Below are 111,609 nucleotides of genomic sequence, written 5' to 3'. Positions count from 1 at the left end.
GACGACCGCCGTCGCGGCGGCGCGCCCGCCGAGCCGGGCCGCGGCCGGCATTCCGGTCATCCGGAGCATGGCCAGGTGGCCGGGCGAGTCGGTCGCGGTCTGGCGCAGCGCGACCAGCACGCCGAAGAGCAGCACCACGACCCAGTACATGCCCGTGCCCAGCTGGCTGAGCAGCGGGCGGTCCGCACCGACCGCCATCGGCGTCAGCAGCAGCGCGACGGCGCCGAACGGCGTGATGATCCAGAGCGCTTCGCCCGCGCGCGCCTCGATCCGCAACTCGGCGCCGGCGATGGTCCGTGCCTGGCGGAGCGGAGCGGGGGACAGGACGGTCATCGCCACTCGCTTTCCGGGGCGGGTTCGCGGTGCAGCGCGACGAGACCGCCGTCGAGGAGTTCCCCGACCCGGTCGGCCAGCGCCCAGACCCGCGGCGCGTCGTGCGCGACCACGACCGCGGCCCCGCCGCGCGCCCGGACCCGCTGGACGACCAGGTCGACCAGTCCGAACGACGACCGGTCGAGCCCGGCGTGCGGTTCGTCGAGCAACAGCAGCGCCGGTTCGGTCAGCACCACCCTGGCGAGATCGGCACGGCGGAGCATGCCCTGCGAGCAGTGCTCGGCGCGCCGTCCGGCAGCCCGGCGCAGCCCGACGACGTCGAGCGCGTCCGGCACCGCAGCGGCGTCCCGCCCGGTCAGCGCGGCCACATGGCGGAGATTCTCCTCGAGCGTCAGCCGGGGATGCAACGAGGAATCGTGTCCTGCCAAGGCGATCGACGGCCGTGCAGCACGGACTTCGTCGGTGCCGAGCCGGGCGCCGAGCACTTTTCCGGTGCCGGCCGTGGGACGCAGCAGGGTGGCCAGCACGCGCAGGAGAGTGCTTTTCCCCGCGCCGTTCGGGCCGAGCACGCCGTAGACCTCACCCGCACCGACCGCGAGGTCGAGCGCGCGCAGCACCGGCGTGCGGCCCAACCGCACACCGAGCCCGGTCACCGCGATCACTGGCTCGCCCTGCTCTACTATCATCGATCGTAGAGTACAAGCCCTGGCCTGAGACCAGGTCCCGGCCCCCGACGGCAGGTTTTTCGCTCGTGGATCTGTATGCCTCGCTGTCCCTGGCGATCGCCGCCGGGGTCATTTCGTTCACTTCGCCGTGCGCGCTGCCGCTGCTGCCGGGCTACGTGTCCTACGTCTCCGGGCTCGGCCGCGCCCCGGAGGGGAACCCGACGGCGATGCGCGCCAAGCCGCGGGTGGGCCTGGCGTCCGCGTTGTTCATCGCAGGGTTCACGATCGTGTTCGTCGCGCTCGGCGTCACGGCGTCGGCGTTCGGGCTGCTTTTGGCGCAGCATCGGCAAATTCTGACGATTGCGGGCGGTGTGCTCGTCATCGGCATGGGGCTGGCGTCGCTCGGAGTCGTCCGGATTCCGTTGCTGCAGCGGGAAGCCCGGTTCGACCTGCACCGCGTGCGCAGCGGCCCCGCGGGCGCGGTGGTGCTCGGCGCGGCGTTCGGGCTCGGCTGGACGCCGTGTGTCGGGCCGGTGCTGGCCTCGATCCTCGCGACCGCCGCCAGCAGTGCCACCCTGGGCACCGGCGCGCTGCTGCTGGCGGCCTACTCGCTCGGGCTGGGCGTGCCGTTCGTGTTGGTCGCGATCGGCGTCGCGCGGGGGCAGCGCAGCCTGGCGTGGCTGCGCGCGCACACGCGGAAAGTCGAGATCGCCGGCGGGGTCCTGCTGATCGCGATGGGCGTCGTGATGCTCACCGGAGGCTGGACGCAGCTGATGGGCCGGATGCTGGCGGCGTTCGCCCGGCTGGGCTGGCCTCCGTTGTGATCTCCGGCGGGCACGTATCCGCGGTGCACGCCCGTCGCCGCCACCGCAGCACGACCGCGGCGGCCAATGCGGCCAGCGAGAACGCCGCGAGCAGGGGCTGAACGGGCGCCCAGATGCCGAGCGCGCCGGAGATGCCGAGCAATCCGACCACGATCTTGTTGCACACGGGGCAGCCGACGGCGAACACCGCCGCGGTGACCGAACCGGCCACGCCGGCGCGTCCGCGCGCATCCGCGCTGGGCCGGGGAATCGCGACCCACAATCCGGTGAGGACCGCGGTCAGGACGAGCACCGGGTACTCCCACCACCGCACCGGCGTCATCCGGGTGAACAGCGGGGTGTCGATCACGTCGGTCGGCACCCCGACGGCGAGTGCGCTCACCGCCGCGGCCGCGGCCGCGAGCGTCCAGCGGCGTCCGTTGTCATTCCACATAGGACACCACGGTCATCATTCCGGCCTCGCCGTGGTAGACGTTGTGGCAGTGGGTCAGCCACTGGCCCGGGTTGTCCGCGTCGAAGTCCACCTCGACGGTGCGCCGGGGCAGGACCAGGACGGTGTCCTTGCGCGGGCCGGCCGCTTTCGGCGTGCGTACCTGGAAAGTGTGGCCGTGCAGGTGCATCGGGTGGTACATGTCCGTTTCGTTCACGAACCGCAGGCGTACCCGCTGTCCCTTGCGGACCGGGAGCCCGTCGTTCGGGTTGTACGGTTTCCCGTTGATCGTCCAGTCGTACTTCGCGCCCGGCCCGGCCAGTTTGAGATCGTGGGTGACGTCGGGGGTCTTGTCCTTCAACGAGACCTGGGGTGCTGCGGAGAAATCGGCCACGGTCAGGACTTTCGCGGTCTTCAGCTGCTCGGCGGCCGCGTCGTTCACCGCGGACGCGGTGCTGCCGCCGGCGTGCACCAGCACCTGGGCGTACCCACCCTTGCCCTCGGCGAGAGCAAGGATCGGGACGCCGCTGGAGGGAACGGTGATCACCGCGTCGACCCGTTCGCCCATGCCCAGCAGCACCGTCGCCGCGTTGCCGGGCGCGCTGGCCGGGAAGCCGTCGGTGTGGGTGATCCGCATCGGAACGCCGGGCACGCCGACGCGGAACGCGGTGTCGCCGGCCGCGTTGATCAGCCGGAGCCGGATCCGCTGCCCGGGTTTGGCCTTGACACTGGTCGGCGCGACCGAGCGGGTGCCGTTGGCCAGGAAGTAGGGGTAGGTCACGTCGCCGGCGTCCCCGCCGAGGGTGGCCGACTGCGGCATGCCGCCCATGCCGGACATCGGCGGCATGCCGGAGCCGCTGCCCATTCCTGGCATGTCCGGCATCGAGGACGACTGCCCGCCGCCCATGACCATGCCGTTCTTCTTGAGGTTGGCGAGCACGGCGTCCGGGTCGGTGCCGGTGCCGTCGATCCAGTCGTCGAGGACGACGACCAGCTCCGTGTCGTAGTCGCGGCCGTCCGCCGGGTCCTCGATGACGAGCGGTCCGTACAGGCCCCGGTCGAGCTGGGTGCCGACGTGCGGGTGGAACCAGAACGTGCCGGCCTCCGGCGCGGCGAACTCGTAGGTGAAGTCCTTCCCGGCCGCGATCGCCGGCTGGGTGAGGTCGGGCACGCCGTCCATGTCGTTGCGCAGCGCCAGTCCGTGCCAGTGGATGGTGGTCGGCTGGGGTAGCCGGTTGTTCACCTTCGCGCGCAGCACCTCGCCTCGTTTGAGGCGGATTTCCTGGCCGGGCAGCTGCCCGAAGCTCCAGGTTGCGACCTTGGCCTGCCCGAGGTCGAGTTCGCCTGCCTGTGCGGTCAGCTCGACCTGGCGCACCGGCGCGTTCGCGGCGCGCCGGGCCGCCTCGGCGCGCCCGACCAGCGGCGAGGACGGGCCGATCTTGGCCGGTGCCGCGGCAGATCCGCCGGACGAGCAGGCGGCCAGCCCGAAGGCGGCGGTCGCGCCCGCGCCGAGCACGAGGAAGCCGCGCCGGTTCAGCTGGCGGTTCGGGGCGGTCGGCGAAGGGTCGGCAGGCGTCATGGGGTCCCGATTCCGTTGTCGTTGCGTGGCGAGCGCGTCCGTGAGGGGAACCCTCACGGACTCTGAGTCCCGCGGGGTTCCCTTCACGCCCGCGCCGCGTCCTCCCGGAGCGGGTCCGGGCCTACTAGATTCGATAGTACATATCGGGCGGGTCAGCCGCTTCCGGCGCAGACGACGGTGGGCTCGGGGTTGTAGCGCACGTTGCGGGTGTGCCGGCTGAGCTCCTTGCCGCCGAGGTCGCGGATGACGCGGGTGTCGGAGGCGGTGAAGCCGGGCTTGCCCTGGACCGGTTTGCACGAGGCGTCGGATTTCGTGACGGTGGGCGGGTTCACGAAGTCGTGTTTCGGGCCGGGGACCGATTCGACGTTCACGTGTTTGGTGCCCCACAGCTTGACGGTGATCGAGGAGTTCGTCCAGATCGTCTGGATCGCCACGCCGGTGGCGGAGTCGTTGGCGAACTTCAGGTCGATCACGCTGCTGCCGTCCGGGTTCTGGAACACCGTCGCCTCGCGCGCCGCGGGGTAGCGGCTGATGTAGAAGCTGTGTTCCTTGTGCCCGGCGTCGGTCATGCCGGCGAAGTACGCCGCGTTGTAGGTCGTGGTGGCGAATTGCGAGATGCCGCCGCCGACTTCGCGGGCGGGCACGCCTTCTTCGATCACGCCGGCTTCGACGTAGCCCTGCGGTGTGCCGCGCGGGCCGGTGTAGCCGTTGAGACTGAAGGTTTCGCCGGGCTTGACGATCGCGCCGTTCACCTTCTGGGCGACGACGCGGATGTTCACGCCGGAATCTTGCGCGAACCCGGTGGTCGTGAACTCTCCGATGACTTCCTTGATGCCGAGGCTCTTGACCGCGCCGCTGGTGACCTTCGCCGGTACGTCGGTGTATTTCGCTTGCACCGCCCGGTCTCCCGGGCCGGTGATCGCCTTCAGGAGGCCGGCCAGGGTCTGGTCCCAGTCGATCTGCCGCCCGTCGGTCGACGGCGTGACGACGGGAGAGCCGCTGGAGAAGTCCATCCGGGCGTCCTGGCCCTGCTTCTCGGTGGCTGCCAGTTTGTCGGCGACCGCGCCGAGTTTGTCCTTGTCGAGGCTGGGCACCAGATTTCCGTTGTCGCCGGCCCGGAACCGCAGGGCCGCCGCGATGCGCGCCGGGGTCACGGCGGCGTCGCGGCCGTCGCCTCGCACGGTCGCGGGAGCCGACACCGCGGGTTTGGCGATCTCGTCGACCGCTCGCCGGACTTCGTCGGCCGGGACCTTGGGCTGGAGCGTCCGGATCGGCAGCTTGACGTCCGCGGCGTTCGCCCACTCCGTCACGAGCGCCTGGCGGGCCGCCGTTTCGTCCAGTTCCTGCCCGGCTTCGGGCTGTACGGGCACCGGGGCGACGCCGTCGAAACGCACGTCGCCTTCCGTCATCGGGCGGTCGACGGCCGGGCGGAGGCCGGCGATGACGGCGTTGAGCGCCTGGTCGTCGCCGCTGGACATCACGCGGAATTCGCGGCCCCCGAACAGTGAGCCGAGAAGACCCCACGGGGTCGGGGACTGGGTTCCCGCCTGCGCCACCGTCGCGGCGTAGTCGACCTGGATCTTCGCGGACGCCGGCACGAACCGGGCCGTGCGGTCGCCCGCGCTGACCTGGACGGGCTGGGCAAGGCGCGGTGTCAGCGCCGCGGTCAGCTTGGCCTGGGCCTCTGCCGGGGACAGCCCGCCGACCGCCACGCCGGCGACGGTGGTGCCGCCGGGCACCTCGCCGATCGTCGCGATCGCGCCGATCACGTACGCCACGGCCAGTGCTCCCGCCGCGGCGGCGAGCGCGATGGTCAGCGGGCGCCGCCACCACGGGCGCGCGGCGCCGCTCCCGCCGCCGGGGTCCTGGTCGTCCGGATCCGTCGACGGCCAGCTCGCGTTGTCGGTCGCTGGATGCAAGAAAACCCCCGGGTAGCCGTGGTTTTGCCGCGTGCGGCGGTGCAGGGAGCCCAGGCTACTATCGTCCATAGTTGCCCGGTCGGGCGGGCCAGCGGCGGGGGATCCGGTCCTCACATCGACGCCAGGTCCCCGCGCAGGGCGGCGAGCGCGAGCCCGGCGAGGGGGCCGAGCACGAGGGATCCGGCCGCGGTGACGTACGCGGTCGCGGCCGCCCAGCCGCCGGGAACGGCCGGGTCCGGCTCGTCGCTCCGGCGGACGGCGGGGGTGATCCAGCGCAGGTAGTAGAACAGGCTCGCCACGGTGTTGACGGCTGCGACGACGACCAGCCAGGCGTAGCCGCCGTCGAGCGCCGCGGCGAAGATCGTCAGCTTGCCGGTGAAGACCGCGGTGGGCGGAGTGCCGACCAGCCCGAGCAGGCACACCACCAGGCTGACGGCGAGCCAGGGCTGGTGCCGCAGGAGCCCGCGATACTCGTCGATCGTCCGCCGCCCCGGCAGCGCGCAAACGACCGCGAAGGCGCCGAGGTTGGTGACCGCGTAAGCGCCGAGGTAGAGCAGCATGCTCGGCAGGGCCAGCTCGTTGCGTCCGGCCACGGCGACGGCCATCAGGAGGTAGCCGACCTGGCTGATGGTGGAGTAGCCGAGCAGGCGGCGGACGTCGCGCTGGAAGAACGCGGCGAGGTTGCCAAGCGTCATGGTGGCGGCGGCGACGATGGCGATCAGCAGGGCCCAGTCGAGGTGCGAGCCGGTCATCGCGGCGGCCAGGCGGTACGCCGCGACGACGCCGCCGATTTTGGGGACGGTGGTGAGGAACGCGGCGGCGGGCGGGCGGGTGCCTTCGGTGACATCGGGGATCCAGAAGTGCGCCGGGACCGCGCCCATCTTGAACAGCAGCCCGGCGAGCACGCCGACGAAGCCGACGGCGACGGCGGCCGCCGGGGCAGTGCCGAGCGCCTTCTGCAAGTCGGCGTAGGCGCTAGAGCCGCCGACTCCGAACAAGACGGTGGCTCCGGCCAGCATGATGATCCCGAGCAGCGCGCCGAGCAGGTAGAACTTGAGCGCTCCCTCGGTGCCGGCGTCGTCTTTGGCGAACCCGGCGACCGCGTACAGCGGGATGCTCGCGAGCAGGTACGCGGCGACCAGGAGCAACAGATCGTTCGCGCCGGTGAGGACGATCGTGCCCAGCGCCGCGAGCAGGATCAGGACGTACCACTCGCTCTCGCGCGGCGCGGACCGGAACTCTCGCGCGCTCACGCCGAGGGTGAGCAGCACGGCGACCAGGACGATGACGCGTCCGGCGTTGGTGCCGACGTCGATCGCGTAGCTGCCGCCGAAGACCGTGCGGACCGGATCGCCCCAAACCGCCACGGTCGCGGCCAGCCCGGCCGCGCAGGCGAGCGCGGCGAGGAGGCGGACCGGCCATTGCCGCCGGCGCGGCAGGTAGGAGCCCAGCAACAGCCCCGCGACCGAGGCGACCGCGAGGATGATCTCCGGCAGCAGCGCGAGCGGGTCTTCGTTCATCGTCTCCACGGCGCGGTCACCGGGCCAGGAGGTTCAGGACCGACCGCGACGCGGGTTCGATCAGGTCGAGCAGGAACCGCGGGAAGACCCCGATCACGACGGCGAGCACCAGCAGCGGCGCGATCGAGACGCCCTCGGCGACGGTGAGGTCCGCGGCCGGCGTGCCGGGCTTGCCGAGGAACACTTTCTGGAACGCGCGCAGGAACAGCGCGGCGGTCACCAGGATGCCGAGGAACGCCAGCACGGTCGCGACCGGGGCGGCGCCGAGGGAACCGGTGAAGATCTGGAACTCCGCGATGAAGCCGGAGAAACCCGGCAGTCCCAGGGAAGCGAAGGCGGCCGCGGCAGTCAGGCCCGCGAACCGGGGTGCGCTCGCGGCCAGCCCGCCGAACCGGTCGAGGTCGTAGGTGCCGCCGCGTTCGTAGAGGACTCCGGCGAGGAGGAACAGCGCGCCGGTGATCAGGCCGTGGCTCACCATCTGCGTGACCGCGCCGGTCACGGCCAGCTCGCGGGCTTCGCTCGCCGAGCCCGCGGCCATCCCGGCCGCGCCGATCGCCAGGATGATGTATCCCATGTGGTTGACCGAGGTGTAGGCGATCATCCGCTTGAAGTCCCGCTGGCCCAGCGCGACCAACGCTCCATAAAGGACACTCACCACCCCGGCCACGACGAACACGACCGCGTAGCGGCGCCACGTGCCGGGCAGGATCGGCATGGCGATCCGGATGAAGCCGTAGGTCCCCATCTTCAGCAGCACCCCGGCCAGGATCGCCGAACCGGCGGCAGGCGCTTCGGTGTGCGCGGGCGGAAGCCAGGTGTGGAACGGCACGGTCGGGGTCTTGATCGCGAACCCGACGCCGAGCGCCAGCAGCACCAGGCCCGCGGCCCAGCCGCCGCCGGCCAGCGGGTTCTGGCGGGTCAGTTCGACGATGTCGAAGGTGTGCGGCGCGGCCGTGACATAGAGCGCGATGAAACCGACGAGCAGCGCGAGCGACCCGAGGAAGGTGTAGAGGAAGAACTTGAGCGCGGCCCGCGCGGCGTCGCGATGGCCCCAGCCGGCGATCACGAAGTACATGCCCACAATGGACAGATCGAAGAAAACGAAGAACAGGATCAGGTCGAGCGCCACGAACAGCCCGAGGCTCACCGTCTCCAGGAACAGGAACAACGCGGCGAACGACCGTACTTGCTTCTCTTGCCGCAGCGAATAAATCGCGCAGGCGAGGAAAAGCCCGGCGGTCAAGACCACGAGCGGCAGGCTGAGGCCGTCCACCCCGAGGTGGTAGCCCGAGCTGATGCTGGGAATCCACCGCAGGTTCACTTCGTAGGCATAGCCGTCGCCGGCGGGACGAGCCGCCCACAGGACAATCGTCAGCAGGAAATCGGCCGCCGCGACGGCGAGCCACCACCAGCGCACGAACCGGTCGCCGGCGCGCGGGATCGCGAACGGGACCACCGCGGCCGCCAAGGGCAGGAACACCACGACGCTGAGCACGCGTCACCTCACGTTCGTCACAGGAAGATCACCAGAATGGCCAGGACGCCCAGAGCGATCGCGGCTTGGGCGTAGTAGTGGTGCAGCTGCCCGGTCTGCGGCCGGCGCGCGAGCCGCCCGAGCGCTTGCGCGCCGCCGGACACGCCGCGGACGACGGCCTCGATCGACACCTCGACGCGCAGATCGGCCAGCCGGGCCAGCGCCGCGCCGGTCGCCGCGGCCGCGCGCACGCCGCCGTCCACGACCCGGTCGTCGAAGCGGGCGAGACTACGCGCCAGCCAGTCGGCCGGCACGACGAAAGCCCGGTGCGCCAAGCGTTCCAGCCGCAACCAGTCGGCCAGCGCTCCGTTCTCGGGCAGCGTTCGGGCACGGGTCCAGGCCGCGGCCCCCGCGACACCGGCGACGGCGATGACGCCGGACGCGGCCAGCTGCGCCCAGCCCGGTTCGACGGGCTCCGCGGCGCCGAGGAGTTCGGCGAACCGCCGCGACAGGCCGGGCACACCGCCGATCCCGAGCAGCGCGGCGGCGGCCGCGAGGACGGGCAACGGCGCGAGCAGCAGCGCGGGCAGGCGATCGCCCGGCGCGGTGCCGGCGGGAGCCCAGAGGATGGTCAGGATCCGTCCGACGTAGGCGCCGCTGACCAGTGCGGCGGCAAGGCCGGCGACGTACAGCGCCGGGGAGTGCGCGAGCGCGGACGCGAGCACCGCGTCCTTGGTCACCCAGATCGACAGCGGCGGCACCCCGGCCAGCGTCAGCGCGCCGATGCTGAAAACCGCGCCCAGCAACGGATACCGCCGTGCCGCGCCGCGCAGCCGATGCAGATCCTTCGTCCCCAGCCCGAAGAGCCAGGCCCCGGCGCCGAGGAACAGCAGGCTCTTCGTCGCCGCGTGCGCGACCAGCTGGCCGGTCCCGGCTGCCTGGCCCCCGGCTCCGGCGGCGAGCACCATGAACCCGATCTGCGAACACGTCGAGGCCGCCAGCACCTGCTTGAGGTCCCGTTGCACCACCGCCACCACGCCGAGGACGAGCGCCGTCACCACCCCGGCCCAGGCCGCCGTGTCCGCGGCCCAGCCCGTCGCCCCCAGCAACGGCTCGACCCGGATCAGCAGGTACGCCCCGGCGGCGACCATCGTGGCCGAGTGCAGCAGTGCCGAGACCGGGCTCGGGCCGTCCATCGCGCGGGAAAGCCAGAAGCTGAACGGCAGCTGCGCGGACTTCCCCAGCGCGGCCAGCACCAGTCCGGCCGCGACGGCGTCGCGCCAGCCGCCCGCCGCGCCGGGAAGCCCGGCGAGGGCGAGCCCCGGGACCCCGCCCGCCAGCGCCGCCCCTGCCGCGAGATACAGGCCGAGATCGCCCGACCTCGTGGCGAGGAACGCGATCGCCCCGGATTCCACCCGGCGGTTCTCCTGCCACCAGAAGCCGATCAGGGCGTACGAACAGGCCCCCATGACCTCCCAGGCCATCAACAGGACGACGAGGTCGCGCGCGGTGACGGTGACCAGCATGGCCCCGGCGAACACCAGCATCAGCCCGTGAAAACGCGCCCGTGATTCCTCGGCGCCGAACTCGCCGGCCGCGAACACCAGCACCGCCGCCAGAACCGCGGCGACAGTGATCACCATGACCGCGGACAGCCCGTCCACCGCCAGCCCGATCGGCAGGTTCGCGAGCAGCGGAACGGTCACGGCGGGCCGGGCGACCGCGGCGGCGACCGCCAGCGCGAGCGTCGCCACGGCGATGCCCATGCCGACCGCGGGCGCGATCCGGTCGCCGCTGCGGCGCGAAAGCAGCAGCACCGCACCGGCGACGAGGGGAAGACCGATCAACAGCCACAGCGTCATCGGATCAGCCCTTGAGGTCGGCGGCGGAGTCGGTCAGGTCGACGTCACGACGCCGGAAGATCGCCGTGACGACGGCGAAGCCGACCGCCATGTCCACCGCCATCAGCGTCACCGCGACGAGCACGACGACCTGGCCGTCGGGCCGATCGGGGGAGACGAAGTACCAGAAGGCGGCTCCGGCGACGATCACCGCGTTCGCCATCAGCTCCAGGCCCATCATGATCATCACGATGGACTGCTGCGACAACGCGCCGTACAGGCCGACGCTGAACAACGCCGCGGCCAGCAAGAGAAAAGCCTGCAGGGTCACCGGTTCAGCCCTCCCCGCACCGGATCGTCCGGACGTTTCGCGTCCAGACGGTCGCCGTAGCGGTCGTACCGGCCGCGGTGGGTCGCCAGGACGACGGTGGCGACCATCGTGGCGAACAGGCACAGCCCGAGCACCATCATGACGAGCATCTTCGACCCCATCAGCGCCTCGCCCAGCGCCCGTGTCGGGTCGGCCGGGCGCGGCCGGGCGGATGCCGGCCACGGAACCAGGAAAATCCCGGCGGCCAGCGCGGCGAACACCGCGCCGGAGATCGCGAGCGAGCCCTTCTGGTTGTGCACCATCGTCATCGGCATCAACCCGGCCGGGTTCATCATGTACATGATCATGAAGACGACCATCACGACCATCTCCATGATCATCATCAGCACGACCAGGATCCCGAGGTAGGCCAGGTTCAGCAGCAGGAGCGTGCCCGCCGCGAAGACGAACGACGCCAGCAGAGCGAAGGTCGCCCGCGCCATCGAGTCGACCCGGAACACCGCGACTCCCGTCGCGACCGCCGCGACGGCGCAGGCCCAGAACGCGACTTGTGTCCACATGCGACTGCTCCCTTCCTCAGCGAACGAGCACAACGACAGCGACGACCAGCGCCTGCACCAGCGTCACCGGGATCAGCACGACCCAGGCGATCTCCTGGTAGCGCTCCATCCGCACGGTCGGCAGCCGGCGTTTCAGCCACACCAGCACGGCCAGCACCGCGAGGGTCTTGACCACCGACCACAACCACGGCGGCAGCAGCGGCCCGGCGCCGCCGCCGAGGAACAGCGGCACCGCGAACGCCGCCCCGGACACCAGCAGCAGCCAGCGTCCGCCGAGGAACACCAGACGGTCCACTCCGGACAGTTCGGCCGCCGCTCCGCCGGACGCGTCGGAGCCGACCGGGTGATCGAACGGGCCCCAGAACGCCATCGCCGGAACCGACAGCAGGTACCCGGCGAATGCGGCGGGCATCCACACCGCGAACCACAGTGAACTCTGCGCGGCCACCACATCCGGCACCCGCAGCGAACCCGCGCCCAGCGCCGCGGTGATCAACGCGAACATGTGCGGCAGCTCGTAGGCCAGCCCCTGCGCGATGAACCGGTAGCTCCCGACCAGGCCGTACGCCGAGTTGGCGCCCCAGCCGACCAGCCAGACGGCCGCCCAGGCCACCACCTCCATGGCGTTGAACCAGACGATGCCGATCGAGAAGTCCGCGACCGGCCGCTGGCCGAATGGGGTGACCAGCGACGCGAGCACGGCGGCGGCCAGGAGCGCGACCGCTCCGCTCTGTCCTAAGAGGACATCTGCGGCCAGTGTGCGCCGCCGCTGCTGCACCAGGAATCCGGCGAGGTCGCGCAGCGGGAGGGTCAGCGCCTGTCGTGCCGGTGCTCCCGCGGTCCGGGCGGTGAGCACGGCGTCCGTCGACGCGGTCGCCGCGGCGAGGGCCGCCAGCACGAGCGGCAGGAGCAATCCTGCCCACCAGGGCAGTTCGTCACGCATGGGTCACCCGCGTCCGCTCGAGATCGGGATCGAGCCCGGCGACGATCAACCGCGCCGCCGCGAGTTCGGCACCGGCGAGCAGATCGGGCAGCAGAGCGAGAATTTCGTCCGGGTCCTCGACGGTGGCCGGTGCGGTGCCGGTCGCCTCGTCGAGCCAGCGGTACAGGCGATCGGCGGTGTCGCCGGCCAGCGCTCCGCGGTCGAGCCGCCCCAGCCCGGACAACGACCAGCGCAGCGTCCTCGACCGCCGGACGCGGCGGGCCCACCGGGCCAGCTGGCCGCCGACGTCGCGTCCGGCGAGCAGATCGTCGCGCAACCGGCAGGCGGCGACGGCGGCGTCCTCCCAGCCCGCGACGGACAGCAGCCGCGCGCAGCTGTCGAGCCGTCGCGCGGCGATCCGGGTGCTTTCGAGCGGGAGCGTGTCCCAGAACGGCTCCATGCCGTGCGGGTGGCCGCGCACCGCTTCGACTTCGGCCTCTTGGATCACGTCGCCTTGCAGCGTTGTCCGCACCAGCAGCCCGGCCGGCCACGCGGGCAGCACCGGGCCGAGCGGCACGGTGAGCCGGTCGAGTTTCAGGCCGTCGCGGTCGTCGGCGCGGTCCGCCATCGGGATGCCGCCGGGCATGGACATCCCGCCCATGTCGTGTCCGTGGTGCCCGCTGTGCCCCATGTCGTGGGACTGGTGCTCGCTGTGGCCCATGTCGTGGCCTTGGTGCCCGCCATCGTCCGAGTCGTGGGCTTGGTGGCCGTGCTTGCTCATGTCGTGCCCGCCGTGCCCCATGCCGGGCTCAGCGTCGCCGCCGTGGTGCATCTCGTGGCCGTGCATTCCGTGGTTGTCGGCCGGAGGATGCTGACTGCGGGCTGCTTCGTGGCGGTCCAGGTCGGCATCCGGCGGCAGCACCCCGGAGCGGAGCTGCTGTTCCGCCTCGGTCAGCTTGGCGTCCGCCTCGGCGGGATCGGCGATGTCGGCTCGGGACCGGGGTTCCGGGACGACGCGCCACACGGCTTCGAGGAACGGCTCCATCGCCGGATCCTGCGGTCCGGCGACGATCAGCAGGTTCGCTTCGGCCGGGTTCAGCGCGGGACGCCAGCCGCGCCGGCGGACCCGCTGTTCCGCGGCGAGCCGGGCGGCAGTTCCCCCGACCGTGCTGACGAGCAGCGGCCGCACCGAAATCCGTTGGAGCAGCCAGGCGGTCAGGTCCATCGGAACACGCCTTCCCGCCGCGCGTACCAGACTCCGGCGAAGAGCACGGCGAGGAACGCGAACATCTCCACGACCGCCGTGGTCCCGACTTCCTTGACGACCAGCGTCCACGGGTACATGAAGACCATCTCCATGTCGAAGGCGAGGAACACCATGGTGATCGGGTACCAGCGGACGTGGAAACGGGACACCGCGTGCTCGGCCGGGGAACCGCCGGAGAGGAACGGCAGGACGTCCCGTGCGGTCGGCGCGAGCCGGACCAGCCGCGCGAAGGCGTAGCCGCCGGCGGCCAGCAGGACAACCGCGGCAAGGGCCGCGAGCGCACCCAGCACTCCGCCTCCTCGGTCTGCATCGGTCTACTACGGAGCTTAGAGGGCCGGACCGGGACCGGCAGTTCGACGCTCCTATACGGGTACGGGGTAATGCTATAGGGGCGCTCGCGGGCTGTCGATCTGGGATCGGCTTCGGTGCAGAGGGCGGGTTGGAGCGGTGTTTCGTACGGGTGGGCCGTGGCATGGAAACGCCAGGCGGCCGGTGAGCGGGCGACCTCGGCAGGTTTCCTGTGTTCCGGTTCCGGGGCGCGTGATCTGGCGGGGTGGCTCGGACAGACGAGCAGGTGGGGCCGCTCGACTGTCCTCTTCGGACGCTGCGGCCGGCGGGATGTCGTTGGCCTGGAACTGTGGCGATTCGTCGACCTCGCGCGGCGGGCCCGGACGGCTGGTGCCCCGGCCATCTCCGGGAGAACACACCGCGGCGGCCGAAATCCGCTGCTGGCAAGAAAGTCGCGACGATCGGCAGCGTCAGGTTCCGGACGTCGCGGCTTCCCGATCTCCGCCGGCGGCCGGTGCGGACTCGCGGACGGCGCGGCGCCAGGCCGCCGCGCGCAGGAGGCGGAGGCCGTTGAGGCCGACGATGACCGTGGAGCCTTCGTGTCCGGCGACGCCGAGCGGGAGCGGGAGGGTGCCGATCAGGTCCCAGAGGACCAGGGCGGTGATGAAGGTCGCGGCGATGACGAGGTTGGCGGTGACGACGCGGCGGGCTCGGCGCGACAGCGCGATGACGGCGGGGACCGTGGCGAGGTCGTCGCGGATGATCACGGCGTCGGCGGTCTGCAGGGTCAGGTCGGATCCCGCTCCGCCCATCGCGATTCCGGTGTGGGCGGCGGCGAGCGCGGGGGCGTCGTTGATGCCGTCGCCGATCACGGTGACGCGCTGGCCGTCGGCTGCCAGTTCGCGCACGGCGATGACCTTGTCGTCGGGCAGCAGCCCGGCGCGCACGTCGGCGATCCCGACCTGGCCGGCCAGTTTCCGGGCTGTGGCATGGTTGTCTCCGGTCAACAGGACCGGGGCGGCGCCGGTGAGCCGGGTGACTGCCGCGACGGTGCCGGCGGCTTCGGGGCGCAGCTGGTCGGTGATCGCCAGTACCGCGATCGGCTGGTGCTCGCACCGCACGACCACGGCGGTGCTGCCGCGCTGCTGCAGGGCGTCGACCGCGGAGGCGGCGGTGGCGAGGCCGGCCGTGCCGTCTCCCTCCGGCAGGAGGGCGCCAGGCGAGCCGACTTGGATGAACCGGTCCTCTACCCGCGCGGAGACGCCGCGCCCGGGCTGGGCGCTGAATTCGTCGACGGCGGGCAGTTCGAGGCCGCGGGCTCGGGCTGCCCGCACGACAGCGGCGGCGAGCGGGTGCTCGCTGGGGTGCTCGGCCGCTGCGGCCAGCCGCAGGACGTCGTCTTCGGTGAAGCGCGTACCGGGCAGGACGCGGATCTCGGCCAGCTCCGGGACGCCGCGGGTGAGAGTGCCGGTCTTGTCGAAGGCGACGCGGGTGGTCGCGCCGAGCTGCTCCATCACGACGGCGGACTTGGCGAGCACGCCGTGGCGCCCGGCGTTGGCGATCGCGGCCAGCAGCGGCGGCATCGTCGCGAGGACCACCGCGCAGGGCGAGGCGACGATCATGAACGTCATCGCGCGCAACAGCGAGTCCTGCAGCGGGTCGCCCCACAGCAGCGGGAGCACGAACAGGGCGATGGTCGCGGCGACCATGCCGAGCGAGTAGCGCTGCTCGACTTTTTCGATGAACAGCTGGGTTTTCGCCTTGGTCCGGCTGGCCTGCTCGACCAGGGAAGCGATGCGGGCGACGACGGAGTCTTCGGCGCGGCGGTCCACGCGCACCCGCAGCGACCCGGTGCCGTTGAGGGTGCCGGCGAACACCTCGTCGCCGGTCGTCTTGTCCACCGGCAGCGGTTCGCCGGTGATGGTCGCCTGGTCGACTTCGCTGGCCCCGCCCACGACCGCGCCGTCGGCGGCGATGCGCTCGCCGGGCCGCACCAGCACGACGTCGCCGACCTCCAGATCGGCCGCCCGCACCGTGTGCTCGGCGCCGTCGGGGCCGAGGCGGGTCGCGGTTTCGGGCGCGAGGTCGAGCAGGCCGCGGACCGCGTCCTCGGTGCGGGCGGTGGCCAGTGCCTCCAGCGCGCCGGAGGTGGCGAAGATGACGATCAGCAGGCCGCCGTCCATCACCTGCCCGATCGCCGCGGCCCCGATCGCGGCGGCGACCATCAGCAGGTCGACGTCCAGGGTCTTCTCGCGCAGCGCCTGCAGCCCGGCCCATCCGGGTTCCCATCCGCCGGTGATGTAGCAGGCCAGGTACAGCGCCCACCACGCCCACGCCGGACCGCCGGCCAGCTGCACGGCCAGCCCGGCCAGGAACAGCGCCAGCGCGGCCGCGGCCCAGCGCATCTCCGCCAGCGCGAACAGCCGGGTCCGCCGTGCGGGGACAGCCTCGGCAGACGCCGCGACAGCTGAAGCGCCGGCTGCGACGGTGGGCGACGAGACCACGAGGAACCTCCAAGACGAGCGGGCTGACCGGATCACGATAACAGAACACATGAAGATGTCTTCATGCGTTATGGGGTGAGTTATGCTGCACCGCATGGGACACGGGGTGCAGGGGCGCGACCGCCCGGCAGCGCGGCTCGACGCCGAGTCGGCCGCGCACGTCGCCACCACCCTGCAGGCGCTGGCCACCCCGAGCCGGTTGCTGATCCTGACCGAACTGCGGCACGAACCCCGGCCGGTCACCGCGCTCGCGGAGGCGATCGGCATGGAACAGTCCGCGGTGTCGCATCAGTTGCGGCTGCTGCGCAATCTCGGCCTGGTCACCGGCACCCGGACCGGCCGCAGCATTGTCTACAGCCTCTACGACAACCACGTCGCCCAGCTGCTGGACGAAGCCGTCTACCACAGCGAGCACTTGCGTCTCGGGTTGAGCGACGCTCCCCGCACCGCGGGCTGACCGTCCTCGGAACCCGGGGTGGTGCACCGAGTCCGCGGAAGCGCCCTGCCGGAACTCGACGCCGGTCCGCCGGGGCGGAGCCGCTGTGCCCCCGCCGATCGGTTCCGGCCGGCCGCGCGGGGAGGGACTCTGATTCCCCATGCCAGGAACTTGAGGTGAAGCTGTGGGTGCGGTTGAGGCGTGTCTGTCCTAGGTCGCAGAGCTGGCTGGACTCGGTGGCTCGGCAGAGGGAGGGCCAGCGCCCCAATGTGGCATTGGGTGCATGCGACGCACCCAATGTGGCATTGGGTGCGCGGCGGGAACGGTCAGAAGGGCATCAATCGGTCATTCCGGCGGCGTCGGCTTCTCTTGTGGACGGTCAGCAGGCCGTGTCGACGCGGCTTAAGTTCCTGGCATTGACTCTGAGTCCCTCAGGGTTCCCCTCGCGGACCTGCGAAAACAGTCATGCGGGCATCGATAGAGCATTTCGGCGATCCCGACGTCCTTTATGGACGGTCAGCGGGCCGAGGCCACGAAGGTTAAGTCCCTGGCATTGCGTGCCGGCCTGCCGGGAGACCGGCGAGGTCGGCAACGAGGCCGCTGAGCATGACGCCGCACCCGCCTCGCGCCGGGTCACCGCCGCGCTCGCACAGGCGACCCTCGAAACGGCTGCTGCGGCGCCTTGGCCCCGCCGCACTGCCGTCCACATCTCAGGAAGATCGAAAGGACCGGATCCCGCCTCGGGCAAGTTCGTACATCGGCAACCTGCTGCGGCGCTTGCGTCGCCGCGAGCCGAGGCGAAAGGCACATCGCGATGTTCGGTCGCTCGCCCGAGCTGCCGAAGAGTGCGGTCGGTCAGCGGGTACGTTGCCGCGGAAGAGTTTTGCCCCGTCCGGCGGGGTCGGCGATGGGCCGCACCTGATCCTCAGGCGTGCTTTCGGCCGAGATCATCCGGCAATGCGGAGCGCGGCAGAAGGCATCGATCTCGACCGGCGAGCCTGCCGGGCTGTCGACCCGGGATCAACCTTGGGGTGGAGGCGAGCGAGCGTGCTCGTTCGTACGGTTGCGCCATGGCACCGACGCAAGACAGCTTCCCGGCGCGAACCGTGGAGCTGGAAGACGGCAGGCGGCTCGCGTTCGAGGAGCGGGGCAACCGCGACGGATTCCCGGTGTTCCGGTTCCACGGCACGCCCGGGTCGAGGCGGGAACAGTTTCCCGGCGAAGAGGCGACTGCCGGACTCGGCGTCCGGCTGATCACCTTCGACCGGCCTGGCTATGGCCGCTCCGACCCGCGCCCGGGCCGGACGCTGCTCGACGTCGCGTGCGATGCCGCGCGGCTGGCCGATGCTCTCGGCGTAGACGCGTTCGCCGTGACCGGGATGTCCGGCGGTGCACCCTTCGCGCTCGCGACGGCATGGTCCTGTCCGGACCGAGTGACTGCGGTGGCGCTCACGTGCGGGATCGGACCGCTCGACCGGCCGGGCGCGTTCGAGGGGATGCACGCGCCGAACGCGCGCGAATTCTCGTGCGCGGCACAGGAACCGGAGCGATTGGAGAGCCTTCTCTCCGGCGGGAGCCTTGCGGCGGACTTGCCGGCGGACGAGGTGCGGGCATTCGGCGGGATCGACGGGCTCGGCGAAGCCCTGGCACCGGGCTTGGCCGAGGCTGCCCGGCAGGGCTGGGCCGGAGTGATTGCGGACGACCTGGCATTCGTGCGGCCGTGGGGATTCGACCTGGCCGCGATCGCCGTCCCGGTGTCGTTGTGGCACGGCGACCGCGATTCGCTGGTCCCGTTCCACCACGCCGAACATCTCGCGGCTCGGATCCCTGGCGCGGCGCTGCACCGCTGCCGCGGCGAAGGGCACCTCGCGATGTTCGGCCGCCAGGAGGAAGCCCTGGCGAGCCTGCTCCCGCAGCGGATTCGGTGAGGTGGAGGCGCTTCCGCCGCATCGGAGCGACTCCGCGAGGCCGGCCGAGTTCATCCGGCAGCGTGGAGCACGCGGCAGAAGGCGTCGATCTCCTCGACGGTGTTGTAGTAGTGCAGCGAGGCGCGCACGACCTCGGCCAGGCCGCGATGCTCCATGTCCCAGCGAGTCGACGGTGCGCGGGACACGCTCACGTTGATCGAGTGTTGTGCCAGCGCCGTTTTCACCGCGTCGCCGGTCATGGCGTCGACGGTGAAGGAGACGATTCCGCACTGCTCGGCGCCGACGTCGCGCACGCGGACACCCGGCAGTTCGTCCAGTCGGGGGCGAAGGTCGGCGGCAAGCCGGCTGACGCGCTCCCAGATGGCGTCGAGATCCCAGCCGAGCGCGTAGTCGACCGCAGCGCCGAAGCCGATTTTCGCCGCGACGTTGAATTCCCAGGATTCGAACCGGCGTGCGTCCTCGCGCATCTCGTAGCGGTCGCGCGCTACCCACTTGGCGGCGTGCAGGTCCAGCATGGGCGGTGTCAGCTCGGCCAGCCGTTCGCGGCGGACGTAGAGGATCCCGGTCCCGCGCGGCCCGCGCAGGTACTTGCGCCCGGTCAGCGACAGCAGGTCGCAGCCGATCGCGTCGACGTCGAGCGGGATCTGGCCGGCCGACTGGCAGGCGTCGAGCAGGAACAGCACGCCGGCCTCGCGGGCCGCGCGGCCGACTTCCGCCGCCGGGTTGACCAGGCCGCCGTTGGTGGGCACGTGGGTCAGCGAGACCAGCCGGACCCGGTCGTCGAGCATCTCGCGCAGCCGCGGCACCGAAATCTGGCCGGATTCGTCGTTGGGCACTACCGCCACCTCGATGCCGTGGCGCTCGGCGGCCTGCAGGTAGGCGATGAAGTTGCTCGCGTACTCGGCTTCGCTGGTGAGGACGCGGTCGCCGGGCCGGAACGGAATCGCGAAGAACGCCAAGTCCCAGGCCCGGGTGGCGCTGTCGAGGAACGCGATCTCGTCCGGTGCGCAGCCGAGCAGGCGCGCCGCCGACGGGTAGACGCCTTCCAGGGCGTCGTTCGCGGCGGCAGCGGCCTCGTATCCGCCGATGCTCGCTTCGAGATTGAGATGCCCGATGACGCTGTCCAGCACCGGACGCGGCATCAAGGCGGCTCCGGCGTTGTTGAAGTGCACGACCGTCTCGCAGCCGGGCGTTTCCTTGCGTGCGGTGTCGACGTCGAACGGGGTCATACCGCCTCCTCGCCGCGTCGGGGGAGGGGCGCGGCTGCCGTCGCGCCCGTGTGATCCACCAGTCGCAGGAACGAGCGTGCCCGTTCCTGGGTCGGCCGGGTGAAGAAGGCTTCCGGCGCCGCTTCTTCGACGATGACGCCGCCGTCCATGAACACGATGCGGTCGGCGATTTCGCGGGCGAAGTGGGTCTCGTGCGTGACGATCACCATGGTCATGCCTTCTCCGGCCAGCTCCCTGATGACTTCCAGCACCTCGGCGTGCAGTTCGGGGTCCAGTGCCGAGGTGGGTTCGTCGAAGAGCACTGCCCGCGGTTCCATCGCCAGCGCCCGGGCGATGGCGACTCGCTGCTTCTGACCGCCCGAGAGGCGGGATGGGTATTCGTCGCGTTTTCCGGACAGCCCGACCCTGTCCAGCAGCCGCTCGCCGAGGGCGATCGCCTCGGACATCGGCAGCTGACGGACCTGGCGCGGCCCCTCGATGACGTTGCCCAGGGCGGTCATGTGCGGGAACAGGTTGAACTGCTGGAAGACCATGCCGGTTCGCCGGCGGGCTTGCCGCGCCAGCCGCCGTCCGGCGCGGTCGCGCGGCGAACCGCAGTCGAAAGCGCAGTCGCAGACGCGCAGATGCCCGGAATCGGGCTCCTCCAACAGGTTCATGCACCGCACCAGGGTCGTCTTGCCCGATCCGGACGGTCCCATGAGGACCACGACCTCGCCGGCCCGGACGGTCAGGTCCACGCCGCGGAGCACCTCGAGGTCGGCGAAGCGCTTGTGGATGCCGCGAAGTTCGATCATCGGCTGGGTCATCTTCAGTACGCCCTTCCCATCCGCTTTTCGAGCACGCTCTGCCCGAGCGACAGCAACGTGTTGATCAGCCAGTACATCAGCCCGGCGAGCAGGAATGCCTCCATGTAACGGAAACTGGCGTTTCCCACGCTTTCCGCGACCCGGGTCAGCTCGACCACGGTCACCACCGACGCCAGCGAGGTGTCCTTCATGAGTGCGATGAAGCGGCTGCCGACCGCCGGCGTCGCGATCCGGATCGCCTGCGGGAACACGATCCTGCGGAAAGTGCGCCAGTACGGCATGCCGATCGAGGAGGCGGCTTCCCACTGTCCTTTGTCGACACCGAGGATTCCGCCGCGGAAGTTCTCGCTGAGGTAGGCGGCGGAGAACAGCGTCAGAGCCAGGATCGCTGACGGGATCGGCTCCAGCTGGACGCCCAGCTGCGGCAGTCCGAAGTAGAGCACCATGATCTGGATCAGCAGCGGGGTGCCGCGGAACACCGAGACGTAGCCGATCGCGACGGCCCGCAGCACCCGGATCGACGAGATCCGCGCCAGTGCGATCAGCGCACCGAGCGCCGAGCCGAGGGCGAACGACACCACGCCGAGCAGCACGGTGACGCCGAGTCCTTTGGCCAGCATGGGAAACGCGTTGGCGAGCAGGTCCATGACGTCCTCCCTAGTTCGCCGGCGCGGTCTTGAGTTCGGCCGCCATGTCCAGGCCGCCGAGCCACTGCTTCGAGATGCGGGTCAGGGTGCCGTCGGCGATCATCGCGGCGATCGCCTTGTCGGCTTCCTGTTTGAGCGCGGGCGAATCCTTGCGGAAGGACATGCCGTTGACCTCGCTCTCCAGCAGCGGTCCCACCGGCTTCACGGCGAGGCCGTTCTTGCTGGCCAGGTAACTGCCCTGGAAGCGTGAAACCAGCATCGCGTCGGCGTTCCCGCGGGAAAGATCGGTCAGGCCGAGTGTCGCGTTCTCGTACGTTTTCACCTGCACGTCCGGGATCTTGTCCTGTGCGAAGCTTTGCTGCGTCGTGCCTGCCGACACCGCGACCGTCTTGCCCTTGAGGTCGGTCAGCGAGGCGATCTTCGGATTCGACGCCTGAACGAAGACCGAGATTCCGTTCACCTCGTAGGGCCGGGAGAAGTCGACCTGTTGCTTGCGGGCCGCGGTGATGGTCTGGCCGGAGATCACCATGTCGTACCGGCCCGCCTTGATGCCTTCGATGAACGTCTGGAAACTCGCCTGGACGAATTCGACCTTCCCGACGCCCATCCGGCGCGCCAGTTCGTTGGCGACATCCACGTCGTAGCCGATCGGAGTGCCCGACGGGCCAACGAAATTCCACGGTGGATTCGCTTGTGTCAGCGCGACGCGCAAGGTGCCGCTGTCGCGCACCTTCTGCAGCACGTCTCCGGAGGCTGCGCTCGAACAACCGAGCACCGTCCCGGCCGAGACGATCAGAACCGAGGACAGGACGACCCTTCGCGACAGCTGCATCCGTACCTTGCGCATGGCGGCTCCCTTGGGGACAGAGGAATCTGGCGGCCATCGGACACCCGTCGCGGCAGCCGCTTCGGTCGTGATGCGCATCACTCGAACGAGTGGACTGTATGCCCCCCTAGGGTATGGGTCAACGGGGGTTCACCCGGCTGTCGGACTGGAAACCGAACCGTAACGACCTGAGCGTAAGGTCGCGGCGGGCGAGCCGAGGGCCGTCAACCTACTGCCGGCTGCCTGCGCGAACAAGGCGACGACGCGTGCGCGCGCTTCCTCGCTCCTAACTCAAGTAGTAGATTGACGGTCTGTCCGGAGTGGAAGGTGGACGCTCATGCCGGAGCAGCAAGCGGTGCGGCCGACGCTGATGACCCGGCTCGCGGCTGTGCTGCGGGGAGAGGTCTCGGCCGAGACGGTGGAGGCGTACCGGCGAGCCGGTGCGGGCGCGTACGAGGACTTGCTGACGGCGGAGAAACTCCGGGACCGCCTTGCCGGCCGCGGGGCCACGCTGTGGCAAGCGCGCCCAGGCGAGCTGAGCCAGCTGCTGTGCACCTGGAACGCATTCGCCTTGCAGACCCTCGGCGACCAGTTCGTCGAGGCGGACTACACGGCGGTTCCCCGGACCGTCGGATACCTTCCGCCGGTGACGGCGGAGCAGGCGGCCGCGTTCCTCGGCGAGGTCGAGCAGTGGTCGTCGCGCGCACGACGGGCCGCGCGCGACCCCGGTTTCGACGTCGCCGCCGAGGTGAGCCTGCCCGCCTCGCTTCCCGCCTGGGTCGAGGCCGAACCGTGTCCGCGTGCGCATCTGGCCGCCATGCTCGCCGCGGTGCGGACGATGCGCGACCATGTTCAGGCAGCGCAGGCCGACTTCGCCCGCACCGGAATCCCCGCGGGCAAGAACGCCCTCGCGGCCACCGTCGACGGGATGGTGGCGGAAGCCGAGGGCACTGCGTCCTACGCGGAGTCGCTGTGGTCCCCGAACGCTGACGCGGCCGTTCATCAGCGGGTCGAGAACTCGGTCAAGTGCGCGATCGAGCGCTACTACCTCATCGGGCAGCTGCTCGCGATGCCGGCTCTGCTGGATCGCCCCGACGTCCAGGTCGCGATGGTGTCGGGACCGGCCTTGCCGGTTCCCGGACAGGCGGGCTTCGACCCGTGGTGCCTCACCGACCCGGCAAGCCGGGCGAGCTGGAAGCGCGACCCGGCCGCGCGCCGGGCAATCGATCACCTGTGGCGCTGCGACCCGGACCCCGCGGCGACGCTGACGATCCAGGCGCAGATCGATGCGGCGCTGCGGGCGGAGGCGATCGCGGCCGGGACCACGGCCAGCGGCGCGGCGATCGGCAACTACTACTGCTGCCCCTGGTCGGCGATCTACCTCGTGCGCGCCCCGGTCGTGATCGCCGGCCGCCGGCTGCGTCCGGGGGACCAGTTCACGCTGGACGTTTCGGCGGAGGAGATCGCCGAGGGCGGCCCGTTCAAGCGGGCGCTGCTCGTGGGGCCGTTCCATCCCACGAACGACATCGACTACTGCGATCCGGCGTCGGGCGGCCGCCATGGCTAGGCGCGGCGCGACGTGTCGGCGGGGCGGTCTCCGGGCAGCCGCGGCTGGCGGAATCCTGGCGCTCGGCGCGGCCGGATGCGGCGGGAGCGGTGCCGGATCGCCCGGCAGCCCAGCTTCGCCGGCTCGGTCGTCGAGCGCTGCGCCGCCGGGGACGCGGGTCGCGGTGGAGCTGACCGAGTTCGCGATCCGGCTGCCGCAGCGAACGTGGGCACCCGGCACCTACACCTTCGTCGCGAGCAACAGCGGAACGACAGTCCACGCGCTGGAACTCGCCGGACCCGGCGGTGCCGATCAGAAGACCGGCACCTTGCGCGGCGGCGAGTCGGGGAGCTTCACCGTCACGCTCCAGCCAGGGCGCTATGAGCTTTCCTGCCCGGTCGGCAACCACAAGGAACTCGGCATGGACACGACGATCGAGGTGGGCTCCGCCGCACCCGGTACGTCGCCCGCTCAGCCCAGCGGCGGCGGCGACTGAACAGCGGGGGCAGGCCTGCCCGCAGGACTGTGGTGGGAGAATGATCCCCAGCTGGCCGAACGGTTCAGGCGGCAGTGATTTTCGGCAGCGCTGCTCTCCTTCGCGCGCCGGACAGCCGATCACAGCAGGAGATCGCGTTCGTGTTTTCAGTCCGCCGGTCTGTGCTCCGGACGGTCCGGGCGCAAGCCCCGGAGGAGGTCGACGACGGGCCCCAGCTCGTCGGTCTCGCGGCGGCACGCGATGCAGACTCGCAAGTGCCGCCGGAATCGCTCGTGCTCCGCGGGTCTCAGATTCTTCAGGAGATATGCGGCTGCTTCGTCGGTCATCGGGCAGGAGAGCGGCATCGCGCCTCCTCTCCGGCTCGGGAACTCAATTAGTACTAACCTATATAGTAATATGACTCCATGCGACGTCATCAGCGCGGTCCAGGCGCCGTTTCGCGGTGGGGCCGGCGCGGCGGAGACTGGGGGTGCGGCCGGATCGGCCGGGTTCCGGTCCGGATGAGCCCGTGGATGGCGCTGCTGGCCGCGTTGATGGTCTACGTGTTCGCACCGTGGGTAGGGAGGTGGGCGCCCGGCCTCGGGATCGCGCGGTACGCGGTGGCGTTGGTGTTTCCAGCGGTGCTGGTGTTGTCCGTGCTGGTGCACGAGTTCGGCCATGTGGCGGCGGGGCGGGCGCTCGGGATGCCGGCGAAGCGAATCACGATCGACCTGCTGGGCGGTGCGACCGAATTCGACCGGGACCCGCGCACGCCCGGAGGCGAGGCGCTGCTGGCGGCCGGCGGGCCCGCGGCGTCGGTTCTGGTGGCGGGTCTGGCCGCCCTGGCTGAAGATCTGGTGCCGCTGACGGGTCTGGCGGAGGTGCTCACCCATGTCTTCGCTGTTCTCAACGTGGCGTTGGCCCTGTTCAACCTGCTGCCGGGGCTGCCGCTGGACGGCGGGCACCTCCTGCGAGCCGGTGCGTGGCGGGTCTTCGGAGACCGCCGGCGCGCGACGAGGATCGCCGGCTGGTTCGGGCGTCTGCTCGCGGTGCTGATCGTCGTGGTTCCGCTCGTGCGGCTCCTGGGCGGTGCCTCGACGGGGATCATGTTCGCCGCCGTCTTCGTCTTCGCCGGGGTGATGATCTGGGCAGGCGCGTCGGAGGCGCTGAGCGAAGCCGTCCTCCCGGTGCCGGATGCCGGCAGCCTGTGCCGGCCGGTCCTTCCGGTCGCCGAGCATCTGTCCGTTGCCGAGTCGCTGATGGTGGCCGAGCAGTACGGCGTGCGGGAGCTGGTGGTCCTCGACGTCGAGGACCGGGCCTGGGGAGTCGTGAGCCGGTCGGCGCTGCTTGCGGTGCCGCCGGCGCAGCGCCCGGCCGTGCCTGTCGTGGCTGTTGCCCGGACGGTCGGAGAGGACGCGATCGTCCCGGCTGGTCTCCGCGGACGGGAACTCGCCGAACGCGTGCGCAGCGGTGCCGAGCTTGTGGTCGTCGATCGGGCCGGTGTACCGAAGGGCCTGCTCGCGGAGGGTGATCTGGATCCGCGGGCGGCTCGCTCCTGAGGCCGGACGGGTCGTTCGTTGAGCAGTCTGCGTCTCGTCAGCCGGCTATGCGGGGAACTCGCCCGTGGCGGCGAAGTCCAGTCGCTTGGCGACGGAGACGGCCTGGTCGGCGAAGCGTTCGTGGAAGCGGGCCAGCAGTGCCAGGCTGGTGGCCGTGCGCACCCCGTACGGCCAGCCGGGGCCGGTGATCGTGGTGAGCACCCGGGAATGCAGGGCATCGACAGCGTGGTCGGTCTCGTCGAGTTCGGCGAAGCCGTCGACGCCCGGCTGGCCGATCAGTTCGCCCAGCCGGTCGGCCATGCCGGCGGCGATCTCGCCCAGCCGGGCGAACGTGTCCTCAAGGTCGGCGGGCACGGCGTGGTCGGGATGGCTGAAGCGTGCGGTGTCGGCGATGTGGGCAGCCAGGTCGCCCATGCGCTCGATCTTCTCCGCCGAGTAGACCGCGGCGAGGATGCTTCGCAGGTCGCTGGCGACCGGAGCCTGCAACGCCAGCAGACTCTGCGCGTGATCCTCGCAGCCGCCGCGAGCCTGATCCAGCGCGGCGTCTCCGGCGATCACCCGCTCGGCCAGGTCGAGGTCGGCCATCAGCAACGCCCGGCTCGCCTGCCGCATCGCCTGAGCGGCCATCGCGCACATCGCGACCAGCTGCTCGCGCAGCTGGACCAGCTCGCCGTGGAAGGTCACCCGCATGAACAACGAGCCTAACGCTGTACCTGGACCTCGGCATCCGCACACTGGCACCCTTCCGGATCCGGCGAGCACGTCCGGCGACATCGCCGCCCGGCGAGCACGCCCAGCCCTTCGCCCGGTGCCGAGCATTCCGGCCACGGCAGGCGCTGGGCGGGTAGCGCTTTCGCGCTGTACGCCTGGACGTCACGGCAGAACTGCGGCACCAAACGCGGGCAGGATCCGCCCCCTCCGCGGAAGTGACGTTTCCGCGGGCATGTTCGGCCGCCGAGTTCCTGGTGCGGCTGGGCGGCGTTCGATCAGTTCGGCGGAGGCTGCGCGTTCATCGTGGTCTCGCTCGCTGGGTTGCTGGTCCGCGTGCGGGATTTCGGCGTCAGGAGCGCAGGACGTCCATGAGGACGTCTTCGGCATGGAGATAGCGCAGCGAGTCGACCCACAGCCGGTAATAGCCGGGGCGACCGCGGACGGCCGCGGTGTAGGCGGCGATGTCGGCTTCGGTGAGGGCGAGCAGTGCTTCGGGGAGTTCCTCGGCGGTGAGGTCGGCGATCTCCGCCCAGGCCTGCGCGGAGATTCCGTTGCCGAAGCCGTGTGGCGGCAGCCAGAACATCGGACCCCGGCCGGCGTAGCCGGGGTCGGGGGTGTGCGGGGCGCTCATGGCGTGTCCTGGTCGTCGAATTCGGCGGGGGCGAGGCCGAGGCAGGCATCGCCGCGGAGGAAGGGGATCGCGCGGGGCCAGGACGTTTCGGCTGGGGTCGCTGGTTCGTGGCGGGTGTGCCAGGCGTGTTTGCGCTGGGTTTCCTCAAGCTCCCAGCCCAGCAGCGTCAGGCGGCTGCGCAGGACGTCTTTGGCGAGGTCCGATGCGGCGAGTGCGGCATGGTCACGGCACAGTCCGTGGCCGCGGGTCCAGCGTTCGCGGACGGTGTGGTGCAGGGAGGCCGCGTCGAGCAGTGCGAGTTCGCGACGTTCGGCGAGGTCGCCCGCGGCGCAGGCAGTACACGAGGGTTGGTTGTCACGGAAGTTCCGGAGGGCCTCGGCGACGAATCGTTCCGGACGTCGAAATGCGGCAGCGGCCCTGTCCCGGCGACGTTCGAGCAGGTGCGGCCAGGCTGCGCGAAGGCGGGCGAAAAACCCGGGGAGCGGCGAAGCGTCGAGGCGGTCGGCGAGCTGGGCAAGGCGGGCGTGTTCGGCCTGGTGCATCGTCGCCCAGATCGTGCAGGCGCTGTCGTGGTCGAGAAGGGTGGCGTCTGCGAGGTGCGTCGGGCAAAGCCAGGGCTCGCCGGGGTCGAGGCGGGCGACGTCTTGGCCGAGAAGCCAGGTGGCGTAACGCAGTTCGCCGCGGCTGCGGGCGCGGCATACGGGGCAGCAGGGAAGGTCGAGGGCGTGGGTTGCTCTGTCTGTTGTGGACTGTTCGGTGAGTCGTTTGTCGTCCTCGGCGAAGAGTTCGGCCGCGGCGGTGAGGTGCGGAGCCCGGATGAGGAGGTCGGGATCGGAGGGAGGCGTGTATGGCTGGTCCCGGGCGATGGCGGCGAGTGTGGTCGCGAACGGCCACGGAGCTGTGTTCAGGACGTCGAGCAGGTGGTGGGTGCACAGCCGGCGGATTCCGTTGATGACCTCGGGGTCGTCGAGCCATCGGACGAGGGCGCCGAGACGGCGGTCGACGGCGGCGGTCATTTTGTCGCAGGGATCGCAGTGGCAGCCGGTCACGCCGCCGAGAGCGGAGGCGATCAGATCTCCCAGGAGCGAGGGAAGGACCCGGATGCCTTCGGAGGTGGTGGTCAACAGACGCAGGTGGCGTGCGCAGAAGCCGCCAGCGGCCGCGATCCGGCGGCGGTAGCCGGGATCTCGGTGGGTTTCCATGACGTACCAGGTGTGCCAGTGGTGTTCGGCGGCGTCTTTGTCGCGGCACAGGAGGCAGCCGTCGTCGGCCAGGGCGCGAATGAGGCGGTGGCGTTCATCATCGTCTCGTGGGGTGTTCACGGCTCGCTCCGGAGACGTTCTGCCACTTGGTCGCGGAGAGCCTGCAGTCGCGCGGCGGGTGGGCCGACGCCGTCGAGTCGGCGGCGCATGGCTTCGCGGCGCGGGTCTTGGTTGAGGGAGAAGGCCAGCTGCACGGCGGTGCGCATGAGCCATTGGTGGTACTGCAGCAGCCGGCCGATTTCGTCTGCCAGCGGGGCGCGTTCGCGGTCCACGGGGATGCTGTTCAGTTCTTCGCGGAGCCGGTGGTAGGTGCTGACGAGTTCGCTGCCGGCGTGGCCGATGGCGCCGGGCACGTCACCAGCGGCGCCGCAGGCTCGTACGGCGGTCTCGGTCTCCGGTGCTACTGCCGCGGCGCGGTCGAGCACCGACGACAACCGCGCCAGCTGCTCTCTGGCGGAGAGCGCGGGGCGGCGGAAGCGGTGCAGGAAGCCGGGCACGGTTCATCCCAGGCGGACGGTGAACGCGGTTTCCGGGATGCCGTAAGGGAGTTCGGGCGCGTCGGCGGCGATCTCCAGCAGGCGGTTGTATTTCGCGACGCGTTCGCCGCGGGCCGGGGCACCGGCCTTGAGCTGTCCGCAGCCGGTGCCGACGGCGAGGTCGGCGATGAAGTCGTCGGTCGTTTCCCCGGATCGGTGCGAGATCATCTGGCCGTAGCGGTGTTCGCGGCAGATCTCGATCGCTTCGAGGGTTTCGGTGACGGTGCCGACCTGGTTGAGCTTGATCAAGGCGGCGTTGGCGACGCCGAGGCCGGCGCCGCGGGCGATGCGGGCCGGGTTGGTGACGAAGTTGTCGTCGCCGACCAGCTGGATGCGGTCGCCGAGTTCCGCGGTGAGTTCGCGCCACCCGGCGAGGTCGTCCTCGGCCATGCCGTCTTCGATGCTCCAGATCGGGAAGTCGCGCACCATTTCGACGTAGCGCTGCACGAGATCCGACGAGCTGTGCCGGCGGCCGTTGACCAGGTACGTGCCGTCGGCTTGGCGGAACTGCGACGCGGCCGGGTCCAGCGCGATGGCGATGCCGTCTTGGCCGGCCGGGTAGCCGGCGTCCTCGATCGCGCGGAGCAGCAGCTGCAGCGCGTCTTCGGGCCGGGTGACGTCCGGAGCGAAGCCGCCCTCGTCGCCGAGACCGACGGTGTATCCGCGTTCGGTCAGCAGCGCCTGGAGCGCGGCGTAGACCTCCGCGCCGGTGCGGATCGCCTCGGGCAGGCTGGCCGCGGCGAGCGGGGCGATCATGAATTCCTGGAAGTCGAGGCCGGTGCGGGCGTGCGCGCCGCCGTTGAGGACGTTGAAGTGCGGCACCGGCAGCCGCGGCCGCCCGCCCGGGACGTGCAGCCAGGACCACAGCGGAACCTTCTCGGCGTCCGCGAGCAGACGGGCGACCGCCATGGACACGCCGACGATCGCGTTCGCGCCGAGGCGGCTGCGGTCGGCAGTGCCGTCCAGCTCGACCATTGCCAGGTCGATCTCGGCGAGACCGGTCCAGTGGCGGGCGATCAGGAGGTGCCGCACCTCGGTGTTGACCGACTCGACGGCGCCGAGGACTCCCGCGCCGCCGTAGCGGGCCGGGTCGCCGTCGCGACGTTCGCAGGCTTCGTTCCGGCCGGTCGAGGCACCGGAAGGCACAGTCGCGGTGGCGTGCCGCGACCCGCTGGAGACGGCGACGGCCAGAGTGGGACGGCCGCGGGAGTCCAGGATTTCGCGGGCGCGGAGGTCGGTGATCTGCATGGTGGTCATGACGTTCTCCGTAAGGGTCGGGACGCGTGGTTTATTGCGGTGGGGCAAGGGGGCGCACGGCGAGCAGGTACGCCCCGCCGAGTGCGAGAACGCCTGCTGCGGCAAGCCAGGGCGAGCCGGTGGTCCACATGTCGCCGACGAGGGCTGCGGCGATGCCGGCGAGCCCGCCGAGCAGCAGGCGGCTGCGGTGGCGCAGCCAGCCTGGCAGGTCGGCATGGCCTGCGAGGGTGCGGCGGGCTTCGCCGGCGAGCAGGAACGTGAGGGCCAGGAACCCGGTTGCGCAGGCTGCGGGCGGCGACGGCGTCCCCACGGCAACGGCGAAGGCAGCGGTCACGACCGCGAGCGGGGCGGCCCATGAGCCCGGCCAGCGGGCGGTGACGAGGACGAACAGCAGCGTGACGGCTGCGCTGGCCACGACGACGGGCGAGACCTGGAGAGTGGAGGCGGCCATGGGGACGCCGGTGCCGAGCATAGGAATCGGTCCGCGGGCGAGTGTGTTCATCGGGTCCTCCCGATCAGCGGGCGAAGGCTGAGCGGTCCGAGGACGTCGTCGAGCTGCTGGCGCTCGTTCCACTGGACGACGGGGATCCCGAGGCCGGTCAGGCGGGTTTCGACCCGGCGTCGGTCGAGGCGCCACAGCCGTACTGCGAGGCGGTCGGTCTCGGCGTCTCGGCCGATGGGCGGTTCGGTGCGCAGCGTGTCGACCACGACGATCGCGCACCCCCTGCGGTGCAGGTCCTGCACGGCGTTGAGCGCGCGGTGGTCGAGCAGCGGCGAGAACACGATCACGGCGGCGCGTGGCGGCAGCGCGGGCCGCGGGATCCGGGAGAGGTCCGGCTCGACGACGGCATCGTCGAGACGGGCCTCGACCACAGTGTCGGCGACGCGGTAGAACTGCCGCGCGCTGGCATCCGGGCCGATCCAGCGCAGGATCCCGCCGAGCGCGACGACGCCGGCCCGGTCGCCCCGGTGCAGGGCCGTCCGCACGACGGCGGTCGCGCCGTGCACGCCGAGGTCCAATGTGGACCCGCCGGACTGCGGGACGGCGGAGAAGGTGTCGATCACAGCGATGATCTCGGCGGCCTGCTCGGCGAGCCGATCGGTGATGTACAGCTGTCCTCGCCGTGCGGTGGCGGTCCAGTTGACGTGGCGCAGCAGATCTCCCGGCTGGTAGGGCCGGACGGCGGCGAATTCGATGCCGCTGCCCCTGCGTCGTCCGATGTGGACTCCGGCGCGGTCGGGAAGATCAGCGGGGCGCGGCAGGCTGTCGAGCGTCGTGGTACGGGGGTAGGCGCGTATTTCGCCGGCGTCCGCGATCACCACGGCTTCGAGCAATCCTGAATGGGCGTAGGCGGCCACTCGCGGTTGTACGGACCAGCGCCCCCAACGGAGCAGTCGCAGCGCGAACGTGCGTCCGTCCTCAGTGGACGCAGCGATGCGAGGCGTGGGCAGCGACACGGAGATCTCGTCGGCCGCGCCGCGTGCGTGGACGTCGACGGTCAGCGGAACTGTGTCGTGTTCAAGGCAGCGGGGCTCCGGCAGCGCGGTATCGACGGTGAGCGACTCGGCGGGCGTCCGGCGTCGGCGGCCGACGGCGAGAGCGCCCAGCAGAGGTGCGGCGAACCCGATCAGGTCCGCCCGGCCGAGCAGCATCCCGGTCAGCATCGCGAGTCCGGCACAGGTCGCGAGTGTCACTGCGAGCGGGGTCGGATGCCAGTGCACCGGATACGCGCTCATGTCGGCCGCCCGGCGCGCGGGACGGGGACGTCGTCGAGAATCCGGGCGAGCACGTCTTCGCCGCGCACCTGACGGACCCACAGTTCGGGCCGCAGGCTGAGCCGGTGCGCCCAGCACGCGGGCACGAGATCCTTGACGTCTTCGGGCACGACATAGTCCCGGCCGGCCAGCAGCGCCTTCGCGCGGGCCAGCTGCACAAGCTCCAGGCAGGCCCGGGGGCTGGCGCCGACCACCACCTGGGTGTGCTCGCGGGTCGCCGCCGCGAGCCGCACGACGTAGGCCAGGACGTCCGGGTCGACCTCGGCCTGTTCCACCGATTCGCGCAGGGCGGTCAGCTCGCCGGAAGCCAGGATCTGGTGCAGCGCGGCCGGAGCGGAGCCGCGGTCGAGGCGGCGGCGGAGCATGTCCTGTTCGCGTTCGGCGGGCAGGTAGCCGATGCGGACGCGCAGGGCGAACCGGTCGAGCTGCGCTTCGGGCAAGGGATAGGTGCCCTCGTATTCGATCGGGTTGTCGGTGGCGAGCACGACGAACGGGTCCGGCAGCGGGTGCGTGCGCCCGTCGACGGTGACCTGCCCTTCGGCCATCGCTTCCAGCAGCGCGGCCTGGGTTTTCGGCGGGGTGCGGTTGATTTCGTCGGCAAGCAGCAGGTTGGCGAACACCGGCCCGGGCCGGAACACCAGCCGCCGGTCGGCCTGGTCGTAGACGACGGCGCCGGTGACGTCGGAGGGCAACAGGTCCGGGGTGAACTGGATGCGGGCGAAGCCGAGGCCGAGCACGGTCGCGAACGATCGGGCGATCAGTGTCTTGCCGAGGCCGGGCAGGTCTTCGATGAGCACGTGCCCGCGCGCGAGCGCGCCGAGCAGGATCAGCTCCAGGACGGCGCGTTTGCCGACGACGGCGCGTTCGACCTCGTCCAGGACGGCGGTCGAGCGGGCTCCGGTCATGGCGGCGTCGGTGAGCGTCATCGGAGGGCCTCCAAGCGGTCGAGGATCGCGGCGAGGGTCTGGTGCGACGGTCCTGGGGCGTCGCGGTCGCCGGACCGCGCGCGGCTCGGGTCGACCAGCGGCCAGAGGTCTTCGCCGAGGAGGCGCCTTCCGTCCGGGTCCGGTCCCAGCAGGCGCACGAGGACCGGGCGCAGGTCGCAGTCCCAGGCGTGCCGGGAGGTGCCGGACCAGGCCACGGCGGCGGCGAGCTTGGCATAGCCGGGGAAGTCCGGCCGCCGAGCCTCGCGGGCCGGTGCGGCCGCGGTCTGCGAGGGGCGCAGAGCTGCCCGGACGTTGACTATCGCCAGCACGGTGATCAGCACTGCGGTGACGAAGAGGCCTGCGACCGAGGCGATCGCATAGCCGACGGCGAGCAGGACCGCCGCGGCGACGCTGAACAGGACGGTGATCATGGTCGCCTGCCGAGGTCGTGGAGGAGTTCGTCCAGGGCCTGGCGCGCGGTGTCCTGGTGCGCGCCGGTGATCGGGTGGCTGCTGAAGCGTGCTTCGGCGAACACGTCGACCAGCCGCTGTGCCGGTCCTGCGCGCACGAGTCCGCCGTCTGCGGCGCGGGCGAGCACCGCCGACGGGGTGTCGGAGAGCCGGGGTGCCGCCGCGGACTGTGCGAGTGCGCGCTCCATCGCCGCGAACGACCGCAGGATCGCCCCTCGCGGCCCGCCGGTGACCGCCGCGACGATTTCGCCGCGGCCCGCTGCCGCAGCCTCCGCCAGACCACCTGACGCCTCGATCGGACGCGGCGCCCGGCGGTGCCATCGGAGAAGCAGCAGGAGCAGGGCTGCCAGCAGCACGACCGGCAACAGCCAGGACGGCCCGCCGCCGGGGGAAGCCACCGAGGGCGCGGCTGCTGGCGGAGGGGGCACGAACCGGACTGGAGGCTGCGTCGGCGGGGTGGCTCGCGACGCCACGACAGCCAGGACCACGAGCGGTGCGGCGACGACGGCCAGGGTGATCAGCACTGCCCACCGCCGGCCCCATTTCGTGCCCAGCGGCTCGTGGACGGCCTCGAAGTCGTCGTCCTCAGGCCTCCGGCGACGGCGCAGCGCCGCGAAGAACGCGAGCACCGGAAGAACCGCGGCGAGGACGAGGATCGAGGTGAGGACAGCCAGCGTCGTGCCCCCGACGTGCGCGAACGGCCCCGCGAACGACCAGCGGGCGTTTCCGCGGGCACGCACTCCGGCCACGCCGAGCGCCAGCAGGACGCCGACGGTGATCAGCGCGGTGGCTTCACCCCGGTGTCGCATTCGCACACCTCTCCCTGACGTGTTCGTCAGGGACCGTTAGCGGCGTGCCGCGGTTGTGGTGAGCCCCATCACCTGCCTGCGATTGTGCCACGGCCGGACGCCGGACGCGATCAGCCGGAGGGCTGGCTCGGGTATGCTCGGGTGAGGCGATGAAGCTCGCCGCAACCGCCGCCCCCGGCTGATGGCTTCTACCAGTGCCGAGCTGGTGTGGAAGCGGGTGGTGCGGCATGGCGCGTTCTCCGAGCGTCCTGTTCCCGGGTGGCGAAACCGTCGGCAGACCGGCCGAGCCCGCGTTCTTCGGCGATCTGAATCTCGGCCAGGCGGTGTCCGCGGTGACTGCCGGGCGGGCCGAGTACGACCTGGGCCTGTTCTTCTCCGCGCCGCTGCACGAGGCGCCTGCCGTCGAGTATCGGCACGAAGTGTTCCGCGACCTCCAGCGCGACGACGTGCGCGAGGTGGTCGAGGAGTTCGCCGAGCGGATGCGGCGCATGCGCGAGCGCCTGGCGCTGGCCGGAAAGATCCACTATCCCCGGCAGAAGCAGCGGTGGTTCCTCGACGCGGTGGATGTCTACTGTGGAGCGGTCGCGGCGCTGCGGGAAGGGCTGGACCGCGTCGAGATCCGGTCCCGCGGCCTGCGGTCGATCCACGAGCACGTCGCCGGATACCTTGCGGCGCAACCTTTTCACGCATTGCTTGCCGACACGCGTGATCTCCAGGAGCAGCTCGCGCGGATCAAGTACCGCGTGCACGTCCAGGGCGCGCGAGTCAAGGTCAGCCGGTTCGACGACGACGCGGACTACAGCAGCGAGGTCGAGAAGACGTTCGCGAAGTTCAAACAGGGCGCGGTGAAGGACTACTTCGTCCGGTTTTCCGAGCCGCCGGAGATGAACCACATCGAGGCGCAGGTTCTCGACTGCGCGGCCCGGCTGTACCCGGGCGCGTTCCGCGCTCTCGCGGACTACTGCGAACGGCATCGTGACTACCTGGCGGCCGCGATCGGCCGGTTCGATCGCGAGGTGCAGTTCTACCTCGCCTACCTGGCGCACATCCGGCGGCTGTCGGCGACCGGTCTGCGGTTCTGCTATCCGGAGATTTCGGCGACCTCGCACGACATTTACGCCGAGGACGCCTTCGACCTCGCTCTCGCCACCAAGCTCGTCCCGGACAGCCCGTTGGTGTGCAACGACTTCCGACTGTCGGGTGCCGAACGGGTGCTGGTGGTGACCGGGCCGAACCAGGGCGGCAAGACGACGTTCGCGCGCATGTTCGGCCAGCTCGCGCACCTGGCCGCGCTCGGATGCCCGGTGCCCGCGGCGCGAGCCAGGCTGTTCCTCCCGGACCGGGTGTTCACGCATTTCGAACGCGAGGAGAATCCGATCACCCTGCGCGGCAAGCTCGACGACGAGCTGGTGCGGATCCGGGACATCCTGCGCGACGCGACGAGCGACAGCGTGCTCGTGCTGAACGAGAGCTTCGCGTCCACCACCCTGCACGACGCCCGGTTCATCGGCACCGACGTGCTGCGCCGCATCATCGACTTGGGCGCGCTGACGGTGTATGTGACCTTTGTGGACGATCTCGCGTCGCTGGGCGAGGCGACGGTCAGCATGGTCGGCGGGGTCGTTCCGGACGATCCGGCCGAACGCACTTACCGGCTTGAACGGCGGGCGGCCGACGGGCTCGCTTACGCCGCGGCGATCGCCGAGAAATACGGACTAGCCTACGACACCCTGCGAAGGCGGATCGGGCGATGAAAGTCTTCCTGCTGCACCGAGACCAGGACGCCGATCTCGACGCCCCGCCGCCGCCGGACGACCTCGTCCAGGATCTGGAACTGGAGACCCTGTTCGACGCCATGGCCGCCGGCGACGACTTCCTGCGCGACCTCGTGCCCCGAATCATGTTCGCGAGCCTGACCGACCCGGACGCGATCCGGTATCGCCAGCAGGTTCTCGCCGACTGCGTCGCCCATCCCGGGGTCGTGCGCGACCTCTACGCCATCGCGGTCGACGCGCGCCAGGTCGAGCGGAAGGTGTGGTTCGGGATCCTTTCCCGCGACTCGCCCGAGCACATCCTGAACCGGTCGGTGAAAACGCTCGAATTCCTCGTGGACAACCTCAAACAGCTGCGGCAGCAAGCGATTGAGCGCGGCGGCGAATTTCGCTCGCCGGGATTCGCCCGGTTCTTCGCGATGCTGCGGGAGGAACTCGACGACGACTACTTCGCCGTGGCCGAGAACCACTTGGAGGAACTCGAATTCCCCCGCGGCGTGCTGATGAGCGCGGAGCTGGGACAGGGGAACCGCGGCGTGCGGTTCGGCCTGCACCGGATGCCGAAACGAAGCTGGATCGAGCGGATCACCACGAGCGCCCCGCCCAGCTACGGGTTCGTCGTGCCGGCGCGGGACGAGGCCGGTGCCCGGGCCCTCGGCGACCTGCAAGGGCGCGGGGTGAACGTCGTGGCCAACGCGCTGGCCCAATCGGCTGATCACGTGAAGAGCTTCTTCCGCGTGCTGCGCGCCGAACTCGCCTTCTGCCTCGGCTGCCTGAACCTGCACGAACGCCTGCGCGCGAAAGGGAAACCGGTCTGCTTTCCCGCTCCGGAACCGAGCGGAGAGCCGGTGCTGACCGCGCGCGGACTGTACGACGTGTGCCTCGCCCTGCGGTCCGATGAACAGGTGGTGGGCAACGACGTCGACGCCGACGGCAAGACGCTGGTCCTCGTCACCGGCGCGAACCAGGGCGGCAAATCCACGTTCCTGCGCAGCTGCGGCACCGCGCAGCTGATGCTGCAGGCCGGGATGTTCACGGCGGCGGAAGCCTTGCGGGCGAACACGTGCACGGGCCTGTTCACCCATTTCAAACGCGAGGAGGACGACACGATGACCCGGGGCAAGCTGGACGAGGAGCTGGCCCGGATGAGCGAGATCGCCGACCGGATCCGGCCCGGCGGCCTGCTGCTGTGCAACGAATCGTTCGCCTCCACCAACGAGGCCGAAGGATCCGAACTCGCTCGCCAGGTGGTCCGCGCGCTCACCGAAACAGGCGTCAAAGTCCTGTTCGTGACCCACCTCTACGACCTCGGCCACAGCCTGTGCGAGCAGCACCGCGACGACATGCTGTTCCTGCGCGCGGAGCGCGAGCGGACGTTCACCCTGACCGAAGGCGAACCGCTGCCGACCAGCTACGGCGCGGACTCCTATCGCCGCGTCTTCGCCGGTCACCGCTAGGCACCGCGCGTGCTCGGCTGCTACCGTGGATCAGTCCGTGGTGCTCGGCACCGCGACCGGCGATGGGGCTCGCCGTGATTCGCGCCGTCCGGCGCTGATGGCTTCTACCCGCGACCGCGTCCGCGCAGCATTCTGCCGGGCGACCGGACGAGGAGGAAGCCATGGGGCTGGACGCCAAACCCGTCAACCTGCGCTGCACCGGCCTGATCCTGCGCGACGCCCACGTCCTGCTGTGCCAGCGGATCACCGACTGGGTGCTGCCCGGCGGCACGCAACAGGACGGGGAGTCCGTCGGCGCGTGCGTGCGCCGCGAAGTGCGCGAGGAGACCGGTCTCGCGGTCACGCCGACGGGCGTCGCGTTCGTGCTGGAGGCAACGAATTCGCGTTACGGCCAGCACCTGGTCGAGATCGTGCTGCACGCCGAGACCGACGACCCGGACGCCGAGCCGCACGGGGTCGAGGACGGCCTGGTGCCGCGGTTCGTGCGGCTGGAACACGTGCTGTCGCTGGAGCTGCGGCCTCCGATCGGCGGGTATCTGCGCGGCTTCCATGCGGGTGGCGCGCAGCGGACTGCCGCCTACCTGGGCAACGTGTGGCGCCCGGCGCCGGCCGAGGCGAGGCGATCGTCGTGACTGCCGCGCTGGCGAACCTGGCCGACCTGGTCCGGCGGTATCTCCCGGTCGAACGGGCGCGAGTGGTGGACGACGCGGTGTCCCGTGCCTTGTCCGGGCAGGTCCGGGTGCTCGTGCTCGGCGAGGCCAAGCGCGGCAAGAGCACCTTGGTGAACACGCTGTTCGCCCGCGACTTGCTGCCGACCGGCGCACTGCCGGTGACGTCGGTCGCGACCACCGTCACCGTCGCGTCCACTGTGGATGCCGAGGTCCGCTACCGCGACGGCCGCAGCCGTCCGATCGGGCTGGACGAGGTCGCCGAGCTGGTCAGCGAACGCGGCAACCCCGGCAACGTCCGGCAGGTGGACACCGTGCGGATCTCAGCGCCGTCGGCCTGTCTCCCAGCAGGCACCGAAGTGGTCGACTCGCCCGGCACCGGATCTGTACATCAGGCCAACACCGAGGAAGCCGCGCGGGCGCGCGACAGCGTGGACCTCGCCGTGCTCGTGGTGGCCGCCGATCCGCCTGTCTCGCAGGCTGAGCTGACGCTGGCCGCAGAGGTGATGACGACCGCGGCGGCCGCGGCGGTGCTGGTCAACAAAACCGACCTGGTGCGGCCCGGCGATTTGGCCGAGATCGTCGCGTTCACCCGGGCCGCGGTCGCCGGACCGCTCGGCTCGGACGTCCCGGTGCTGCCGGTCTCGTTGCGCACCGGCGCGCCGACGGAATTGGTCGCGTGGCTCGGGGAACGGATCGCACGCTGCGGCGAAGCGGACGTCGTGTCCTCGACCGCGCGTGCGCTGCGCCGGGAAACGACCGCGGTACTGGACGGCCTGCGGATCGAGTACGAGCTGATCCGACGGTCCACTGAGGACAGTGCGGGTGCGGTGCGCGCCCTGCGGGCGATACTCGACAACGCCCGGGTCGCGGAAACGGCCGCCGTGGACCATCTGCACGGTGCGGCGCGGCGGGCGCGGGCAGACTTGGATGCCGCACACGAGCGTGCGGTCGGCGCGGCGCGTGCGGCCACGCGGGAAGTGCTGGGGGCCGCGTTGCCGGAACAGCCCGCGCGCCCCGAGACCGCAGCAGATCTCGTCCGGCACCGGATCGGCGACCTGGCGGCCGGGCGCTGCGCGGAGTGGTTCAACCGCTTGGGCGCGGAGTTGGAGACGGCCATGCACGCCGGCGCCCGGCAGGCGTTGTCCGGTCTGACTGCGGATCTCGCGCGGTCACGGCAGGCCGCGGCCGAGGTGCTCGGAATCCGGCTGGACGAGGTGCCGATGCCGGAAACCGCTGCCGCGCCACGGTTGCCGGTACTCGAACTCGGCCCGGAGGTCGTTTGGCGGGAACTGGTCACCACGGCACTCGCACACCGCCTGCCGGCAGCGATCCGCCGCAAGCGGTTGCACCGTCACCTGGTCGACTGGGCGGCGAATGCCGTGCCCCGGCCGTTCGGGCGCGCCCGCTCTGCGCTGCAGGACTGGTTGCAGGACAACGCATGCGGGACCGAACGCGCGCTCGCGGAGATCTGGCGGGCCCAGCTCGCCGCACTCGAACGCGGACTCGCCGAAGCCGCGCGCCGGGAGAGTGCCGGTCCGGACGTCCAGCTCGACGAACTCGGCGAGCAGATCAGCGTGCTCGACCAGGCCGTACGCGAGCTTGACACCACCGTCCTCAGCGCCGCGGCACGGTGAGCCGCCATGATCGGATGTGCGCGCTGGCGGCAGACGGAACTCCAGGTCCTGGAATGGGTCCACGGGCAGACACCGCGGTCCGCGGTGCGGTGCGCTCAGATGGTGACCACGCTCGGGGAGACTCCGGTCGCCTGGGCCGCGGTCGGCGCCTCGTGCCTCCTGACGCGATCCGGCGGGCGGGCCGCGCCGATCGTCACGCTCGCGGTCGCGGCTGCACTGCGACGCGGCCTGGCCGATCTGATCGACCGGCCGCGTCCGCCGGAACGGTTGTGGCGCACGGAATGGTCCGGCCCGAGTTTTCCTTCCAGGCACACGACTCTCGGCACGCTGGGTGCGGGTCTGGTCGCCGTGAACCTGTTGCGCCGGCCGGGAATCGTCGCGGTGCCGGTCGCGGCGGCCGTCGGGATCAGCCGGATCGTGCTCGGCGTGCACTGGCCCACCGACGTGCTGGCCGGCTGGGCATTCGCGGCGGCGGCACTGGCGCTCTCGGGCGGGAGGCGCCGGAATGGCCGGCGTTGAGCTGTGCCACGCCTTCGTGGAGTTCCCGATCTTCGACGCGAAGTCCCGCTCGCTGAAGAAACGCGTGCTCACCTCCGCCGGCGGGACGATCCGGACCGGGGCGAAAGTGCCGATCGTGACGGCGTTGCGGGACATCACCGTCTCGCTGGCCGAGGGCGACCGCGTCGGGCTGGTCGGGCACAACGGCGCGGGCAAGTCCACCCTGCTGCGGCTGGTGGCCGGGATCTACGAACCCACCCGCGGATCCGCGCGGCGCACCGGCCGGGTGGCGCCGGTGTTCGACCTCGGCCTCGGCATGGACCCGGAAATCTCCGGACTGGAGAACATCGTCGTGCGCGGCATGTTCCTCGGCATGACCCGCCGCCGGATGCGGGCCCGGATCGACGAGATCGCCGACTTCACCGAACTCGGCGACTACCTGCGGATGCCGCTGCGCACCTACTCCACCGGCATGCGGGTGCGGCTGGCGCTGGGCGTGGTGACGTCGATCGACCCGGAGATCCTGCTGCTGGACGAAGGCATCAGCGCGGTCGACGCGGACTTTCTCGAACGCGCCCGGGCACGGCTGCACGACCTGGTCGCGCGCTGCGGGCTGCTGGTGTTCGCCTCGCACACCGAGGAGTTCCTGCTCGACCTCTGCGATTCGGCGCTGTGGCTGGACTCCGGGCGCATCGTGCGAGCCGGCCCCGCGACAGACGTGGTGCGCGCCTACACGGGTAGCTCAGGCCGGGCGGACGCTGAACCCCAGCAGCGCCGGGCCGCCGACGATCCGATCGCCGCCGACCGTGTCCTTCAGCTTGTGCATCCCCGTGTCGTCGCCCCGGACCGGGAAACTCCGGGAGAAGTGCTGCACGAGGATCTGTGACCAGCCGATAGGAATCGGTCAGCTGACCGCCAGGAGCGGCCGGAGGCGTCCGGTGCGCAGGGTCTCGACATACCCGGAGGCCACCCGGCGCAGGACGACGCTGGCGGCGAGGGCGACGAGGAGACCGACGACGAACGAGCCGGCGACGTCGTGCGGGTAGTGCGCGCCGACGTAGACGCGGGAGGCTCCTTCCGCGAGGGCGAACAAGGCGGCGATGGCGCAGAGCCGGCGGCTGACCAGATACAGGGCCGCGACGGTGGCGGCGGCGACGGTGGAGTGGCCGCTGGGGAAGGCGTAGTCGTCGAGTGCGGGGCAGGCTTCGACGATGAAGGCGTTCGGCAGGGAACGGCAGGGCCGCAGTTCGGCGACGCCGGACTTGACGACCTCGGCGACGACGAAGGCGACCAGAACGCAGACGGGGGCGACGAGGGCGGCGGTCATCGTGGCCGCGTCCGCGCGCCGGGCCTGCCACCAGCCCACGATCATCAGCACGGCGAAGACCCCCAGTCCGTACTGGGTCCAGGCTTCGGCCGGAGCGTTGAGCCAGGCGGTGTGCCGCGCGAAGTCGGTCACCGAGGTGAACCACGAGCCGTCGACGGTCGAGCCGTCGAAGGCGAGCCGGAAGGGGGAACTGGGAGCCATGGCAGGTGGTCTTTCTGGGCAGTGGCGAGCGGTGGGCTGGTGCTTGCGACGGGGGGCGGACTCCTCCGTCTTCATCTACATGGTTGTAGATTCTCGTCATCGTAGCGGGATGGGGTCCGGGCGGTCGCCTGCCGGCAGGCGCGCGGCCTCGGCAGGCGGCATCGCTCCTGGTTGAGGTGCGAGATCGCGGCCGGCGACCGGTCCCGGACGATCGCCTGAGCGATGTCGATCATGCTCACGTGCTGCCGTCCTCGCAGGTCGCCGGTTCAGGGAAGCGGTCAGGCTAGCGTGCGGCGGCAGGGGCACCGATCTTGGGGATGCTAACTGTCGTTATTTTCCAGACCTAACTGTTGCCTTGCTTCCAGCCGCAGGTGAAGTGCCGGATGAGCGTCGCCGGGACCAAGGCGGTGAGCAGAGCGCCCACCACGATCGGCCCGGGGGAGCCCATGCCGATCCCGACGACCGTGATCACCAGCTCGGTGGCCAGCAGGGTGAGCAGACCCGCGGCGGCAGCGGCGAGCGTGGACAGGCGCACCGGGTGAAACGCAGCGAAGCGCCGGGCCAGCCGCGGGTTTTCCCGGACAAGCTCGTGCTCGATCTCGTCGAGCTGCTGTTGTTCGTGATCGCGCAGTGCCATGGCCGGCTACACGTCGTAGCAGAGGGGCGCAAAACCGCGGAGCATGACCAGAGTTGCCACCCGTGGCCTCCCTGCCTGTGTGATCGCAGCGATCGTCGGACCAGGCAGGGGCTGTTGGCGGCGCACGGCCGCGGTTGGGTCCGGCGAGCCCCACCGCCGGGCGCTGATGCGCGTGGCGGAGTCTACTGCGTTTCGACGGGCGGGAGAGTCGGCGGCGCGAAGCCGTACTCGCGGGCGTGCCGGGCGGACAACGCGGTGGCACAAGGCAGGCAGGCCAACTGCCGGATTTCGGTGAAGGCCAGGTCTGCGGAGCTGAAGCCGGTGGAGTGCGGGACGGAGTTGTGGCCGACGCGGACGCAGTCGCGGCAGACCGCGGCGCCGCAGGTGGTGCAGATTCCCACGGCGGGGCGCGTTTCATTGGCGAGAGAGCAGTCGAGGCAGTGCACGGGGTTGTCCTTTCTGGTCAGGCGAGGATGAGCACGAGGGCGAGCACGGCGACGAAGGCGATCAGCAGGTAGCCGACATAGGCGTCGAGCCGTCCGTTCTGGAGGCGTTTGGCGGTGCGGACGGCGGCGCGCAGCGGGCGCAGCAGCGGCCGGTAGAGGAACTGTTCGACGGCTTCCACGACGTCGGAGGTGTAGCCGAGGTGGGCGCCGGCGGCGTCGGGGCGCGGGTCGTCGTCCCGGCCGCCGCTCTGGCGTTCGACCGTGCGCAGTTCGGCGCGGGTCAGCAGCACGTTCGCCAGGACCTTGCGGGTCGGGTTGGTGAAGGCGAAGGGTTTGTACTGGTTCTCGCCTTCGACCCCGCCGGTCGCCGAACGCCACGCGGGCACCCGGCGGACGGCGAACATGCGGCCCCGCGCGAACACCAGGCACAGGAGTCCGGCCCCGGCCAGCAGCGCCGGCAGCACGACGGCGAGCCAGGACGGGGAGAGGATGGAGAAGCCGGGGAACACCGGTTGCAGCACCCAGGGCCCCTTGATCGCGGACCCGGTGGCGTCGCGGGGCACGATCGGGCCGAGCCCGGCGGCGATGACCCGCACCTGGAGGGGCGCGACGGCGGCGACCGCCAGACAGCCGGCGCCGAGGGCGGTGAGGGCGAGCTTGCCGAGCGGGCCGGTGTCCCGGGCCAGTTCCGCGTCGCGCGGTCCGCGGGGGCCGAGCACGGTGAGCCCGACGATGCGCACGAAAGCGACGGCGGCGAAGCCCGCAGTGAGCGCGACCAGCGCGCCGGTGACGGCGAGCGGCAGGGTGTAGCCGAGCGCGCCAAGCCGGAACTGCTGCATCAGCGCCTCCAACAGGAACCACTCGGACACGAACCCGGCAGTCAGCGGCAGCCCGGCGAGGGTGAGCGCGCCGATCGCCAGCCCCGTGCCGGAGAACCGCAGACGGTGCCCGACGCCGCGCAGGTCGTCGAGTTCGGTCGTGCCGGTCGCGTCCTCGATCCCGGCCGTGGCGGTGAACAACAACGATTTGGCCAGTGCGTGCGCGATCGTTTGCAGGGTGGCGGCGAGCAGCCCGACCGCGATCAGCGGCGGCATCGAGGCGGCGGCGCCGATCATCGCGACCGCGTAGCCGACCGTGATGAGCCCGGCGTTCTCCACGCTGGAGTAGGCGACCACCTCGGCGAGATCGGTTTGCACGGTGGCGTGCGCGATGCCCAGCAGCGCGGTCGCGCCGCCCAGCAGGAGCACGACGACGGCGAGCCAGGGCGGCGGCTGGTGCAGGAGCGCGAGGGTCCGCCAGAGGCCGTAGAACCCGACGTTCACCGCGACTCCGGCCATGACCGCGCGCAACGGTCCCGGTGCGGCGCGGTAGCCGCGCGGCATCCACACGTGCACCGGGACCAGCCCGACCTTGACCGCGAAACCGAGCACCAGCAAGGCGTAGGCCGCGTCGCGGACGCCGGTGTGCGGCAGCGTCGTGAAGCTGGGGAAGGAGAAGCTGCGGCTTTGGGCGGCGAGCAGCAGCAGGCCGACCAGCAGTGCCGCGCCGCTGACCTTGCCGAGTGCGATGGTGACGATCGCCGGTGTCGCGGTGCAGCCGCGCTGGTGGGCGGTCATGAGGTAGAAGGCGACGGTCAGCGTCTCCCAGGCGAACAGGAACACGAACACGTGGTCGGCGGTGACGATGACCGCGATCGACGCGAAGGCGAGCGCATAGGCGCAGCTGAGGCCCCTTGCCCGGACGCGGTGCGGCCGGACCGCCCAGTCCGCGCACGCCAGCGAGACCGGGACGGCGACGGAGAAGCTGATTACGAGGAACAGTGCGGAGAGCCGGTCGACGGTCAGGTCGGCCGCGCCGAAGCCGAGGAACGCGTCGAGGCTCAGCCGGATCGGGTGCCCCGTGAGCCCGGCGGCGCCGACGATGGTCAGCAGGGTCGCGGCCGCGGCGCCGAGCAGATAAGGCAGGGGGCGGGCCCAAGCGTGCCGGACGCCGAGCACCAGATCGGCCAGCAGCGCGAGGCCGAGCAGGCCGAGCGCGGCGATCAGGACGGCCGTCATCGCGTTCGCCTCGTCCCGGTCAGCCGGCCGGTGGCCAGCAGGATCGCGTGCAGCAGCCGGAACGGGCTCGGCGGCGACCCCGGCACCCACACGTCGACCGGGAGCAGGTCGCCGATGCCGCCGGCAGTGGCGTAGGAGGGCGAGACCAGGCCGCCGCTGATCGCGTCGGCGCCCACGGCGATGACCGCAAGCGGACGCGGCAGCGCCTCCAGCGTGCGGGCCAGCGGCGCGGCCATCCCGTGCGTTCCGGCGCCGGTGACGAGCAGGAGGTCGGCGTGGCGGGGGCTGGCGGTGAAGAAGATCCCCAGCCGGTGCACGTCGTAGACCGGGTTGAGCAAGGCGAGTACTTCCCATTCCTCGGCGCCGTCCGAGCCCGCGTCGACGTGTCTGATGTGGACGGACCGGCGGAATGCCCTGGTGCGCCGGGACAACGCGGCACGAAGACGGCGCAGTTCGGCATCGGTCTCGGCCAGTTCGGGCACCACGAGGGCTTCCCGGGAGAGCCGGGCGACGTCGTTGCCGTCCTGCCAGCCGAACCGGTCGGGCCGGGCGGCGACACAGGCACCGCACCCGATGCACCGGCCCTGGTCGAGCCGGACCCGGCCGTGGTCATCCTGGATCGCGCCGGTGGGACACAGCTCGTCCAGCCCCGGGTCCCAGGCCGTTTCGCCGACCGTGCGGGCGATCGAGCGGACGTCGTCGGCGTCGGGCCGCCGGGGGTGTCCGGTCGTGACGATCCCGTCGCGCAAGCCGCGGAAAACCCAAGGCATCTACATCGCCACCCCGGCTATGGAGAGGCCGAAACTGGCCTCGATGAACGGGAAATCGGTCAGGATGTCGCCGTGGAACGCCTGGGAGAACACGGCGAGGTTGTGGAACGACGCTGACCTCGGCGCGCATCGCCGCAGCCGCCCGTCGCGCTCGGCGTCGAGGAAGTACAGCACTTCGCCCTGCGGTGCTTCGGCCCAGCCGACCGCCTGACCGGCGACCGGGCCGACCGGGGCGGCCAGCGTCTCGTCGGGCCGGTCGCCGAGCAGTTCGACGATCTGGGCAAGCAGGTCGAACGACTCGGCGACCTCGTCCCACCGCACCCGCAGCCGGGCCATCGCGTCGCCGTCGCTGCGGCGCGGCCCGGGCGTGCGGCTGAGCTTGGGGTAGGCGTCGTAGGGCCGGTCCCACCGGGTGTCGTCGCCGGTGCCGCCGGCCCGTCCGACCGGGCCGAGCAGACCGTGCTCCAGGGCGAAATCCTCGTCCAGCGGCCCGGTTCCGCGCAGCCGGTCGAGGAACGACGCGGTCTGCATCAACGCCTCGGCGTCGGCGGAGACGGCGCGGCGGAGAGCGTCCATTCGGGACCGGAGGTCTTCGCGGCCGAGCATCGGAAGCGCGCGTACTCCGCCGGGAATCACGACACCGCGGCCGAATCGGTTGCCGCACAACGCGGACACCAGCCGCAGCGTGCGCTCCTTGTGCCAGCCGAAGCGGGCGACGGCGACCGCGAGGCCGGCGGCGTCGGCGAGTTTCATGGCGACGTCGAGGTGGCTGGCGATGCGTTCGAGTTCCGCGTGCAGCGCGCGCACCAGCTGTGCGGTCAGCGGCGGCTGCGCATCGGCGAGTTCCTCGACGGCGTGGCAGAACGCGAGGGCATGCGCGACGGAGGCGATTCCCTCGACCCGTTCGGCCAGCAGAACCGCGTGATTCGGGGCCATTCCTTCGAAGCGCACTTCCAGGCCGCGGTGTTTGAAGTGCGGGCGGACGTTCACGTGCGGGATGTCCTCGCCCGGGGTCTCGACGACGTACTCCACCGATTCGAACACCCCGGAGCGGACGGGACCGTGCGGGAGGCTGAACAGGCCGGTGCCCATCACGTGGCTGGGCAGCGCGCGCTCGTCCGGCTCGACGTGGGACGGGTGGAACGCGGCGCCGGGGCTGGGCAGGGGTTCGTTGTCGTCCGGGTGCGGCAGCACGAGCGGGTCGAGCCGCGGATGGCCCTGCGGGACCACGCCGAACAAGTCATGCAGCTTGCGCTCGTACCAGAACGCGGAGGGAATCCTCGGCGTCAGCGCGGGATAGGCGCCGGTGCCGGGCAGGAGCCGCAGGTCTGCGACGTCGATGCCGCCCGGCCGGGCCAGCAGCACGTGCAGGGTCACGCCTTCGGTGAGGTCGCCGTCGCCGATCAGGGCGGCGAACCGCGCCCCGTCGCCGATCCGGGCGAAGATCTCCTCCCGGCTCATGTCCCGCCTCCCAGCTCGGCCACTCCGCGGGCCAGGAGATCGGCGAAGTCCGCTGGCGGGTGCACGCCGAGCACGATCAGCACCAGCAGCCCGGCCACCATCGGCGCGACCATCCAGGCACTCGGCTCCCCGCGCACCGGCAGCTCGGTGCCGCCGCGGACGAAGAGCATCCGCGTCGTCGCCACCGACAGCCCGAGGAAAGCCAGCGTGACCAGCACGACGAGGACCACGGTGACCGTGTCGTGGGCGCCGGCGAGCCCGCCGGCGACGATCTGGAACTCGCTGCGGAACAGCCCGAACGGCGGCATCGCCGACAACGCCAGTATCGCGAACAGGAACAGCGGCGCCGTCCACGGCAAAGTGTCCAAACAGGACCGGATGGTGCCGGTGTCCTTGGTGCCGTACTTGCGGACCAGCACCCCGGCGCCGAAGAAGGCGTTGCCTTTCGCCGCGGCGTGGGCGACCACGTGCAGCAGGACTCCGGCGAGTGCCAAGGGCGCGCCGAGCCCGATGCCGATCGTGAGGATGCCCATGTGCTCGACGCTGGAGTAGGCCAGCAGCCGTTTGAGGTCGCGTTGCTCCAGCAGGTACAGCGCGGCCAGCAGCAGGGTGAGGACGCCGAACACGAGCAGCACCGTTCGGGGGGAAGCCGGAGCCGAGCGTGCCGGCGGCGACCTGGTAATAGCGCAGCACCGCGTAGAAGCTCACCGCGAGCAGCGAGCCGGACAGCATCGCCGAGACCGGCGTCGGCGCCTCGGAATGCGCGTCCGGCAGCCAGGTGTGCACCGGGAAGAGCCCGACCTTGGTGCCGAACCCGACGACGGCGAGCACGAACGCCAGCTGAACGGCGTTGTGCGGCAAGGTTTTCCCGGCGGTGAGCAGGGGCGCGAACGCGACGTCGTAGGACGAGCCGAGGACGGTGGAGCCGGCGTAGTACATGACAATCGTGGCGAGCAGCCCGATGCCTAGACCGGCGGAGGCGAGCAGCACGTACTTCCACGCGGCTTCGGCGGCGTTGTCGGTGTCGTCCAGCGCCACCAGCAGCGCCGACACGACGGTGGTGATCTCCACCGCGATCCACAGCAGGGCGAGGCCGTCCATGAGCGGCGCGCACATCATCGACCAGGCGAACAGGTTCAGTCCGATGTGGAATCTCCGGGCGTAGCGGGCGAATCCCGGACGGTCGCGTTCGGACTGGAGATAGCCGATCGAGTACACCGCGGTCGCGGCGTAGAGGAAAGTGGTGCCGAGCAGGAACACGACCGACACCGCGTCGGCCCGGAGGATCCCGAACTGCACCGGCCCGCGCACGACCGCGGGCACCAGCACGACGGCGAGGCCGAGGCTAGCCAGCGCGGTGAGCAGGCTCAGCGTCTCGCTCGCCCGGACGCGGGCCGGGAGCGCGCCAAGGGCGGACACCAGCGGGAGAGCGGTCAGCAGGACGAGGACGACCGGCATAGCCTCACCCCCTCAGCTTCGTGAGGTCGCGGGTGGACAGCGATTCCGATCGGCGGTGGTGGACCTGCATGAGCACCCCGAACACGACCACCGCGACCAGCAGGTCGAACAGGAACGCCACCTCGAGGATCAACGGCATCCCGGCAGCGACCACGAGACTGGCCAGGGAAACTCCGTTCTCCAGCGAGAAAAACCCGATCGCCTGCGAGACCACGTCACGGCGCACGATCATCAGCACGAACGCCACCAGGATCACCGCGACCGACAGCGCGAGCGCGGTTTCCGGGAGCGCGGGGCTGGTGACTTGGAAGCGCCCGGTCGCGAAGAACCCGAACGCCGCCACCGCGACCGCCAGCAGCACCTCGCTGGCCACGCCGAGCGCGCCGCTGCCGGCGATCTCGGTGCCCGCCGTGCGCAGCATCCGCAGCACCAGCCACGGCACGACGATCACCTTGAGCGCCAAGGACAACGCCGCCAGGGCGTACAGCTCCGGCACGTCCCGCACGACCGCGACGACCACCGCGAGCAGGGACACCAGCAGCGACTGCGCGGCATACACCCGGACTTGCGCGCGCAGCAACGCGGTCCGCAGCATCGCGAACTCGGTCAGCAGCACCAGCACCGCCAGCCCGTTCGCCACTCCGGCATACACTCCGGGCGGCGCGACGGCGGCGGGGTCCGCGGCCAGGACGTTCATCAGCCGCCTCCGAAGTAGAGGGTGAACACGGCCAGCACCGCGAGCAGGAACGCCGCCGCGACGAACTCGGTGATCTTGAACAGCCGCAGCTTCGCGAACGAGTTGTCGATCACCGCGATCAGGACGCCGAGCACCGCGCATTTGCCCAGCAGCGCCGCGATCGCGAGCGCCACGTTCCCGATCCCGGGCGTGGCGGCCAGCCCCCACGGGGCGATGAACACGTTGATCAGGATGGTGAAGAGGATCAGCTGCTTCATCGCCGATCCCCAGCGCAGCATCGCCAGGTACGGGCCGGAGTGCTCGAACGCCCGGGCTTCCTCGATCATGCCGAACTCGTTGGTCCCGGTGTGCGTTTCTACCGGGATCCTGCCGGTTTCGGCCAGGATCACCAGCAGCAGCGCGGCCGCGGCGAGCAGGTGCGCCGGACGCACGATCTGCTCGGCCGAGGACCGGACGGTTTCGGCCAGCGCGTACGGAAGGTCGGTTCCGGTCACCAGCGCGACGGTGAAGACCACGAACAACACCACCGGTTCGGTGATCGCGCCGAAGGTTTTGGTCCGGCTGGCTCCCAATTGCGCGTAGGGCGAACCGGTTTCGGCAGCGGCCACCGCGACCGCGAAGCTGGCGAGCGCCAGCACGAACCCGCCGCCGAGGATGTCGCCCATGTACCCCAGCGGCAACGGGAACGTGGTGAGCACCGGGATCAGCAGCGGCACGGTCAGGTAGCACGCCATCGCGCCGATCGGGGCGACCAGGAAGACCCAGCTCGCTCCGTTCGGAGCCAGGGATTCCTTGCGGAACAGTTTGCCCAGGTCGTAGTACGGCTGGAGCAAGCGGGTGCCGCGCCGTCCCTGCAGCCGCGATTCCACCCGCGCGATCACGCCGGACACCCCGGGCGCGGCGACCAGCACAGTCAGCGCCTGCGCCAGCTGCACGAGCGGGATCGGCACCGGCGGGTTCACGATCGCTCCCCGAGCCGGGGAGCGAGCTGATGATCGGGGACTGCGGAGCCTTCGGAATCCTCGTCCACCCGGACCTCCTCTACCGGCCTGCCAGCGTGCGAACACGAAGGTGGTGCGGTAGAGGCCATTAGCGGAGGATCCGCGGTTAAGGCGAGCCCCATCGCCTGTGTTCCCAGTGTGACCACCACGGCGACGTCGCGCAAGCCCGTGCGCCGCCGCGGACCCGGATGGGTTCTTGACCGCCGGGTCCCCGAGCGGTTGTACTGGACGCGGCGATGGATCCCGCCGGGGCTCGTGTGTGCCCGAACCGCCTCCGCCGAGGCTGATGGCTTCCTGGCCGATGCTTGCCGCGCCGGACCAGGAGGACCGCTGTGAAGATCACCAAAAGGGCGCTGCGACTGTCGATCTTCCTCGGCGACGGCGACATCTGGCACCACAAGCCGACATACGTGGAAATCGTGCACCGGGCGCACAAGGCCGGTCTCGCGGGCGCGAGCGTCCTGCGCGGCTTCGAGGGTTACGGCGTGTCGTCGCGGATCCACACCCAGCACGTGTTCCGGCTGAGCGAGCACCTGCCGCTGCTGGTGCTGATCGTGGACTCCGAAGAGAAGATCCGGGCGTTCCTGTCCGAATTGGACGACCTCGAAATCAGCGGCCTGATCGTGGTCGACGAAGTGGAAACGATCCGCTACACCGAATCCGCGCCGAAGCAGTCGCATTGGTGGTCCGTGAGCTGACGCGGGTGAAACCCGGCACAGCCCGCGGGCCCGCGGACGCCGGCTCGGCTAGACTGGAGCTGCGGCGGTGGGGCTCGCCGCTTCGGGGTCAGCCCGGAAGAACCGCGGCTCTGCCCGCCGCCAACAGTCCCTGCTTGACCAGTGTCGTGCCCAGGACAAGCAGGAGGCGTGCGTGAGCAATGAGGTCGACGTGACCGACCCGATCGACCCGGATGTCGATCTCCAAGTACCGGCACAGCGCCGGGAACTCTTCCGCACGCACGGATTGGTGCTCGTCCTCATCGCGGTCGGCGGTGGTCTCGGGGCACTGGCCCGCTACGGCCTGGCCACGCTGCTGCCCACTGCGCCCGGCCGCTTCCCGTGGGCCACCTTCGGCACGAACGTCGCCGGCTGCTTCCTGATCGGCGTTCTCATGGTGCTCATCACCGAGGTGTGGCCCGCGCACCGGCTCGTGCGGCCCTTCCTCGGCGTCGGCGTGCTCGGCGGATTCACGACCTTCTCCACCTACGCGGTGGAGACGCGCGGCTTGCTGCAGCCGGACACCGTCGGGCTCGCTTTCGCTTACCTGGCGGGAACTTTGCTCTGCGCGCTGCTCGCGGTGATCGCCGCCGTCTGGCTCACCCGGACCGTGACCAGTCTCGTCCGCCAACCCGAAGAAAGGGTCTGATCATGCAGCTCACGGGATACGCCCTGCGCATGTCGATCTTCATCGGCGAGGACGACGTCCGGCACCACAAGCCGCTGCACCGGGTGATCATCGAACGCGCCCGGGACGCCGGATTGGCCGGCGCCACCGTGCTGCGCGGCTGCGAGGGCTACGGGATCCACGCGATGATCCACACCACCCGGCTGCTGAGCATGTCCGAAGACCTCCCGATCACGATCCTGATCGTCGACCGGGAAGACAAGATCCGCGCGTTCCTGCCCGAACTGGACGAGCTGATCAGCGAGGGCGCCGTCCTGCTGGACGAGGTCGAAGTGCTGAGCACCGACGGAGTCCGCCGCCCATGACCGCCGTGCTCGTGTTCGTCGGCGCGATGGTCGGCGCGCCGCTGCGTTACCTGACCGACCGCACGGTGCAGAACCGGCACGACAGCCTGTTCCCGTGGGGCACGTTCAGCGTCAACCTCGCCGGCTGCCTGATCCTGGGCGGGCTCGCCGGAGCCGGAACCGCGCTGCCCGCACCGCTGCTGGCGCTGATCGGCACCGGCTTCTGCGGCGCCCTCACCACCTACAGCACCTTCAGCTACGAAACGGTGCGGCTGCTGGAGCAAAAACTGTACTTCTACGCCGCGATGAACGTGATCATCAGCGTGATCGCCGGGCTGGGCGCGGCGCTGATCGGATACACCGTCTTGCACGCCCTGGTGGGCTGAACCCGGCAATACGGGTTACCGCTGACCGAGTCTCCTTCCGGGCTCGGCGCCGAACGGATCTCGACCCGGCGGTCATCCGGGCAGCGGACGGCCCAGCAGGCTCAGCGCCGCCCGTCTCGCGGGTGCGGGGCCACAGGAGGCGTAACTGTCGAGCAGATCGCGGTGCGCGCCGACTCCGCCGATGCGGACCAGCGCCTGCAAGACGGCGGTGGCCAGGTACGGGTCGGGTCCTTCGGCGAGCAGCGTGCGCAGCGGGCCGAGAGCACGGTGTTCCTTGCGGGCGCCCAGAATTTCGGCGGCGATGATCCGCCGCTCCGGCAGCGGGTGCCGCAGCGTCCACAGCAGACGGTCGACGTAGTCGAGGTCGGCGGCCACGACGGCACACAGCGGCTCCTTCGCGGGGGAGGCACCCAGCACGGTCGCACTGGTTCATCTGGCAAATCCACGGCATCCGGTCTTCCTCGCGTCGTCCGGCTGGACGGGCGGGACCCTGTGACGAAGTTCGCCGCACCCCGCGCCTGCTTCATACGGCACTCAGCCGCCGGTAGCCCGCGGAGCAGAGCGCACCGCCTCCGCGAAAAATGGCGCGTCCCCCAGGACGAGGCCGCCGAACGGCTCGCGCGCACCAGGCGGTGGCCAGCACCCGGTGGTTCCCCGGAGAGCCCGGTCATCCACGTCGTCGCGGTCGGCGGGCGGGTTGTCGGATGGGTCTGTCGCGAACGGGAAAGCGGACCGTCGTGCGCGCCGGAGGCTCGGTCGCCGAAGCGGACACGTTCGGCGAATCTGTTCGCGTGCTCGCGGGCTTATCATGAGAGGGCTGGCGAAGGAGTCGGGATGTTCGCGAAACGGGCGGTGCCGGTGAGTTCCCTCGACGCGCCGTGCGCTCCGTGGGAGATCCCGGTCGAACGCGACCTCGCCGAGCTCGGCGGCGGCCCGGCGCGGTCCTTCCGGCCGTCGTCCGCGCGGTTTCTCCCGGTGGACGCGGCCGAGGACCTCGCCGATCTCGTCGGCCCGCCGCGCCCGGGCGACCTGCTGGTGCTGCCGTCCGCGACGCGACCGGCGGCCGACGGGCTGGTCTGCGTCCCGGACCAGGTCGTGGGCATGGGCCCGCGCGGGGTGGCGCAGTGGGTGGACGATCTGCCCTACCCCCGCGTGGTGGGCGTGATCCCCTACGCCGAGCTGGTCGCCGCCGAGCACCTGCTGGCGGGCGAACACGGCTGCCTGGTACTGACCGGAGCCCGCACCCAGCTGACGATCCACTACCGCTCGCCCGCGTGGCCCGCTGTCGGCGACCTGCTGACCCGGCTGCGGGCCCACGCGCTCGCGAGCACCGGGGCGTCGACGATGTCCGCCACCGGCGAGCACGTCCAGTGGGAGGAGCTTCCGTACTCGCTGCTGGTCGGCCTCGGCGACCCCCGGCCGCCGCGGTGCCTGTCGGCGGCCGCGGAATCGGTTCGCGGCCGGTGGTGGCGGCACCGGCGGACCCGGCCCGCCGCGCAGGTGGTGCTGACCCGGTACGAATTGGTGGTGCTGCGGCACGTGACCGGCCGGGCGCCGCTGCGGCACGGGGTGAATCTCCTTGCTGTCGCCCGGGAACACATCGCCGGCCTCGACGCGAGCGGCGAAAGGCTGACGGTGCGCACTCCGGCCGGCGAGCACCAGGTCGAACTCAACCCGGCGCTGGCCGAGGCGGCGCAGACGAAGTTCCGTCCGATGCTTCGTGCCTGCGGCGCACGAGGATCAGCAGCGGGACGGCGGCGAGCTGCGCCACGACCGAGAACAGCACCACAATCGTGAGGGACACGCTGAACAGCGCACCGATGGCCGCGCTGCCAGCGAACCACGCGACGCCGTAGACGCCGGTGAACAGACCGTAGGCCGAGGCCCGCCGGTCGGCCGGGACCATCGGGGCCACCGCGGCCGGGATGATCGATTCGTGCACGCCCATTCCCAGCCCCCACAAGCACATGCCGATCAGCGCGGGCCAGAAGCCGCCGAGGAACGCCAGCGGCGCGTAGGCCGCGGCGACCACGGTCAGCGGGATGAGCAGGCCGATCCCGAAGCGGTCGAACAGCCGCCCGAACAGCAGTGATCCCGCGCCGCTGACCGCCATCGCGACGGCGTAGAAGATCGGCGTCAGGTCGGCGGACACGGCGCCTGCCTGCTGGAAGTGGAACGCGATCACGGGAAAGTCGGCGAAGCCCGCCGCGACCAGCGCCGCGGCGGCCAGATACAGCCAGAACCGCCGCGGGAACCCGTGCGCCTGCACCGGGGCCGTCGAGGGCTCCAGGTCCTGCGGGCGCGGGTAGACCAGCCGCGCTACGCCCAGCAGACAGAGCATGATCGCGGCGGGCACGGCGAGGACGGCGAACGCGAGCCGGTAGTCGTGCCGGCTGCTCGCCAGCACCAACGCGATCAGCAGCGGCCCGAACATGGCCCCGAACTGGTCGAGCGCCTCGTGCACGCCGAAACCCCAGCCGTACCCGATCTGCTTCGCGGCATGGGACAGCATCGCGTCCCGCGGCGGATTGCGGATCGCCTTGCCGACCCGTTCGAGGATCACCAGCAGCGCGGCGACCTGCCAGCTTCCGGCCAGTGCCAGCAACGGGACCACCGACATCTGCAACACGTACCCGCTGATCGTGATCGGCCAGTACCGGCCGGTGCGGTCCGCCCCGCGACCGGACACCACCCGCAGCCCGTACCCGAGCAGCTCGCCGAACCCGGTGACCACTGCGATCGCCAGCGCACCGGCCCCGAGCAGCCCGAGGAAAGGCCCGATGACCGCGCGCGACGACTCGTAGGTGAAGTCGGCGAAGAAGCTCATCACGCCGACCATCAGCACGAACTTCAACCCGGCGGACAACCGCCGCCCGCGAGCCTTATCGGCCATACCGCGCCACCGCCTCAAGACGACCGCGTTACGGTAGCAAAGTAACCGCCGTTACGCATCAGCACGCGACGGCACGATCGGGCAGACTGAGCCCGTGCCCGACCAGAAGACGAACGCCCCCCGTGGCTGGCTGCTGCTGATCTACCGGGTCCCGCCGGAACCGACTCGCCTGCGAGCCACGGTGTGGCGCCGCCTCAAAGGACTCGGCGCCGTCTATCTCCAGAACTCCGTCGCCACTCTCCCGGCCGCACCGGCAGCGGAACGCGCGCTGCGGAAGCTGCGCCACGAGATCGTGGAAATGGGCGGAACGGCGCAGCTGCTCACGAGCACCGCGCTCGTCGGGCAGGCGGACATCGTCGCCACCTTCCAGGCCGCTCGCGACGACGAGTACGAGGAAATCGTCGACAAGTGCCAGGACTTCCTGGCCGAAATCGAGAAGGAAACCGCCGCCGAGCACTTCACCTACGCGGAACTCGAGGAGAACGAGGAAGACCTGACCAAGCTGCGGAACTGGCTGGCGAAGGTCACCGAACGGGACGTCCTCGCCGCGCCTGGCCGCGCCGAGACGCTCCGGGCGCTGGAACGGTGTGAGCGGGTGCTCGAGGAGTACGCGGCGAAGGTGTACGCGTCGGACGCCGACGGACACTGATCGGGTCGCCTTGGCGGGTGCCGCGGGCCGTTCTGATGGCATTCAGCCTGGCTCAGCTCTGGCAGCACGTCGTCCTGGCCGGTGCTGCGATCCTGTTGCTGGCGCCCGAAAGCGGAGTCGTCACCGCACTCCGTGCCAGCGCACCAGCAGGGGCGTTGCTCGCGATCGCCGGAATCGCAGTCGTACACCGAGGCACGCGTGCCGCGACCGGCAACAGTTGCGCCATGACTCTTGGCCTGCAAGGCGACGAGCCGATGTCAGGAGGATGACCACGGGCATTGACAGCGAGAGGTGATCAGCACCGTTTGTTGCGATCGGTATCCGCGACGGGCGCGATCTGGTCGACGAGCGGGCCGCCGGTGTCCAGCAGTGCCCGGAGGGTCTCCAGGGGTTCGGGGACGAGGCGGTACCAGCTCCAGGTGCCGCGGCGTTCGCGGGTGAGCAGTCCGGCGGAGACGAGGACGCGCAGGTGGTGGCTGAGGGTGGGCTGCGGCATGGCGAATTCCTCGGCGAGGTCGCAGAAGCAGGCTTCGCCGCCGGGCGAGTAGCGGATGAGGGACACGAGCCGGATGCGCAGCGGGTCGGCGAGGGCTTTGAACAGGGCCGCGGCCTGGTGGGCGTCGGTGTCGGTGACGGCCGCGGCGGGTTCGGCCAGCAGCAGGGTGACCGGGACCGGGGTGCGGTTGTGCCGGTGTTCGCCCGCCATGGGTCCTCCCGTCGGTTCGTGTGCCGTAGTCGACCATACCTGCTGGATTGACAAAGTTCGATGCAATCGAGTTCACTTGGATTGAGAGAAGTCGATCCAAGGGGTGTGGGTGATGGTGCTGCCTGCTGGCGGCTTGCCCGTGCATGACGCGGACGCGCAGGTCGAGCGGATCGTGGACGAGCTGGCGGACCGGTTCCGCGGGACGTTCGAGCGGGAGGCGGTGGCGCGGTTCGTGCGCGAGTCGTACGCGCTGTTGTCGGAGTCGGCGACGGTGCGCACGCATTTGCCGGCGCTGACGGCGCGGTTCGCGCGCGAGCGGCTGCTGGACCGGGGCCGGGCGTCGGGGCTGTTGCGGGTGGAGGTGCCGCAGGTGCTGTTCGTGTGCGTGCACAACGCGGGCCGGTCGCAGATGGCGGCGGCGCTGCTGGACCATCACGCGTTCGGCCGGGTGGCGGTGCGCTCGGCCGGGTCGCGGCCGACGCGGGAGATCCCGGAGACGGTCACCGCGGCGCTGGCGGAGCTGGGCGTGTCGCTGACGTCGGCGTATCCGAAGCCGTTGACCGACGAGGTGGTGCGGGCGGCGGACGTGGTGGTGACGATGGGCTGCGGTGACGCGTGCCCGGTGTTCCCCGGCCGCCGCTATCTGGACTGGGCGGTGCCGGACCCGGACGGGCAGCCGCCGGCGGCGGTGCGGCGCATCCGCGACGATATGGACGCCCGCGTCCGCGGCCTGCTCGACGAGCTGACTCCGTGATTTTTCCGTTGCCGAGAAAGGAATCCTAGTGTCGCGTGTTCCGGAAGTGCTGTTCGTGTGCGTGCACAACGCCGGCCGTTCCCAGATGGCCGCGGCGCTGCTGGCGCACCACGGCCTGGGCCGGGTCGCGGTCCGCTCGGCAGGGTCGGAGCCGGCGGAGCAGGTGAACCCGGCCGCCGCGCGGGCGTTGGCCGAGTGGGGCCTGGACATCACCGCGGAGATCCCGACGAAGCTCTCCACCGCCGACGTCGAGGCGTCGGACGTGGTGATCACGATGGGCTGCGGCGACACCTGTCCGGTGTTTCCGGGCAAGCGCTACCTCGACTGGGCGCTGGACGACCCGGCCGGGAGGGGCGTGGAGGCGGTGCGCCCGATCCGCGACGAGATCGACCGCCGGGTCCGCGGCCTGCTCGCCGAACTGCTCGACGCCTGATTCCTTCACACCTGTTCTGCCGCAAGGAGAATCGTGACACAGACCGCCGACGACACCGCCCCGGCCGATGGCGACGTCCTGCACAAGCTCTCGTTCCTGGACCGGTTCCTGCCGGTGTGGATCATCGTGGCGATGGCCGCCGGGCTCGGCCTGGGCAGCGTCGTGCCCGGCCTGCAGTCCGTGCTGGACGCGGTGAAGATCGGGCAGGTGTCGCTGCCGATCGCGCTCGGGCTGCTGCTGATGATGTACCCGGTGCTGGCGAAGGTCCGCTACGACAAGCTCGACACCGTCACCCGGGACACGCGCACGATGGTGCTGTCGCTGATGCTGAACTGGATCGTCGGCCCGGCGCTGATGTTCGCCCTGGCCTGGCTGCTGCTGCCGGACCTGCCCGAGTACCGCACCGGGCTGATCATCGTCGGGCTCGCCCGCTGCATCGCGATGGTGATCATCTGGAACGACCTGGCCTGCGGCGACCGCGAGGCCGCCGCCGTGCTGGTCGCTTTGAACTCGGTGTTCCAGGTGATCATGTTCGGGGTGCTGGGCTGGTTCTACCTCGAGCTGCTGCCCGGCTGGCTCGGCCTCGACACCACGAGCGTTTCCTTCTCCCCGTGGGAGATCGCGCTGTCGGTGGTCATCTTCCTCGGCATCCCGCTCGTGGCCGGGTATTTGTCGCGGCGCATCGGCGAACGCACCCGCGGCCGCGACTGGTACGAAAGCAAGTTCCTGCCGAAGATCGGGCCGGTCGCGCTGTACGGGCTGCTGTTCACGATCGTGGTGCTGTTCGCGCTGCAGGGCGACAACATCACCTCCCGTCCGCTCGACGTCGCCCGGATCGCCCTGCCCCTGCTGGCCTATTTCGCGCTGATGTGGGGTGGCGGCTACCTGCTCGGCAAAGCGTCGGGCCTGTCCTATGCGCGGACCACGACCTTGGCGTTCACCGCGGCGGGCAACAACTTCGAACTCGCCATCGCCGTCGCGATCGGCGTGTTCGGCGTGACCTCCGGCCAAGCCCTCGCCGGCGTGGTCGGGCCGCTGATCGAGGTCCCGGTGCTGGTCGCGCTCGTGTACGTGAGCCTGTGGCTGCGCAAACGCTGGCGCACCAACGCATCCCGGACGTGAACCGCACCCAGGTAGCAGTGGTCGGCGGCGGGCAGGCCGGGCTCGCCGCTGGGTTCTACCTGCGCCGCGCCGGCCTGGACTTCGTCATCCTCGACGCGCAGCCCGATCCGGGCGGCACGGGTGGGAGTCGCTGAGGCTGTTCTCCCCGGCCCGCTACAGCGCCCTGCCCGGCTGGCCGATGCCGCCCTACCCCGGCGAGGGGTACCCGACCGCGCCGCACGTGGTCGACTACCTCGCCGCCTACGAAAAGCGCTACGCCCTGCCGATCGTGCGCGGCGAGACCGTGACCAGCGTGGTCCGCGACCGCGGCGGGCTGCGGGTCGCCACCGACACGACCTCCTGGGACGCGGCGGCGGTGATCTCCGCGACCGGCACCTGGTGGCGGCCGTTCCTGTCGCTGGTCTCCGGCGAGTTCGGCGGACGGCAGCTGCACACCGTCGACTACGACGGTCCGGCCGCGTTCGCCGGGCAGCGCGTCGTGGTGGTCGGGGGCGGGAACTCCGGCGCGCAGATCGCCGCCGACCTCGCCCCGGTCGCGACGGTGACGTGGGTGACGCGGCGGCCGCCGCGGTTCCTGCCCGACGACGTCGACGGCCGAGCCCTGTTCGACCTGGCCGGCCGCCGCGCCCGCGCGCTCGCCGCCGGCCAGGCCGATCCGGGCGGGGTCGGGAGCCTCGGCGACATCGTCGCCGTGCCGCCGGTCCGCGTCGCCCGCGACGCCGGGCTGCTCACTCACCGGCCGATGTTCGCGCGCCTGGCCGCGGACGGTCCGATGTGGAGCGACGGCAGCCGCCTCTCCGTCGACGCGGTGGTGTGGTGCACCGGGTTCCGGCCCACGCTGGGACACCTCGCCTCGCTAGGGCTGCGTACTGCGGGCGGAGCGATCCGCACCGAGGGAACCCGCGCTGTCGACGAACCGCGGCTGCATCTGCTCGGCTACGGCGACTGGACCGGCCCCGGATCGGCCACTCTCGCCGCCGTCGGCCCGACCGCACGCGCCGCCGTCTCCGAGATCGCCCGGCAGGCCGATCCGGACGGGCGAGCTGGTTCCTGACCTGCCTTGACATCCACCATGCGCGAGCACGGTCGTTTCCGGCGGAACGCGATCAGGTCATCCGTCGTCGCCGCCCGAACTGTCGCGAACCTTCCGGTAGGTCGCAGCGTTGCGCAGGGAAGACCGTCCGGTGTAGGACGCGTAGACCGCGAGCAGGCCGTCTTGCTGCTCGTCCGAGAGGTCGTTGAGGCCCAGCACCATCTGCTCGAACGGGTCGAGGGCAACCCCGGGCACGATCTGCCTGATCTCCGCGTTTAGCAGCATCTCCTCGGGGATGTGCAGCACCTCGCAGATCTTTTCTAGGAGCGATTCGCCGGGACGCTCCCCTCCCATGATCTGCGATATGCGGCCGGGCGTGACGGCAACCTTCTCCGCGAGTTCCTTCTGGGACAAGCCAGCGAGTTCGAGACGGCGGTTGAGCAGTTCGCTGAGCGCCGTAGTCGGCATGCTTAGAAGCTAACTAAACTGCTAAATCGCTGTCAACCTCTCCGCTCGCGGTCTTGCTGAGCGCGTCGACACGGCTACGTCGCCGCCTGCACGGCATTGGCGCTCGCCGCGCTCGCCTGGGCCGGGAGACCGCCCCGGGCCTGACCCGTCGGCCCGGCCGCCGGGAGTGCCTGCGACGATCACGCCATGCCCGACCCGACACCCGCGTCCACCGCGGCGTGCTGCGCACCGCTTGTGCAGGAGCCGCTGTCTGCCGAGGACGCCGGGCAGTTCGCGGCCGGGTTCAGGGCGCTGGCCGATCCGGTGCGGCTGCGGCTGCTGTCGCTGATCTGCGCGGGTGGGGACACCTCGGCCGGGGAGTTGGCAGCGGCGTTCGCGGTGACCGGGCCGACGATCTCGCACCACTTGAAGGTGCTGCGCGAGGCCGGACTGGTCGAGACAGAACGCCGCGGCACCTCGATCCGCTACCGGACCCGCGAGGAAGCCATGTCCGCGTTGTCCGGGCTGCTGGCGGTGCCGCTCAGCTGACCGGCTGGCAGCAGCGCCGCCGGCCTGGTGCCGCGGTGTCGGTTCTACGGCATCGTGGTCAGGGACGGGAGTCTCAGTCCTTCGGGGAAACTGCTTGAGCACGAACTCCGAGCCGTGGAAGGAGAATCACGCTGCGGGCGACGAATCTCGTGGCGGCGGGTGCTCGCTGAGCCAGCGCCGCTCGACGGTCCAGCCCGGATTCATGCTCGCGTATTCGACGATCCAGGTCGGGCCCCCGTGACTGTCTCCGGTCCAGGGCGTCGGCAGCCGTGGCCCGGTCAGCCGCAAGTGCGGGGTCGGGTCGTGGTCACGGTGGCAGAACACCTGGGAGTCGGCGGCGTCGAAGATCATCTGGCTGACGATCTGTCCCGTGCCGCCCTCCATTTTGAACCGGTGGTCGACCCGCTTCCGGGGGTCTTCCTTTCTCGCGCGGTGGCCGGGCAGCAGCAGGAAGCGGTGCGGGTCGAGCGGCAGGATGACGTCGCAGTACGCGGTCGCCAGCAGCTGGTTCTGGGCGTCCTGGGCGTTCAGGACGACGACAGGCACGTCGCCGGTCCACAGGCACAGGTCGCTGAACCCGAGGCCCCACGGCCGATCGAAGATCACCCAGCTCAGCCGGGCGAGCTGTTCTCCCATGAACCGGAGCTGCTCGTCGCGGCCCGCCGCTGACCTGATCGACTGGGGCAGCGCCAGCTGGCCGGTTCCGTCGCCGGCGAGGTGTTGCAGACGTTTCCGCTGGCGGACGGTCCGCACGATCTGCGAGGCGATCCACCACGCCAGCGCGGCACGCTCGTTGGCCGGCAACGGCCACCGGCCCGGCCCGGGCAGTGCGCCCCGGGGGTCTTCGAGCATCGTGTCGAACGCGGGCACCGCCTGCTTTTCGGGTTGCACAGCAGCTTCTCGGCCCGTTCGCCGTAGAAGTCGCCCACCGCGGCGACCTTCCGGATGTTCGATCCGAACGGCTGGTCGAGGCAGTCGATGTTGCGGGTGGAGATGAACCACTCGCGGCTGCCGGGTTTCCGCTGCCAGCCGAACCGCCGCAGGTACATCTGCGGCACGGTGTGGTCGTTGCTCATCGCGCGCCCCTGTTCGTCAGCACCTTCCGCGGCAAGCATGTCATCGAGCACCGACAGGAATCAGTTACCGGAATCGCTCCGGCTGCTGAAGGCCAGGCTCAGCTGACCGGCTGGCAGCACCGCCGCCCGGCCGACACCGGGGTGCCGATCAGCCGGTCGACGAGGTAGGCGGCGTCGCGGCCGACGCCGCGCAGGGTGGCGGAGGCGAAGCTGCGCTGCCACTCCAGCCCGACATAGCCGAGCCCGGGCACGGTCGTGGACAACCCCTTCCTCTGCAACGGGATCCCGTCCCGCAACGCCCCAGTTCCGTCCAGATAGGACAGTCCAGGCCGGAACCCGGTCGCGAGAACGATCGTGTCGGCGGGTTCGCTCGTGCCGTTGGGCCAGTGCACGCTGTCGCCGTCGAGGCGGGTGAACATCGGCCGCCGGTCGGGCCGCCCGGCGGCGACCGCGGCCTGGTAGCGGCCAGGGTCGGCCACGGGTGTCGCGGGCGGGGCGGACAGGAGGTGCCCGACGGGAAGGTGGTCGAGGCCGAGCGTGGCGGTCCACCAGTGCGCGTCGCGGCCGAGCGGGCGTTGCGGGGCGAAGCGGATCGGCGCGCGGGTGGCGAGGGTGACGCGGGCGTGTTCGGCGAGTTCGGCGGCGATCTGCACGGCGGAGTTCCCGGCGCCGACGACGATGACCCGCTGCCCGGCGAACGGCGCGGGGTTGCGGTATTCGCTGGAGTGCAGGACGGTCCCGGCGAACTCGTCGAGTCCGGGCAGGGCCGGGGTGTGGGGGCGGCTGAAGCCTCCGGTGGCGGCGATGAGCGCGGGCGCGGTGAAGGCATCGCCGTGCTCGGTGCGGACGGCGAACCCGTCGCGGTCGCGGGTGACCGTGGTGGCGCGGTGGCGGGTGCGGATGTCGGCGTCGAGTGCGGCGGCGTAGCGGCGCAGGTAGGCGACGACGTCGTCGCGGTGCGGGTAGCGGTCGGGGTCGCCGGGGAAGGGGCAGCCGGGCAGGCTGCTGTAGCGGGCCGGGGAGAACAGGGTGAGGCTGTCGTAGTAGTGCGGCCAGGATCCGACCGGTTCGGGTCCGGCTTCCAGCACGAGCGGCCGCAGGCCCCTCATCAGGAGGGCGTGGGCGGCGGCGAGGCCGGACTGGCCGCCGCCGAGGACGATCGCGTGCGGGTCTTCGGTCATGGCGTGCTCCGGGTCGGGGTGACGGTCAGGGCGAGGACCGCGGCGGCGAGGTTGACCGCGGCGAGGGCGAGGAAGGCGGGGCGGTAGCTGCCGAACGCGGCGGCGAGGGCGGACCCGGCGAACGGGGCGAGCGCCATGGTGACGGTCATCGGGGCGGAGAGCAGGCCGTTGAGGCGGCCGTAGTGCGCCGGGCCCCAGCGGTCGGTGATCGCAGTGGCCTGCAGCAAGGTGAAGACCCCGCGCGCCATCCCCGCCACGACCGAAGCGGCGATCAGCGCGACGGTGGTGGTGAGCAGGCTCAGCAGAACGGTGGTCAGCGACGTCGCGGCGAGGGAGGCGGCGGTGCGGGCGCGGACGCCGGTGCGGCGGGCGAGCGCGGCGTAGCCGAGACGGCCGAGGACTTGCCCGGTGCCGCCGAGGCCGAGCGCGAGCGCGGCGGTGCCGGGACTGATCCCGCGTTCGAGCAGCAGCGGCACCAGGTTCACCACGACGGCGAACACGGAGAACGTCGCCAGGCTGAATGCCGTCACCAGGATCCGGAACCCGCTGCTGCGCGCGATCCGCGCCGGGTCCCCGTGCGCCGCCTCGTGTTGTGGGGGTTCGGCGGGCGGCCACGGCCCGCGCAGCCCGAACCAGTGCCCGGGGATGGTGACCGCGGCGAGGATCGCCAGCAGCACCAGGTAGGTGTGGCGCCAGTCCAGGTACGCGGCCAGCAGCGCGGTCAACGGCGCGAACACGGTGCTGGCCAGCCCGGCCACCAGGGTGAGGGTGGTGAGCGCCGGGACGCGACGCGGGCCGTGCCAGCGGGTCAGCGCGGCGAACGCGGGCGGGTACAGCGTCGCGCTCATCGCCAGCCCGGCCAGCGCCCACGCCGCGATGAACCACGCGAGGTTCTGCGCGGTCGCGACCAGCACCACCGCCGGGACCGCCAGCAGCGACCCGACCGTCATCAGCACGCGCGGGCCGTGCCGGTCCAGCCACCGGCCCACCCCGATTCCGGCGACGGCGGACACCAGTTGCGCGCCGGAGAGGGCGGCGGTCACCGCGGCCGCGGGCCAGCCGGTGTCGCGGCTGATGTCCGGGGCCAGCACGGGGAACGCGTAGTAGAGCACGCCCCAGCTGGTGATCTCGGTGAGACAGAGAACGGCCAGCACTCGGCGCAGCCCGGACACCGGCAGTGCCGCGGACCGCGCCGTCGCCGTGCCGCGCACGCCGCGTCAGTTCCCGGCGCGCGACGGCGCGGCCAGCGTCAGCACCTCCGGCTCCGCCGGACCGCAACACCCGTCCGACGCTGCGGTCGTGCCGGGGTCGTCGAACAGTCCCGCCCCGCCGCACACGCCGGTCTCGGCCAGGACCAGCTCCACCCGGCCCGCGGCCTCGTGGTCGCCCGCGAGTGCGGCGGCGATGCTGCGGACCTGCTCGTAGCCGGTCATCGCCAGGAACGTCGGCGCGCGGCCGTAGCTCTTCATCCCGGCCAGGTAGAACCCGGTCTCCGGGTGCGCGAGTTCCTTCGCGCCGTGCGGGTACACCGTCCCGCACGAATGCACGTTCGGGTCGACCAGCGGCGCCAGCCGCACCGGAGCCTGCAGCGTCGCATCGAGTTCCAGCCGGATCTCCGACAGCCACCCCAGCTCGGGGCGGAACCCGGTCAACGCCACCACTTCGTCCACATCGGACAGCCGCTGCCCGTTCGCCGACCCCAGGCTCAACCGGCCGGTGTCGTCGCGCTCCACGGTCTCGGTGCGGAACCCGGTCACCACCGAGACCAGCCCCGCTTCCACCGCTTCCTTCGCGCGCGTGCCGAGCGCGCCGCGGGCGGGCAGCTGGTCGGCGTCGCCGCCGCCGAACGCGGTGCCGATCCCGCCGCGGCGCAGCACCCAGCTGATCCGCGTCGCCGGGTTTTCCTTCGCCAGCCCGGACAACGCCACCAACGCCGTCAGCGCCGAATGCCCGCTGCCCGCCACCGCGATGTGCTTGCCGGAGTACCGAACCCGCACCTGCGCGTCGCCCAGATTCGGGACCCGGTAGACGATCCGGTCGGCTGCGGCGTGTTCGCCGATCGCGGGCAGGCCCTCGCCGCCCAGCGGGTTCGGGCTTCCCCACGTCCCGGACGCGTCGATCACCGCGGAAGCCAGCAGCCGCTGCTCGCCCGCGGCGGTGCGCACGTGCACGGAGAACGGCTCGTCGTCGCGGCCGCTGTCGACCACCCGGTCCCGGCCCCGCCGCGCGACCCCGACCACCTCGGCGCCGAACCGCACCCGAGACCCCAGCGCCTCGGCCAGCGGCTGCAGGTACCGCTCGGCCCATTCGCGGCCTGTCGGGTACTCCGCGCCGTCCGGACGGACCCACCCGGTCGGCTCCAGCAGACGGCCGCCCGCCGGGTCGACCAGCTCCGACCACGCCGAGAACAACCGGACGTGATGCCACGCCGCTACCGCAGCACCCGCACGCGGCCCGCGTTCCAGCACCAGCGGCTCCAGACCCCGCTCCAGCAGCTGCGCCGCCGCGGCCAGCCCCACCGGGCCCGCCCCCACCACCACGACCGGGTACTCGCTCATCCCACACCCCTGATTCATCGATCGGACTCGATTAACGAGCCAGACTGTATCGAGCGCGATCGATGGATGCAACCATCGACCGCGATCGATATACTGTCCGCATGCCGATCGCGCTGCCCCAGGCCCAAGTGCTGCCGACCGCCGACGCCGCCACCTACGCCGACTGGTTCGCCTGCCTCGCCGAACCCGTCCGCGTCCGGCTGCTGCACGCCGTGTCCACCAGCCCGCGCGGCATCACCGTCGGCGCGCTCACCGAGATCCTCGGCACCAGCCAGTCCACGACGTCGCATCACGTGCGCAAGCTCGCCGACGTCGGGTTCGTGCACCTGGAAAAGGTCGGCACCGCCACCGTCGTCACCGTCAACGAAGCCTGCTGCACCGGGCTCCCGCACGCCGCCGACGCCGTCATGGGCCTGCTCGGCCCCCGCCCCTGCTGCCCCGACGACGTGCCCGCCGACATCACCGTCCGCGCCCTCGAACCCGCGGACTGGACCGCCGTGCGGCGGATCTACGGCGAGGGCATCGCCACCGGCATCGCGACCTTCGACACCGCGGTCCCCGCCCGCAAAGCCCTCGACGCGACGTGGCTGCCCGGGCACCGGTGGGTCGCCGACCGTGACGGACAAGTCGTCGGCTGGGCCGCCGCCAGCCCCGTCTCGAACCGCGACTGCTACTCCGGCGTCGCCGAAACCTCCGTCTACATCGCCGAAGCCCACCGCGGCCGCGGCGTCGGGAAAGCCTTGCTGCGCACACAGGTCATGGCCGCCGACGACGCCGGACTCTGGACCCTGCAAACCTCCATCTTCACCGACAACCGCGCCAGCCTCGCCCTGCACCACTCCGCTGGCTACCGCACCATCGGCGTCCGCGAACGCATCGCCCAACGCGACGGAACCTGGCACGACACCGTCTTCCTCGAACGCCGCAGCCCCGTCAACTGAGCGGCTGGATTTCCCGTCTCGCGAGGCGGACACTGAACGCGTGGACAGGCAGGCCGTTCACGACGAGATGGAGCGTGCTCGCACCGAGTTTCACCGGCTTCTCGACCAGGCGAGCGACGCGGACCTGCGCCGCGCCAGCAACGGGACCCGCTGGACCAACCGCGAACTGCTGTTCCACATGCTGCTCGGCTACCTGATCGTCTGGGCACTGCGGAACCTGGTCGCACTGTTCGACCGGCTCCCTGACAGCGTGGGCAAGCGCTACGCACAGGCCCTGAACGCGGTGACCGTCCCCTTCGATGCCGTGAACTACGTCGGTTCCCGCCTCGGAGGGAACCTCCTGAAACGCCGGGGGATGGCAGCTGTCGCAGACCGCGCGATCGCGCGTCTGCACCAGCGACTCGACCGGGAAACTGAGGCCGCCCTCGCCCGGACGATGCACTTTCCGACCCGCTGGGACCCCTACTTCCGCGACCGCATGTCACTGGCCGACGTCTACCGGTTCCCGACCCGGCACTTCGACCACCACGCACGACAGCTCACGCTGCACTCCGGCTCCGAGTGACCCAGCGGGTGCGCGTGCCGGGCGACGCCGCCATTGTCGCATTCGTCCCCCACGCCGAGGGTCTCCTGGACGCGGCCGCCGTGGTCACCCACGCCGGTCACGGCACAGTGGCCGCGGCCATGCGGCACGCCGTGCCCGTGGCCGGGCTGCCCGAGCACGCCGCCGTCAACCGGCACTGGCCGCACGCCTCGCCGAGCGGGATGCCGGAATCGCGCTCGACGGCGAACCAGCCACACCTGCGGACATCCGCGCCGCCGTCGGCAAAGTGCTGGGGGCAACGGCTTTCGGGACGCAGCCGCCACCGTCGCCGCGGCAATCGCTGCCACGTCCGGTGCGGCCGGAGCAGCCAGCCTGCTCGCCAGTTGAGAGCTGCGGCATGGGGGAAGGCTGTCCGATGGGCAACCAGGATGGTGGGCGGAACGGGAGGGCCGCCCACCATCGCCTCCACAACGACTCGTGCGCCGCGACGGGTTGCGATCCCGCGCAGGATCCGCCCGACACGACGGGGCGCCCAGGGTGCAATGATGCCGATTCCCCTTTTGCCTTTTCAATCAAGAAGCGTGACGTTCTGGGCGACGACGGGTAACCCGCCGCTCCGGCTAGACCAATGTGACTCAGGGTCGAACGCATGTTCGGCTCTGAGTACGGGTTGCCGGGCTGCAGGCGGCCCAGGCTGTGGATACGAGCAGGGTGATTTTGTGGTGGACGAGTGGCCGTCAACCGTTCGGAGAGTGAGTCCGCCGATTCCGGTCTGGGTAGGCGTGCGCAAGCTGCTCGTGCTGTGTACGGAAATCCTCGTCGCACGCAACCGCGCTGGCTTGCGGACCGAGACCGACGGTCCCGGCCTGCTGTTCGAGCGGGCTCGCCGCGAGGACGGAGGAATGCTCAGCTGGGTTACCTACGAGCTCGTCACCGCCGACGACCAATTTTCACGGCCGGTCAGCCACTACGTGCCAGCCCACCTGCTCCGCAGACGAGGGCCTGCCCGTCGTCACCGGTTCGGCGACTACCGGCCGCGGACCCACGGGTAAAACGGTTGGCGGTTGCCGAGTCTCAGCAGCGAAGAGCGTCACTTTTCAGGCCTGCGCTCCGCCCACTCTGCTCGAGGACGCGTGCCAAGGTACAGGGCTGTTTGCGGTGTCGGTAGCTCGAGCCTTGGCCGCACTCTTGCGGCACTAGGCAGGCGGCGAAAGCGTTCCGACCTCACGCAGCAAACGTGTTCGACGACTTCTTCCGTCGTCTGATGACTCACCAGCTCACAAGTGCGCCCAGTTACTGGCCTATCGCGGTACTTCGTCTGGCTGGGCAACGGACTGGTGCCAGTCGATGTGGTAGCCGGTGAGCCAGGATGCGGTGTTGCGTGGTCCTTTCTTGAGTTTTCGGGGGAGGACGGCGTCGCGGATCATCCGTTTGACGGGGCCGGGGGTTGCGTTGCCGCCCATGCGTGCGCTGGTGGCGACGACGCGTTCGACGCGGGGGCGTCGGATGGTTTCGTAGGCGTGGAATGCTTGGGGTGTGGGCAGGTCGCGGAGGCATTGGGCGAGGACGATGCTGTCTTCGATGGCCATGGAGGCGCCATGGCCGGCGTTGGGGGCGGAGACGTGGGCGGCGTCGCCGATGATGATGGTCGTGTCGGTGTGCCAGGTGGGCGTGGTGGCGATGTCGTAGCCGTTGGCGCCGGTGACGGCATCGTCGCTGGCGCGGACGATATCGGCTGCCGGTGTCCGGTCGCGTGCGAGGAGTCCGGCGACCCGTTGTTTCCATTCGTCGGAGGTGGTGCTGGCGAGTTGTTCTTTGGTGAGTTCGGTGCGGGGGTGGGGGAGGTTGGCGAACCACCAGGTCTGGCCGTCGGGTGCGGTGAGGAACGCGAAGAACGCCTTGCGGCCGAAGACCATCCGGAAGGTGCCGGGTTCGGTGGTGACGGCGGCGTGGGCGGCGTAGCCGCAGACGGTGATGGCGCCGGTGTAGCGCGGGTTCGGCGCGGCGGGGTCGATGAGCCCGCGGGTGGCGGAGTGGATGCCGTCCGCTCCGATCAGCAGGCTGCCTTGGGTTTCGGTGCCGTCGGCGAATTGCGCGGTGACCGGGTCGCCAGGTGTGGTGGTTGCGCTGGTGAGGCGTTTGCCGTGGTGGACGGCGATGCCGCGGCGGCTGGCTTCGTCGCGGAGTGCGCGGTAGAGCGTGGACCGCTTGATCATCCGCGGGCCGCGGTCTCCGGCGGCGCCGCCGATGGGGGCCTGGCCGAGCCGGGTGCCGCGGTGGTTGAAGAATTCGACGGTGCTGGCTGGGAAAGAGTGTGTGCGTACGAGGTCGGCGGCGTCGATGGCGGTGAGGGCGTCGAGTCCGTTGTGCATGATGCTGAGGAACGCGCCGACGCCGTCCGCGGTGGTGGGGTAGGCCTCGTAGATTGCCGAGTCGATCCCGGCTTTCTGCAGTGCCATCGCGGTGACGGGGCCGGCGATTCCCCCGCCGATGATCATGGCCGTGGTCATGGGTCTCCTGTCGAGTTCATGGCGCGGGAGAGGGACACCAGTTCGCGGACGTCCGCGTCGAGGCTGTCGGCGGCCGCGACGACGACCGGTGTCGCATGGACCGACCGGGCCTGTTGTCCTGCGGCTCGGGCGGCGAGCGCGTGTGTCAGCGAGCGCGCCAGGTCGTCGTAGCCTTCGCAGGCGCGGGGCGGCAGGTAGGGGCTGATGCGGACGAGACCGTCGCGGCATTCCACGACGCGGCGGTAGTAGCGCCGGTGCGTGCCGCGGAGCCGGAAGAGGTCGCGCCAGGGACTGGGGGTGACCCGTTGCAGTTCGTCGTCGGGAAACTGCGCGTGCAGCACTGTCCACAAAGGATCGAGCTGGCGGTATGCGCGGCGGTGGCCTGCCCAGACCCGCAGTGCGGTGACCCGCATCGCGGCGGCGGGATAGATGACGCCGGCGAGGAAGATGACGACGCCGGGAAGCAGGAAGACGGCTGCGGCTACCGCGCCGAGCAGGGTGGCCGCGGCGCCGCTGGTCTCGGCGAGCGCGGAGGGGGACGACGCGCCCGCCCGGCGCAGGATGATCTCGGGGATGAACACGCAGTTCGCCAGCACGATGGCGGCGAGGCCGACGGAGGCAATCCGGAGGCCGCGGGCGAGGCGCGGGTTGGCGTCGCGGGCGTAGCGGCGCGCCCAGAGGAACGCGGTGGCGAAGCCGAATGCCAGATAGAGATCCGCGGTGACGGTGAAAACGGCGCCCGCGGGCGAGGAACTGCTGTGGACCGTGGGAGGGGCGAGCGCCGCGGTGGCGATCAAAACGGCTTCGGCCGCGACGAGCGGCACGGCGAAACGGCGGGCTCGTGGCCATGCCTGGCGTGGTTCCAGGGCCGAGAAGAGGAAGAAAAGGACCAGACAGGTCACTCCGATCAGCAGCGTGCCGTGCTGGATCAGGCGGGACAGCATCGGCGGGAGGCCGAGCACGGTCGCCTCGCGGTCGGCGGCGAGGCCGAAGGGGAAGGCGAGAGCGAGACAGGCGACGAGACCCGTCAGGGCGCGCAGCGGCAGGTTCTGCGGGGTCCGGCTCAGTCGTAGGCCCAGCCAGGCCAGCACCGCGATGGCGGCGATGCCGTAGGCGAGGACGAGGTAGGTCATAGCCACCCCAGCCGGTCGCTGAGCGCGGTCTCCATTCGATGCGCAGTGCCGTTGCCTGCGGCGGGCACCCAGACACGGTCGAGAACCGAAGCCCACTCCAGGATGATGGTGGCGACTGTTTCCGCTTCGTATTCCTGCGCGGTGTCGTACGAGGTGCGGCGGAGCGCGCGGCGGACCGCGTCCGGCGCCAGGTCGGGGTACTCGGCGCGCAGGGACTCGGTCGAGGAACCCGGGCAGAGGTCGCTGAGCAGGGTGTCGTCGTGTGCGTCGCTGTCGTGGCCGGCCAGCATGTGACCGAGTTCGTGCAGGATGATGTGGTCTTGGTGCGGTTTGCTCGTTTCCTGCTGGTAGAAAATGTAGTCCGCCGAAGCCGCCGCGACCCAAGCACCGAACGGGCCGGGGACAGGGATGGGATGCGCACGCAGCCTGATCGGTTTGCCACGCTGGATCCCGACGCGGCGGCACAGTTCGGTGACATCCAACGGCGGATGGATGTCGAGATCAGTCAAGAGCTGCCGGCAGCGACGGCGCAGCTGCCGTTCGGACGTCATCTGCCCCTCCCTCCAGGCTCAGGACCGGACTAGCACATAAGCCACCGTGCCGGATCGCTCCCTTGCCTGCCACAGCGCTCACTCCGTTGGCGATTGGCCTCGCTCAGCCTGCTCGTCGCGATAGACCACGTCGAGCAGGTCCATCACCAGCCGTCGGCGCTCGGGGGACAGAGCACCCGCACGCATCGCGATCAGCTGGGCTTCACTCGTGTTCGCGGTCAGGCTTTCCTGCGCAGCCTGGAGCTTCTGCAGCTGTTCGTCGACCCGGTCGGTCACCGCGTCATCGAAGAAGTACGACGCCGGCACACCGAAGAACGCAGCCAGTGCATACAGGTGGCGCAGTGTCGGGTTGTCTTTCCGTGCCTTGCGCAGATGCCAGATGTAGCTTCCGGAAATCCCCACGCCCGTGGCGGTGATTTCCGCTGCGACGAAGTCGTTCGTGTACTCCTGGCCGCTGCGCGGCTTCATAGTCGCGAACAGCTTGTTCAGCCTGGCGGCCAGGATGTCCGCGAAGTTGTCCGGCAGGCTCGCCGGAAGGTGCCCATCCGGATACGCCGGTGTCGCCATGCGATCTCCACCCCGACTGCTTCCACTCACGTAAACACCCGTACGAGTGAGGATGTTGATCCTGGTTGAACTCGTCCGCGCGACCAGCCTAAACTCGCGATCATCGTGATTTCAACTCCGAACCAACGGTAGCGAACCGGACGCCTTCACGTCAGTCAAAGCCACTCGTTCGGAGGAAGATCAACAATGGTATCTACCTGGCCATCCCTGTCGGGGCAGGGGCCATGCTGCTCTGCCTGCGGACAGCCGCTCGGCTCGTGGGGCACGGACAAATACACCGGAGTGCTTAATCGGGAAGGGTGGGACGTCCGGGTCGCCTCGGTCCTCGACGGGTCCATAGGGCATGCGATCGCGCTGCTCGTCCTCGACCTTGATCATTTCAAGGCTGTCAACGACCGATACGGTCACCCTGCGGGCGACGCCGTCCTTCGCGTGGTCGCTGCGAAGCTCACGGCCGCGGTGCGGCGCGAAGACATCGTCGGGCGGTACGGCGGAGACGAATTCATGGCGCTCCTTCCCGGCGCGAACCGGGCGTGCGCAAAGGGGATCGCAGAACGGATCCTCGGGCGGATACGCGGCGCAGTCGTCGAAGCTCGGTCCGCGGACGGACGCTTTGTCGTCATCACTGGGCTGACCGCCTCCGTCGGCGGTGTCGTCCTGAACGCCCGCGGCCGCACTGGCATCGCGGATCTTGTCCGACGAGCCGATGCGAACCTCCTGAGCGCAAAGCGGTTTGGCAAGGACCGCGTGCTGATTGCGGCAGACGGCGACCTGTCCCGAAACCTCTGTCGTCCTAAACTCAGATGAGAGTCATCCAAACTACTCCCTTGTTGACAGTTGAAGATCGAGTCGACGGGGCCTACGCTGGCCTTATGGACGTTGCGCGTTCTGCGGCCTGATCTCCTCCCCGGCCGGCTGCACGAACGGACCTGCCCGTCTTCGAACTGCGACCTAGCCGCCGGGAGGATGCAATGACCGAGCTGTCGAACCGAACTGGACAAGTCCAGCTGACGTCCGGACGAACCCTGAGGCCCGTCAAGCGCCGCTGGCCTACCGCTCATGTAGACGGGACGGTTCCCGTCGGCTCCCGACACGACGGCGCGTGGCGCGACGGCTGGGATGCCGAGCAGCTGCGCAAGCTGTCAGACGTGAGGCGCCTTTTCAGCGGCGACTGGATGCACGCAGTCATCGTCGCGCTCGCCGATGGGCCAAAGCACTATAAAGAGCTTCTCGACACGATCAGGACACTATGCGAACGGGACCGCGGGCACCGTCGCACTCTGCACGAAAGCGTTCTCGCGCGCACGCTCAAAACCATGACTGCCGACGGGCTGATCCTTCGGCACCAGCAGTCCACAGCTTTTCCGCCCTCCGTGCAGTATTCGTTAAGTCCGGAGACGGCCGAAGCGCTCGACGCGATGATGCCGATGGTCACTTGGGCGACGAAACATGCCGATCTCATACAGCGTGCCCGCGCACGCCGATGCAACTCCCAGGCGTCCAGCTCCGAATGAGCTGAGTTATTGGGCAAGCCTCCTCGCTCGGGGTGCGGTCGTCGCAACCGTCACCCGGACCGGGCGTACAGGTCGCGCACATGCGGCGCGTACACCATGTTCTCGCGGGCGTACAGGTTGCGGCAGTGCTGGTCGCGCATGGCCAGGACCAGCAGTTCTGTGCGCGACAGGTTCAGACCGTAGGCGATCTTCACGACGGTGGGGATCGACGGCGCGGCCGCCATGCGTTCGACTCGCGACAACCACAGGCGATCGGCACCCGTCAGTTCGGCGACCTGGGTCAGGGTGCGATTGTGCCTGATGCGCCACAGGTAGAGCATTTCGCCGAAGCAGGTCAGGGTCCGGTGTGGCCCTGCGATGTCGGACGCTCGGACGGTGCGGTGTCCCCGGTCGCGGTCTGAACGGGTGGCTGCGGGGTAGCTGCGGCCTGCGGCGATCGCTAGTGCGTACGGATCGGCTTTCAGAGCGTAGGCCAAGGCTGCGGCGGTCCATAGTGATTGCAGCGGGGTGCGGCCTCGTTCGAGGGTTCCGATGGTGGAGGCGCTGATCCCGGATCGTACCGCGAGGCGGTTGATGCTCAGGCCCGATGCCTGCCGGCGTCTGCGCACGAAAGCTCCGGCTGTCTCGGGCGGTTGGGCTGCAGCGTCGGGTGTCGGTGTGCCGACGGCGGATGCGGGTATCGGTTCGAGGGTCACCGGTGGGCCTCGGTTGCCGTTGGGGGTTGGGCAAGTTCTGCCGCAGGCGAAAGTCGTTCCAGGTCTCGGATGCGGTCGTCGATCACCTTCCGGGATTGTGTCGTGGGCAGTGCGAGCAGACGCAGATCCGCGGTGAGCCGTCGGTAGGCTCCGTGGTCGGGGGCGAAGACACCCGCACTGTGGTGCGCGAAGTACGTGACCGGGCCTGCGGCCGTCTCGTAACAGGTGAACGGGGCCTGCAGTGCCGGGCTGCCGCAGATCTCCGACGGAACGATGCGCACTCTGATCATCGGGTTCGCCTTCTCTAGCGCCCGCAGGAATCGGAGCTGGCTGCAGGTGACCGCCGGTGCTCGGAGATGGGACGACAGGGCAGGCTCGCCAAGGAAGACTTCGACCTGTTTTCTGCTCGTTTCCGCGGTAGGGGTCCGCAGAAGCCTTCGCTGCGCTGCCTGGGCTCTGACGAATTCACTGACACATCCGGGAGCCGCGCCGAGATCCTTCAGGACAACGCGGGCGTAGTCGGAGGTCCACAGGGAGGCGGGAACGAGGGTCGGATGGTAGTCCACAAAGGATTTTGCGAGTTGGGTGAAGTGGCTGCGTGCTTCGGCATGGTGGCGGTGGTGAGCCGGGTGGAGGATTACCACGCTGTGGTCGGTTGTCCTCGCGAGGCTGGAGATGTAGGCGTGGTCGTCTGGAGCGACGGACAGGGCGCAGAGGATTCCGCCGACGTGCTCGGCGTCGGGCTTGCGCACGCCGAGTTCCCACTGTGCGACTTGCGCGTGGTGCTTGTGGATCAGGTTCGCCACTTCGCGCAAGGTCTTGTCGGCCTTGCGGCGTTGCGCGTGAAGGACAGCGCCGAGCAGCAGGTGCCGGGGCGACGGCTGAGGGGTGTCTTGTTTGCTCGTCACGAAACGTCCATGTTCTTGCGCTATTGCCGAAGCAGGGTCGGTGGGAGTGGGCGGCGCGGACTGTGCGTCGAGGGAGCCCGCGCCAGGACCGCTTTCGTCTTCTTTGGTCGGGGTGGGCCATTGTCGGCTTGGGCGGCGCGGAGGCTGATCGCGTTTTGGCCGCCATGGGGCCGGATTGCGACTTTCTCGCGCAGGAGGAGCCGGCGGATCGTGCCATAAGACGCGTGGTGCGTGTCCGCGACCTGCTGGATGGTGGCTCCGCCCTGGTAGTCGCTGACGACTCGCGCGACGTTGAGTTCTCGTTTCACTCCTTGCCGGACAGGGGGCATCGCGACGCCCTGTTGGCGAAGAATCCGGCCTGTCCAGCTCAGAGACAGCCCGTAGACAGCGGCGATCCTCGTGATCGTTGCGCCGTCCCGGTATGCCTGCGCCATTTTCTCGTTGCGGCTGTTCAACTCAGGTGTGCTAGCTGGCATCACGACAACCGATGCTCGGCGCGATGGTATGGGTATGGACGTCGAGCCGGATGGGCTGCTCCCGTAACAGATCTCGGTGCGTGCGGGCCCACAGGTAGGTGCCGCGCAGCACCACGTGTCGGCACCTCCCGATGTCCAAGCCCCGCGGGAAGAACTTCCGCCAGCGTCCGGACGCGACATTCTTGTCGTAGGCCGCGGCCCATTCGGCCAGTTCGCGATCGCCTGTTCCGGCGGTGATCCCGGAGGATGCCGGGTCTTTCTCGAACCACTCGCCGGCGTACATGCCTAATACCAAATCGTCGTCGGAGAACGCTGTTGCGAGGTGTTCGCGTATCCGGCGGTACAGCACGGCCGGAACATCGGCGAGCAGCGGTCCGACCAAGCTGGCGGCCTCCTGTAGTACGCGATTCGCGGCGGCGGTGGTCACGCACGGGATCGTCCAGCAGACGGTCCGGTCGGGCAGCACGTCGTCGAAGACGCGTGCGTCCAGCACGCCCGTGTCCTGGTCCAGTGTTATGGCCACAGCCTGTGCGCGTTGTCGGCCCGGCAGGTGCCGGTGCAGGTTGGTCGGTGAAGCTTCGTCCAGCAGGAGGATCTGTGCTTCGGCCGCGCGCAGCTGTCCGGCAGGCTGCCGTGCTCGTGCGCGGTCACTGAGTTCACGCGCGGCCTCGTCAGCGGTGATCAGTGCCGCGGCGGTGTCGAACTCCCGGCCGTCACCGGTGTGCGGGACGAAAGTAGCCTGGTCGAGCGCAGCGAGCCGGGCCAGTCGCCAGCCGCGGGGATGCGGGTCGCCGGGCATGTCGCTGTCGGCGAACCACATCCGCCACGTGCGTCCGCTCTTGTCGACCGTTTCGTGGACAAATCCCGGAGCGTCGTAGAGTCGACGCCATGTCGGCAGTCCGATGCGGTCTTGCACGGCTGGGGTCCAGTTTGCGTGATCCGGCATCAGCGGCAGCTCCATCGTGTGCTGGTCGGGCATTCCATGAGTCCGTGCCTCGTGGTGATCAGTTCTGTGGTGTTCCAGCCGGTCGGCCTGTCGGTAGTGTGCGACCAGACGACTGTGACCGTCTGTGCCGCGTCGCAGAGGCCGTAGAGCCTGCAGTCGCAATAGAGTGTCGGGTCGGGCTCGTCGAAATTCCGGGTGCAGAAGTCCCTGTGGTGGCTGTTGAACGTGCGGCCGGTCGAACCGGCACCGCTGGTGACCTCGAGGTAGGCGAGCTGGACCGTCTTGGTTCCGGTGCCGCCGTCCGCGTTGATCTCCTGGGACAAGGAGTGCAGTCCACAGTGACAAGCGTTCAGCAAATCTCGTTGCTTCTCATTGGTCGGTGCTGGCTTTCGAGAGCCGCGCGATGTCGGCCGCCGCGGGGACTCGCGTTCTGCGTGCGGCAAGCGGGTTCCGTCGGCCTCTGCGAGTGTCTGCAACGGTTTCTTGCCTCCTGTCTGTCTATCGACGGGCGCTGCTGTGTGCTGACGTCGTCGGGTATCAACGGGCCGCGGCGGTAAACCGGATGACTGGAGCGCTAGTTCTCGCCGTCCGCGTCCTGATTCGGCTTCGTTGTCGGCCGGACCGCATCGGCGAACCTCTCCAGGTCTTCCGGCCAGGGTGCCGGGTACTCCGTCGTACTTTGGCTTTTGGTCTTAGTGGTCTCGGCATCCATGGCTGCGCCCTTCTGCGCGGACGACCAGTACGTGGTGAGCATGTCGCGGACGGCGACCGGAACCCCTTGTGGTCCCAGAGGAACGGTGACGTCCTCGAGGATCTGCCACAGCGCCCGATCGGCCGGCTCGGGATCGACCTCTGCGCCGAGGGTGCGGCGGTGGCGGTCGATGGCCTCGGCGAGCCTGCGCACGGCGTTGCGGTGCCTGCGGTTCAGGGCGGCTGCCTTGTGGTTTTCGTCGGCAGCGGCGGCTCGCGTCTGGGACAACCTGGTCTCGACGAGGCGTTTGAACATGGTGACGCGGACACGCCACTGGCTGTATCGCTGTTCGTAGTGCGACGTCGGGTCGAAGCCCAGTTTGCTGCCTCGTTCGTTGCGCCTTGATCGCCGCGTGCGGAGGTCGTTGTCGACCCTGTGCTGTGTCGCGATCAAGATCGTCCGGACCCGGTCGAGCAGCGGCGGGAGTAGCAGGGCTTGCCACAGTCCGGTCGCGTCCGGGCCGAGGTTGGCAAGGACCAGTTCTTCGAGCTGGTCGTCGCTGCGCCCGATCAGTTCGGCGAAGTCCGGAACTGCATCTGTCGCATCATCGAGGCGACTGCTCTGCGCCTCCCTTGACGTCATCTGGTATCCCAAGGCAGGAACCGGCTCCGAACGCGGCAACTCGCCATCTCTGGCCGAGAGCCAGCCGCGGTTGTCAATCGCTGTGCGGAGTAACTGGGTCATGGTGTCCACGCCCGCCACGGAACGTCGGCGGACAGGCTTCCGGCGGCGAGCACCTCCGCGATTGCCGCCGGGCGCAGCACAGAGACCTCGGCCTCGCCCGCCCACCGGTGCGTACGAGGCCGGTGAACGGTGATGCGGTCGGTGTCGGCGAGCGTCACGTCAAACAGGAACGCCAGCTCGGACGACGACCCGTGCCGGCCTCCGTCTATTTCGTGCTCGACGACGGAGCAGAAGTCGAGTCCGGTGATCGCTGCGTCGATCTGGCCGCGCAGGGTGCGGCGGAGTGCCTGCTCGACGGGTTCGCCGTCGCGGACCGGGCCGCCTGGCAAGACAAAGGCACCGGTGTCGTCGGTGATGAACAGGATGTCTTCGTCGCGGCCGATGAGGGCGTACGTTCCTACTCGTGGCCCTGGTGTGCGGCAGGCGTTGTTGTTCATAGCGGATGTCCCATCGAGTGCTGAGGGCCCGAACCGATCGGCGCGGCCGGGCGTGTCTTGCGGACCCGCCAGCCTCGGTTGCGCATCTGAACTCCGGCCTCGGAAAGAACCCGGTGCACGAAGCCGTACGAGCGCCCGCATTCCTCGGCCAGCGCACGAACAGTCGCGCCTTTCTCGTACCTCTTCTTCAGCTTCCTGCGCATCGCGTCCCGGGCGGGTCCGGTGATCCGACACCCCTTGATGCTGATTGCTGGCGCTGCCAAGGTGTCCCGTCCTTTCTCTTGTTATCGAAATCGGTGCCGCGCGACTAGGCGCTTCCGGGATGAGGAGGCGGCTCGTGCTGCGCATGGTGTCCTTCGCGCTAATGGTTGGCTGGTGCGAGATCGCGGTCCTCGACCGGCCATGCGATCTGCGTCGCGGTCCAGTCGTCCAGCGGCCGGTGGCGGATGACGGAGGGGCGGCTCATCTCGGCCGCCCGATCGTCTGGGAACCCTCCGGGTGCTGCGGGAATTCGCGCCGCGTCCTGCGCGGTACCGGGCCGGTAGATCACGGCTGCTGACTCCTCTCGTACGCGCGGCGGGCACGGTCCCCGCCGGGAAGCACTTGATGCACCACATCAGAACGACGTCCTCGCGAGGCTCCCCGTCGGCAAGGCAGATGACTCCGCAGTCGCTCATCCCGAGCCAGGTGCGCCCGCGGCACAGGATTCGCAGGAGTCTCTGCGGAACCTTGTGCATCACCGCTTCGCCGCGAAGTGAGAACGGCCAGAGTGCGAGGCACACCCTGTATGAGGGCGCATTGGGGCTCTCCCGGAACATGTCAAGCTGCCTTCAACTCAGCGAGCAGTTGGCCCTTGTCGCATTCGCAGAGTTCAGCGAGCGCGTCTTGCGCGGGCCGGGGAACGAGCAGCCGGCCTATTGAGTACGGGGGCAGGTCTCGCAAGCGGATCTCTGCCCAGCGTGCGAGTGGATGTCCCGACCGGGCCAGCTCGGCTAGGTTCACGACTACCGTGCCGTCGCTGATCGCCTCGTCGTACACGCGCTCGAACAAGCGTCCGGGCGGCAGTCCCAATACGTTGCAGTACACCGTGAACCGGGCGACCGTCATCGCGCGCGTTCCGAACTCGTGCGAGGCGATAGTCTGCGTCGCCTGGCCAACACCCATCGCGCGCCAAGTCCTGCCGCGTCCAGTCGCCGATCTCGCGTTCACAACGCAACGCCCTGCCCAGGATCTTCAGGAACCTCGCTTCGACGTCTGCGCGACCGTCCAGTTCACCGTCGGGATTCTCGGGCGCACGGGTGTCCTGCTTTCGCCCATCGTCGTTTGTCATGACGCCCTCCTGCCGCGCTGGCTTCGTCCGCGAACGCGATGAGGCCGCCGAGCCGGCGGGGGCCGGCGATGCCGTCCGGTTGGACCGCCCTGGACGAGCACAAGAACAGCCCGCCGCTTCTCGCTCTGCCGCATACGGGACAGGTGAATGAGCCGAGCGCACTCGACGCATTGAGCGCCGGGGGCCGAGATAGCGAGCGAACACTCCAGCTGACGACCGCAGACGGCGACGAGGGGTACGCCGTGCTCGCGAGACTCGTAGAAGGCCTCGTCGGTGACCTGATGCTGCATGCCGTCGCGCCCGCAGGTATAGGGCGTCGTCCACAGGCGTTGGACTGGTGCGGCCATTCCAGACACCTCTCATCCGGGGTGGAGCGCGGTGGAGGCGACCGGTCGGGGTCAGCCGCCTCCACCGCGGCTATGGGGCGGCAGACAGGCGAGGGCGCCTAGGCTTTCTGCCGCTGGGCAGAATGTGAACGCCGTCGGGCTCGACCTCGCCCGTCCGCCGCCGATTTCCCCGAAGGCATGCGCGCCGCGCGGCACGAAACACCGCCGGGGTGGCTACTGAGTCAGAGCTGGACGTTGCCGTGACCGATCAGGTGGCTGAATCGGCGGGCTCGAGCATTGCATTCAGCTCGTCGCGGATGATCGCGGCAGACTGCTCAGGCGGACGGTTTGAGCAATCCAGGGTCAGAACGGGGAAGCCGACCTCATCCAGCATCGTGCGAGCTTCCCGGTAGAACTTGGTCTCCGTGCGGCTATTGCCTGGCGGGCTCTGGAAGCGGTTGTGCGGTCCACGTGCGTGCAACCGTTCCGAGATCACGTCGGGGTCGGCCTCAAGGATGACCGTAAGGTCCGGTCGTTCGACTTCTTCGTTGATCTGCCAGAGAAACACGGGGTCCACGCCGTCGAAGCGCTGGACGACCAGCCCCGATGCCAGGTACCGGTCGGAGATCACCACGTGGCCAGTCTGAATACGTGGCTTGATCTCGGTTTCCACGTGGTGATACCGGTCAGCCGCGTACAAGCATGCGAGAGCGTGACCGGTGACAGTCGGTGTGAGTTCGGCGGCGAGCTTCCCGATCGGGCCGTTCGACGGCTCCGCCGTCACGTGCACGTGACGGCCCTCCGCAAGAAGAATCTGTGCCAGATGCCGGACGATCGTCGTCTTTCCCGCACCGCCGGGGCCGTCGACGCTGATGAGCAGGCCGCGGTCGAGATCAGAAGAGGACGGCGTCATCTTCGTCACCTCGCTCCGGTCGTTCGCGGAGTGCTTCGAGCGATCGCCCGGCCGCGACATGAGCAAATAACCGGGCGGTCACCGTCGTGTCGTACGCGGCGCGATGCGGCTGCTGCATGTCCTCCAGCCCAGCGTCAAGCCCGAGCTGCCTGACAAGCGATCCGAGCTTGTAAGTCGGATGGCCGGGCAAGAAGCGCCGCGAGAGCTTGAGCGTGTCGAACACTTCGGGGCATTCCCAGTCGCCAAGTTCGCGCTCCAGCACACCGACGTCAACATGGGCGTTGTGGGCGATGAGCGCGGGGGCGTCCAAGGCCTTCAGCACCTCGGCGGCGATTTCGGCGAATGCGGGAGCTCCTGCTACCTGCTCATTGGTGATCCCGTGGATCCGCTTCGCGAAAGGGGTGATCGGCCGGCCAGGCCGCACTAGCCACGAGACGGGCTCGCTGATGCTTCCGTGTTCGATCCGGACAGCCGCAATCTCCACGAGATCGGCGGGCTGTTGGCCGTTGCCCTCGACATCCACGACGACGTAGCTGAGTGCAGTCCAGTCAGTCATGCTGGAACTCCCGTCCATCCAATGTCGGCGCGACCATGCCGGAGCGCATGGTGAGGGTGTCTCGCGTCGTGCACCTGAAACCCGAGCGCGTGCTGGAGGAAGTACCGTGGCTGCTCAGTTTCCAAGCCGGACACGACGACGGCCCGCTGGGAAATGTCTACGACCTCAAGGTCGCGCGCCTCGGGCAACACGCTGGCGCAACGGTGTACATCTTCTGTTGCTGGCACGCGTTGCGCCCCGGCACACAGTTCTCTCTGCGGGAGCGGGCAGATGTCGCAAAGTTCCCGAATGCCGTAGTGACCGTTGTAGTCGGGCAGGCCATGCGCGTACGACACGGCACAGGAAGTCTTGCGGAACAAAGCAGCCGAGTCAGCAAACGCATCGAGGACCCGGCGTTCCAGCGTCTCGGGCACGATCTTGCGGCGTGCAGTATCGGTATAGGGCTCGGGGATGCCGTTGGCCTTGTAGTACGCGGCGATCTGGTCGCGGTAGAAAAGTCCAGTGAAAACCGTAGCGTCCGCGTGCCGGCTCAACTCGTACGCAATGGAGAGGTGCTGATCGGTGTCGTTCAGGCCGGGGACGAGCGGACGCCAATAGAGAATCGTCCGGTACCTTCGCCGCACCGGTTCGCTCATCAGCTTCAACGACTCGGCTGCGACGTGCGACGGGTACGGTTCGATCTTCGGGTCGTCGATCCCTGAGTAGGTGAACAGCAGCGTCAGCTTGACGTGGCGAAGCTGGTTCAACCGGTCGATGTCGTAGGGCTTGAGCTGGTGCCGCGTGATGACCAGCACGTGATTGGTCAGCTCGCGTTCGTCCAGATCTTCGAGCACCGCATACGTGTGCGGGCGGACCTTCGGCAAGAAAGGCTCGGTGGCCCGGTTGAACAACTGGACCGGTGTGACGTGCGGTTGAAAATACCGGTGGTTGACCAGTTCGTCCACCGCTTGCGCGTCCGGCATGAGCGCAACAGGCTGATCCTTGTCCCACAACCCGTAGGTATGCCGGATGCAATATGCGCATCCCAGTGGGCATCCCTGGATGTGGTTGAGGCTCAAGCCGCTCTTTCGATATTCGACCACCTCGCGCGCACTCTCGGAGAGGAGGCCGATCCGGTCCTTGCTGAGCAGGGGTACTGGCGTAATCACGTAGCTCGTCTCCAAGGTCGGCCGGGGCGGACTCAGGGAGACTAGGCAGGTTCACGTGCGCGAGAAAAGCAAGTTGCTCGTAGTTGCACGCAACAAGTCAAACAGTTGATGATCGGAGCAACGTGGCGCTAGTCCTGCGGCAGCTGCTCTGCGAACTCGTCCATGACGCGCGTGATGATGGCGCGAGCGGCACGGCCATAGCTGGCGACAGCGGCGAGTTCGCTGAAGACGTCCGAGTACAGCTCGATCTCTTGGGGCTGTGCGAGGTTGAGGGCCGCGGAATATGTCTCGACCAGGACCTTCTCCTCGTCGTACAACCAGAACCCGTGCCACGGTGCTGCGGTGTACTGGGTGTCAAATCCGATGATCCCGAGCTTGACGTTGGGGAGCGCGGAGATCGAGACCAGGCGATCAAGCTGGCCGAGCATGACCGGCACAGTTGACAGGCGGAAGCGCAGAGCCGCCTCGGTGAGGACGAAGTGGAAGCGCTTGTCCGGCCGGTAGAAGATGTCCTGCCGCTTCAGGCGGCCCGCGACTGCGTCGTTGATGTCGTTGGCGAGCTTGAAGACACGGATGCTTTCGGCGAAACGCGCGCGAGCGTACTCGGAGGTCTGAAGGAGCCCCGGAATCACGGTCGACTCGAATACGCGGAACAGCTGCGTCTTTTGATCCAGTTCAGCAAGCGAGTTCTGCCGCGGCCGGATGCCGCCACGAAGAATCCGCTGCCACTCGGCGTGCTGAACTTCCAGTGTGCGGAGCGACGCGAGCAGTGCAGGAGCCTCGTCCTCGCGCCCAGTCGCCTTCGTCCAGGACTTGATGTCGTCTTCGCTGGGTTTCTGCTTGCCGTTTTCGATCTTGGAGATCTTCGAGAAATGCCATGACAGCGACTCCGCGAGCTTCCTGCCGGTCAGACCGGCTTGTTCGCGCAGCTCGCGGAGCCGACCGCCGAGCGCCATGCGCGCCTCATGGACGTTCGAGGGATCAGAGGCCCTGTTGCTTGGCAAAATCGTCCCGCCGTACCGCGTGATGCCAGGCTGCATCACGCCAGTAGTTGTGTTGAACTACCTGCTCCGGGTCTTCGACGACCTCGCCGCCTAAGAATCCCATGCGATCGTCGAAATGCATCCGAACCAGCAAGCGCGAGTCGAACAACCAGTAGTCATGCTTCGGCAGCCGGTCGGCACGGGTTCGCGGAAGGTAGCGGATGTCTTCGCCTGCTCCGCCGGTGAACTGCGAACACCACACGCCGAACCGGCTGTAGTCCGTGAGCGGCATTGAGACGATGCGCACGCGGCTGAAGAGCCGGCCCGCGGCCTTCGCTTCGCGGATCATGTCAAGCCAGCTCTGCATCCAGGGCAGGTCGTCCGGCTCGCCGGCGAGGAATTTGCGCAGGGACTCGTTCTCGTACGTCGCGTCGTACTGATCGAAGGTCTCCAAGCGGAAGGCCGTGTGCTCGAAGCCATGGAAGAGTTGCCTGAACTCCGGTCCTGGCTTGATCAGCTCAGTCAGCGTGTTCCTCCTTCGGCTCCTGCTGTGCGTAGCGTTTGGCGTAGAACTTCAGGACATCCTCGGGGATCTCGATCAGGGTCTCATGATCGGGGACCGGTCCGATGGCGGCCAGCGCTTGCGGGTCAGTCACCCTCCATCCCTGGGCAATGTAGGTGGTGCGGTCAGTCCGGTCAGTGGCATAGAGCGTCGGCGAGTTGTCGACCTGGGATTCGGGATCCTTGCCGAGGAACGTAACGTGCATCATGCCTCCGTTTCGAGCAACTTCCATCTTGTTGCTCACCATGGTGACGCACGACACCATGACCGTCAACGGTGAGAATGCGGGTCCTTGGGCTGAAGCGCGGGATCGCTGCCCCAGGGTTCGCTGTGCGTACCCCGGGCAGCTTGCCGGGAATCGACGGGAGTCAGCGTACGACCGTCGATGACCCGAAATATAGGAGGAACGGCAGTGCTCCGGCCAGGAGGAACGGGCCGAGCGGGATGTCCCCGCTCGCGCCCTGCTTCCCGACGATTCTCGCGGCCCCGACAACGGTGCCGCCGAGGAGCCACCCCGCTGCGAGGCCGGCCCAGACAGCCTCCCAGCTGATCCAGCCGAGTCCAGTTCCGAGCAGTCCTGCCAGCTTCATGTCGCCGCCGGCAATTCCGCCCAGGGCGTACAGAGCTCCGTTGACAGCCAAGGCGACGGCCATCGCCGAGGCTGCTCGCGCAAAGTTGCCGCCATGAGCATTCAGAGCAGCGTCGGCCCCCAGCGAGATTCCTAGAACCGCGAATGCCGTGCCTAAAAGAATATTCGGCAGTTTGTGCACGAGCAGGTCGATTGTTGCCAGCGGCACACCGAACCCGCCAATGCCGCTGTACGCGACCAGTTCCAGGGACCAGTCGAAGCGGCACGCGAGTGCGGCGAACACGATGGCTGTCACGGCTTCGAGCAAGCCAAGGGGCGGCGGTGCTGTGGCGGGCTCGCTCGCAGCGGCATATCGGATGACTATCGGGCGCAGCATCAACGCGAGCGCTGCGCCAACGAGTGCCCAGCCCAGGACCGCAGCGGTCTGCATGGCGATTATGGCCCGTAAGTATTCGAAGTTTTCGGGCGAGGCTGGTTCACGAGGTGCCCCCAATCAGCGCTGAGTAGCTCGTCATCAGCACTACCAGATTTACTACTCGCCAGTTGGGAAACTCGCACATTGCTAGTTCGAATGGGTGAACGTTGAAGGCAGAGTACCATTCCGACTTCCGGGTCGGTACTTCCACACCTTGCAGTCAGTATGGGTACGCAAGGTAGACCTGAGCCAGGGCACTCGGCAGAAGTTCGAGTGAGAGGAGTGGAGGGGTGGAGTCCGTGGTCTCCCAAAGGGCATGTCGGCCAGCAGCGGTGTTTTCGAGCGTCATCGTCGCTGCCTTGGCGGCTGGATGCAGCGCGGGCTCGCCGTCCGATCCTGCTCCCGCTGGCTCCTCCGAAGCTCCTGGAGCGCCTACGTCGGCAGCCGCACCGCCAGCGTCGACAGCACCGGCTGACGCCGCACGTCAAGGAGCGGTGGCGGCATACCTCGGGATGTGGGAAGACATGGCCGCCGCGGCGAAGACATCAAACTGGCAGGACCCGCGCTTAGGGCAGCACGCCACTGCCACGGCACTGACCAACATCACCCGCGGCCTGTACGCGGACAAGGCGAATGGTCTCGTGACCAAAGGGCAGCCCAAGAACTCACCCAAGGTGTCATCCGTCGAGCCGCCCACAGACCCGACAAAGGTGATCGTCGCTGACTGCGGCGACGACAGCAATTGGCAACATTATCGTGCGGACAACGGACAGCCGGCCAACGACGGCCCGAGCGGACGTCGGCAAATCAATGCCGTTGTCGAACGGCAGGGAGACGGCGCATGGCGGGTTACCGACTTCGGAATTCACGAGGTCGGGTCATGTTGAGGAGAGCTGCGCTGATTGCGGGGACGACCGGATCGCTGGTGCTCGCAGGAGCAGCCCCGGCGTTGGCGGGCGGCCCTTGGGGATCTGCGGATTGCCAGCAGACTCCGTCCCCGGCGTGCCAGCTCGGCGCGGGCCAAGGCGGTACTGACGGCACCCCCGGGCGAGTCCCGTCCGGCCCCGGCAGGAATCCGGGCCGACAGGGCGGAGGTCAACACGATGACCAGCCGGACACCGGCGACCGAGTGATCGGCCCGAACGACAAGAGCGCCGACTGCGGATACCAGCGCTCGGACTACCGGCCCCCGGCGGGTGGAACGATCACCGCCGCCTATCGGCCATCCGACCGGGAACGCGGCACTGAGGTCCGGCCTGCGGTGTTTCGCCTGGCGAGCGTGCGGACGGCACCGTTGGTGCACACCGCCGCGCGGCCTCTGCAGGCGCAAGCCAGCCCTGGTCAGGGACCGGGCGCGTGGTACCTGTACAAGTGCTCCGGCCCTGGCTTCTCGGATGCGCTGTACCGGACGCCGATCTGGATTCCAGACAGCCAAGCGCCTGGTCCGGCTCCGCTGCCGTCGCCTGCGGAACTAGCGCAGGCCGCGCGCAACCAGCTCCGATTGCCGAGCCCCACGATCGCGGCGAACCCGCGCCGAGATCAGCTGGTGGCCCTGCCGACGTGGTTGTGGTTGTCGAGCGGCTGGGATCAGCAGTCGGCCACGGCCTCCGTCCCCGGGGTCTCGGTGACCGCGGTCGCGAAACCGACCTCGCTCGTGTGGTCGATGGGCGACGGATCGAAGGTGACGTGCGGCAGCGGCGGCACCCCGTTCCCTGCCAAGGGCGATCCGAAGGCAGCGTCGCCGGACTGCGGTCACACCTACCGGACGTCCTCGGCCGGGCAACCGAACAACGCATATCCGGTCACAGCCACCGTGCACTGGGCGGTCTCATGGTCCGGGGCTGGCCAATCCGGAACATTCCCCGACATGACGACCACAGGCAACGCGGCGTTCCGCGTGGCGGAGAGCCAAGCGCTCAACACCGGCGGACGGTGATCCGCAACGGGGCACGCGCTCCGCGCTGACAACCACAGAACTCAGTCCGAACAGCCACCGCGCCGCAGACGGCGTCGCGGCGCGGTGGCGCCATGCCTGAAACCAGAAGGGAGGCCGGTCATGAGCACACCCCCCTCGACACGCACGGACACCGCTGGCACGGCGACCGCGCCACCGGACGCCTGGGCCCAGCGGGGAGGCAAACAGGAGCCGCCGTCGCGCTGGAAGACCGTTCGCCCGTCTCGGCGGATTCCGTACCTGCTGCTCGGTGTCGTGTTAGTGATCGCCTGCGCCGCCGCGGCGGTGATCGTGTCCATCCAGCTTGACAACCGACAGCCGGTTCTGGTGTTGGCTCGTCCGGTCACCGTCGGCCATCTGTTGTCCGCACCGGACTTTCGGCAAGTCTCCGTGTCTGCCGATGTCGGGCTCGACGCAGTACCGGCCGCCGAGTCGTCCACTGTGGTCGGTCGCCCTGCGGCGTTCAGCTTGCCTGCCGGCACACTCCTGACCCGTGGCTCGCTGGGGCCGCCGGCGATCCCGGTTGACGGCCAGGCAATTGCCGCGGTGGCATTGAAAGCCGGACAGTTCCCGCCAGCGCTCGCACCTGGTGCGCGGGTCGCTGTACTGGTGTCTTCTGGTTCAGCTTCGACCGGGACAGCGAGTAGTAATCCCGGACAGGTTGCGGTTCCGATCGCGCAGTGGACTGCGACGGTGAGCGATGTCGGTGCGGGCCCGGACCCGCAGAGCACGGTGGTCTCGTTGCAGTTGCCAGAGGCGAACGCCCGCCAGCTCGCCGCCGCTCCGGCAGGCCAGGTCAGTCTCGTCGCATTGAGCGGAGGCGGCGGCTGATGTTGATCGCTCTGTGTTCGCTGAAGGGGTCGCCCGGGGCGACGACCGCCGCTCTCGCGCTGGCGGCGCGATGGCCGGCCGAGCAGACACCGGTCGTGGTCGAGTGCGATCCTGCGGGCGGAGACCTGGCCGCGCGGTTCCGGCTGCCCTCAGCGCCTGGGCTGGTGAGTTTGGCAGCCGCAGCACGCAAGAGCGCGGAGGCGTCGGTGCTGTGGCAGCACGTCCAACGCCTGCCGGCTGGACTTGGGGTGATCGCCGGTCCGGTTGGTGCGGAGCAAGCTCGTGCTGCCTTGGGCGTTCTCGCGCCACGGGGCGCTTCGGTCTTGCGCGCCGCAGGTGATCAGCCTGGCGTGGTGGTGCTGGCCGACTGCGGTCGAACAGCCCCTGATTCACCAGCTCTGCCGATCATCCGGGCGGCTGATGCGATGGTGCTCCTGGCTCATGCCCGCGATGACGAGCTGTCTCATGTCGCCGGCAAGCTCCGAACCGCGGCGACGTGGAATTCGCGACCAGGCTTCGTTCTTGTCGGTGACGGCTATGCCACGGCCGAGGTCGAACACGAACTCCAGATCGGGGTCTTGGGCAGGCTTCCTCACGACCCCAAGGGCGCTGCGGTGCTGTGCGGGTACAGCCGGAACGGGCCGAGTCCGGACCGCTCGGCGCTGGGGCGTGCGGCGTTGCGGCTGGCGCACGGGCTCGCCTCGGCGCGACGTCTGCATGCTGCGGCGAATGCGCCAGCAGCCTTCGGTGCCCGAGCGAACCACTCTCGTGGTCCAGTCGCCACGCCGCTGTCTCTGCATCGAGCGCGGTCGTCGACGAACGGGACGCGCCCATGACCTCGCCGCACATCTACCCGGGCCAGCAAGCCTCACCTAACGGTGTGTCGATGCCACCGAACCTGCCACCGCCCACCTCTTCATTTCCAGGGCCGACGAGCGTTCCTGGCGTCGACCCTCGCCACGCCGCGGCCGTGGATCGGCTGCGCGTTCATCTTCGCCGAGAACTGTCTCGGCAGTTGTCCACCCGTATGCAGGCCGACGACGATGCCGGCCGTCCTGCGATGGAACCGGGCGAGCGGCGTCGGATGGCGCAGGCGATTCTCGCTGATGCCGCGGAAAAGCAAGCACAGCACGAACTTGACACCGGCGGGGCGGTAGTGCCGCAGGACGTCGAGCAACGTGTTGTTTCCGCTGTGTTGGACGAGATCTTCGGTATGGCTGGCCTCGAGCCGTTGCTCGCGAATCCGGACATCGAGAACGTCAACATCAACGGGGACCGAGTGTTCGTGCGTTACGCCTCAGGCCTGCGGGAACGCCTGCCTCCGATCATCGGCTCTGACGCCGAACTGGTGGATCTGATCCGCGATCTCGCCGCACGCTCCGGTGTGGAGGAACGGCGCTTCGACCGCGGCAGTCCGATCGTCAACTTCTCCTTGCCTGGCGGCGAACGTGCGTCGGCGGTGATGGCGGTGACGGCCAGGCCGTCGCTTTCGATCCGCCGTCATCGGTTCGCTCGAGTAACGTTGCGGGAACTGCGGGAGAACGGAACGGTCGACCTGGCGCTGGAGAACTTTCTCACGGCGATGGTGCGGGCACGCAAGAATGTGCTGGTGACCGGCGGCGTCGCGATCGGCAAGACGACCCTGCTGCGAGCGTTGGCCTCGGCAATCCCGCCGCACGAACGGCTCGTTACCATCGAGGACGTCTTCGAACTGGGACTCGACCACGACCCTGGTCATCCGGATGTCGTCGCGATGCAGGCGCGCGAAGCCAACGTCGAGGGCCAGGGCGAGATTTCACAGTCCGAGCTGGTGTGGCAGTCCCTGCGAATGAGTCCGGACCGGGTCATTGTCGGCGAGGTTCGCGGCCCGGTCGTCATTCCGCTCACCAACGCGATGTCCATGGGCAACGACGGCTCGATGGGCACGCTGCATTCGTCCCTGTCCAGCGGTGTGTTCACGAAGCTCGCCGCCTACGCGGTCCAAGGGCCTGAACGCCTTTCGCTGGAGGCCACGAACCTGCTGGTTGCTTCCGCGCTGCACTTCGTGGTCCATCTGGAGAAGCCCCGGGGCGAGGACGGCAAGCGAGTCGTGTCCTCAATCCGCGAAGTCGTCGGTGCGGACGGCACTCAAGTGATTTCGAACGAGGTGTGGCGCCCAGGGGCTGATTTCCGCGCGATTCCCGGCATTCCGCTGCGGACGGCCACGGTGGACGACCTTGTCGACGCGGGCTTCGACCCGGATCTGTCGGGCCGGGCTGAAGGGTGGTGGAAGCCGTGACTACGACCACCGCGTTGATGGCACTGCTCGGAATTGGTGTCGAACTCGGTCTGCTGCTGATTGTGGCCGCCTGGCGGGGCGTCACTGTGCGCTGGCCTCGTTGGAGCCGGCGCAACAGAGGACAGACCGGACGGGATCCGCTCCGGACGCGGTGGCTGCTCGCGGCCGCGGCAGTGGGCATCGTGGTCGCCATCGCCACGGGATGGCTTGTCGGGGGCGTGCTGGCGGCAATGGCGACCTGGGGCTTGCCGCGGGTGCTCGGTTCGGACAAACAACATGCCCGAACTGTGGCTCGCATCGAGGCGATCGCGTCGTGGAGCGAGATGCTGCGCGACACACTCGCTGCGGCGGCGGGGTTGGAGCAAGCCATCGTTGCCACTGCGGAGACCGTGCCCGAGGCGATTCGCCCGGAGATTCACGAGCTGACGTTCCGTCTCGAACGCGGCGACCGGCTAGCTGCCAGCCTGCGGCACCTGGCCGATCAGCTCGCTGATCCGACGGCCGACCTGCTGATCAGCGCTCTGGTGCTGGCCTCGGAGAAGCAAGCGCGTCAGCTGGCCGAATTGCTCGGCGAACTCGCGACCGAGACTCGTGAGCAGGTGTCCATGCGGCTGCGGGTGGAAGCTGGCCGCGCTCGCACCCGGACCAGCGTCCGGATGATTGTCGGAGTCACGTTGGCGTTCGCCGCCGGGTTGACCGCGCTCAACCGCGGTTACCTGGCTCCCTTCGACTCAGCCTTCGGACAGATCATGCTCGCCGTCGTCGGTGCGCTCTTCACGCTGTCGTTTCTGTGGCTCGCCCGCATGGCTCGTTATCAGACCCCAGACCGGTTCCTGACTGACCTTGACGCACTGCGCGGCCGCGACGGCGCGACAGCGTCCACAGGGGAGGGGCAAGCATGATCACCGCATTGGCAATCGGAGCTGGGTTCGGGCTCGGGATTTGGGCCATCCTGGTATGGGCAGTGCCACCGCGTCCCGGTCTGGCCTCACTCCTGCGGCGACTCGACAACACGCCTACGCCAGCACCGATTACGCCACTGGAACGTTCTGGCTGGGCGACCACGCTGGGAAAGCCGTTCGTCGGGCTGTTGACCGCAGTCGGGCTGCCCAGCCCTGTCGTGCGCAAAGACCTCGCCATGACCGGCAGGCCTGTCCCTGCCCACCTGGCTGACAAAGCGGCACTCGCGATTGCCGGGCTCTTGCTGCCGACGCTCGTCTCGGTCGCGCTTGCGCTGCTGGGCATGCCCCTGGCTTGGGAGGTATCGCTGATCGCGAGCTTGCTTACCGGGTTCATCGGATTCTTGCTGCCCGACATCACGGTTCGGCGCGCCGCCGCGCGCCGACGGGCTGACTTCCGCCTCGCGCTGAGCGCCTATCTGAATCTGATTCGGGTCACTCTCGCTGGGGGTGCCGGAGTGGAAGGCGCTCTTACTGACGCAGCCACGGTTGGCCGTGGCCGCTCGTTCAACCAGATCCGACGTGCGCTGACGATCGCAAAAGTCACCCGCGTCACCCCGTGGGCCACCCTTCGCGCACTCGGGGCCGAACTTGACATCCGCGAGCTCGCCGAACTGTCCGCGTCAGTCAGCCTTGCAGGCACGGAGGGCGCCCACGTCCGCGCGTCCTTGCAAGCCAAGGCATCCGCACTGCGGACACGGGAACTCACCGAAGCCGAGGGCGACGCGCAAGCTGCCACCGAACGGATGAGCCTGCCCGTGATTGTGCTCTTCATCGGTTTCCTCTTGTTCATCGGCTACCCGGCTGTGGCTGCCGTGCTAGGAGGGGTTTGAAAGCCAGGTATCGGTAATCGACACTTATGGGAGGAAACAATGTTGACGCCAATTGTTCTCTTGTGGAGCTTCGTCAAGGACCACGTGCGGCGCCTGCGTGAAGACGAAGGTGGGTACACCACGGAAACCGTACTCGTCACCGCCGCGCTCGTCGCTCTGGCCTTGGTCGTGATCGCTTTGCTGGTGAAAGTGGTCACCGATAAGGCCAACAGCATCCACATGTGAGTCCGCCGATGTGGATCGATGGTGACAGCTCGCCGAAGGCGACAACATCTACGACGCCACGGCTGTTGATGCGTGGAGGGTTGCGTCAAATCTTGGCGGACGAGCGTGGCGCGGCCACGGCAGAACTCGTGCTCGCTACGCCTCTGTTGCTGCTTCTGATCATGTCGATCGCGCAGTTTGCGTTGTGGATGCACGCTTCCCATATTGCTCAAGCCGCCGCATCTCAAGCCCTGTCGACTACGCGAGTGCTGGGCGGGACTACCGCGCGCGGGCAGATCGAGGCCAACCAGATTCTCCAGCAACTCGGCAGTGGCCCGCTGCGCGATCCGCGCGCCATCGTGAGTCGAAGCCCGGACCGGGCGGCAGTGCACGTGGAAGGCAGCGTGATCCAAGTCGTTCCTTTCCTGACACTGACTGCCGAGGGTGACGCTGTGGGTCCGGTCGAACGCTTTCGCTCCGGAGCCCAGCCGTGAGCGCGCGGCGAGTCCGTTATGGACAGCGGTTGCGCTCGCTCCGTGACGACGAGCGAGGATCGGCCGCCGCGGAGTTGGTCCTGCTCACTCCGGGTCTGATCATGATGCTCCTGTTCATCGTCTTCTGCGGACGAATGGCGGATGCCACCCTGCGGCTTGAAGACGCAGCTCACCAAGCAGCACGTGCGGCGTCTCTCGCGCGTAACGTGACCAACGCTCGGAACGACGCTCACGCCACTGCGTCCGCAGCGCTGGCCAATGCCGGCATCACGTGCCGGAGTCTGGCCGTTACCGTCAATACCGCGGGATTTCAGCCAGGGGCCACCGTCAGCGTGGAAGTCACCTGTACGGCGGGACTGTCAGACCTCGCGCTCCTCGGAATGCCGGGAAGCATTCAGCTCTCCGCGTCATTCTCGTCCCCTGTGGACACATACCGCGGCGTCGCCGCCAATGCCGGGGGTACCTGATGTTCGGCACCTTGACCGTCCGGCTGCGACGTCTGCGCGCGGATGAAGACGGACGAGTCACCGCATTCGTCGTCGTGCTGGTCACCGCAATCATCGCATTCAGCGGACTGGTACTCGACGGCGGCCTTGCCCTGGCCGCGAAAATTCGCGCGATCGGCGAGGCGCAAGAGGCTGCCCGTGCCGGAGCGCAAGCCATCGACCTGTCCGCCTACCGTTCCAGTGGAGCCCTGCGGTTGGTGCCCAGACAAGCAACCATTCTGGCGCGCCAGTATCTTGCTGCCACCGGTGAAAGTGGCAGTGTGTCTGTAGCTGGCAACACCGTCACTGTGACCGTGACTGTCAGCCAGCCAACCCAACTACTCGGGTTCGTCGGGATCGGTTCGATCACTGTTACCGGCACAGGACAGGCTCAGCCGCAACGAGGAATGTCCGGCGAAGACCGTGGACTCGTGGTCTCGGAAGGGATTCCCGGTTCGAGCGGAACCATGGGCAGCAGACGATCGCCGCTCAAATTCCCTTGCTGCAGCTTCTTTTCAGCCGCCGTCGAGAGGAAGCCGCGATGAAAGGCCACAGGCAGTCCGCCGCGGCGAAGCCGGTGAGAGTCGTGACGTTCGTCGACGGACCGGACTCCGTGCTGTTGAACCCGTACGTCCCGCCGTCGCGGTGGCGCGCCGAACGCGTCCGCGCCGCGCTGCACCCACAGGTCGTGATCGGTGTGCTGGGCGGTATTGCCTTGACCGCCGTCGCAGTGAGCTCGGACCTGGGCGTTGCCTTGGTCTGCGCCGGAGTTCTCGCGGCGGGAATGGGCGTGGTAATCGGCTGGGATCGTGCCGCCGGATTGCTCACCGAGCATGACCACGACCCTGCCTCCTCGTGCCGGCTGGAACGCCGACGGGGCGAGTTCTTCTTCCGCAGCCGCGACTTCACCGGCCTCGGCGCAACCGATACCGCAGCGCGTGCCATGATCACGGGCGTGGACGAGCTGCGCCGCAGCCCGGCCCGTGCCTGGCTTGGCTCCACTGTCCCACGCGAGATGCATTGCATCGTGTGGCAGACACTCCAGTTCCTGGACCGCACCCGCGCAGCCCGCAGCCTCGCCGACGAACTCGCCGGCGCGCCCAAGTCCGCAGTCGGCGAGCTGGGTGCCGTGGCACGCGAGGCGGTTGCTGAGATCGAGGACGTCCTTAACGAGGTCTTGCTTCACATGCGCAGCTGCCTCGTGTTGACTCGGGCATGGGAAGCGAAGCTTCGGCATGCCAAGCTGGCTGCAGGCACTGAGGCAGCCCTTGCCGCCTTGCCCGAGCACTGCGAGGCCCAACAGTTGTTGCATACCGCGGAAACGTTGGCGCAGCACATGTTCAGCGGCATCACCGCTGCCCGCGACGTCGTTGACGCCGGAAGGTTTCCGTGGGAACAGCCGGTCGAGTCGTGGCCGTCGTCAGAGGGGCATTGCCGATGAGTGCGTTGTCGAGGAATGCCCGTATCACCTGCTGTGGACCGACAGCGGCGAAACCCCGTCGCAACGACGTGCCGCCGAAAGCTGAAAGTGCCGCGCGTCAACGGAGAAGGGAGAAAAATGGCCACCGGTGAGGAGATCGAGCGCCGCGTCGAGGAAGTCGACTCTGCTCGCAGCGCACGACGATCAGCCGCAGCAAAGCAGGTCGGTGACCTCGCGGAGAGGCGATCGGAGATCGCTGGCCAGCTCGCCGCGATCGAAACGCAACTCGGCAAAACCTTGGCCGCTGCCAACGACGTTATTAGCATCGACGAGCTTGCGCAGTTCACCGATGTATCTGCCACTGACCTGGCTCGTTGGTTCGATGGTCAGAAACCCCTTCGCGTCAAAAGCCAGCGATCGAAGGCCAGTGCGGCAGCTGCGAAGGCGGGTCCGAACCACCGGCCAGAATCGACGAAAAGGACAGCAGTCCATAAGTCATCTGCGGCGTCAGAGGTGGGAGCGACTAGCGCCACTACGACGGAGGCGCGTGCACCTGTCCCGCCAACGGTGACCTGACCTCGCTACTCGGCGCGGCACAACTGTGCCGACGCTGGTGGATACCACATCGAGCACGATTTCCACATCGCCACGAAAACGGGCAAGTCATGACCGCGACATCAGAATCAGCGCAACGGAAACCGGCCCGACCATTCGCCGCTGGTCACCGTTCCTGGTTGGTCCTCGCCGCCACGGTCCGAGTGCTTGCCCGTGCTCTTCGCGCTCTGCTGGCAGTCGTCGTCTTGCTTGCTCTGATTGGCGGCTTGCCTACGGCACTCGTTCAATTCATCGGCTGGCCATTGCCCGACCACTTGCCTGCCTGGGACGAAATCCAGAACACCCTGCTCGCGCCGATGTCACCTCAGTTCCTGCTCGACGCCCTGGCTTGCGCGTTGTGGCCCTTGTGGGCCCGGTTCACGTTCGACGTGCTGGCCGCGATCCCGGACGTGGTTCGCTGCGCGCCTTGGCAGCGCTCAGGGGGAAGCGTCCGGGATGGCCCGCTACACGCAGCCGCGGGCGTGCTGGTCGGGACGATCGTGTTCTCCATCCTCAGCAGCCGGACAAGCGCCCCGACCACAACGACACAGGCTGCCGCGCTCGAACCCTCCGCAGACGGACGCACCACCATCGCGACGGCGGTTCACCGTTCTGAGATCCTGTCGACAAATAGACCCGCGATCGTCACCGCCGCGGCGCATACTCGAGCTGCCACGGCGAGCCAGCAGGACATGGAAACTGTGCGGCCACCTGAACACGGTGTGCACGACAGCCTGTGGCGGGTCGCTCAACGCTGCCTTGGCGACGGCAATCGCTGGCCGGAGATCTGGAAGCTCAACCGTGGCACCACGCAGATCGACGGGACGGTGTTCACCACGCCGAGTCTCATTCGGCCAGGTTGGCAACTGCGGTTGCCCGCGCTGACATCCGTCTCTCCCGCGCCGCCCCCTGTCGCAGAGCACCCCAGCCCGCCCGATCGGCCACAGGCACCTGGCCCCGACACACAAGCCCCTTCAACCCCGCTGCCGTCCGTTCCTTCGCCGCCAGCCAAAGCCGCTCCTGCCGCTGCCGTTCCTGGCATTGGGATCTCATTGCCCACCGGTGCTTTTGTCGGCCTGGGACTTGCCGCGCTGATCACTGTCGCGATGATAAGTGTGCGGCTGCACCGCCGAAGCCGTTATCGGCCCAGTGCAGCCGAACCTGATGATCCGGGCGGGGCCCCGGTCGTACGTGCTCTGCGGATCGCATACGACTACGCAACGCTGCCCCACGACGGCGAGAATGCGTCGCGCATCTCGCAGCAGCCCTCCGGTTTCGCGCGGCCTGCTGACCTCGATGCGCGTGACCGCGCGCAGGCCACCGCGCGCGCAGCGTTGCCCACGCAAGAGACGACCGTGCTCGGCCTCCGCGAGGGACAGGCTGTCGCGCTTGACCTCGCCCGCAGCTGCGGGCTCGGACTCATCGGCCCCGGTGCCCACGCCGCTGCGCGTGCCCTGATCGTCGCCCTGCTCGCGCCAGCGGTGAACGGTGGCCAAGGTGCATTCGTGGTCATTCCTGCCGCTGACGCCGAAACCCTGTTCGGTACCGACCTGCCTCTGGGGGCGCCTGCCCGGCTCCGCATCGTTGACGACCTGCCGGCCGCGCTGTCAGTCCTGGAAGCAGAACTCCTCACACGCGTCCGCGACGACGAAGCCGACCAGGAGCATGACGCCGACGACAGGGCGCATGCGGTGCTGGTCGCAACGCCCGCGGGAGATGTCGAGCGACGAATGCAGGCCATCCTCGACAACGGCGCCGGTCTCGGCTTGGCCGGCGTGCTTCTCGGCCAATGGCGTCCCGGCGGCACCGCGCGCGTCCGCAACGACGGCACCATCGGAGCGACCAGCCCGACTCTCGCCGATGCTCTGGGCGGTGCCCGCTTGTTCACCCTGCCCGGAACCGACACCACAGAGCTGCTCGCCCTCCTCCACGCCGCAGAACCGGATGACTCGGAGCCGCCCGGACAGCCTGCGGCCGAGACGACCTCCGTGCGCAGGGGCGAAGACGCCCCCGCACGCCGTGCGGCGTTTGCTGCCACCGACGACGCCGGTGCGGACTGCCCGACACACCAGACGAACTTCGAGTTCATCACCGGCGGGGCGCACGAACCAGCACCCGTAATGTCAGCATTGCCAGCCTCGCCACCGGCGCGCCGCGCGATCGACATTGCTTCCCCGGACGCCACCACCGAGCAGGAAACCCCCGAACTTCCGCCCAACAACGATCCTCGACCCCCGCCGCGTGCCCCTATCCCACCGCGAACAGCCGGCTCATCGAAGGACGGGAAGCCCGCGACCTCTCGGGCAGGCGACGAGCAATCGACCGGTCGTCCGTTGCTGCAAACACCCGCCCACGCCTCCGTGCAGCTCAGCGCCGACGAGGACACGCCGCTGCATCTGCAGGTGCTCGGCCGACTGCGCCTGATGCGCGTTGAACCGAATCCCACCGATCTCATCGAGTGTCTTGCGCCGCGCCAGCGCGAAGTCCTCGTTTACCTCGCGCTGCACCCCGAGGGCGCCCGTCGCGAGGTGCTCGCCGCGGCGCTCTGGCCCGACGCACCAGGCGATCGCCCCTACAATTCTTTCCACGCAACCCTTTCCCAGTTGCGCCGTGGACTGCGTACTGCGACAAGGAATGAGATCACCAACATCACCGCTAACGACGACGGGCACTACGCGCTCGACCGCTCCGTAGTCACGGTGGACCTCTGGGAGGTGTTCGACGCGCTCGCCCTAAGCCGCCACGCAGCAATCGGGACCGACGCGGAAGCCACCTTGCGACGCGTGGCCGAGCTGTACCGAGGCGACCTCGCTGACAGTATCTCCGCAGACTGGATCGACGGACCACGCGAAGCAATACGCCGCGAAGTCCTCGACGCACTCAGCGCCTTGATCCGCACAATCGGCGATGGTGACCCGAAGCAAACGCTCGCACTGCTCGAACAGGCCCGCAGCCTCGATCCGTACAACGAGGCCATTTACCGAGACCTGATGCGAATCCAAGCTCGGCTTGGCCAGTACGACAGCATCTCGCGCACGTTGAGCCTCCTGACCAACTCGCTAGCTACGCTGGACCAGCGTCCTGGCCGCGACACCATCGGGCTCGCCGACTTCTTGCGCCAGCCTCGTGGCAGCCAACGACGAGGCCGAGAAGCGAGCTGAGCGGCAGTTCCCGGTCAGCTACCTGCGTCCGGGCGTGGGGCTAGTCATCGTCCCTCAGCATCATGGTCGCGTTGCTGCGCACGTGGATCTCATCGTCAACCAGGACAGCCACTACCGGCTTGACCAGAACGATCCTGACCGCCGACCTCTGGCGGGCTCCAGGACGCGATTACCGCCAGTCGCCAGGCCTCGGCAACGGCCGTCGCGGCGACGAGCCGTGTCGCCGAGCGGTACCGCGGAGGCCTTGCCGAAGGCATCTCCGCGGAATGGATCGACGGGCCCTGCGACGTCCTCGGCGCACTCAGCACTTTGGTTCGCAAGATCAGAAACCGCAGCCCCGGACAGGCACTCGCCCTGCTGGAACAAGCCCGCCACCTGCATCTGCTCACGCATCATTGGCCGACCTCGACCAACGCCCCGCCCCAAGCGCAGCCTTGTGGACGCCCTGCAGCAGCCGAGAAATCACATATCCCACTGGGCAAGCCAGCTTAATCAGCCCAGTGCCTCGCGCAGCGGATAACCGTGATTCCATCGCGAACCCAACTATCGAAGGCTATCAAACGCGAGCCAACCTCGTTATACTGTGCTGATTCCTCGCGGATACTTTGAGCGTCGTGACGTGAACGTATTTGTGTGATTCCGGGAGACAGCGGAGGCGATCCGCGGCGTGGCCCGAGGCCAGTGCTCTGCAGCGTGTACAACCAGCACGGAGCCGGCGGCGAGCCCGTACGCCTCTCGCCCGTCCATCTTCCTCTCCACCTTCCTCTGCGTCTTCTTCTTCGGACTCCTCTTAGAGAGGAGTCGGGACGTCAAAGCCTTGTTGCAGATCAAGGCTAGGCGGCCCCTTCCTCCGTGTCCTCCGACTTCGGTGCCGGCAGGCACGTGAACAGTCGGCTTGGGTGCCGTGTTGGCTATCTGATGCTCGCACCGCCTTCCGTCCGCAAGTTCCGTTGTGCTGTAGCCATCTTCTTCTTCATTCTCATTCGTCACAGCTTTTCTTCCATTCTTCCTTCTTTTTCATCCTAAGTGACTGCATAGCTCTTTCCCTCTTTTCCTTGCCCGCAAGATAAAACCTAACGATACAGAAATATGACCTCATAGATGTTGACAACCACATAAACGGCGTGGCTGCAAGTGGTGTGATTCGAAAACGGCAAGATATCCAAAGAGAAATTCGTACCGAATCCAAGCTGTGCGGGTTGCGGGCGCGGGCGCTGGCTGCCGCTGTGCGGGTTGCGGGCGCGGGCGCTGGCTGCCGCTGTGCGGGTTGCGGGCGCGGGCGCTGGCTGCCGCTGTGCGGGTCCTTCTCTTCCTCTGCGTCTTCCCAGCTCAAGGGCCTGGCCGGCCCTGGGCAGGGGGTCGATGCCGAAGGTAACGGCGAGATAACGGAACCCGGCTGAAGCTTGAAAGTGTCTAGTCAGTATGTCAACCTAGACATTTAACCGAGACAGACCGGAGAGATAAGACAGAGAAGGGCGTGAGGACCGGGACACGGCGTCCCGCGAGCGATCTCCTTCCTTTTTTCCTTAAAGGTTTGGTCGTTACGAACGATAAGACCCGCATAGCGCGGGCAGCGGCTTGGGCCGCGCGGACAGCAGCGAAACCGTGCAGGGCAGTAGTGGGGAACGACGCGTAGCCAAACGCGCATTTCTAGTCTGAGATGCGTAGTAACTGCGCTTGCAGCCCCGTTATGTGAATCCCTTGCTATAGAGCGGAGTAGCGCGCATAAAAGGCATGCCTGCCAGTGGTGTGTCCCCAAGATAACTACATGGTGGTCTAGCGCCGAAAACCGTCACAACGTGTGGGCGTCCGGATTGTGTAGAGCGGTTGCCGACATTGAACGACACTCTCTCAAGCGCGTCGCGCTTTCCTGTTCATAGCACGCTATGTCTCACGGGCATGGTTCCCTGCGTTGTGCGCTAGACATAACGGCTTCCCTTTTGGGGAGGTTCAGGGAATGCGCTACCGGCCGACCGGGCGCTATCGCTTGCGGTTACGCATCGCACGGACATAGAAGATGATCCCCTTTGCGCGAATCGCACCCGACGTGTCCAGATTTCGGCCCGTACCAGTTCGCAACTGGCCTGAACCGCCAAACGACACGCAACTACAACATCATTGGAGGTTCTGTCATGACGCGTAAAGACTTCAAAGAAATTGCCGATTCCGTACGTCGGGAAGTTGTCGCCGACGACGAACGAAAAGCGCTCGCCGACGCCTTGTGCACGTACTTCAAATCGGTAAACTCGCGATTCGACCGCGACCGTTTCTTTGCCGCATGCGGTCTGTGATTAACACCAATCCGCACCCGCTGGGAGTGCCAATCATGAACAACCCTGAAATTTCTTTTTCCGAAGATGCGCACTTGTTCTTCAGGCAGAATTTCCGTTACGGGACATGGGACGGTGAAGACTGCGTCCGAGATAATGACTGGTCCGGATTCGGCTTCGTGCTCGGATCGGGCGGTGATCCGCTGCCAATTCCCGGCGATTACCTCACCGGGCACCAGTGCGCCCACCTGGCGGACGTGTCCAACGGGCACGCGGCGGTGCGGCTCATGGAGGAAGCGGCACCCGGCAAAGCGGCCGAGTGGAACGGTCTTCTTGCCTACGACTACGGCGATTCCGCCGCACGTGCGGCCGCCGACCGTATCGGTGCTGCTCTCGCCGGATACCCGCTGCTCGACGACGAAGACCTGTCAGGGCGGGAATCCGAGAATGCCGCGCGCGTGCTGATCGCCTGCTACGACGTGCCCGAGGAAGGCGCGGCGGACGTCGTTTCGGCGTTGAGCGATGACGGGCAGACCTTGTGTACCGACTGCCACGGCTGGGATATCGACCACATCATGTTCGAGCTGGGATATCGGCAATGCATCGAGTGCGACAAGTGGCTCGAAAGCGCTTGTGATGAGCCACTGCATTACGACTGCGCCGAATACTACGCAGAAGACGACTGCGAATGCGTTTCGGTCATGGTCGACGGATACCGGCACGGCAATCACACCGTAACCATGTCGGACGTTCGCGAAACATTGCGTGGCTGCGAACACTGTTACCCGGTTGTCTACCCCTACGGCAAAAACGTGCGTGGCTTTCACAACATGCCGCAGTGAGCCGGGCGGAAGAATTGACGCGATCTGACTGTGGCAACTAACCGCATGGTGTTGTGGCGTTTCGGTGCCGCGCGCGTAGGCGTGCGGACGCCGTGACCGCACAACGGTTTCCCTTAACGAAAGTGGGTTTGTCATGTCCAAAGAAACCAGCGAATGGCTCAACAACAACGTTCTGATTGGATTCACCGACAAGCGCGGGCACGCATGGCACTACCGGGCATCGGCACAAGGCAGCGAGCCGAACCACTACCCCGGACCCGTTCCGGTCGCCGACGTGCAGCGGCGCTTGTTCTACTGGACCGCCGAACCGGAACCGGTGCTTGTGGCGGGCAAGTTCGGCCTTCGCCGCGTGCCCAACAAGCAAGCCATCACCGCATCGGATACCGGTGACGTCCTCGGGATCTTCGCCGACGGCTACACCGTGCACCAATACCAGGAATGGCTGTTGGACAAGGTCGGCACCATCCTGGACGACGGTCTGTCGATCGGTTCCGCGGGCCTGCTGCGCGACCGCCGACAGGCCTGGGTGAGCGTGGAAGTGCCCGAGAACATCACCACCCCGGAAGGCGTGGAGTTCCGGCCGAACCTGGTCGCCTGCACCAGCCACGACGGCAGCCTTGCCACCACCTACAAGCGCACCGTGACCAACGTGGTGTGCGACAACACGATGTCGGCCGGGCTGCGCGAGTACGGCCAGCAGTTCAAGGTCAAGCACTCCAAGAACGGCAAGTTCCGCATCGTGGAGGCCCGTGACGCGCTCGTCATGGTCCACACGGTGGCCGAGGAATTCGCCGCCGAGGTCAAGGCCCTGTGCGAAACGACCGTGACCGACCAGGCATGGCGCGCCTTCCTGGACGCACACACTCCGGTGCCCGAGGAGAAGGGACGTGCCCGCACTACCGCGACGAACGAACGGGCCGCGCTCAACCGGTTGTGGAACACCGACAACCGGGTCAGCCCGTGGCGCGGTACCGCGTGGGGAGTGGTGCAGGCCATCAACACCTACACCCACCACGAAGCGATCGTGCGCAACGCCTCCCGCGCCGAACGCAACATGTCCCGCGCGGTGGACGGAAAAGCCGACGCGCTCGACCAGGACACCGTGACGACGCTCGGCAAGGTGCTGGCCTCGGTCTGAAAAGGACTGTCGCCGCTTCGGTGCCCGCGCGGCCGATCGCCGCGCGGGTGCCGTGGCCGCGAGATGGCCATAGCCGACGCCCGAACCAGTTGTAGGGCACACCAACCGCGACACAGAAAGGAAAACAACCCATGGAGATACAGGCATTCGCGGCAGCGATGGCGGAAGCGCTCGACGGGACATGGACGGTCGGACCGGGCCACCACGGTCACCGTGACCGATGCCTCATCGGCCCAGACGGTGAACAGCTTCACGTGTGCTATTCCGACTGGGAGAAGACACCACGGCTCAGGCTGTCCGTCGGCCTCCCGGCCGACCTGGCGACTATCCGGCATCGCCATGGCAACCCGGTGCCGTCACACGAAATCACGGTGTCCCCGGCAAAGACACCCGAAACGGTCGCCGCTGAGACTGCCCGGCGACTGCTGCCCGGCTACCGGGTCACCCTCGCGGAAACCCGCGAGCTGAAACAACGAGTCGATGACCAGGCCGCCGCGCGCGACCGGCTCGCGCACGCCATCGCGGACCCGTTCGGCGCGACCGTCCACGCGCCCGGCCCCAGCCCGCTCGGCCACGACCCGCAGGAAGCGATCGTGCGCTACCAGGGTCCTCTGGTCGGCACCGCCACGGTGCCCCGCAACGGCGGACACGTGGCCTTCGCCTTCTCGGTCGCTCCGAGCGAGGCCGCCCGTGTCGCCGCGTTCTTGGCGACATTCCCGCGAACGACGGATTGAGACCCGCGACCACTGATGACCCGCCCGGCTGTAGGTGGACTGAACAAGACAGCCCCGCACCACCTATGAACTGAAACGAAGGAGGCACATCGCCATGTCCCTAGGAACTCTGACAATGCACCACGACTACGAGTCCGGCACCACCGTCGAGGGAACCACTCGTAACAGTCCTGCGCACTTGGCGCTGAAGGCCCATCCGTCATGGACCTGGTCCCGTTACGCCGCGGCGTGGCTGTTGCGATCCTCTCGGCATCGCCAGTCCAAGCCGTACGCCCTCGCCGAGATCGAGCGCGTGCTCACCGATGCGGGCTACACGGTCGAGCGCGACGTCGACGACACGATGCCCAGCGTCGAACAGCGAGAGGCCGATCTCGCCGACCGGATGGACGACCGGGCCGACCGGCTCACCGAGCGCTCAGGGAAACACCAGGCCCAGGCCGACGCCACGCGGGCGAAAGCCGACTACGTTTTCCACAACATCCCGATGGGCCAGCCGCTGCTGGTCGACCACTACAGCTACCGGGCCGACCTCAACCGTCGCGAGCGCGCGTGGAACAACCTCGGCAAATCCATCAACCAGGGCGAGTACGCCGACGAGCTGGCGCGCCGCGCCGACACCGCGTCGCACCACATGGGCGCCCGCCACAACCCGGTCACCGTGGCCAACCGGATCGAGACGCAGGAAGCCGACCGCCGGCGTCTTCAGCGCGAACTTGACGGCGAACCGGGCTGGGTGACCGAGACCGACGAGCACGGCCAACCGCGGGACCGCTGGGTAACCAGGCGTCCCGGCGAGGAGCGCGCAGCCTACCTGCGGCGCGAAATCACCACCCTCACCGAGCAGATCGACTACTGGAAGGGCATCTACGCCCAGCTCCAGGCTGAGGGCAAGGCGTCCACGCTGGGGCCGGACACCGTGAGCAAGGGCGACTGGGTGCTCTACAACAACATGTGGATGCGGGTACGCCGGGTCAACAAGAAGTCGGTGACTGTGCCGAACCCGGTCTTCCCGCCGCCGCAGCCCGGAGAGAAAGAGGCCACCTGGACCGTCGCCTGGCACAAGCTGCGCGGACACCGCACCACGGAGGAGATGCCGCCGGAGGTCGTCGAAGCATACGAGGTGCCAGGCGTCGACCGGAGCAACTGATGCACCTGCTTAGCTACTGCTCTCTGCTGGGCTTTGTCGATCGGCTGGCCCGGGGCGCTCCTTGCCGTGTTGGTGGAAGTGCACGGTACCGATCGTGTTGGCCTGGACTATGTTCCTGGCGGTCGTCCCGTCCTTGGCGGCAGTGACAAGCGCCGCGCCGAGGCGTAGTTCCCGGCCGAGGTCGTCGATCCGTGCTTTCAGTCGGCCGATCGTGCGCTGGTGCGCGTCTTGCTCGCCGACCGCCTGCGCCATCCGTACCGCAACGTCGTGCGTGCCCGGGTAGCCAGCCTCAAATTTGGCGATGGCCCGCCGCAATCGACGCGGCATCTTCCCATGCATACGAGCCTCACTGAGCCTGCGGGCCAGAGTCCGCGCCGATGCTCGCTTCTCGGGGGTCAACTCCTGGCCGCTGGCCAGGTCAGCGGCCACCTGCCGGCACAGCTCGGCCTCTTCGTCGGCCAGGCTCCCGGTGAGCTTGAGCAAGTCTTGTGCCAACCGTGCCAGCTGCGCGTGCCACTCGAAGTTCACGCTCCTTGCCTTCCAGCGCAGGTCGCCAACACGGCGATGGTGTTCTGCCCGGACCACCTTCGCCTCGGCGAGTTCCGCCTCAGCCATGTCGAGCTCGTTCAGCACCGGCTCCAGCTCAATCCTGATTCGCTTTAGAAAACCATACAGGCTGGTCATGTCATCCAGTGCCACAATGAAGACACGGCGTTCAAACATGGAGACGAACACCGTGCAAGGCAGCAATGCTTCAGAAACACCGAAAAATGTGCGCATTTCGCTGACCGCGACCGTCAATGCCTTCCGGTACGACTGCAACTTTCCTGGCAGCACCGGGGCGACCACCATGTCGGGTCGTGCGTCGATGTCCGTGCACGATCGAGCGTTCAATGCCGGCTCGGTAAGCCTCTTTGTATCGCCCAAGCACTGCACGCCGCACAGGTCGACGGCCTGCTCGCGGCCCGCCCGCCACGGGTCCTGATGCTCAAGAGTGATGCTTCCCGGCGCAGGGGTGATGATTGCCAGACAGCGACGCGTCACGTCGTGCATGTCAGTCCACTCCGCGAAGAACCGCTCGTGCAGCTTCGGATTGTCGGCCGTGCGCGCCAGGAGAAAGACCAGGCCCGGATAACCGCCATCGCTCATGGTGCGGAACCGGCGGCCGAGAAAACCTCGAACCGAAATCTGTCGCGGCCCTGATAAGAAACCCATTGCGCCCTCACGGTCGAGCCAGATGGTCTGGGTACCCACCCATAGTGGCACGCGGAATCGCCCACTCGGCCAGCAGGCGAGCCGCTGACAGCCAGGGCGACCGGCTCGCAAAGCCGTGATCGATCGATGCGGTGGGTCCGGCGGGACCCACGGATTGCTGCGTACCGGGATGGCTACCGCCGTGACCTGTGTCGACGAGGTGGCCGCCACCCGCGGACTCCGATGACGCGCCGGAACTCCGTTGAAGCAGGCTCAGCAGGTGGTTCGCGACCGGGGCCCTCGGGTCACTACACCCCCCCGCTGACCGCGGCTGTCTCGGTAAGGTGTCTAGGGAAACAGGGCGGCAAACAGATAGTTGGTCACGCTCAGAGGCCGGCCGACCCTGGCAACGCGAGAGAGGGCCGCAGATGGACAAGGACGAGCACATCGCGCAGCTGCGCGCCCGCCGACAGCGCATCGAAGCGATCGAAACCGCCTTGGAGAGCATCCGCGACGTGGAAAGCTCTCTGCAGGAGATGCGGGAGATCCTGCTCCAGCAGCGGAAGGTCGAACGGACGGAGCGGCTCGCCGATATCCGTGAAGCGGACAAGGCCGGTGTGCCGAAGACCAAAATCTCCAAGGAGGTCGGCCTCAGCCGCGCGAACCTTTACAACCACCTCAAGGGTGCTCCGGCGGACGAGTAGCCGGATTCACGCGTCTGGGCGGTTGTCGGAGCCAGCGTCATGCGCCGGAGCGCTCTGGGAACGTCACGGAGGCTCGTCCCGGGCACCCGCGACGGTGCGCTGCTATCGGCAGAGCTGGCCTCCTCGCTGCCGGTAGAACTCTACTGGGTCGACGGCCTGCCCGTTGACCTCGATTTGCAGGTGCAGGTGCGCTCCGGTGGAAGCTCCCCGATTTCCGACCGCGGCGATGGGCTGGCCGGCGTGAACGGATTGGCCTTCGCGGACCAGGTTGTGGTCGTTGTGGCCGTAGATCGTCACGATCCCGTCCCCGTGCTGGATGCGGATCCAGAGGCCGTAGCCGGACGCCGGGCCTGAGCTGATCACGGTGCCGGAGTTGGCTGCCAGGATCGGAGTGCCGATGGGCGCGGCGATGTCGAGTCCTTTGTGGAATTCGCTGCCGCGGTACCCGAATCTGGAGGTGCAAGTGCCGCTCGTCGGGGTCGTCCAGCCGCCGGTGTTCGCACTGGTCGTACAGGTGGCACCTTGGACGGCCCCGACGATCTGGCGCGCTGCTGGCTCGAATTTCGCGTAGCGGCCGGGAAATCCTGATCGCTGCACGGTCTGGGCGGCAACGGTGACCGGCATGTTCTGCCAGTTCGGCAGCGCCAGCAGATGCCGGTAGAACTGCTCGCTGCTGTAGGCGGGGTCCATGATCTGCGCGACCGTTCCCCAGCCTTGCGACGGCCTCTGCTGGAACAAGCCGACGCTGTCGCGATCGCCGTAGTTCAGGTTCTTCAGCCGTGACTCGGTGAGCGCCGTGGCGACCGCGATGACCCAGCCCGGCTCGGGCACGTTCATCCGTTTGCCGACCGTGACGATCGTCGCCGCGTTGCTCATCTCCTGCGGTCCGTACCCCGCTGCCGAGGTCGTGCTCGCCCCGACGGGGGCGCAGTTCAGGTCTCCGGCGGAACTGCTGGAACTGCCGAATACGGCTTGAACCACAGCGATGGCGCCGCCGCCGATGAAGAGCATGATCACGACGACGAACCCGGCGCCGGCGGCGGCCATCTTGCCCATGACGCGTCACCTCCACGGATGCGCGGGGTCGGGCGGGGGCATCGGGGAGGGCGGGGCCACCTCCGCACGCGTGGCGACGGGCGTCGCGGCCGCCGGACGCTGCCCGCCGCCGGGAGCCGAGGCGCGCAGGCCCGGCCAGAGGGCGGGCAGGCCCGCCAGCGCCACTCGACCGGCGGTGCCGGACTCGTCGAGCCGTCGCCAGCGCGGCGCGGCCATGTCGAGCGGGTCAGCCGCGGCCTCGCCGCTGCTGGTCGCCACGGGTACGCGTGCAGGCCGGTCGAGACCCCGCAGCGCCTCGGCCATCGCGCTGCGTGCATTGACTTCGCGCCTGGCGCTGGGCAGCCACACCAGCACGGGTGTGGTGATGCCCGTGACCTCGGCCAGTCGCTCGTAGCGGGCGAGCTTGCCTGCCAGGCGGGACAGTTGCTCGGTGCCGAAGTCGAACTCGATGAACCACTCGACCTCCCTGCCGGCCTCGCGCCAGCGGCCGTAGCCGTCCGGGGTGACGATGTCGCCCCAGTGCCGGCCGCACCGGGCGGCCGACCACCACGCCGCGAGCACACCAGCGGTGCCGGGTTGACGGGCTCGGCGGATCAGGGTGGTGAACAGCCCGTTGCAGCCCACGGTGTGCGCCAGTTGCAGCGAGAACGCGCGTCCGATCTCGCGTTCACGGCTGTAGCCCAGTTCCTTGGGGTCGATGCCGTCCTCGCGGGCCAGCGCGACCGCTCCGGCGGTGTCGAGGACGTAGTGCATCGGGTGCGAGCCGCGGTCGCGGTGGGGCTGGAACCGGTGCAGCACGCCCCATTGATAGAGGTTGCGCAGGCGCAGGTTCGCGCTGCGGCGACCGGTGAAGGCGACGTCGATGATCTGGGTGCTGGTGAGGACGTGGTGTTCGAACAGCATTCGGCACAGCCACCGGTCCCGGTCGGTGAGATGCCGGGCCAGCCACGCGTGATGCTCGGCCGTGTTGAGCACCCGCGCCGCAGTTCGTTCGGGCCGATGTGCCCGCAATTGTCGCTGCGGGGTGGGATTGCTGACCATCGTGAGTGCACCTCCAGACGTGCGGGACGCGGGAACGCCCTGCGGGCAAACGGAAATAGCTGAGCGGGTCAGGCCGCGCGGCGCGGGTCGAACGCCACCGGCTGGGCGTTTTCGGCCGGATCGGGCGTGTTTCGAGGCTTGGTGTTCACGAGCGCGAGCCGCCGGATTTCTTTGGCCCGGCCGGGAATCGCGGGCGGGAGCTTCTGGGTGACTGCGGTGAACGGGGGAGCTTCCTCGCTGTCGAGCACCAGTCGCGCGGCGATGTGGAACCGGCCGAGGTTGGCGAGGTCGTGTTCGGAGAGCCGGGGCGCGGTGTGCCGGGCCAGGTGCCGGGCGTCTTCGGGCGACGCCGAGAAAATGATCTTCGAGCGGGCGTTGGTGCTGATGCCTTCTTCCAGTTCGCGCGGCAGCTGCCGCAGGTACTGGTGCGCAAGCGTCATCGACATCCGGTAGCCGCGGGCTTCGGCGAGCATGTCCTCCATCGGGTACGCCAGGTTGAGGAAGTTGTGGCACTCGTCGATATAGAGCGACGCGTCGTGGCGGTCGCGTTGCGGTATCCGGGCGCGCCGGGTGGCGGCCTGCCACGTGCGGGCGACGACGATCGAGCCGATCAGTCGCGCGGTGTCCATCCCGAGCGCGTCTTTGCCCAGGCGCACCAGGCAGATCCCGCCGTCGAGGACCGCGTCCATGTCTACTGTGGACTGGCCGCCGGCGAGGGATGCTCGCACGAACGGGCGCAGCAGCAGGCCGCGGAGCTTGTTCATCAGGGGCGCGACGACCTGCGCCCGGCTGGCGTCGGACAGATCGTCGTACCAGTGCCAGAACCCGGTCAGGACGTCGTCGGAGATCTGTTCGAGCGCTCGCTGCCGGAAGGCGGGCACCGTGAGCAGTTTCGGCAGGTCGGTCAGCGTGGGTGTGCCGGGCAGCTCGCGCAGGGTCAGCAGCCCGGAGCGCAGGATGTCCTCGGTGCGCGGCCCCCAGCTGGAGGCGTAGACGTGGGAGAAGATCGACACCAGGTTGTCCACGGTGCGCGCGGTGTCGTCGCCTTCGAGCGGATTGAGCACGGGCGGGAGGGAACGGCTGTCGGCGTCGAAGAGCACCACCTTCTCCCCGAGCCGCGAGGGCAGCCGCATCAAGGTGTCCGCGACCAGATCTCCCTTGGGATCGATCACGACCAGGCCGCGGCCGGCTTCGGCGTCGTCGAGGATCATCCGCGCCATCAGCTCGGACTTGCCTGACCCGGTCGCACCGAGGATGTGCAGGTGATGGCGCGCGTCGGCGACGCGCAGCCCCACCGGTCGGGAGTGGCCGGAGTCGGTGATTCCGATCGGTTTCACTCCGGCGCCCTCGGTGGCGATCCCCGGTGGCGGCGGCACCGCCTTCGCTCCGGCGCGCTGCAAACCGGGCACGGCCTCGTCGGTCGGGACGTGAGCGAGCGCGGCCAGCTCAGCGATCGAGAGCAGATCGCCGGAGGCGAGGCGCCGTTCGGCCACGGACTGGACCGGACGCGCGAGCCGGACGCGACGGTAGTAGTTGTGTTCGCTGTAGGCCGCGAACGCGCTGGCGATGGCATGCCCGCGTCCGCGCAGGTGTTCCCGCACCGGAACCCGCTCAGTACTGGTCGCGTGCTCGTCGACCAGGGTGGCCACGGCGTACCGGATGCGGGTCTCGTACTGGGAGCTGCGCTGCTTGGCCACGATGACCCGGTCCTGCGCCGAGGTTTCCAGCGAGGTCTGGTGATCGACGACCGGCCGCTTCGCGGTCGTGGCGGGCTTGCGCGATCCGGTGTGCGGGGTGATCAGGTCCAGGAGGCGACCGGCCAGCCGGGCCGAGCTGCCCGTGCGGACCCGGCGGGCAGCTCGGCGGGCTGTGCGGACACGCGCGCCGGTGACCGGGCGCGCGAGGATCTGCACCACGGCCCGTTCGTGGGTGGCCATGCCTGCCGGTGCGCCCAGCAAGGCCCGGACGGGGTCGGTGGGGAAGTCCGACCGGATGGGCAATGCCTCGCTGCGGGCCAGGCGCAGTTCGCCGCCCACGGCCTCGACCGCTTTGCCCGGCGGATTGGCCAAGGGGATCGGCGGCTTGGCCGGCGCGGTCCGGGTGTGCGCGCCGGGCCAGGCAGCCTCGATGGCGCGTTCGGCCATGCCAGGCGGTACCACGCCCGGCAGCCACAGCCGCAGGGCGACCCCGGTCTGGGAGAACACGTACTCCCACACGATGTGCGGCTGGCCGTGCATCCGCCGTTTCCAGCCGGACCGCAACAGCCCGACCAGGTTCGAGTACAAGGCCGCCGCGCCGTCCGGATCGACCGTGGGCGGAGCGAGCACGGTGACCACCCGGGCGTCGGCCACCATCCGGTCATGGCACCGGCGCGCCCACCACCGTCGCCCGACCACAATGGCGGCCACCGCCAGCGCCACGGCCGGCCCGACGAGCGGCCCCCAGGACAGCGCGAATTCCCGCAGTGCCGCGACGAGAGCGCGCACTGCAGCACCGGGATCGCGCAGGTAGTCCTGCAACGGCGACGCAAGCGTCCTCGCCGAAGCGACAACGGATTGAGCGGATGACATCAGAAAGCCCCTCTTTCGCAAGGAAAAGTCGCAAAGGTGCGGATTCAGGCCGCGTGTCGTCCGGCGTTCGTTTGGCCTTCGTGCGTCGGGGTAGGCGCGGACGGGTTGCAGGGGCACGAGTCGCAGATGACGGCACCGCTTGCGTGCCGTTCGGCGTCGAAATCGGCCTGCCACTGCGACAGCCGCCCCGCCATGCCCTTGAGCGACCCGCAACGGCAGTGCGGATCAGGCAGCGCTGTCGAGGTCGACGTGGCCGTCAGCGTCCGCATCGAGAGCCAGTTCGGTGTCGTCGACGCCGAGATCGACGAACGCGCCGCCGTCGTCCGTGCTAGATTCGTGGTCCGCGTACTGCGCCAACTCGGCCGGGTCTGT

The 111,609-nt window shown here is 69.1% G+C and carries 120 protein-coding genes, 1 pseudogene and 3 riboswitches (1 of these 124 only partly in view); of the genes and pseudogenes, 49 read left to right on the top strand and 72 right to left on the bottom strand.

Annotated elements, in window-relative coordinates; translation table 11 throughout:
- Both H5411_RS17095 and H5411_RS17090 read right to left on the bottom strand, forming a co-directional pair.
- Window positions 1-333, bottom strand: the start of a protein-coding gene (locus tag H5411_RS17095) for a heme exporter protein CcmB (RefSeq protein ID WP_037359982.1). The gene continues 348 nt to the left of window position 1, outside the view; only the first 333 of its 681 coding nucleotides appear in the window; its start codon is at window positions 331-333; the stop codon falls past the left edge of the window.
- Complete coding sequence (locus H5411_RS17090; RefSeq protein ID WP_051165927.1) at window positions 330-1,019, bottom strand: ATP-binding cassette domain-containing protein; 690 nt, start codon at window positions 1,017-1,019, stop codon at window positions 330-332. The genes H5411_RS17095 and H5411_RS17090 overlap by 4 nt, the downstream gene beginning before the upstream one ends.
- A 65-nt stretch (window positions 1,020-1,084) precedes the next feature.
- Between H5411_RS17090 and H5411_RS17085 the strand changes: the two genes are divergently transcribed.
- Complete coding sequence (locus H5411_RS17085) at window positions 1,085-1,822, top strand: cytochrome c biogenesis CcdA family protein (RefSeq protein WP_037359821.1); 738 nt, start codon at window positions 1,085-1,087, stop codon at window positions 1,820-1,822.
- Here the strand turns inward: H5411_RS17085 and H5411_RS17080 are convergent.
- The 12 genes from H5411_RS17080 to H5411_RS17025 form a co-directional block, all read right to left on the bottom strand.
- Window positions 1,749-2,255 carry a hypothetical protein gene (locus tag H5411_RS17080; RefSeq protein ID WP_051165928.1) on the bottom strand — a complete coding sequence of 169 codons (507 nt, stop codon included), beginning with the start codon at window positions 2,253-2,255 and terminating at the stop codon, window positions 1,749-1,751. The genes H5411_RS17085 and H5411_RS17080 overlap by 74 nt on opposite strands.
- Complete coding sequence (locus H5411_RS17075; protein ID WP_051165929.1) at window positions 2,245-3,831, bottom strand: multicopper oxidase family protein; 1,587 nt, start codon at window positions 3,829-3,831, stop codon at window positions 2,245-2,247. Before H5411_RS17075 ends, H5411_RS17080 begins: the two co-directional genes overlap by 11 nt.
- 152 nt (window positions 3,832-3,983) lie before the next feature.
- Window positions 3,984-5,819, bottom strand: a complete 1,836-nt coding sequence (locus H5411_RS17070) for a VanW family protein (RefSeq protein ID WP_081655053.1) — start codon at window positions 5,817-5,819, stop codon at window positions 3,984-3,986.
- Window positions 5,820-5,860: 41 nt separating this feature from the next.
- On the bottom strand, window positions 5,861-7,270 hold the full coding sequence (locus H5411_RS17065) for an NADH-quinone oxidoreductase subunit N (RefSeq protein ID WP_037359823.1): 1,410 nt from the start codon (window positions 7,268-7,270) through the stop codon (window positions 5,861-5,863).
- A 16-nt stretch (window positions 7,271-7,286) separates the two neighbouring features.
- Entirely contained in the window at window positions 7,287-8,765 is a 1,479-nt protein-coding gene (locus H5411_RS17060) for a complex I subunit 4 family protein (protein ID WP_101437991.1), read from the bottom strand.
- 17 nt (window positions 8,766-8,782) lie between these two features.
- Complete coding sequence (locus H5411_RS17055) at window positions 8,783-10,606, bottom strand: NADH-quinone oxidoreductase subunit 5 family protein (protein ID WP_101437992.1); 1,824 nt, start codon at window positions 10,604-10,606, stop codon at window positions 8,783-8,785.
- A gap of 4 nt (window positions 10,607-10,610) precedes the next feature.
- Window positions 10,611-10,916, bottom strand: a complete 306-nt coding sequence (gene nuoK / locus H5411_RS17050) for an NADH-quinone oxidoreductase subunit NuoK (RefSeq protein WP_101437993.1) — start codon at window positions 10,914-10,916, stop codon at window positions 10,611-10,613.
- A complete protein-coding gene (locus H5411_RS17045) occupies window positions 10,913-11,476 on the bottom strand; it encodes an NADH-quinone oxidoreductase subunit J (RefSeq protein WP_101437994.1) in 564 nt (187 codons plus the stop codon). Before H5411_RS17045 ends, nuoK begins: the two co-directional genes overlap by 4 nt.
- A 16-nt stretch (window positions 11,477-11,492) precedes the next feature.
- Window positions 11,493-12,419 (bottom strand): complex I subunit 1 family protein, encoded by a 927-nt coding sequence (locus tag H5411_RS17040; RefSeq protein WP_101437995.1) that lies wholly within the window; start codon window positions 12,417-12,419, stop codon window positions 11,493-11,495.
- Window positions 12,412-13,623 (bottom strand): hypothetical protein, encoded by a 1,212-nt coding sequence (locus tag H5411_RS17035; protein WP_101437996.1) that lies wholly within the window; start codon window positions 13,621-13,623, stop codon window positions 12,412-12,414. Before H5411_RS17035 ends, H5411_RS17040 begins: the two co-directional genes overlap by 8 nt.
- Window positions 13,614-13,955 (bottom strand): NADH-quinone oxidoreductase subunit A, encoded by a 342-nt coding sequence (locus H5411_RS17030; protein WP_037359835.1) that lies wholly within the window; start codon window positions 13,953-13,955, stop codon window positions 13,614-13,616. Before H5411_RS17030 ends, H5411_RS17035 begins: the two co-directional genes overlap by 10 nt.
- 468 nt (window positions 13,956-14,423) lie before the next feature.
- The gene (locus tag H5411_RS17025) at window positions 14,424-16,358 is read right to left on the bottom strand and encodes a heavy metal translocating P-type ATPase (protein WP_101441100.1); all 1,935 of its coding nucleotides are present in this window, start codon (window positions 16,356-16,358) and stop codon (window positions 14,424-14,426) included.
- Window positions 16,359-16,551: 193 nt separating this feature from the next.
- Here H5411_RS17025 and H5411_RS17020 point away from each other — a divergent pair, with 193 nt between their 5' ends.
- Both H5411_RS17020 and H5411_RS17015 read left to right on the top strand, forming a co-directional pair.
- Complete coding sequence (locus H5411_RS17020) at window positions 16,552-16,914, top strand: ArsR/SmtB family transcription factor (RefSeq protein WP_101441101.1); 363 nt, start codon at window positions 16,552-16,554, stop codon at window positions 16,912-16,914.
- Between the two features lie 1,049 nt (window positions 16,915-17,963).
- Entirely contained in the window at window positions 17,964-18,821 is an 858-nt protein-coding gene (locus tag H5411_RS17015) for an alpha/beta fold hydrolase (protein WP_101437997.1), read from the top strand.
- Between the two features lie 50 nt (window positions 18,822-18,871).
- Here H5411_RS17015 and H5411_RS17010 read toward each other — a convergent pair whose 3' ends face one another.
- From H5411_RS17010 to H5411_RS16995, 4 genes are read right to left on the bottom strand one after another with little or no spacing between them, the layout of a single operon-like run.
- A complete protein-coding gene (locus H5411_RS17010) occupies window positions 18,872-20,050 on the bottom strand; it encodes an aminotransferase class V-fold PLP-dependent enzyme (protein WP_101437998.1) in 1,179 nt (392 codons plus the stop codon).
- Window positions 20,047-20,856 (bottom strand): amino acid ABC transporter ATP-binding protein, encoded by an 810-nt coding sequence (locus H5411_RS17005; protein ID WP_051165932.1) that lies wholly within the window; start codon window positions 20,854-20,856, stop codon window positions 20,047-20,049. Before H5411_RS17005 ends, H5411_RS17010 begins: the two co-directional genes overlap by 4 nt.
- A 2-nt stretch (window positions 20,857-20,858) precedes the next feature.
- Window positions 20,859-21,503, bottom strand: a complete 645-nt coding sequence (locus tag H5411_RS17000) for an amino acid ABC transporter permease (protein WP_037359837.1) — start codon at window positions 21,501-21,503, stop codon at window positions 20,859-20,861.
- A 10-nt stretch (window positions 21,504-21,513) separates the two neighbouring features.
- Entirely contained in the window at window positions 21,514-22,350 is an 837-nt protein-coding gene (locus tag H5411_RS16995; protein WP_235079085.1) for a transporter substrate-binding domain-containing protein, read from the bottom strand.
- Window positions 22,351-22,666: 316 nt separating this feature from the next.
- Here H5411_RS16995 and H5411_RS16990 point away from each other — a divergent pair, with 316 nt between their 5' ends.
- From H5411_RS16990 to H5411_RS16980, 3 genes are all read left to right on the top strand, one after another.
- On the top strand, window positions 22,667-23,896 hold the full coding sequence (locus H5411_RS16990; protein WP_051165933.1) for a hypothetical protein: 1,230 nt from the start codon (window positions 22,667-22,669) through the stop codon (window positions 23,894-23,896).
- A 163-nt stretch (window positions 23,897-24,059) separates the two neighbouring features.
- A complete protein-coding gene (locus tag H5411_RS16985; protein WP_051165934.1) occupies window positions 24,060-24,371 on the top strand; it encodes a cupredoxin domain-containing protein in 312 nt (103 codons plus the stop codon).
- Window positions 24,372-24,775: 404 nt separating this feature from the next.
- Window positions 24,776-25,909 carry a site-2 protease family protein gene (locus tag H5411_RS16980; protein ID WP_081655054.1) on the top strand — a complete coding sequence of 378 codons (1,134 nt, stop codon included), beginning with the start codon at window positions 24,776-24,778 and terminating at the stop codon, window positions 25,907-25,909.
- A 45-nt stretch (window positions 25,910-25,954) separates the two neighbouring features.
- Here the strand turns inward: H5411_RS16980 and H5411_RS16975 are convergent, their stop codons facing one another.
- The 10 genes from H5411_RS16975 to H5411_RS16930 form a co-directional block, all read right to left on the bottom strand.
- Window positions 25,955-26,599 (bottom strand): phosphate signaling complex PhoU family protein, encoded by a 645-nt coding sequence (locus H5411_RS16975; RefSeq protein WP_037359841.1) that lies wholly within the window; start codon window positions 26,597-26,599, stop codon window positions 25,955-25,957.
- A gap of 370 nt (window positions 26,600-26,969) precedes the next feature.
- Window positions 26,970-27,251, bottom strand: a complete 282-nt coding sequence (locus tag H5411_RS16970) for a hypothetical protein (RefSeq protein WP_037359843.1) — start codon at window positions 27,249-27,251, stop codon at window positions 26,970-26,972.
- Window positions 27,248-28,573, bottom strand: a complete 1,326-nt coding sequence (locus H5411_RS16965; RefSeq protein WP_037359845.1) for a hypothetical protein — start codon at window positions 28,571-28,573, stop codon at window positions 27,248-27,250. The genes H5411_RS16970 and H5411_RS16965 overlap by 4 nt, the downstream gene beginning before the upstream one ends.
- Complete coding sequence (locus H5411_RS16960) at window positions 28,570-29,010, bottom strand: hypothetical protein (RefSeq protein ID WP_037359848.1); 441 nt, start codon at window positions 29,008-29,010, stop codon at window positions 28,570-28,572. The genes H5411_RS16965 and H5411_RS16960 overlap by 4 nt, the downstream gene beginning before the upstream one ends.
- A 3-nt stretch (window positions 29,011-29,013) precedes the next feature.
- Window positions 29,014-30,306, bottom strand: coding sequence for a phosphopyruvate hydratase (gene eno / locus H5411_RS16955; RefSeq protein WP_200862802.1), 1,293 nt, complete (start codon window positions 30,304-30,306; stop codon window positions 29,014-29,016).
- Between the two features lie 31 nt (window positions 30,307-30,337).
- The gene (locus H5411_RS16950) at window positions 30,338-30,808 is read right to left on the bottom strand and encodes a hypothetical protein (protein ID WP_143271430.1); all 471 of its coding nucleotides are present in this window, start codon (window positions 30,806-30,808) and stop codon (window positions 30,338-30,340) included.
- Entirely contained in the window at window positions 30,805-32,043 is a 1,239-nt protein-coding gene (locus tag H5411_RS16945; RefSeq protein WP_051165935.1) for a DUF58 domain-containing protein, read from the bottom strand. Before H5411_RS16945 ends, H5411_RS16950 begins: the two co-directional genes overlap by 4 nt.
- Window positions 32,040-33,008, bottom strand: coding sequence for an AAA family ATPase (locus H5411_RS16940; RefSeq protein ID WP_037359852.1), 969 nt, complete (start codon window positions 33,006-33,008; stop codon window positions 32,040-32,042). Before H5411_RS16940 ends, H5411_RS16945 begins: the two co-directional genes overlap by 4 nt.
- On the bottom strand, window positions 33,005-33,439 hold the full coding sequence (locus H5411_RS16935; RefSeq protein WP_037359854.1) for a hypothetical protein: 435 nt from the start codon (window positions 33,437-33,439) through the stop codon (window positions 33,005-33,007). The genes H5411_RS16940 and H5411_RS16935 overlap by 4 nt, the downstream gene beginning before the upstream one ends.
- Window positions 33,436-34,287: a DUF4129 domain-containing protein gene (locus H5411_RS16930; protein WP_037359856.1), complete on the bottom strand. Its 852-nt coding sequence runs from the start codon at window positions 34,285-34,287 to the stop codon at window positions 33,436-33,438. The genes H5411_RS16935 and H5411_RS16930 overlap by 4 nt, the downstream gene beginning before the upstream one ends.
- A 136-nt stretch (window positions 34,288-34,423) precedes the next feature.
- Window positions 34,424-34,485: riboswitch (Fluoride riboswitch) on the top strand.
- Window positions 34,486-34,514: 29 nt separating this feature from the next.
- Here H5411_RS16930 and H5411_RS16925 point away from each other — a divergent pair.
- The 6 genes from H5411_RS16925 (at window position 34,515) to wzt (ending at window position 41,205) form a co-directional block, all read left to right on the top strand.
- The gene (locus H5411_RS16925) at window positions 34,515-36,041 is read left to right on the top strand and encodes a MutS-related protein (RefSeq protein ID WP_037359858.1); all 1,527 of its coding nucleotides are present in this window, start codon (window positions 34,515-34,517) and stop codon (window positions 36,039-36,041) included.
- Window positions 36,038-37,516 carry a MutS-related protein gene (locus H5411_RS16920; protein ID WP_037359860.1) on the top strand — a complete coding sequence of 493 codons (1,479 nt, stop codon included), beginning with the start codon at window positions 36,038-36,040 and terminating at the stop codon, window positions 37,514-37,516. Before H5411_RS16925 ends, H5411_RS16920 begins: the two co-directional genes overlap by 4 nt.
- Window positions 37,517-37,565: 49 nt before the next feature.
- A riboswitch (Fluoride riboswitch) is annotated at window positions 37,566-37,630 on the top strand.
- Between the two features lie 47 nt (window positions 37,631-37,677).
- Window positions 37,678-38,148 (top strand): NUDIX hydrolase, encoded by a 471-nt coding sequence (locus tag H5411_RS16915; RefSeq protein WP_037359862.1) that lies wholly within the window; start codon window positions 37,678-37,680, stop codon window positions 38,146-38,148.
- Window positions 38,145-39,821 carry a dynamin family protein gene (locus tag H5411_RS16910; RefSeq protein ID WP_158242504.1) on the top strand — a complete coding sequence of 559 codons (1,677 nt, stop codon included), beginning with the start codon at window positions 38,145-38,147 and terminating at the stop codon, window positions 39,819-39,821. Before H5411_RS16915 ends, H5411_RS16910 begins: the two co-directional genes overlap by 4 nt.
- A 99-nt stretch (window positions 39,822-39,920) precedes the next feature.
- Window positions 39,921-40,340 carry a phosphatase PAP2 family protein gene (locus tag H5411_RS16905; protein ID WP_158242505.1) on the top strand — a complete coding sequence of 140 codons (420 nt, stop codon included), beginning with the start codon at window positions 39,921-39,923 and terminating at the stop codon, window positions 40,338-40,340.
- On the top strand, window positions 40,327-41,205 hold the full coding sequence (wzt, locus tag H5411_RS16900) for a galactan export ABC transporter ATP-binding subunit Wzt/RfbE (RefSeq protein ID WP_101438000.1): 879 nt from the start codon (window positions 40,327-40,329) through the stop codon (window positions 41,203-41,205). Before H5411_RS16905 ends, wzt begins: the two co-directional genes overlap by 14 nt.
- A gap of 18 nt (window positions 41,206-41,223) precedes the next feature.
- Here wzt and H5411_RS16895 read toward each other — a convergent pair whose 3' ends face one another.
- The 8 genes and pseudogenes from H5411_RS16895 to H5411_RS49320 all read right to left on the bottom strand — a co-directional run.
- Window positions 41,224-41,847 (bottom strand): phosphatase PAP2 family protein, encoded by a 624-nt coding sequence (locus H5411_RS16895; protein ID WP_101438001.1) that lies wholly within the window; start codon window positions 41,845-41,847, stop codon window positions 41,224-41,226.
- Window positions 41,848-42,190: 343 nt separating this feature from the next.
- Window positions 42,191-42,484 carry a DUF3040 domain-containing protein gene (locus H5411_RS16890; protein WP_101438002.1) on the bottom strand — a complete coding sequence of 98 codons (294 nt, stop codon included), beginning with the start codon at window positions 42,482-42,484 and terminating at the stop codon, window positions 42,191-42,193.
- Between the two features lie 182 nt (window positions 42,485-42,666).
- Complete coding sequence (locus tag H5411_RS16885; RefSeq protein ID WP_158242506.1) at window positions 42,667-42,930, bottom strand: DUF2180 family protein; 264 nt, start codon at window positions 42,928-42,930, stop codon at window positions 42,667-42,669.
- 17 nt (window positions 42,931-42,947) lie between these two features.
- On the bottom strand, window positions 42,948-44,987 hold the full coding sequence (locus tag H5411_RS16880; RefSeq protein ID WP_101438004.1) for a proton-conducting transporter transmembrane domain-containing protein: 2,040 nt from the start codon (window positions 44,985-44,987) through the stop codon (window positions 42,948-42,950).
- Window positions 44,984-45,757, bottom strand: coding sequence for an NADH-quinone oxidoreductase subunit B family protein (locus tag H5411_RS16875; RefSeq protein WP_101438005.1), 774 nt, complete (start codon window positions 45,755-45,757; stop codon window positions 44,984-44,986). Before H5411_RS16875 ends, H5411_RS16880 begins: the two co-directional genes overlap by 4 nt.
- A complete protein-coding gene (locus H5411_RS47610) occupies window positions 45,758-47,218 on the bottom strand; it encodes a hydrogenase large subunit (protein ID WP_183124310.1) in 1,461 nt (486 codons plus the stop codon).
- Entirely contained in the window at window positions 47,215-47,853 is a 639-nt protein-coding gene (locus H5411_RS48475) for a proton-conducting transporter transmembrane domain-containing protein (protein ID WP_275291606.1), read from the bottom strand. Before H5411_RS48475 ends, H5411_RS47610 begins: the two co-directional genes overlap by 4 nt.
- A gap of 97 nt (window positions 47,854-47,950) precedes the next feature.
- Window positions 47,951-48,256, bottom strand: a pseudogene (locus H5411_RS49320) (proton-conducting transporter transmembrane domain-containing protein); the annotation flags it as partial.
- Between H5411_RS49320 and H5411_RS47600 the strand changes: the two are divergent.
- Window positions 48,180-48,383, top strand: coding sequence for a hypothetical protein (locus H5411_RS47600; RefSeq protein WP_238608422.1), 204 nt, complete (start codon window positions 48,180-48,182; stop codon window positions 48,381-48,383). The pseudogene H5411_RS49320 and the gene H5411_RS47600 sit on opposite strands and share 77 nt — an antisense overlap.
- Before the next feature lie 297 nt (window positions 48,384-48,680).
- Here H5411_RS47600 and H5411_RS16860 read toward each other — a convergent pair whose 3' ends face one another.
- On the bottom strand, window positions 48,681-49,373 hold the full coding sequence (locus H5411_RS16860) for a hydrogenase (RefSeq protein ID WP_183124309.1): 693 nt from the start codon (window positions 49,371-49,373) through the stop codon (window positions 48,681-48,683).
- Window positions 49,373-50,335: a respiratory chain complex I subunit 1 family protein gene (locus tag H5411_RS16855; protein ID WP_037359881.1), complete on the bottom strand. Its 963-nt coding sequence runs from the start codon at window positions 50,333-50,335 to the stop codon at window positions 49,373-49,375. Before H5411_RS16855 ends, H5411_RS16860 begins: the two co-directional genes overlap by 1 nt.
- A 111-nt stretch (window positions 50,336-50,446) precedes the next feature.
- Window positions 50,447-50,509: riboswitch (Fluoride riboswitch) on the bottom strand.
- Between the two features lie 197 nt (window positions 50,510-50,706).
- On the opposite strand from H5411_RS16855, the gene H5411_RS16850 reads away from it, so the two are divergent.
- The 4 genes from H5411_RS16850 to crcB (H5411_RS16835) all read left to right on the top strand — a co-directional run bounded on the left by H5411_RS16850 (window position 50,707) and on the right by crcB (H5411_RS16835) (window position 52,448).
- Window positions 50,707-51,072 carry a DUF190 domain-containing protein gene (locus H5411_RS16850; RefSeq protein WP_037359883.1) on the top strand — a complete coding sequence of 122 codons (366 nt, stop codon included), beginning with the start codon at window positions 50,707-50,709 and terminating at the stop codon, window positions 51,070-51,072.
- A gap of 172 nt (window positions 51,073-51,244) precedes the next feature.
- The gene (gene crcB, locus H5411_RS16845) at window positions 51,245-51,739 is read left to right on the top strand and encodes a fluoride efflux transporter CrcB (protein WP_308196523.1); all 495 of its coding nucleotides are present in this window, start codon (window positions 51,245-51,247) and stop codon (window positions 51,737-51,739) included.
- 2 nt (window positions 51,740-51,741) lie between these two features.
- A complete protein-coding gene (locus H5411_RS16840; RefSeq protein ID WP_037359885.1) occupies window positions 51,742-52,083 on the top strand; it encodes a DUF190 domain-containing protein in 342 nt (113 codons plus the stop codon).
- Complete coding sequence (crcB, locus tag H5411_RS16835; RefSeq protein WP_037359887.1) at window positions 52,080-52,448, top strand: fluoride efflux transporter CrcB; 369 nt, start codon at window positions 52,080-52,082, stop codon at window positions 52,446-52,448. The genes H5411_RS16840 and crcB (H5411_RS16835) overlap by 4 nt, the downstream gene beginning before the upstream one ends.
- A gap of 72 nt (window positions 52,449-52,520) precedes the next feature.
- On the opposite strand, the gene H5411_RS16830 is transcribed toward crcB (H5411_RS16835), so the two are convergent.
- Together H5411_RS16830 and H5411_RS16825 are read right to left on the bottom strand one after the other, a co-directional pair.
- Complete coding sequence (locus tag H5411_RS16830) at window positions 52,521-52,865, bottom strand: HEAT repeat domain-containing protein (protein ID WP_101438011.1); 345 nt, start codon at window positions 52,863-52,865, stop codon at window positions 52,521-52,523.
- 1,252 nt (window positions 52,866-54,117) lie between these two features.
- Window positions 54,118-55,341: an MFS transporter gene (locus tag H5411_RS16825; RefSeq protein ID WP_051165938.1), complete on the bottom strand. Its 1,224-nt coding sequence runs from the start codon at window positions 55,339-55,341 to the stop codon at window positions 54,118-54,120.
- A 94-nt stretch (window positions 55,342-55,435) separates the two neighbouring features.
- Here H5411_RS16825 and H5411_RS16820 point away from each other — a divergent pair, with 94 nt between their 5' ends.
- Together H5411_RS16820 and H5411_RS16815 are read left to right on the top strand one after the other, a co-directional pair.
- Window positions 55,436-55,990: a Chromate resistance protein ChrB gene (locus H5411_RS16820; protein ID WP_037359894.1), complete on the top strand. Its 555-nt coding sequence runs from the start codon at window positions 55,436-55,438 to the stop codon at window positions 55,988-55,990.
- Window positions 55,991-56,007: 17 nt separating this feature from the next.
- Window positions 56,008-56,259, top strand: coding sequence for a hypothetical protein (locus H5411_RS16815; protein WP_143271432.1), 252 nt, complete (start codon window positions 56,008-56,010; stop codon window positions 56,257-56,259).
- A 26-nt stretch (window positions 56,260-56,285) separates the two neighbouring features.
- Here the strand turns inward: H5411_RS16815 and H5411_RS16810 are convergent, their stop codons facing one another.
- Window positions 56,286-56,696, bottom strand: a complete 411-nt coding sequence (locus tag H5411_RS16810; RefSeq protein ID WP_063695767.1) for an ArsR/SmtB family transcription factor — start codon at window positions 56,694-56,696, stop codon at window positions 56,286-56,288.
- 112 nt (window positions 56,697-56,808) lie between these two features.
- Here H5411_RS16810 and H5411_RS16805 point away from each other — a divergent pair, with 112 nt between their 5' ends.
- From H5411_RS16805 to H5411_RS16790, 5 genes are read left to right on the top strand one after another with little or no spacing between them, the layout of a single operon-like run.
- Window positions 56,809-57,450: an arsenate reductase ArsC gene (locus tag H5411_RS16805; RefSeq protein WP_051165952.1), complete on the top strand. Its 642-nt coding sequence runs from the start codon at window positions 56,809-56,811 to the stop codon at window positions 57,448-57,450.
- A 28-nt stretch (window positions 57,451-57,478) separates the two neighbouring features.
- Entirely contained in the window at window positions 57,479-57,883 is a 405-nt protein-coding gene (locus H5411_RS16800; RefSeq protein WP_037359896.1) for an arsenate reductase ArsC, read from the top strand.
- Window positions 57,884-57,916: 33 nt separating this feature from the next.
- Window positions 57,917-59,005, top strand: coding sequence for an ACR3 family arsenite efflux transporter (gene arsB, locus H5411_RS16795; protein ID WP_037359899.1), 1,089 nt, complete (start codon window positions 57,917-57,919; stop codon window positions 59,003-59,005).
- Entirely contained in the window at window positions 59,002-59,139 is a 138-nt protein-coding gene (locus tag H5411_RS49780; protein ID WP_235079086.1) for an FAD-dependent oxidoreductase, read from the top strand. Before arsB ends, H5411_RS49780 begins: the two co-directional genes overlap by 4 nt.
- Window positions 59,136-60,059: an NAD(P)-binding domain-containing protein gene (locus tag H5411_RS16790; protein WP_312878365.1), complete on the top strand. Its 924-nt coding sequence runs from the start codon at window positions 59,136-59,138 to the stop codon at window positions 60,057-60,059. The genes H5411_RS49780 and H5411_RS16790 overlap by 4 nt, the downstream gene beginning before the upstream one ends.
- Window positions 60,060-60,116: 57 nt before the next feature.
- Here H5411_RS16790 and H5411_RS16785 read toward each other — a convergent pair whose 3' ends face one another.
- On the bottom strand, window positions 60,117-60,506 hold the full coding sequence (locus tag H5411_RS16785) for a helix-turn-helix domain-containing protein (protein WP_037359901.1): 390 nt from the start codon (window positions 60,504-60,506) through the stop codon (window positions 60,117-60,119).
- A gap of 186 nt (window positions 60,507-60,692) precedes the next feature.
- Here H5411_RS16785 and H5411_RS16780 point away from each other — a divergent pair, with 186 nt between their 5' ends.
- Entirely contained in the window at window positions 60,693-61,034 is a 342-nt protein-coding gene (locus H5411_RS16780) for a metalloregulator ArsR/SmtB family transcription factor (protein ID WP_037359903.1), read from the top strand.
- Window positions 61,035-61,160: 126 nt separating this feature from the next.
- Here H5411_RS16780 and H5411_RS16775 read toward each other — a convergent pair whose 3' ends face one another.
- From H5411_RS16775 to H5411_RS16760, 4 genes are all read right to left on the bottom strand, one after another.
- Window positions 61,161-61,925, bottom strand: coding sequence for a DUF4238 domain-containing protein (locus H5411_RS16775; protein ID WP_037359904.1), 765 nt, complete (start codon window positions 61,923-61,925; stop codon window positions 61,161-61,163).
- 283 nt (window positions 61,926-62,208) lie between these two features.
- Entirely contained in the window at window positions 62,209-63,291 is a 1,083-nt protein-coding gene (locus H5411_RS16770) for a flavin-containing monooxygenase (protein ID WP_101438012.1), read from the bottom strand.
- Window positions 63,288-64,502: an MFS transporter gene (locus H5411_RS16765; protein ID WP_183124308.1), complete on the bottom strand. Its 1,215-nt coding sequence runs from the start codon at window positions 64,500-64,502 to the stop codon at window positions 63,288-63,290. Before H5411_RS16765 ends, H5411_RS16770 begins: the two co-directional genes overlap by 4 nt.
- Window positions 64,503-64,508: 6 nt before the next feature.
- A complete protein-coding gene (locus tag H5411_RS16760; protein ID WP_101438013.1) occupies window positions 64,509-65,849 on the bottom strand; it encodes an FAD-dependent oxidoreductase in 1,341 nt (446 codons plus the stop codon).
- Between the two features lie 101 nt (window positions 65,850-65,950).
- Here H5411_RS16760 and H5411_RS16755 point away from each other — a divergent pair, with 101 nt between their 5' ends.
- The 3 genes from H5411_RS16755 to H5411_RS16745 all read left to right on the top strand — a co-directional run bounded on the left by H5411_RS16755 (window position 65,951) and on the right by H5411_RS16745 (window position 68,386).
- Window positions 65,951-66,790, top strand: a complete 840-nt coding sequence (locus H5411_RS16755) for a helix-turn-helix domain-containing GNAT family N-acetyltransferase (RefSeq protein WP_101438014.1) — start codon at window positions 65,951-65,953, stop codon at window positions 66,788-66,790.
- 40 nt (window positions 66,791-66,830) lie between these two features.
- Complete coding sequence (locus H5411_RS16750) at window positions 66,831-67,355, top strand: DinB family protein (RefSeq protein ID WP_183124307.1); 525 nt, start codon at window positions 66,831-66,833, stop codon at window positions 67,353-67,355.
- A gap of 731 nt (window positions 67,356-68,086) precedes the next feature.
- The gene (locus tag H5411_RS16745) at window positions 68,087-68,386 is read left to right on the top strand and encodes a hypothetical protein (protein WP_037359915.1); all 300 of its coding nucleotides are present in this window, start codon (window positions 68,087-68,089) and stop codon (window positions 68,384-68,386) included.
- Window positions 68,387-68,635: 249 nt separating this feature from the next.
- On the opposite strand, the gene H5411_RS16740 is transcribed toward H5411_RS16745, so the two are convergent.
- The 4 genes from H5411_RS16740 to H5411_RS16725 all read right to left on the bottom strand — a co-directional run bounded on the left by H5411_RS16740 (window position 68,636) and on the right by H5411_RS16725 (window position 72,095).
- Window positions 68,636-69,844, bottom strand: a complete 1,209-nt coding sequence (locus tag H5411_RS16740; protein ID WP_037359917.1) for an FAD-dependent oxidoreductase — start codon at window positions 69,842-69,844, stop codon at window positions 68,636-68,638.
- Window positions 69,841-70,977, bottom strand: coding sequence for an MAB_1171c family putative transporter (locus H5411_RS16735; RefSeq protein WP_183124306.1), 1,137 nt, complete (start codon window positions 70,975-70,977; stop codon window positions 69,841-69,843). The genes H5411_RS16740 and H5411_RS16735 overlap by 4 nt, the downstream gene beginning before the upstream one ends.
- Window positions 70,974-71,528: a hypothetical protein gene (locus H5411_RS16730; RefSeq protein ID WP_037359919.1), complete on the bottom strand. Its 555-nt coding sequence runs from the start codon at window positions 71,526-71,528 to the stop codon at window positions 70,974-70,976. Before H5411_RS16730 ends, H5411_RS16735 begins: the two co-directional genes overlap by 4 nt.
- 78 nt (window positions 71,529-71,606) lie before the next feature.
- Window positions 71,607-72,095, bottom strand: a complete 489-nt coding sequence (locus tag H5411_RS16725) for a helix-turn-helix domain-containing protein (RefSeq protein WP_235079090.1) — start codon at window positions 72,093-72,095, stop codon at window positions 71,607-71,609.
- Window positions 72,096-72,281: 186 nt separating this feature from the next.
- Here H5411_RS16725 and H5411_RS16720 point away from each other — a divergent pair, with 186 nt between their 5' ends.
- Both H5411_RS16720 and H5411_RS16715 read left to right on the top strand, forming a co-directional pair.
- Window positions 72,282-72,902, top strand: a complete 621-nt coding sequence (locus H5411_RS16720; RefSeq protein ID WP_081655057.1) for a GGDEF domain-containing protein — start codon at window positions 72,282-72,284, stop codon at window positions 72,900-72,902.
- 164 nt (window positions 72,903-73,066) lie between these two features.
- Window positions 73,067-73,609: a winged helix-turn-helix transcriptional regulator gene (locus tag H5411_RS16715; RefSeq protein ID WP_081655058.1), complete on the top strand. Its 543-nt coding sequence runs from the start codon at window positions 73,067-73,069 to the stop codon at window positions 73,607-73,609.
- Window positions 73,610-73,659: 50 nt separating this feature from the next.
- Here the strand turns inward: H5411_RS16715 and H5411_RS48955 are convergent, their stop codons facing one another.
- From H5411_RS48955 to H5411_RS16640, 17 genes are all read right to left on the bottom strand, one after another.
- Entirely contained in the window at window positions 73,660-74,304 is a 645-nt protein-coding gene (locus H5411_RS48955; RefSeq protein ID WP_106964894.1) for a transcriptional regulator, read from the bottom strand.
- Entirely contained in the window at window positions 74,301-75,212 is a 912-nt protein-coding gene (locus H5411_RS16705) for a Scr1 family TA system antitoxin-like transcriptional regulator (protein WP_037359923.1), read from the bottom strand. The genes H5411_RS48955 and H5411_RS16705 overlap by 4 nt, the downstream gene beginning before the upstream one ends.
- 20 nt (window positions 75,213-75,232) lie before the next feature.
- The gene (locus H5411_RS49315; protein WP_376772166.1) at window positions 75,233-75,541 is read right to left on the bottom strand and encodes a helix-turn-helix domain-containing protein; all 309 of its coding nucleotides are present in this window, start codon (window positions 75,539-75,541) and stop codon (window positions 75,233-75,235) included.
- Between the two features lie 136 nt (window positions 75,542-75,677).
- A complete protein-coding gene (locus H5411_RS16700; protein WP_158684460.1) occupies window positions 75,678-76,667 on the bottom strand; it encodes a hypothetical protein in 990 nt (329 codons plus the stop codon).
- A complete protein-coding gene (locus H5411_RS16695) occupies window positions 76,634-76,957 on the bottom strand; it encodes a hypothetical protein (RefSeq protein WP_037359927.1) in 324 nt (107 codons plus the stop codon). The genes H5411_RS16700 and H5411_RS16695 overlap by 34 nt, the downstream gene beginning before the upstream one ends.
- A 251-nt stretch (window positions 76,958-77,208) precedes the next feature.
- Window positions 77,209-78,078 carry a hypothetical protein gene (locus tag H5411_RS16690; RefSeq protein WP_158684461.1) on the bottom strand — a complete coding sequence of 290 codons (870 nt, stop codon included), beginning with the start codon at window positions 78,076-78,078 and terminating at the stop codon, window positions 77,209-77,211.
- Window positions 78,066-78,506 carry an NUDIX domain-containing protein gene (locus H5411_RS16685; RefSeq protein WP_037359931.1) on the bottom strand — a complete coding sequence of 147 codons (441 nt, stop codon included), beginning with the start codon at window positions 78,504-78,506 and terminating at the stop codon, window positions 78,066-78,068. Before H5411_RS16685 ends, H5411_RS16690 begins: the two co-directional genes overlap by 13 nt.
- Entirely contained in the window at window positions 78,503-78,709 is a 207-nt protein-coding gene (locus H5411_RS47045) for a helix-turn-helix domain-containing protein (RefSeq protein ID WP_081655060.1), read from the bottom strand. Before H5411_RS47045 ends, H5411_RS16685 begins: the two co-directional genes overlap by 4 nt.
- A 158-nt stretch (window positions 78,710-78,867) precedes the next feature.
- Window positions 78,868-79,056: a hypothetical protein gene (locus H5411_RS16680; RefSeq protein WP_037359933.1), complete on the bottom strand. Its 189-nt coding sequence runs from the start codon at window positions 79,054-79,056 to the stop codon at window positions 78,868-78,870.
- Window positions 79,057-79,325: 269 nt separating this feature from the next.
- On the bottom strand, window positions 79,326-79,670 hold the full coding sequence (locus tag H5411_RS16675) for a hypothetical protein (RefSeq protein WP_037359935.1): 345 nt from the start codon (window positions 79,668-79,670) through the stop codon (window positions 79,326-79,328).
- A gap of 760 nt (window positions 79,671-80,430) precedes the next feature.
- On the bottom strand, window positions 80,431-81,075 hold the full coding sequence (tmk, locus tag H5411_RS16670; protein WP_037359936.1) for a dTMP kinase: 645 nt from the start codon (window positions 81,073-81,075) through the stop codon (window positions 80,431-80,433).
- Window positions 81,056-81,631 (bottom strand): 3'-5' exonuclease, encoded by a 576-nt coding sequence (locus H5411_RS16665; protein WP_037359938.1) that lies wholly within the window; start codon window positions 81,629-81,631, stop codon window positions 81,056-81,058. Before H5411_RS16665 ends, tmk begins: the two co-directional genes overlap by 20 nt.
- Window positions 81,628-82,779: a radical SAM protein gene (locus H5411_RS16660; protein ID WP_037359940.1), complete on the bottom strand. Its 1,152-nt coding sequence runs from the start codon at window positions 82,777-82,779 to the stop codon at window positions 81,628-81,630. Before H5411_RS16660 ends, H5411_RS16665 begins: the two co-directional genes overlap by 4 nt.
- A 128-nt stretch (window positions 82,780-82,907) precedes the next feature.
- Entirely contained in the window at window positions 82,908-83,735 is an 828-nt protein-coding gene (locus tag H5411_RS16655) for a helix-turn-helix domain-containing protein (RefSeq protein ID WP_235079091.1), read from the bottom strand.
- A 25-nt stretch (window positions 83,736-83,760) separates the two neighbouring features.
- Window positions 83,761-84,276 carry a DUF6879 family protein gene (locus H5411_RS16650; protein ID WP_376772165.1) on the bottom strand — a complete coding sequence of 172 codons (516 nt, stop codon included), beginning with the start codon at window positions 84,274-84,276 and terminating at the stop codon, window positions 83,761-83,763.
- 4 nt (window positions 84,277-84,280) lie between these two features.
- Window positions 84,281-84,589 carry a hypothetical protein gene (locus tag H5411_RS16645; RefSeq protein WP_374204457.1) on the bottom strand — a complete coding sequence of 103 codons (309 nt, stop codon included), beginning with the start codon at window positions 84,587-84,589 and terminating at the stop codon, window positions 84,281-84,283.
- 103 nt (window positions 84,590-84,692) lie between these two features.
- Window positions 84,693-85,343 carry an A24 family peptidase gene (locus H5411_RS16640; protein ID WP_051165943.1) on the bottom strand — a complete coding sequence of 217 codons (651 nt, stop codon included), beginning with the start codon at window positions 85,341-85,343 and terminating at the stop codon, window positions 84,693-84,695.
- Between the two features lie 479 nt (window positions 85,344-85,822).
- On the opposite strand from H5411_RS16640, the gene H5411_RS16635 reads away from it, so the two are divergent.
- The 3 genes from H5411_RS16635 (at window position 85,823) to H5411_RS16625 (ending at window position 88,113) form a co-directional block, all read left to right on the top strand.
- Window positions 85,823-86,215, top strand: a complete 393-nt coding sequence (locus H5411_RS16635; protein ID WP_235079095.1) for a hypothetical protein — start codon at window positions 85,823-85,825, stop codon at window positions 86,213-86,215.
- Between the two features lie 392 nt (window positions 86,216-86,607).
- Window positions 86,608-87,264 carry a hypothetical protein gene (locus H5411_RS47590; protein WP_235079097.1) on the top strand — a complete coding sequence of 219 codons (657 nt, stop codon included), beginning with the start codon at window positions 86,608-86,610 and terminating at the stop codon, window positions 87,262-87,264.
- 279 nt (window positions 87,265-87,543) lie between these two features.
- Window positions 87,544-88,113 carry an SAF domain-containing protein gene (locus H5411_RS16625; RefSeq protein WP_220817025.1) on the top strand — a complete coding sequence of 190 codons (570 nt, stop codon included), beginning with the start codon at window positions 87,544-87,546 and terminating at the stop codon, window positions 88,111-88,113.
- 389 nt (window positions 88,114-88,502) lie between these two features.
- Here H5411_RS16625 and H5411_RS16620 read toward each other — a convergent pair whose 3' ends face one another.
- Window positions 88,503-88,709: a hypothetical protein gene (locus H5411_RS16620; RefSeq protein ID WP_143271435.1), complete on the bottom strand. Its 207-nt coding sequence runs from the start codon at window positions 88,707-88,709 to the stop codon at window positions 88,503-88,505.
- 236 nt (window positions 88,710-88,945) lie between these two features.
- On the opposite strand from H5411_RS16620, the gene H5411_RS16615 reads away from it, so the two are divergent.
- The 15 genes from H5411_RS16615 to H5411_RS16545 all read left to right on the top strand — a co-directional run bounded on the left by H5411_RS16615 (window position 88,946) and on the right by H5411_RS16545 (window position 104,672).
- Entirely contained in the window at window positions 88,946-90,391 is a 1,446-nt protein-coding gene (locus H5411_RS16615; protein WP_037359949.1) for a CpaF family protein, read from the top strand.
- Complete coding sequence (locus H5411_RS16610) at window positions 90,388-91,293, top strand: type II secretion system F family protein (RefSeq protein WP_238604462.1); 906 nt, start codon at window positions 90,388-90,390, stop codon at window positions 91,291-91,293. The genes H5411_RS16615 and H5411_RS16610 overlap by 4 nt, the downstream gene beginning before the upstream one ends.
- Window positions 91,290-92,183: a type II secretion system F family protein gene (locus H5411_RS16605; RefSeq protein ID WP_037359951.1), complete on the top strand. Its 894-nt coding sequence runs from the start codon at window positions 91,290-91,292 to the stop codon at window positions 92,181-92,183. The genes H5411_RS16610 and H5411_RS16605 overlap by 4 nt, the downstream gene beginning before the upstream one ends.
- Before the next feature lie 39 nt (window positions 92,184-92,222).
- A complete protein-coding gene (locus H5411_RS16600) occupies window positions 92,223-92,408 on the top strand; it encodes a hypothetical protein (protein ID WP_037359953.1) in 186 nt (61 codons plus the stop codon).
- On the top strand, window positions 92,405-92,881 hold the full coding sequence (locus H5411_RS16595; RefSeq protein ID WP_235079100.1) for a TadE/TadG family type IV pilus assembly protein: 477 nt from the start codon (window positions 92,405-92,407) through the stop codon (window positions 92,879-92,881). The genes H5411_RS16600 and H5411_RS16595 overlap by 4 nt, the downstream gene beginning before the upstream one ends.
- On the top strand, window positions 92,878-93,348 hold the full coding sequence (locus H5411_RS16590; protein WP_268745720.1) for a TadE/TadG family type IV pilus assembly protein: 471 nt from the start codon (window positions 92,878-92,880) through the stop codon (window positions 93,346-93,348). The genes H5411_RS16595 and H5411_RS16590 overlap by 4 nt, the downstream gene beginning before the upstream one ends.
- The gene (locus H5411_RS16585) at window positions 93,348-93,911 is read left to right on the top strand and encodes a TadE/TadG family type IV pilus assembly protein (RefSeq protein ID WP_308196524.1); all 564 of its coding nucleotides are present in this window, start codon (window positions 93,348-93,350) and stop codon (window positions 93,909-93,911) included. The genes H5411_RS16590 and H5411_RS16585 overlap by 1 nt, the downstream gene beginning before the upstream one ends.
- Window positions 93,912-93,952: 41 nt before the next feature.
- Window positions 93,953-94,807, top strand: coding sequence for a hypothetical protein (locus tag H5411_RS16580; protein ID WP_143271436.1), 855 nt, complete (start codon window positions 93,953-93,955; stop codon window positions 94,805-94,807).
- 117 nt (window positions 94,808-94,924) lie between these two features.
- Entirely contained in the window at window positions 94,925-95,362 is a 438-nt protein-coding gene (locus tag H5411_RS16575) for a hypothetical protein (protein ID WP_143271437.1), read from the top strand.
- Between the two features lie 158 nt (window positions 95,363-95,520).
- A complete protein-coding gene (locus H5411_RS16570; RefSeq protein ID WP_238604463.1) occupies window positions 95,521-98,541 on the top strand; it encodes a BTAD domain-containing putative transcriptional regulator in 3,021 nt (1,006 codons plus the stop codon).
- Between the two features lie 2,132 nt (window positions 98,542-100,673).
- A complete protein-coding gene (locus H5411_RS16565) occupies window positions 100,674-100,832 on the top strand; it encodes a hypothetical protein (RefSeq protein WP_158242509.1) in 159 nt (52 codons plus the stop codon).
- Between the two features lie 35 nt (window positions 100,833-100,867).
- A complete protein-coding gene (locus H5411_RS16560) occupies window positions 100,868-101,653 on the top strand; it encodes a hypothetical protein (protein ID WP_143271439.1) in 786 nt (261 codons plus the stop codon).
- A 133-nt stretch (window positions 101,654-101,786) separates the two neighbouring features.
- Window positions 101,787-102,791: a DUF932 domain-containing protein gene (locus H5411_RS16555; protein ID WP_037364546.1), complete on the top strand. Its 1,005-nt coding sequence runs from the start codon at window positions 101,787-101,789 to the stop codon at window positions 102,789-102,791.
- 131 nt (window positions 102,792-102,922) lie between these two features.
- The gene (locus tag H5411_RS16550; RefSeq protein WP_101438025.1) at window positions 102,923-103,525 is read left to right on the top strand and encodes a hypothetical protein; all 603 of its coding nucleotides are present in this window, start codon (window positions 102,923-102,925) and stop codon (window positions 103,523-103,525) included.
- 94 nt (window positions 103,526-103,619) lie between these two features.
- Entirely contained in the window at window positions 103,620-104,672 is a 1,053-nt protein-coding gene (locus tag H5411_RS16545; RefSeq protein WP_081655199.1) for a DUF3560 domain-containing protein, read from the top strand.
- A gap of 9 nt (window positions 104,673-104,681) precedes the next feature.
- Here H5411_RS16545 and H5411_RS16540 read toward each other — a convergent pair whose 3' ends face one another.
- Window positions 104,682-105,926 (bottom strand): AAA family ATPase, encoded by a 1,245-nt coding sequence (locus tag H5411_RS16540; RefSeq protein WP_143271440.1) that lies wholly within the window; start codon window positions 105,924-105,926, stop codon window positions 104,682-104,684.
- Between the two features lie 368 nt (window positions 105,927-106,294).
- On the opposite strand from H5411_RS16540, the gene H5411_RS16535 reads away from it, so the two are divergent.
- Complete coding sequence (locus H5411_RS16535) at window positions 106,295-106,570, top strand: helix-turn-helix domain-containing protein (RefSeq protein WP_037364558.1); 276 nt, start codon at window positions 106,295-106,297, stop codon at window positions 106,568-106,570.
- 102 nt (window positions 106,571-106,672) lie between these two features.
- On the opposite strand, the gene H5411_RS16530 is transcribed toward H5411_RS16535, so the two are convergent.
- The 3 genes from H5411_RS16530 to H5411_RS16520 form a co-directional block, all read right to left on the bottom strand.
- On the bottom strand, window positions 106,673-107,626 hold the full coding sequence (locus H5411_RS16530) for a M23 family metallopeptidase (protein WP_037364560.1): 954 nt from the start codon (window positions 107,624-107,626) through the stop codon (window positions 106,673-106,675).
- A 6-nt stretch (window positions 107,627-107,632) separates the two neighbouring features.
- Window positions 107,633-108,667, bottom strand: coding sequence for a replication-relaxation family protein (locus H5411_RS16525; RefSeq protein ID WP_037364563.1), 1,035 nt, complete (start codon window positions 108,665-108,667; stop codon window positions 107,633-107,635).
- Window positions 108,668-108,735: 68 nt separating this feature from the next.
- Window positions 108,736-111,237, bottom strand: a complete 2,502-nt coding sequence (locus tag H5411_RS16520) for a type IV secretory system conjugative DNA transfer family protein (RefSeq protein WP_101438028.1) — start codon at window positions 111,235-111,237, stop codon at window positions 108,736-108,738.
- Between the last annotated feature and the right edge of the window lie 372 nt (window positions 111,238-111,609).

This window comes from Amycolatopsis echigonensis (assembly GCF_014174495.1).
Taxonomy (GTDB): Bacteria; Actinomycetota; Actinomycetes; order Mycobacteriales; family Pseudonocardiaceae; genus Amycolatopsis; species Amycolatopsis echigonensis.
The sequence above is the reverse complement of the archived record's forward strand: the minus strand, read 5'-3'. Positions and strand labels throughout refer to the sequence as shown.

Coding starts and splice junctions, on each gene's coding strand:
- H5411_RS17065 (WP_037359823.1), bottom strand. CDS start 7,270: ATGAACGAAGACCCGCTCGCGCTGCTGCCGGAGATCATCCTCGCGGTC.
- H5411_RS16895 (WP_101438001.1), bottom strand. CDS start 41,847: ATGGCTCCCAGTTCCCCCTTCCGGCTCGCCTTCGACGGCTCGACCGTC.
- H5411_RS16980 (WP_081655054.1), top strand. CDS start 24,776: ATGCGACGTCATCAGCGCGGTCCAGGCGCCGTTTCGCGGTGGGGCCGG.
- H5411_RS17005 (WP_051165932.1), bottom strand. CDS start 20,856: ATGACCCAGCCGATGATCGAACTTCGCGGCATCCACAAGCGCTTCGCC.
- H5411_RS16675 (WP_037359935.1), bottom strand. CDS start 79,670: ATGGGTGTTGGCCAGGCGACGCAGACTATCGCCTCGCACGAGTTCGGA.
- H5411_RS16890 (WP_101438002.1), bottom strand. CDS start 42,484: ATGGCACTGCGCGATCACGAACAACAGCAGCTCGACGAGATCGAGCAC.
- H5411_RS16725 (WP_235079090.1), bottom strand. CDS start 72,095: ATGGCGACACCGGCGTATCCGGATGGGCACCTTCCGGCGAGCCTGCCG.
- H5411_RS16925 (WP_037359858.1), top strand. CDS start 34,515: ATGGCGCGTTCTCCGAGCGTCCTGTTCCCGGGTGGCGAAACCGTCGGC.
- H5411_RS16945 (WP_051165935.1), bottom strand. CDS start 32,043: ATGAGCGCGTATCCGGTGCACTGGCATCCGACCCCGCTCGCAGTGACA.
- H5411_RS16685 (WP_037359931.1), bottom strand. CDS start 78,506: ATGAACAACAACGCCTGCCGCACACCAGGGCCACGAGTAGGAACGTAC.
- H5411_RS16700 (WP_158684460.1), bottom strand. CDS start 76,667: ATGCCCGACCAGCACACGATGGAGCTGCCGCTGATGCCGGATCACGCA.
- eno (WP_200862802.1), bottom strand. CDS start 30,306: ATGACCACCATGCAGATCACCGACCTCCGCGCCCGCGAAATCCTGGAC.
- H5411_RS16930 (WP_037359856.1), bottom strand. CDS start 34,287: ATGCGACACCGGGGTGAAGCCACCGCGCTGATCACCGTCGGCGTCCTG.
- H5411_RS16825 (WP_051165938.1), bottom strand. CDS start 55,341: ATGGCCGATAAGGCTCGCGGGCGGCGGTTGTCCGCCGGGTTGAAGTTC.
- H5411_RS16550 (WP_101438025.1), top strand. CDS start 102,923: ATGGAGATACAGGCATTCGCGGCAGCGATGGCGGAAGCGCTCGACGGG.
- H5411_RS16990 (WP_051165933.1), top strand. CDS start 22,667: ATGCCGGAGCAGCAAGCGGTGCGGCCGACGCTGATGACCCGGCTCGCG.
- H5411_RS16975 (WP_037359841.1), bottom strand. CDS start 26,599: ATGCGGGTGACCTTCCACGGCGAGCTGGTCCAGCTGCGCGAGCAGCTG.
- tmk (WP_037359936.1), bottom strand. CDS start 81,075: ATGACGCCGTCCTCTTCTGATCTCGACCGCGGCCTGCTCATCAGCGTC.
- H5411_RS16840 (WP_037359885.1), top strand. CDS start 51,742: ATGCAGCTCACGGGATACGCCCTGCGCATGTCGATCTTCATCGGCGAG.
- H5411_RS16655 (WP_235079091.1), bottom strand. CDS start 83,735: ATGGCGCTCGGCGGTCGGCTCCGCGAGCTGCGCGAACAAGCCGGTCTG.
- wzt (WP_101438000.1), top strand. CDS start 40,327: ATGGCCGGCGTTGAGCTGTGCCACGCCTTCGTGGAGTTCCCGATCTTC.
- H5411_RS17035 (WP_101437996.1), bottom strand. CDS start 13,623: ATGGACCTGACCGCCTGGCTGCTCCAACGGATTTCGGTGCGGCCGCTG.
- H5411_RS16755 (WP_101438014.1), top strand. CDS start 65,951: ATGCCGATCGCGCTGCCCCAGGCCCAAGTGCTGCCGACCGCCGACGCC.
- H5411_RS47045 (WP_081655060.1), bottom strand. CDS start 78,709: ATGCGCAGGAAGCTGAAGAAGAGGTACGAGAAAGGCGCGACTGTTCGT.
- H5411_RS16585 (WP_308196524.1), top strand. CDS start 93,348: ATGTTCGGCACCTTGACCGTCCGGCTGCGACGTCTGCGCGCGGATGAA.
- H5411_RS47600 (WP_238608422.1), top strand. CDS start 48,180: ATGCCTAGACCGGCGGAGGCGAGCAGCACGTACTTCCACGCGGCTTCG.
- H5411_RS16905 (WP_158242505.1), top strand. CDS start 39,921: ATGGTGACCACGCTCGGGGAGACTCCGGTCGCCTGGGCCGCGGTCGGC.
- H5411_RS16995 (WP_235079085.1), bottom strand. CDS start 22,350: ATGCGCAAGGTACGGATGCAGCTGTCGCGAAGGGTCGTCCTGTCCTCG.
- H5411_RS16665 (WP_037359938.1), bottom strand. CDS start 81,631: ATGACTGACTGGACTGCACTCAGCTACGTCGTCGTGGATGTCGAGGGC.
- H5411_RS16920 (WP_037359860.1), top strand. CDS start 36,038: ATGAAAGTCTTCCTGCTGCACCGAGACCAGGACGCCGATCTCGACGCC.
- H5411_RS17000 (WP_037359837.1), bottom strand. CDS start 21,503: ATGGACCTGCTCGCCAACGCGTTTCCCATGCTGGCCAAAGGACTCGGC.
- H5411_RS17090 (WP_051165927.1), bottom strand. CDS start 1,019: ATGATAGTAGAGCAGGGCGAGCCAGTGATCGCGGTGACCGGGCTCGGT.
- H5411_RS16605 (WP_037359951.1), top strand. CDS start 91,290: ATGATCACCGCATTGGCAATCGGAGCTGGGTTCGGGCTCGGGATTTGG.
- H5411_RS16780 (WP_037359903.1), top strand. CDS start 60,693: ATGCCCGACCCGACACCCGCGTCCACCGCGGCGTGCTGCGCACCGCTT.
- H5411_RS16645 (WP_374204457.1), bottom strand. CDS start 84,589: ATGGTGTCGTGCGTCACCATGGTGAGCAACAAGATGGAAGTTGCTCGA.
- H5411_RS16915 (WP_037359862.1), top strand. CDS start 37,678: ATGGGGCTGGACGCCAAACCCGTCAACCTGCGCTGCACCGGCCTGATC.
- H5411_RS16760 (WP_101438013.1), bottom strand. CDS start 65,849: ATGAGCGAGTACCCGGTCGTGGTGGTGGGGGCGGGCCCGGTGGGGCTG.
- H5411_RS17070 (WP_081655053.1), bottom strand. CDS start 5,819: ATGGACGATAGTAGCCTGGGCTCCCTGCACCGCCGCACGCGGCAAAAC.
- H5411_RS16575 (WP_143271437.1), top strand. CDS start 94,925: ATGGCCACCGGTGAGGAGATCGAGCGCCGCGTCGAGGAAGTCGACTCT.
- H5411_RS16545 (WP_081655199.1), top strand. CDS start 103,620: ATGTCCCTAGGAACTCTGACAATGCACCACGACTACGAGTCCGGCACC.
- H5411_RS16880 (WP_101438004.1), bottom strand. CDS start 44,987: ATGACGGCCGTCCTGATCGCCGCGCTCGGCCTGCTCGGCCTCGCGCTG.
- H5411_RS16810 (WP_063695767.1), bottom strand. CDS start 56,696: ATGGCGGGCGAACACCGGCACAACCGCACCCCGGTCCCGGTCACCCTG.
- H5411_RS16560 (WP_143271439.1), top strand. CDS start 100,868: ATGAACAACCCTGAAATTTCTTTTTCCGAAGATGCGCACTTGTTCTTC.
- H5411_RS49315 (WP_376772166.1), bottom strand. CDS start 75,541: ATGCCCCCTGTCCGGCAAGGAGTGAAACGAGAACTCAACGTCGCGCGA.
- H5411_RS16940 (WP_037359852.1), bottom strand. CDS start 33,008: ATGACGCTCACCGACGCCGCCATGACCGGAGCCCGCTCGACCGCCGTC.
- H5411_RS47610 (WP_183124310.1), bottom strand. CDS start 47,218: ATGAGCCGGGAGGAGATCTTCGCCCGGATCGGCGACGGGGCGCGGTTC.
- H5411_RS17080 (WP_051165928.1), bottom strand. CDS start 2,255: ATGTGGAATGACAACGGACGCCGCTGGACGCTCGCGGCCGCGGCCGCG.
- H5411_RS16875 (WP_101438005.1), bottom strand. CDS start 45,757: ATGCCTTGGGTTTTCCGCGGCTTGCGCGACGGGATCGTCACGACCGGA.
- crcB (WP_037359887.1), top strand. CDS start 52,080: ATGACCGCCGTGCTCGTGTTCGTCGGCGCGATGGTCGGCGCGCCGCTG.
- H5411_RS17025 (WP_101441100.1), bottom strand. CDS start 16,358: ATGCGCTGGGCCGCGGCCGCGCTGGCGCTGTTCCTGGCCGGGCTGGCC.
- H5411_RS16525 (WP_037364563.1), bottom strand. CDS start 108,667: ATGGTCAGCAATCCCACCCCGCAGCGACAATTGCGGGCACATCGGCCC.
- H5411_RS16785 (WP_037359901.1), bottom strand. CDS start 60,506: ATGCCGACTACGGCGCTCAGCGAACTGCTCAACCGCCGTCTCGAACTC.
- H5411_RS16805 (WP_051165952.1), top strand. CDS start 56,809: ATGGTGCTGCCTGCTGGCGGCTTGCCCGTGCATGACGCGGACGCGCAG.
- H5411_RS17010 (WP_101437998.1), bottom strand. CDS start 20,050: ATGACCCCGTTCGACGTCGACACCGCACGCAAGGAAACGCCCGGCTGC.
- H5411_RS16720 (WP_081655057.1), top strand. CDS start 72,282: ATGGTATCTACCTGGCCATCCCTGTCGGGGCAGGGGCCATGCTGCTCT.
- H5411_RS17075 (WP_051165929.1), bottom strand. CDS start 3,831: ATGACGCCTGCCGACCCTTCGCCGACCGCCCCGAACCGCCAGCTGAAC.
- H5411_RS17020 (WP_101441101.1), top strand. CDS start 16,552: ATGGGACACGGGGTGCAGGGGCGCGACCGCCCGGCAGCGCGGCTCGAC.
- H5411_RS16600 (WP_037359953.1), top strand. CDS start 92,223: ATGTTGACGCCAATTGTTCTCTTGTGGAGCTTCGTCAAGGACCACGTG.
- H5411_RS16950 (WP_143271430.1), bottom strand. CDS start 30,808: ATGAACACACTCGCCCGCGGACCGATTCCTATGCTCGGCACCGGCGTC.
- H5411_RS17040 (WP_101437995.1), bottom strand. CDS start 12,419: ATGCGTGACGAACTGCCCTGGTGGGCAGGATTGCTCCTGCCGCTCGTG.
- H5411_RS16770 (WP_101438012.1), bottom strand. CDS start 63,291: ATGACCGAAGACCCGCACGCGATCGTCCTCGGCGGCGGCCAGTCCGGC.
- H5411_RS16615 (WP_037359949.1), top strand. CDS start 88,946: ATGACCTCGCCGCACATCTACCCGGGCCAGCAAGCCTCACCTAACGGT.
- H5411_RS16860 (WP_183124309.1), bottom strand. CDS start 49,373: ATGAACGTCCTGGCCGCGGACCCCGCCGCCGTCGCGCCGCCCGGAGTG.
- H5411_RS17015 (WP_101437997.1), top strand. CDS start 17,964: ATGGCACCGACGCAAGACAGCTTCCCGGCGCGAACCGTGGAGCTGGAA.
- H5411_RS16640 (WP_051165943.1), bottom strand. CDS start 85,343: ATGCAGACCGCTGCGGTCCTGGGCTGGGCACTCGTTGGCGCAGCGCTC.
- H5411_RS16535 (WP_037364558.1), top strand. CDS start 106,295: ATGGACAAGGACGAGCACATCGCGCAGCTGCGCGCCCGCCGACAGCGC.
- H5411_RS16530 (WP_037364560.1), bottom strand. CDS start 107,626: ATGGGCAAGATGGCCGCCGCCGGCGCCGGGTTCGTCGTCGTGATCATG.
- H5411_RS16735 (WP_183124306.1), bottom strand. CDS start 70,977: ATGACCTACCTCGTCCTCGCCTACGGCATCGCCGCCATCGCGGTGCTG.
- H5411_RS17045 (WP_101437994.1), bottom strand. CDS start 11,476: ATGTGGACACAAGTCGCGTTCTGGGCCTGCGCCGTCGCGGCGGTCGCG.
- H5411_RS16520 (WP_101438028.1), bottom strand. CDS start 111,237: ATGTCATCCGCTCAATCCGTTGTCGCTTCGGCGAGGACGCTTGCGTCG.
- H5411_RS16740 (WP_037359917.1), bottom strand. CDS start 69,844: ATGACCACGGCCATGATCATCGGCGGGGGAATCGCCGGCCCCGTCACC.
- H5411_RS16730 (WP_037359919.1), bottom strand. CDS start 71,528: ATGACGTCCGAACGGCAGCTGCGCCGTCGCTGCCGGCAGCTCTTGACT.
- H5411_RS16715 (WP_081655058.1), top strand. CDS start 73,067: ATGACCGAGCTGTCGAACCGAACTGGACAAGTCCAGCTGACGTCCGGA.
- H5411_RS16555 (WP_037364546.1), top strand. CDS start 101,787: ATGTCCAAAGAAACCAGCGAATGGCTCAACAACAACGTTCTGATTGGA.
- H5411_RS16970 (WP_037359843.1), bottom strand. CDS start 27,251: ATGAGCGCCCCGCACACCCCCGACCCCGGCTACGCCGGCCGGGGTCCG.
- H5411_RS16565 (WP_158242509.1), top strand. CDS start 100,674: ATGACGCGTAAAGACTTCAAAGAAATTGCCGATTCCGTACGTCGGGAA.
- H5411_RS16935 (WP_037359854.1), bottom strand. CDS start 33,439: ATGATCACCGTCCTGTTCAGCGTCGCCGCGGCGGTCCTGCTCGCCGTC.
- H5411_RS17055 (WP_101437992.1), bottom strand. CDS start 10,606: ATGACGCTGTGGCTGTTGATCGGTCTTCCCCTCGTCGCCGGTGCGGTG.